This is a genomic window from Anaerococcus faecalis, assembly GCF_013371425.1.
Lineage (GTDB): Bacteria > Bacillota > Clostridia > Tissierellales > Peptoniphilaceae > Anaerococcus > Anaerococcus porci.
In genome coordinates, this window is the sequence record NZ_JABVBA010000007.1 from 1 (window position 1) to 110,906 (window position 110,906).

Annotated in this window: 151 protein-coding genes, 1 tRNA gene, 1 pseudogene and 1 other annotated feature (1 of these 154 running past the window's edge); of the genes and pseudogenes, 129 read left to right on the forward strand and 24 right to left on the reverse strand. The window is 31.0% G+C overall.

Going from position 1 to position 110,906, the window contains the following annotated elements; all coding sequences use genetic code 11:
- The 4 genes from HV819_RS07185 to HV819_RS07200 all read right to left on the reverse strand — a co-directional run.
- Positions 1-272: transposase (locus tag HV819_RS07185; RefSeq protein ID WP_235942780.1), on the reverse strand; the 272-nt coding region annotated here is incomplete at its 3' end.
- A gap of 305 nt (positions 273-577) precedes the next feature.
- Positions 578-1,342 carry an ABC transporter permease gene (locus tag HV819_RS07190; protein WP_176269857.1) on the reverse strand — a complete coding sequence of 255 codons (765 nt, stop codon included), beginning with the start codon at positions 1,340-1,342 and terminating at the stop codon, positions 578-580.
- On the reverse strand, positions 1,339-2,079 hold the full coding sequence (locus HV819_RS07195) for an ABC transporter permease (protein WP_176269858.1): 741 nt from the start codon (positions 2,077-2,079) through the stop codon (positions 1,339-1,341). Before HV819_RS07195 ends, HV819_RS07190 begins: the two co-directional genes overlap by 4 nt.
- Positions 2,076-2,840, reverse strand: coding sequence for an ABC transporter ATP-binding protein (locus tag HV819_RS07200; RefSeq protein WP_176269859.1), 765 nt, complete (start codon positions 2,838-2,840; stop codon positions 2,076-2,078). Before HV819_RS07200 ends, HV819_RS07195 begins: the two co-directional genes overlap by 4 nt.
- Before the next feature lie 146 nt (positions 2,841-2,986).
- On the opposite strand from HV819_RS07200, the gene HV819_RS07205 reads away from it, so the two are divergent.
- From HV819_RS07205 to HV819_RS07410, 42 genes are all read left to right on the forward strand, one after another.
- A complete protein-coding gene (locus HV819_RS07205) occupies positions 2,987-3,691 on the forward strand; it encodes a response regulator transcription factor (protein ID WP_176269860.1) in 705 nt (234 codons plus the stop codon).
- 1 nt (position 3,692) lies between these two features.
- Positions 3,693-5,093 carry a sensor histidine kinase gene (locus tag HV819_RS07210; protein ID WP_176269861.1) on the forward strand — a complete coding sequence of 467 codons (1,401 nt, stop codon included), beginning with the start codon at positions 3,693-3,695 and terminating at the stop codon, positions 5,091-5,093.
- A gap of 293 nt (positions 5,094-5,386) precedes the next feature.
- A complete protein-coding gene (locus tag HV819_RS07215; protein ID WP_176269862.1) occupies positions 5,387-5,947 on the forward strand; it encodes a GNAT family N-acetyltransferase in 561 nt (186 codons plus the stop codon).
- A 134-nt stretch (positions 5,948-6,081) separates the two neighbouring features.
- On the forward strand, positions 6,082-6,732 hold the full coding sequence (locus HV819_RS07220; protein WP_176269863.1) for a Crp/Fnr family transcriptional regulator: 651 nt from the start codon (positions 6,082-6,084) through the stop codon (positions 6,730-6,732).
- A gap of 376 nt (positions 6,733-7,108) precedes the next feature.
- Positions 7,109-7,417 (forward strand): 30S ribosomal protein S10, encoded by a 309-nt coding sequence (gene rpsJ / locus HV819_RS07225; protein WP_154540645.1) that lies wholly within the window; start codon positions 7,109-7,111, stop codon positions 7,415-7,417.
- Positions 7,418-7,482: 65 nt separating this feature from the next.
- Positions 7,483-8,112 carry a 50S ribosomal protein L3 gene (rplC, locus tag HV819_RS07230; RefSeq protein WP_176269864.1) on the forward strand — a complete coding sequence of 210 codons (630 nt, stop codon included), beginning with the start codon at positions 7,483-7,485 and terminating at the stop codon, positions 8,110-8,112.
- Between the two features lie 13 nt (positions 8,113-8,125).
- Positions 8,126-8,749 (forward strand): 50S ribosomal protein L4, encoded by a 624-nt coding sequence (gene rplD, locus HV819_RS07235; RefSeq protein WP_176269865.1) that lies wholly within the window; start codon positions 8,126-8,128, stop codon positions 8,747-8,749.
- Entirely contained in the window at positions 8,749-9,042 is a 294-nt protein-coding gene (gene rplW / locus HV819_RS07240) for a 50S ribosomal protein L23 (protein ID WP_154540651.1), read from the forward strand. The genes rplD and rplW overlap by 1 nt, the downstream gene beginning before the upstream one ends.
- 11 nt (positions 9,043-9,053) lie before the next feature.
- Positions 9,054-9,887 (forward strand): 50S ribosomal protein L2, encoded by an 834-nt coding sequence (rplB, locus tag HV819_RS07245; RefSeq protein WP_154540653.1) that lies wholly within the window; start codon positions 9,054-9,056, stop codon positions 9,885-9,887.
- A 9-nt stretch (positions 9,888-9,896) separates the two neighbouring features.
- Complete coding sequence (rpsS, locus tag HV819_RS07250; RefSeq protein ID WP_154540655.1) at positions 9,897-10,184, forward strand: 30S ribosomal protein S19; 288 nt, start codon at positions 9,897-9,899, stop codon at positions 10,182-10,184.
- 10 nt (positions 10,185-10,194) lie between these two features.
- Positions 10,195-10,542 (forward strand): 50S ribosomal protein L22, encoded by a 348-nt coding sequence (gene rplV, locus HV819_RS07255; protein WP_154540657.1) that lies wholly within the window; start codon positions 10,195-10,197, stop codon positions 10,540-10,542.
- Between the two features lies 1 nt (position 10,543).
- Entirely contained in the window at positions 10,544-11,272 is a 729-nt protein-coding gene (gene rpsC / locus HV819_RS07260) for a 30S ribosomal protein S3 (RefSeq protein ID WP_176269866.1), read from the forward strand.
- 29 nt (positions 11,273-11,301) lie between these two features.
- Complete coding sequence (rplP, locus tag HV819_RS07265; protein WP_154540661.1) at positions 11,302-11,733, forward strand: 50S ribosomal protein L16; 432 nt, start codon at positions 11,302-11,304, stop codon at positions 11,731-11,733.
- Entirely contained in the window at positions 11,733-11,939 is a 207-nt protein-coding gene (gene rpmC / locus HV819_RS07270) for a 50S ribosomal protein L29 (protein WP_154540663.1), read from the forward strand. Before rplP ends, rpmC begins: the two co-directional genes overlap by 1 nt.
- 4 nt (positions 11,940-11,943) lie before the next feature.
- A complete protein-coding gene (gene rpsQ / locus HV819_RS07275) occupies positions 11,944-12,204 on the forward strand; it encodes a 30S ribosomal protein S17 (protein WP_154540665.1) in 261 nt (86 codons plus the stop codon).
- 19 nt (positions 12,205-12,223) lie between these two features.
- The gene (gene rplN, locus HV819_RS07280) at positions 12,224-12,592 is read left to right on the forward strand and encodes a 50S ribosomal protein L14 (RefSeq protein WP_154540667.1); all 369 of its coding nucleotides are present in this window, start codon (positions 12,224-12,226) and stop codon (positions 12,590-12,592) included.
- A 9-nt stretch (positions 12,593-12,601) separates the two neighbouring features.
- Positions 12,602-12,910, forward strand: a complete 309-nt coding sequence (gene rplX / locus HV819_RS07285; RefSeq protein WP_154540669.1) for a 50S ribosomal protein L24 — start codon at positions 12,602-12,604, stop codon at positions 12,908-12,910.
- 17 nt (positions 12,911-12,927) lie between these two features.
- Positions 12,928-13,470 (forward strand): 50S ribosomal protein L5, encoded by a 543-nt coding sequence (rplE, locus tag HV819_RS07290; RefSeq protein WP_154540671.1) that lies wholly within the window; start codon positions 12,928-12,930, stop codon positions 13,468-13,470.
- Positions 13,471-13,481: 11 nt separating this feature from the next.
- A complete protein-coding gene (locus HV819_RS07295; protein ID WP_154540673.1) occupies positions 13,482-13,667 on the forward strand; it encodes a type Z 30S ribosomal protein S14 in 186 nt (61 codons plus the stop codon).
- Between the two features lie 18 nt (positions 13,668-13,685).
- Positions 13,686-14,081 (forward strand): 30S ribosomal protein S8, encoded by a 396-nt coding sequence (rpsH, locus tag HV819_RS07300; protein WP_154540675.1) that lies wholly within the window; start codon positions 13,686-13,688, stop codon positions 14,079-14,081.
- Between the two features lie 10 nt (positions 14,082-14,091).
- Positions 14,092-14,631 carry a 50S ribosomal protein L6 gene (gene rplF, locus HV819_RS07305; RefSeq protein WP_154540677.1) on the forward strand — a complete coding sequence of 180 codons (540 nt, stop codon included), beginning with the start codon at positions 14,092-14,094 and terminating at the stop codon, positions 14,629-14,631.
- A 10-nt stretch (positions 14,632-14,641) separates the two neighbouring features.
- Positions 14,642-15,007: a 50S ribosomal protein L18 gene (rplR, locus tag HV819_RS07310; protein WP_154540679.1), complete on the forward strand. Its 366-nt coding sequence runs from the start codon at positions 14,642-14,644 to the stop codon at positions 15,005-15,007.
- Between the two features lie 15 nt (positions 15,008-15,022).
- Positions 15,023-15,529, forward strand: a complete 507-nt coding sequence (gene rpsE / locus HV819_RS07315; protein WP_154540681.1) for a 30S ribosomal protein S5 — start codon at positions 15,023-15,025, stop codon at positions 15,527-15,529.
- 10 nt (positions 15,530-15,539) lie between these two features.
- On the forward strand, positions 15,540-15,722 hold the full coding sequence (rpmD, locus tag HV819_RS07320; protein WP_154540683.1) for a 50S ribosomal protein L30: 183 nt from the start codon (positions 15,540-15,542) through the stop codon (positions 15,720-15,722).
- Between the two features lie 10 nt (positions 15,723-15,732).
- Positions 15,733-16,176, forward strand: coding sequence for a 50S ribosomal protein L15 (gene rplO, locus HV819_RS07325; protein ID WP_154540685.1), 444 nt, complete (start codon positions 15,733-15,735; stop codon positions 16,174-16,176).
- Positions 16,176-17,450, forward strand: coding sequence for a preprotein translocase subunit SecY (gene secY, locus HV819_RS07330; protein WP_154540687.1), 1,275 nt, complete (start codon positions 16,176-16,178; stop codon positions 17,448-17,450). Before rplO ends, secY begins: the two co-directional genes overlap by 1 nt.
- A gap of 4 nt (positions 17,451-17,454) precedes the next feature.
- Positions 17,455-18,099 (forward strand): adenylate kinase, encoded by a 645-nt coding sequence (locus HV819_RS07335; protein WP_154540689.1) that lies wholly within the window; start codon positions 17,455-17,457, stop codon positions 18,097-18,099.
- A 164-nt stretch (positions 18,100-18,263) separates the two neighbouring features.
- Complete coding sequence (gene infA / locus HV819_RS07340; RefSeq protein ID WP_154540691.1) at positions 18,264-18,482, forward strand: translation initiation factor IF-1; 219 nt, start codon at positions 18,264-18,266, stop codon at positions 18,480-18,482.
- A gap of 145 nt (positions 18,483-18,627) precedes the next feature.
- Positions 18,628-18,741, forward strand: a complete 114-nt coding sequence (gene rpmJ, locus HV819_RS07345; RefSeq protein ID WP_004818043.1) for a 50S ribosomal protein L36 — start codon at positions 18,628-18,630, stop codon at positions 18,739-18,741.
- Between the two features lie 11 nt (positions 18,742-18,752).
- A complete protein-coding gene (gene rpsM / locus HV819_RS07350) occupies positions 18,753-19,094 on the forward strand; it encodes a 30S ribosomal protein S13 (RefSeq protein ID WP_154540693.1) in 342 nt (113 codons plus the stop codon).
- An 8-nt stretch (positions 19,095-19,102) separates the two neighbouring features.
- On the forward strand, positions 19,103-19,507 hold the full coding sequence (rpsK, locus tag HV819_RS07355; RefSeq protein ID WP_154540695.1) for a 30S ribosomal protein S11: 405 nt from the start codon (positions 19,103-19,105) through the stop codon (positions 19,505-19,507).
- A 12-nt stretch (positions 19,508-19,519) separates the two neighbouring features.
- Positions 19,520-20,113, forward strand: a complete 594-nt coding sequence (rpsD, locus tag HV819_RS07360) for a 30S ribosomal protein S4 (RefSeq protein ID WP_154540697.1) — start codon at positions 19,520-19,522, stop codon at positions 20,111-20,113.
- 33 nt (positions 20,114-20,146) lie between these two features.
- Complete coding sequence (locus HV819_RS07365; protein ID WP_154540699.1) at positions 20,147-21,106, forward strand: DNA-directed RNA polymerase subunit alpha; 960 nt, start codon at positions 20,147-20,149, stop codon at positions 21,104-21,106.
- Between the two features lie 9 nt (positions 21,107-21,115).
- Positions 21,116-21,457: a 50S ribosomal protein L17 gene (gene rplQ, locus HV819_RS07370; RefSeq protein ID WP_154540701.1), complete on the forward strand. Its 342-nt coding sequence runs from the start codon at positions 21,116-21,118 to the stop codon at positions 21,455-21,457.
- A 267-nt stretch (positions 21,458-21,724) separates the two neighbouring features.
- Positions 21,725-22,813, forward strand: a complete 1,089-nt coding sequence (locus tag HV819_RS07375) for a SpoIIE family protein phosphatase (RefSeq protein WP_154540703.1) — start codon at positions 21,725-21,727, stop codon at positions 22,811-22,813.
- Positions 22,814-23,461 (forward strand): deoxyribose-phosphate aldolase, encoded by a 648-nt coding sequence (gene deoC, locus HV819_RS07380; RefSeq protein WP_176269867.1) that lies wholly within the window; start codon positions 22,814-22,816, stop codon positions 23,459-23,461.
- The gene (locus HV819_RS07385) at positions 23,454-24,908 is read left to right on the forward strand and encodes an alpha-amylase (RefSeq protein ID WP_176269868.1); all 1,455 of its coding nucleotides are present in this window, start codon (positions 23,454-23,456) and stop codon (positions 24,906-24,908) included. The genes deoC and HV819_RS07385 overlap by 8 nt, the downstream gene beginning before the upstream one ends.
- Complete coding sequence (locus HV819_RS07390) at positions 24,908-25,495, forward strand: ribonuclease H1 domain-containing protein (RefSeq protein WP_176269869.1); 588 nt, start codon at positions 24,908-24,910, stop codon at positions 25,493-25,495. Before HV819_RS07385 ends, HV819_RS07390 begins: the two co-directional genes overlap by 1 nt.
- On the forward strand, positions 25,492-26,064 hold the full coding sequence (locus tag HV819_RS07395) for a sugar O-acetyltransferase (RefSeq protein ID WP_154540711.1): 573 nt from the start codon (positions 25,492-25,494) through the stop codon (positions 26,062-26,064). Before HV819_RS07390 ends, HV819_RS07395 begins: the two co-directional genes overlap by 4 nt.
- Before the next feature lie 119 nt (positions 26,065-26,183).
- Positions 26,184-26,393 (forward strand): helix-turn-helix transcriptional regulator, encoded by a 210-nt coding sequence (locus tag HV819_RS07400; RefSeq protein ID WP_176269870.1) that lies wholly within the window; start codon positions 26,184-26,186, stop codon positions 26,391-26,393.
- Positions 26,383-26,775 (forward strand): DUF2178 domain-containing protein, encoded by a 393-nt coding sequence (locus HV819_RS07405; protein ID WP_154540715.1) that lies wholly within the window; start codon positions 26,383-26,385, stop codon positions 26,773-26,775. Before HV819_RS07400 ends, HV819_RS07405 begins: the two co-directional genes overlap by 11 nt.
- 46 nt (positions 26,776-26,821) lie before the next feature.
- Positions 26,822-27,445: a class I SAM-dependent methyltransferase gene (locus HV819_RS07410; protein ID WP_176269871.1), complete on the forward strand. Its 624-nt coding sequence runs from the start codon at positions 26,822-26,824 to the stop codon at positions 27,443-27,445.
- A gap of 281 nt (positions 27,446-27,726) precedes the next feature.
- Here the strand turns inward: HV819_RS07410 and HV819_RS07415 are convergent.
- The 3 genes and pseudogenes from HV819_RS07415 to HV819_RS07425 form a co-directional block, all read right to left on the reverse strand.
- Positions 27,727-27,906 (reverse strand): annotated as a pseudogene (locus HV819_RS07415) (transposase); the annotation flags it as partial.
- Positions 27,907-28,066: 160 nt separating this feature from the next.
- A complete protein-coding gene (locus HV819_RS07420) occupies positions 28,067-29,602 on the reverse strand; it encodes a Na+/H+ antiporter NhaC family protein (protein WP_229771220.1) in 1,536 nt (511 codons plus the stop codon).
- Positions 29,603-29,632: 30 nt separating this feature from the next.
- Positions 29,633-29,840: a binding site (T-box leader), on the reverse strand.
- A gap of 219 nt (positions 29,841-30,059) precedes the next feature.
- A complete protein-coding gene (locus HV819_RS07425; RefSeq protein WP_176269872.1) occupies positions 30,060-30,788 on the reverse strand; it encodes a MurR/RpiR family transcriptional regulator in 729 nt (242 codons plus the stop codon).
- A gap of 183 nt (positions 30,789-30,971) precedes the next feature.
- Between HV819_RS07425 and HV819_RS07430 the strand changes: the two genes are divergently transcribed.
- The 3 genes from HV819_RS07430 to HV819_RS07440 are packed head-to-tail and all read left to right on the forward strand — an operon-like array spanning position 30,972 to position 34,641.
- Positions 30,972-32,294: a family 4 glycosyl hydrolase gene (locus tag HV819_RS07430; protein WP_176269873.1), complete on the forward strand. Its 1,323-nt coding sequence runs from the start codon at positions 30,972-30,974 to the stop codon at positions 32,292-32,294.
- A 3-nt stretch (positions 32,295-32,297) separates the two neighbouring features.
- A complete protein-coding gene (locus HV819_RS07435; RefSeq protein ID WP_176269874.1) occupies positions 32,298-33,053 on the forward strand; it encodes a carbohydrate deacetylase in 756 nt (251 codons plus the stop codon).
- Positions 33,054-33,063: 10 nt separating this feature from the next.
- On the forward strand, positions 33,064-34,641 hold the full coding sequence (locus tag HV819_RS07440) for a PTS transporter subunit EIIC (protein ID WP_176269875.1): 1,578 nt from the start codon (positions 33,064-33,066) through the stop codon (positions 34,639-34,641).
- A 176-nt stretch (positions 34,642-34,817) separates the two neighbouring features.
- On the opposite strand, the gene HV819_RS07445 is transcribed toward HV819_RS07440, so the two are convergent.
- On the reverse strand, positions 34,818-35,372 hold the full coding sequence (locus HV819_RS07445; protein WP_176269876.1) for a DUF3783 domain-containing protein: 555 nt from the start codon (positions 35,370-35,372) through the stop codon (positions 34,818-34,820).
- Positions 35,373-35,474: 102 nt separating this feature from the next.
- On the opposite strand from HV819_RS07445, the gene HV819_RS07450 reads away from it, so the two are divergent.
- The 3 genes from HV819_RS07450 (at position 35,475) to HV819_RS07460 (ending at position 36,980) form a co-directional block, all read left to right on the forward strand.
- A complete protein-coding gene (locus tag HV819_RS07450) occupies positions 35,475-35,957 on the forward strand; it encodes a hypothetical protein (protein ID WP_154540727.1) in 483 nt (160 codons plus the stop codon).
- 139 nt (positions 35,958-36,096) lie between these two features.
- Positions 36,097-36,285: a YvrJ family protein gene (locus HV819_RS07455; protein WP_216629230.1), complete on the forward strand. Its 189-nt coding sequence runs from the start codon at positions 36,097-36,099 to the stop codon at positions 36,283-36,285.
- The gene (locus tag HV819_RS07460) at positions 36,285-36,980 is read left to right on the forward strand and encodes a peptidoglycan amidohydrolase family protein (RefSeq protein WP_176269877.1); all 696 of its coding nucleotides are present in this window, start codon (positions 36,285-36,287) and stop codon (positions 36,978-36,980) included. Before HV819_RS07455 ends, HV819_RS07460 begins: the two co-directional genes overlap by 1 nt.
- Before the next feature lie 51 nt (positions 36,981-37,031).
- On the opposite strand, the gene HV819_RS07465 is transcribed toward HV819_RS07460, so the two are convergent.
- A complete protein-coding gene (locus HV819_RS07465; RefSeq protein ID WP_154540731.1) occupies positions 37,032-37,568 on the reverse strand; it encodes a MarR family winged helix-turn-helix transcriptional regulator in 537 nt (178 codons plus the stop codon).
- 114 nt (positions 37,569-37,682) lie between these two features.
- Positions 37,683-40,400 (reverse strand): ABC transporter ATP-binding protein/permease, encoded by a 2,718-nt coding sequence (locus tag HV819_RS07470; RefSeq protein ID WP_176269878.1) that lies wholly within the window; start codon positions 40,398-40,400, stop codon positions 37,683-37,685.
- 98 nt (positions 40,401-40,498) lie between these two features.
- Here HV819_RS07470 and HV819_RS07475 point away from each other — a divergent pair, with 98 nt between their 5' ends.
- From HV819_RS07475 to HV819_RS07545, 15 genes are all read left to right on the forward strand, one after another.
- Entirely contained in the window at positions 40,499-41,512 is a 1,014-nt protein-coding gene (locus HV819_RS07475; protein ID WP_154540735.1) for a hypothetical protein, read from the forward strand.
- 34 nt (positions 41,513-41,546) lie between these two features.
- On the forward strand, positions 41,547-42,707 hold the full coding sequence (locus tag HV819_RS07480) for a nucleotide sugar dehydrogenase (RefSeq protein WP_154540737.1): 1,161 nt from the start codon (positions 41,547-41,549) through the stop codon (positions 42,705-42,707).
- Positions 42,708-42,716: 9 nt separating this feature from the next.
- On the forward strand, positions 42,717-43,391 hold the full coding sequence (locus HV819_RS07485; RefSeq protein ID WP_154540739.1) for a beta/alpha barrel domain-containing protein: 675 nt from the start codon (positions 42,717-42,719) through the stop codon (positions 43,389-43,391).
- 56 nt (positions 43,392-43,447) lie between these two features.
- Positions 43,448-44,401 (forward strand): P1 family peptidase, encoded by a 954-nt coding sequence (locus tag HV819_RS07490; RefSeq protein ID WP_176269879.1) that lies wholly within the window; start codon positions 43,448-43,450, stop codon positions 44,399-44,401.
- Between the two features lie 99 nt (positions 44,402-44,500).
- Positions 44,501-44,785: a 30S ribosomal protein S6 gene (rpsF, locus tag HV819_RS07495; protein ID WP_154540743.1), complete on the forward strand. Its 285-nt coding sequence runs from the start codon at positions 44,501-44,503 to the stop codon at positions 44,783-44,785.
- Position 44,786: 1 nt separating this feature from the next.
- Positions 44,787-45,320: a single-stranded DNA-binding protein gene (locus HV819_RS07500; protein ID WP_154540745.1), complete on the forward strand. Its 534-nt coding sequence runs from the start codon at positions 44,787-44,789 to the stop codon at positions 45,318-45,320.
- Between the two features lie 16 nt (positions 45,321-45,336).
- Entirely contained in the window at positions 45,337-45,561 is a 225-nt protein-coding gene (rpsR, locus tag HV819_RS07505; protein ID WP_154540747.1) for a 30S ribosomal protein S18, read from the forward strand.
- A 90-nt stretch (positions 45,562-45,651) separates the two neighbouring features.
- A complete protein-coding gene (locus tag HV819_RS07510) occupies positions 45,652-46,578 on the forward strand; it encodes a TIGR01212 family radical SAM protein (protein WP_176269880.1) in 927 nt (308 codons plus the stop codon).
- The gene (locus HV819_RS07515) at positions 46,563-47,168 is read left to right on the forward strand and encodes an isochorismatase family protein (RefSeq protein WP_176269881.1); all 606 of its coding nucleotides are present in this window, start codon (positions 46,563-46,565) and stop codon (positions 47,166-47,168) included. The genes HV819_RS07510 and HV819_RS07515 overlap by 16 nt, the downstream gene beginning before the upstream one ends.
- 347 nt (positions 47,169-47,515) lie before the next feature.
- Positions 47,516-51,784, forward strand: coding sequence for a 2-hydroxyacyl-CoA dehydratase (locus HV819_RS07520; RefSeq protein ID WP_176269882.1), 4,269 nt, complete (start codon positions 47,516-47,518; stop codon positions 51,782-51,784).
- A 564-nt stretch (positions 51,785-52,348) separates the two neighbouring features.
- Positions 52,349-53,623: an O-acetylhomoserine aminocarboxypropyltransferase/cysteine synthase family protein gene (locus HV819_RS07525; protein ID WP_176269883.1), complete on the forward strand. Its 1,275-nt coding sequence runs from the start codon at positions 52,349-52,351 to the stop codon at positions 53,621-53,623.
- 689 nt (positions 53,624-54,312) lie between these two features.
- Entirely contained in the window at positions 54,313-55,107 is a 795-nt protein-coding gene (locus tag HV819_RS07530; protein ID WP_154540757.1) for an ABC transporter substrate-binding protein, read from the forward strand.
- A gap of 6 nt (positions 55,108-55,113) precedes the next feature.
- Positions 55,114-55,812 (forward strand): amino acid ABC transporter permease, encoded by a 699-nt coding sequence (locus HV819_RS07535; RefSeq protein WP_154540759.1) that lies wholly within the window; start codon positions 55,114-55,116, stop codon positions 55,810-55,812.
- The gene (locus HV819_RS07540; RefSeq protein WP_154540761.1) at positions 55,805-56,524 is read left to right on the forward strand and encodes an amino acid ABC transporter ATP-binding protein; all 720 of its coding nucleotides are present in this window, start codon (positions 55,805-55,807) and stop codon (positions 56,522-56,524) included. The genes HV819_RS07535 and HV819_RS07540 overlap by 8 nt, the downstream gene beginning before the upstream one ends.
- A gap of 69 nt (positions 56,525-56,593) precedes the next feature.
- Positions 56,594-56,683: transfer RNA gene (locus HV819_RS07545), tRNA-Leu, on the forward strand.
- A 182-nt stretch (positions 56,684-56,865) separates the two neighbouring features.
- On the opposite strand, the gene HV819_RS07550 is transcribed toward HV819_RS07545, so the two are convergent.
- From HV819_RS07550 to HV819_RS07560, 4 genes are all read right to left on the reverse strand, one after another.
- Positions 56,866-57,927: a tyrosine-type recombinase/integrase gene (locus HV819_RS07550; RefSeq protein ID WP_176269884.1), complete on the reverse strand. Its 1,062-nt coding sequence runs from the start codon at positions 57,925-57,927 to the stop codon at positions 56,866-56,868.
- A 113-nt stretch (positions 57,928-58,040) separates the two neighbouring features.
- On the reverse strand, positions 58,041-58,322 hold the full coding sequence (locus HV819_RS11625; protein WP_235942776.1) for a hypothetical protein: 282 nt from the start codon (positions 58,320-58,322) through the stop codon (positions 58,041-58,043).
- A 44-nt stretch (positions 58,323-58,366) separates the two neighbouring features.
- Positions 58,367-58,687, reverse strand: a complete 321-nt coding sequence (locus HV819_RS11630; RefSeq protein WP_235942777.1) for a hypothetical protein — start codon at positions 58,685-58,687, stop codon at positions 58,367-58,369.
- A 29-nt stretch (positions 58,688-58,716) separates the two neighbouring features.
- A complete protein-coding gene (locus tag HV819_RS07560; RefSeq protein ID WP_176269885.1) occupies positions 58,717-59,358 on the reverse strand; it encodes a LexA family protein in 642 nt (213 codons plus the stop codon).
- A 147-nt stretch (positions 59,359-59,505) separates the two neighbouring features.
- On the opposite strand from HV819_RS07560, the gene HV819_RS07565 reads away from it, so the two are divergent.
- The 3 genes from HV819_RS07565 (at position 59,506) to HV819_RS07575 (ending at position 60,327) form a co-directional block, all read left to right on the forward strand.
- Complete coding sequence (locus HV819_RS07565; protein WP_216629232.1) at positions 59,506-59,748, forward strand: helix-turn-helix domain-containing protein; 243 nt, start codon at positions 59,506-59,508, stop codon at positions 59,746-59,748.
- 57 nt (positions 59,749-59,805) lie between these two features.
- Positions 59,806-59,982, forward strand: coding sequence for a hypothetical protein (locus HV819_RS07570; RefSeq protein ID WP_176269887.1), 177 nt, complete (start codon positions 59,806-59,808; stop codon positions 59,980-59,982).
- A 171-nt stretch (positions 59,983-60,153) separates the two neighbouring features.
- Complete coding sequence (locus tag HV819_RS07575) at positions 60,154-60,327, forward strand: hypothetical protein (protein WP_176269888.1); 174 nt, start codon at positions 60,154-60,156, stop codon at positions 60,325-60,327.
- On the opposite strand, the gene HV819_RS07580 is transcribed toward HV819_RS07575, so the two are convergent.
- The gene (locus HV819_RS07580) at positions 60,316-60,729 is read right to left on the reverse strand and encodes a hypothetical protein (protein WP_176269889.1); all 414 of its coding nucleotides are present in this window, start codon (positions 60,727-60,729) and stop codon (positions 60,316-60,318) included. The two genes, HV819_RS07575 and HV819_RS07580, sit on opposite strands and share 12 nt — an antisense overlap.
- Positions 60,730-60,818: 89 nt before the next feature.
- Here HV819_RS07580 and HV819_RS07585 point away from each other — a divergent pair, with 89 nt between their 5' ends.
- Positions 60,819-61,016, forward strand: coding sequence for a hypothetical protein (locus HV819_RS07585; protein ID WP_176269890.1), 198 nt, complete (start codon positions 60,819-60,821; stop codon positions 61,014-61,016).
- Positions 61,017-61,043: 27 nt separating this feature from the next.
- On the opposite strand, the gene HV819_RS07590 is transcribed toward HV819_RS07585, so the two are convergent.
- A complete protein-coding gene (locus HV819_RS07590; protein ID WP_176269891.1) occupies positions 61,044-61,232 on the reverse strand; it encodes a hypothetical protein in 189 nt (62 codons plus the stop codon).
- Between the two features lie 99 nt (positions 61,233-61,331).
- On the opposite strand from HV819_RS07590, the gene HV819_RS07595 reads away from it, so the two are divergent.
- Positions 61,332-61,526, forward strand: coding sequence for a hypothetical protein (locus tag HV819_RS07595; RefSeq protein ID WP_176269892.1), 195 nt, complete (start codon positions 61,332-61,334; stop codon positions 61,524-61,526).
- 26 nt (positions 61,527-61,552) lie between these two features.
- Here HV819_RS07595 and HV819_RS07600 read toward each other — a convergent pair whose 3' ends face one another.
- Positions 61,553-61,780, reverse strand: a complete 228-nt coding sequence (locus HV819_RS07600) for a hypothetical protein (RefSeq protein ID WP_176269893.1) — start codon at positions 61,778-61,780, stop codon at positions 61,553-61,555.
- Between the two features lie 84 nt (positions 61,781-61,864).
- Between HV819_RS07600 and HV819_RS07605 the strand changes: the two genes are divergently transcribed.
- The gene (locus tag HV819_RS07605; RefSeq protein ID WP_176269894.1) at positions 61,865-62,050 is read left to right on the forward strand and encodes a hypothetical protein; all 186 of its coding nucleotides are present in this window, start codon (positions 61,865-61,867) and stop codon (positions 62,048-62,050) included.
- On the opposite strand, the gene HV819_RS07610 is transcribed toward HV819_RS07605, so the two are convergent.
- Complete coding sequence (locus tag HV819_RS07610) at positions 62,045-62,548, reverse strand: hypothetical protein (protein ID WP_176269895.1); 504 nt, start codon at positions 62,546-62,548, stop codon at positions 62,045-62,047. The two genes, HV819_RS07605 and HV819_RS07610, sit on opposite strands and share 6 nt — an antisense overlap.
- Positions 62,549-62,632: 84 nt before the next feature.
- Here HV819_RS07610 and HV819_RS07615 point away from each other — a divergent pair, with 84 nt between their 5' ends.
- Positions 62,633-62,824: a hypothetical protein gene (locus tag HV819_RS07615; protein WP_176269896.1), complete on the forward strand. Its 192-nt coding sequence runs from the start codon at positions 62,633-62,635 to the stop codon at positions 62,822-62,824.
- Here HV819_RS07615 and HV819_RS07620 read toward each other — a convergent pair.
- Entirely contained in the window at positions 62,772-63,440 is a 669-nt protein-coding gene (locus HV819_RS07620; protein ID WP_176269897.1) for a DUF4145 domain-containing protein, read from the reverse strand. The two genes, HV819_RS07615 and HV819_RS07620, sit on opposite strands and share 53 nt — an antisense overlap.
- 54 nt (positions 63,441-63,494) lie before the next feature.
- On the opposite strand from HV819_RS07620, the gene HV819_RS07625 reads away from it, so the two are divergent.
- From HV819_RS07625 to iadA, 57 genes are all read left to right on the forward strand, one after another.
- Positions 63,495-63,695 (forward strand): hypothetical protein, encoded by a 201-nt coding sequence (locus tag HV819_RS07625; RefSeq protein WP_176269898.1) that lies wholly within the window; start codon positions 63,495-63,497, stop codon positions 63,693-63,695.
- 9 nt (positions 63,696-63,704) lie between these two features.
- A complete protein-coding gene (locus HV819_RS07630) occupies positions 63,705-63,956 on the forward strand; it encodes a hypothetical protein (RefSeq protein ID WP_176269899.1) in 252 nt (83 codons plus the stop codon).
- Between the two features lie 271 nt (positions 63,957-64,227).
- Positions 64,228-64,443 carry a hypothetical protein gene (locus HV819_RS07635; protein ID WP_039914242.1) on the forward strand — a complete coding sequence of 72 codons (216 nt, stop codon included), beginning with the start codon at positions 64,228-64,230 and terminating at the stop codon, positions 64,441-64,443.
- Between the two features lie 205 nt (positions 64,444-64,648).
- On the forward strand, positions 64,649-65,464 hold the full coding sequence (locus HV819_RS07640; RefSeq protein WP_176269900.1) for a rolling circle replication-associated protein: 816 nt from the start codon (positions 64,649-64,651) through the stop codon (positions 65,462-65,464).
- A gap of 9 nt (positions 65,465-65,473) precedes the next feature.
- Complete coding sequence (locus HV819_RS07645) at positions 65,474-65,830, forward strand: hypothetical protein (protein WP_176269901.1); 357 nt, start codon at positions 65,474-65,476, stop codon at positions 65,828-65,830.
- Positions 65,831-65,838: 8 nt separating this feature from the next.
- The gene (locus tag HV819_RS07650; protein WP_176269902.1) at positions 65,839-66,027 is read left to right on the forward strand and encodes a hypothetical protein; all 189 of its coding nucleotides are present in this window, start codon (positions 65,839-65,841) and stop codon (positions 66,025-66,027) included.
- Positions 66,027-66,206, forward strand: coding sequence for a hypothetical protein (locus HV819_RS07655; RefSeq protein WP_176269903.1), 180 nt, complete (start codon positions 66,027-66,029; stop codon positions 66,204-66,206). The genes HV819_RS07650 and HV819_RS07655 overlap by 1 nt, the downstream gene beginning before the upstream one ends.
- An 8-nt stretch (positions 66,207-66,214) precedes the next feature.
- A complete protein-coding gene (locus HV819_RS07660) occupies positions 66,215-66,409 on the forward strand; it encodes a hypothetical protein (RefSeq protein WP_176269904.1) in 195 nt (64 codons plus the stop codon).
- Positions 66,390-66,635 (forward strand): hypothetical protein, encoded by a 246-nt coding sequence (locus HV819_RS07665; RefSeq protein ID WP_176269905.1) that lies wholly within the window; start codon positions 66,390-66,392, stop codon positions 66,633-66,635. Before HV819_RS07660 ends, HV819_RS07665 begins: the two co-directional genes overlap by 20 nt.
- Complete coding sequence (locus tag HV819_RS07670) at positions 66,628-67,077, forward strand: single-stranded DNA-binding protein (RefSeq protein ID WP_176269906.1); 450 nt, start codon at positions 66,628-66,630, stop codon at positions 67,075-67,077. Before HV819_RS07665 ends, HV819_RS07670 begins: the two co-directional genes overlap by 8 nt.
- Positions 67,077-67,271 carry a hypothetical protein gene (locus HV819_RS07675; protein ID WP_176269907.1) on the forward strand — a complete coding sequence of 65 codons (195 nt, stop codon included), beginning with the start codon at positions 67,077-67,079 and terminating at the stop codon, positions 67,269-67,271. Before HV819_RS07670 ends, HV819_RS07675 begins: the two co-directional genes overlap by 1 nt.
- Complete coding sequence (locus tag HV819_RS07680; RefSeq protein ID WP_176269908.1) at positions 67,261-67,452, forward strand: hypothetical protein; 192 nt, start codon at positions 67,261-67,263, stop codon at positions 67,450-67,452. The genes HV819_RS07675 and HV819_RS07680 overlap by 11 nt, the downstream gene beginning before the upstream one ends.
- On the forward strand, positions 67,445-67,948 hold the full coding sequence (locus HV819_RS07685; RefSeq protein WP_176269909.1) for a Holliday junction resolvase RecU: 504 nt from the start codon (positions 67,445-67,447) through the stop codon (positions 67,946-67,948). The genes HV819_RS07680 and HV819_RS07685 overlap by 8 nt, the downstream gene beginning before the upstream one ends.
- Entirely contained in the window at positions 67,941-68,102 is a 162-nt protein-coding gene (locus tag HV819_RS07690) for a hypothetical protein (protein WP_176269910.1), read from the forward strand. Before HV819_RS07685 ends, HV819_RS07690 begins: the two co-directional genes overlap by 8 nt.
- Positions 68,095-68,499 (forward strand): dUTP diphosphatase, encoded by a 405-nt coding sequence (locus HV819_RS07695; RefSeq protein ID WP_176269911.1) that lies wholly within the window; start codon positions 68,095-68,097, stop codon positions 68,497-68,499. The genes HV819_RS07690 and HV819_RS07695 overlap by 8 nt, the downstream gene beginning before the upstream one ends.
- A 2-nt stretch (positions 68,500-68,501) precedes the next feature.
- Positions 68,502-68,798: a hypothetical protein gene (locus HV819_RS07700; RefSeq protein WP_176269912.1), complete on the forward strand. Its 297-nt coding sequence runs from the start codon at positions 68,502-68,504 to the stop codon at positions 68,796-68,798.
- A gap of 26 nt (positions 68,799-68,824) precedes the next feature.
- On the forward strand, positions 68,825-69,262 hold the full coding sequence (locus HV819_RS07705; protein ID WP_176269913.1) for a hypothetical protein: 438 nt from the start codon (positions 68,825-68,827) through the stop codon (positions 69,260-69,262).
- A gap of 243 nt (positions 69,263-69,505) precedes the next feature.
- Positions 69,506-69,946 (forward strand): HNH endonuclease, encoded by a 441-nt coding sequence (locus HV819_RS07710; RefSeq protein WP_176269914.1) that lies wholly within the window; start codon positions 69,506-69,508, stop codon positions 69,944-69,946.
- A 5-nt stretch (positions 69,947-69,951) separates the two neighbouring features.
- On the forward strand, positions 69,952-71,226 hold the full coding sequence (locus tag HV819_RS07715) for a phage portal protein (protein WP_176269915.1): 1,275 nt from the start codon (positions 69,952-69,954) through the stop codon (positions 71,224-71,226).
- Positions 71,216-71,623: a hypothetical protein gene (locus HV819_RS07720; RefSeq protein WP_176269916.1), complete on the forward strand. Its 408-nt coding sequence runs from the start codon at positions 71,216-71,218 to the stop codon at positions 71,621-71,623. Before HV819_RS07715 ends, HV819_RS07720 begins: the two co-directional genes overlap by 11 nt.
- Entirely contained in the window at positions 71,620-73,002 is a 1,383-nt protein-coding gene (locus tag HV819_RS11470) for a VG15 protein (protein WP_216629233.1), read from the forward strand. Before HV819_RS07720 ends, HV819_RS11470 begins: the two co-directional genes overlap by 4 nt.
- Positions 72,968-73,141: a hypothetical protein gene (locus HV819_RS07730; RefSeq protein ID WP_176269917.1), complete on the forward strand. Its 174-nt coding sequence runs from the start codon at positions 72,968-72,970 to the stop codon at positions 73,139-73,141. Before HV819_RS11470 ends, HV819_RS07730 begins: the two co-directional genes overlap by 35 nt.
- A gap of 65 nt (positions 73,142-73,206) precedes the next feature.
- Positions 73,207-73,548: a YjcQ family protein gene (locus HV819_RS07735; protein ID WP_176269918.1), complete on the forward strand. Its 342-nt coding sequence runs from the start codon at positions 73,207-73,209 to the stop codon at positions 73,546-73,548.
- 401 nt (positions 73,549-73,949) lie between these two features.
- A complete protein-coding gene (locus HV819_RS07740; protein WP_176269919.1) occupies positions 73,950-74,123 on the forward strand; it encodes a hypothetical protein in 174 nt (57 codons plus the stop codon).
- A 236-nt stretch (positions 74,124-74,359) separates the two neighbouring features.
- Positions 74,360-74,530 carry a hypothetical protein gene (locus HV819_RS07745; RefSeq protein ID WP_176269920.1) on the forward strand — a complete coding sequence of 57 codons (171 nt, stop codon included), beginning with the start codon at positions 74,360-74,362 and terminating at the stop codon, positions 74,528-74,530.
- A 152-nt stretch (positions 74,531-74,682) separates the two neighbouring features.
- Positions 74,683-75,555 (forward strand): Rha family transcriptional regulator, encoded by an 873-nt coding sequence (locus HV819_RS07750; protein WP_216629234.1) that lies wholly within the window; start codon positions 74,683-74,685, stop codon positions 75,553-75,555.
- A gap of 96 nt (positions 75,556-75,651) precedes the next feature.
- Complete coding sequence (locus HV819_RS07755) at positions 75,652-77,043, forward strand: terminase large subunit (protein ID WP_176269922.1); 1,392 nt, start codon at positions 75,652-75,654, stop codon at positions 77,041-77,043.
- An 81-nt stretch (positions 77,044-77,124) separates the two neighbouring features.
- Positions 77,125-77,601 carry a DUF4355 domain-containing protein gene (locus HV819_RS07760; RefSeq protein WP_176269923.1) on the forward strand — a complete coding sequence of 159 codons (477 nt, stop codon included), beginning with the start codon at positions 77,125-77,127 and terminating at the stop codon, positions 77,599-77,601.
- Between the two features lies 1 nt (position 77,602).
- Positions 77,603-78,493, forward strand: coding sequence for a phage major capsid family protein (locus HV819_RS07765; RefSeq protein WP_176269924.1), 891 nt, complete (start codon positions 77,603-77,605; stop codon positions 78,491-78,493).
- A gap of 8 nt (positions 78,494-78,501) precedes the next feature.
- Positions 78,502-78,633: a hypothetical protein gene (locus tag HV819_RS11740; RefSeq protein WP_268879122.1), complete on the forward strand. Its 132-nt coding sequence runs from the start codon at positions 78,502-78,504 to the stop codon at positions 78,631-78,633.
- Positions 78,614-79,036 carry a phage Gp19/Gp15/Gp42 family protein gene (locus HV819_RS07770; RefSeq protein WP_176269925.1) on the forward strand — a complete coding sequence of 141 codons (423 nt, stop codon included), beginning with the start codon at positions 78,614-78,616 and terminating at the stop codon, positions 79,034-79,036. The genes HV819_RS11740 and HV819_RS07770 overlap by 20 nt, the downstream gene beginning before the upstream one ends.
- Complete coding sequence (locus tag HV819_RS07775) at positions 79,014-79,328, forward strand: hypothetical protein (RefSeq protein ID WP_328700367.1); 315 nt, start codon at positions 79,014-79,016, stop codon at positions 79,326-79,328. The genes HV819_RS07770 and HV819_RS07775 overlap by 23 nt, the downstream gene beginning before the upstream one ends.
- The gene (locus HV819_RS07780; protein ID WP_176269927.1) at positions 79,321-79,557 is read left to right on the forward strand and encodes a hypothetical protein; all 237 of its coding nucleotides are present in this window, start codon (positions 79,321-79,323) and stop codon (positions 79,555-79,557) included. The genes HV819_RS07775 and HV819_RS07780 overlap by 8 nt, the downstream gene beginning before the upstream one ends.
- A complete protein-coding gene (locus tag HV819_RS07785) occupies positions 79,554-79,874 on the forward strand; it encodes a hypothetical protein (RefSeq protein WP_176269928.1) in 321 nt (106 codons plus the stop codon). Before HV819_RS07780 ends, HV819_RS07785 begins: the two co-directional genes overlap by 4 nt.
- 12 nt (positions 79,875-79,886) lie before the next feature.
- Positions 79,887-80,447 (forward strand): phage tail tube protein, encoded by a 561-nt coding sequence (locus tag HV819_RS07790; protein ID WP_176269929.1) that lies wholly within the window; start codon positions 79,887-79,889, stop codon positions 80,445-80,447.
- Positions 80,444-80,707 (forward strand): hypothetical protein, encoded by a 264-nt coding sequence (locus HV819_RS07795; protein ID WP_176269930.1) that lies wholly within the window; start codon positions 80,444-80,446, stop codon positions 80,705-80,707. The genes HV819_RS07790 and HV819_RS07795 overlap by 4 nt, the downstream gene beginning before the upstream one ends.
- Before the next feature lie 47 nt (positions 80,708-80,754).
- Entirely contained in the window at positions 80,755-81,078 is a 324-nt protein-coding gene (locus HV819_RS07800) for a DUF5361 domain-containing protein (protein WP_235942778.1), read from the forward strand.
- Positions 81,068-81,658, forward strand: a complete 591-nt coding sequence (locus HV819_RS07805) for a hypothetical protein (protein WP_216629235.1) — start codon at positions 81,068-81,070, stop codon at positions 81,656-81,658. The genes HV819_RS07800 and HV819_RS07805 overlap by 11 nt, the downstream gene beginning before the upstream one ends.
- Positions 81,659-81,978: 320 nt before the next feature.
- Complete coding sequence (locus tag HV819_RS07810; RefSeq protein WP_176269932.1) at positions 81,979-83,736, forward strand: phage tail protein; 1,758 nt, start codon at positions 81,979-81,981, stop codon at positions 83,734-83,736.
- Entirely contained in the window at positions 83,737-85,380 is a 1,644-nt protein-coding gene (locus HV819_RS07815) for a distal tail protein Dit (protein ID WP_176269933.1), read from the forward strand.
- A complete protein-coding gene (locus HV819_RS07820) occupies positions 85,377-89,498 on the forward strand; it encodes a phage tail spike protein (RefSeq protein WP_176269934.1) in 4,122 nt (1,373 codons plus the stop codon). Before HV819_RS07815 ends, HV819_RS07820 begins: the two co-directional genes overlap by 4 nt.
- Before the next feature lie 9 nt (positions 89,499-89,507).
- A complete protein-coding gene (locus HV819_RS07825; protein ID WP_176269935.1) occupies positions 89,508-91,430 on the forward strand; it encodes a DUF859 family phage minor structural protein in 1,923 nt (640 codons plus the stop codon).
- A 2-nt stretch (positions 91,431-91,432) separates the two neighbouring features.
- Entirely contained in the window at positions 91,433-91,879 is a 447-nt protein-coding gene (locus tag HV819_RS07830; protein ID WP_176269963.1) for a hypothetical protein, read from the forward strand.
- Between the two features lie 27 nt (positions 91,880-91,906).
- On the forward strand, positions 91,907-92,269 hold the full coding sequence (locus tag HV819_RS07835; RefSeq protein WP_176269936.1) for a hypothetical protein: 363 nt from the start codon (positions 91,907-91,909) through the stop codon (positions 92,267-92,269).
- Positions 92,270-92,319: 50 nt separating this feature from the next.
- The gene (locus HV819_RS07840) at positions 92,320-93,072 is read left to right on the forward strand and encodes a peptidoglycan amidohydrolase family protein (protein ID WP_176269937.1); all 753 of its coding nucleotides are present in this window, start codon (positions 92,320-92,322) and stop codon (positions 93,070-93,072) included.
- 59 nt (positions 93,073-93,131) lie between these two features.
- Complete coding sequence (locus HV819_RS07845; RefSeq protein WP_176269938.1) at positions 93,132-93,311, forward strand: type II toxin-antitoxin system HicA family toxin; 180 nt, start codon at positions 93,132-93,134, stop codon at positions 93,309-93,311.
- Positions 93,312-93,349: 38 nt separating this feature from the next.
- Positions 93,350-93,763, forward strand: a complete 414-nt coding sequence (locus tag HV819_RS07850; RefSeq protein WP_176269939.1) for a type II toxin-antitoxin system HicB family antitoxin — start codon at positions 93,350-93,352, stop codon at positions 93,761-93,763.
- A gap of 72 nt (positions 93,764-93,835) precedes the next feature.
- Positions 93,836-94,126: a DUF6275 family protein gene (locus HV819_RS07855; protein WP_216629236.1), complete on the forward strand. Its 291-nt coding sequence runs from the start codon at positions 93,836-93,838 to the stop codon at positions 94,124-94,126.
- A 15-nt stretch (positions 94,127-94,141) separates the two neighbouring features.
- The gene (locus HV819_RS07860; RefSeq protein WP_176269940.1) at positions 94,142-94,522 is read left to right on the forward strand and encodes a hypothetical protein; all 381 of its coding nucleotides are present in this window, start codon (positions 94,142-94,144) and stop codon (positions 94,520-94,522) included.
- A gap of 978 nt (positions 94,523-95,500) precedes the next feature.
- A complete protein-coding gene (locus tag HV819_RS07865) occupies positions 95,501-96,919 on the forward strand; it encodes an aspartate ammonia-lyase (RefSeq protein ID WP_176269941.1) in 1,419 nt (472 codons plus the stop codon).
- Between the two features lie 15 nt (positions 96,920-96,934).
- Positions 96,935-98,233: a dicarboxylate/amino acid:cation symporter gene (locus HV819_RS07870; RefSeq protein WP_176269942.1), complete on the forward strand. Its 1,299-nt coding sequence runs from the start codon at positions 96,935-96,937 to the stop codon at positions 98,231-98,233.
- A 7-nt stretch (positions 98,234-98,240) separates the two neighbouring features.
- Complete coding sequence (locus tag HV819_RS07875; protein ID WP_154540767.1) at positions 98,241-98,957, forward strand: aspartate/glutamate racemase family protein; 717 nt, start codon at positions 98,241-98,243, stop codon at positions 98,955-98,957.
- Between the two features lie 8 nt (positions 98,958-98,965).
- Complete coding sequence (locus HV819_RS07880) at positions 98,966-99,880, forward strand: LysR family transcriptional regulator (protein WP_176269943.1); 915 nt, start codon at positions 98,966-98,968, stop codon at positions 99,878-99,880.
- Between the two features lie 14 nt (positions 99,881-99,894).
- Positions 99,895-101,253 carry a class II fumarate hydratase gene (locus HV819_RS07885; RefSeq protein ID WP_176269944.1) on the forward strand — a complete coding sequence of 453 codons (1,359 nt, stop codon included), beginning with the start codon at positions 99,895-99,897 and terminating at the stop codon, positions 101,251-101,253.
- A 10-nt stretch (positions 101,254-101,263) separates the two neighbouring features.
- Entirely contained in the window at positions 101,264-102,439 is a 1,176-nt protein-coding gene (locus tag HV819_RS07890; protein WP_176269945.1) for an NAD(P)-dependent malic enzyme, read from the forward strand.
- A gap of 335 nt (positions 102,440-102,774) precedes the next feature.
- Entirely contained in the window at positions 102,775-104,217 is a 1,443-nt protein-coding gene (nhaC, locus tag HV819_RS07895) for a Na+/H+ antiporter NhaC (protein WP_176269946.1), read from the forward strand.
- Positions 104,214-105,344, forward strand: a complete 1,131-nt coding sequence (iadA, locus tag HV819_RS07900) for a beta-aspartyl-peptidase (protein WP_154540777.1) — start codon at positions 104,214-104,216, stop codon at positions 105,342-105,344. Before nhaC ends, iadA begins: the two co-directional genes overlap by 4 nt.
- A gap of 45 nt (positions 105,345-105,389) precedes the next feature.
- On the opposite strand, the gene msrB is transcribed toward iadA, so the two are convergent.
- Entirely contained in the window at positions 105,390-105,824 is a 435-nt protein-coding gene (msrB, locus tag HV819_RS07905) for a peptide-methionine (R)-S-oxide reductase MsrB (RefSeq protein WP_154540779.1), read from the reverse strand.
- A gap of 106 nt (positions 105,825-105,930) precedes the next feature.
- On the opposite strand from msrB, the gene HV819_RS07910 reads away from it, so the two are divergent.
- Positions 105,931-107,172 carry an aminotransferase class I/II-fold pyridoxal phosphate-dependent enzyme gene (locus tag HV819_RS07910; protein ID WP_176269947.1) on the forward strand — a complete coding sequence of 414 codons (1,242 nt, stop codon included), beginning with the start codon at positions 105,931-105,933 and terminating at the stop codon, positions 107,170-107,172.
- 66 nt (positions 107,173-107,238) lie between these two features.
- Here the strand turns inward: HV819_RS07910 and HV819_RS07915 are convergent, their stop codons facing one another.
- The 4 genes from HV819_RS07915 to HV819_RS07930 all read right to left on the reverse strand — a co-directional run bounded on the left by HV819_RS07915 (position 107,239) and on the right by HV819_RS07930 (position 110,808).
- Positions 107,239-108,987, reverse strand: a complete 1,749-nt coding sequence (locus HV819_RS07915) for a phosphoenolpyruvate carboxykinase (protein ID WP_176269948.1) — start codon at positions 108,985-108,987, stop codon at positions 107,239-107,241.
- 103 nt (positions 108,988-109,090) lie between these two features.
- Complete coding sequence (locus tag HV819_RS07920; RefSeq protein ID WP_154540785.1) at positions 109,091-109,411, reverse strand: branched-chain amino acid transporter permease; 321 nt, start codon at positions 109,409-109,411, stop codon at positions 109,091-109,093.
- A complete protein-coding gene (locus tag HV819_RS07925; protein ID WP_176269949.1) occupies positions 109,395-110,090 on the reverse strand; it encodes an AzlC family ABC transporter permease in 696 nt (231 codons plus the stop codon). The genes HV819_RS07920 and HV819_RS07925 overlap by 17 nt, the downstream gene beginning before the upstream one ends.
- A 73-nt stretch (positions 110,091-110,163) precedes the next feature.
- On the reverse strand, positions 110,164-110,808 hold the full coding sequence (locus tag HV819_RS07930) for an SdpI family protein (RefSeq protein WP_176269950.1): 645 nt from the start codon (positions 110,806-110,808) through the stop codon (positions 110,164-110,166).
- Positions 110,809-110,903: 95 nt separating this feature from the next.
- Here HV819_RS07930 and HV819_RS07935 point away from each other — a divergent pair, with 95 nt between their 5' ends.
- Positions 110,904-110,906, forward strand: partial view of an NAD(P)/FAD-dependent oxidoreductase gene (locus HV819_RS07935; RefSeq protein ID WP_154540791.1) — the 5' portion only. The gene runs 1,374 nt beyond the window's last position; 3 of the gene's 1,377 nt are visible here — the first part of the coding sequence; it begins with the start codon at positions 110,904-110,906; its stop codon lies beyond the right edge, outside the window.

Below are 110,906 nucleotides of genomic sequence, written 5' to 3' on the forward strand. Positions count from 1 at the left end.
ATGTCTTTTTCGTATTTTTTTAATGATTGTGGTTCAAATGTTCCTTCTCTATCTCTTGGTATGTTTAATTCTATGTTTCCGTAAGATGATCTAACTGTTTTTTTACTTGTTCCATTTCTTGTATTTAGGGAAAGTGGTTTTTCACCATATTCATAGTCTAAATGCTCATCTAATTCTGCTTTTAAAAGCTCTTGCATTGTATCGCCTAAAAGATCTTTTAGTGCTTCTTGAATATCTTGTGCACTTTGAGGCTGATATTCTTCAATTAACATTTTTGCTATTTTACTTCTTCTTGTTTCCGGTCTTTTTCTTGGCATAAAAATTCCTCCTGGTTAGTTTTTCTTTACCCTAATCAGGAGGTTTCTATACACAAAACTTTACACAGTCTTAAAGGAAGTATAGTTTTGATTTTTCTATACTTCCTTTTTAATTATATAACTTATAGATTGTGTAATCTTATCTTATAGCCTTGTTATTAAATTTCTTAATAATAGAACTTTACTAATCTTGAAAAATTTTGTATAAAAGTAATTTTACTTTTTGCATGAGTATTGTTTGTTTAAGATAAATTGAAATTTTACCTCATTTCTTTTTTTCCAAATTGTATTATTGCAAGCAAAATTGCAAAAGCCAAAATAAAAATTGCAATAGGCATAAGTGGAAATAATTCAAAATTATTATTTATACCAGTTGACGTAAAATCATATAATGAGCATGACACCAAATAACCACTATAACAATATGGATAAACTATTCTAAGTGGAGTAGCTGCTACAAGTATACTTGGAATTACCAAAAGAATATTTAGTCCAACAGACAATATTACTTTATCAAAAATTATAGTGATTGCCCATATACTTGCCAAACTTGGTAACATCGTAAGAAAAATTTTTATACACCAATTCAAAAGATAAAGAATAGGTAAAGTTTCTGCAATATTAGCGTTTTTTGTTGCCCATATTCCTGCAAGTACAAATACAAGCAAAAATACAATAAGCTCTATTATAAGAAAAAATACCAAAACAAAAAACTTGGCTAAAGAGAGTCTATGTCTACTAAGAGGTAAAGCTAACATCTTCAAGATTCCATTATTAGATTTTTCTCTACCAAATATTAACGTTGAGACAACAATCATAGTAAAGGGTAAAAGATAGTAAGAATATACTAAAGCACTTTGTATAAACATAGCTGCCCAAGCGTTTGTGAATTCTGGAGTAAGATAGTTTTTTAATCCTCCTATTCCTGAAAAAACAACAAGCATTGGAGCTATAAAAATTAAAAGGAGAATCTTTCCACGTTTAATTTTCATAAGCTCTATTTTGATTAATTCAAAAAAACTCATTTGGATACCTCCCATTCATAAGGTAGATTCTTGGATGTCCATAAACCAATAAAAAGCAAAGATAGAGATTCAACAATTGAAATGATAGTAATTGCTATATCAACTTTTGCACTTGTAGCTACTGCAGGCTTCATCATAAGCACAAAAGGATTAAGCAAAAATATAGGCATTTTTGATGAAGCAAGTGACATAGCACTTAAAAAACCTAATACACCAATACCTATTGGAATCCAAAGATTTTCAAAACGAGAAGAGATAAAAATCATAAATGACAAAACCGGCATAGATGTTATAAAGGTATATATTGAAAAAACTAAAAGTGTTTTAACCTTAAAAGTTCCTTCTGGTAGATCGGTCACACCAATTTTTGCGAGAGCTAAACTTTGTAATACCACAGCAAAAAATAGCATAAAAGTCAAAATAGAAAACTTGCTAAGAAATATTTTAGAAACACTAATAGGGAGCATATGCATTTTCTTTATAGCAGAAGCTCTAAATTCCATATTATAAATCGTAGAAGTCGCAACAACTATACCAAACATATTCACTACCATAATCATTCCATATAGTTGGGTTAAAAGCACATCCATAGGTGCCAATGGTAAATTTAGTAAACTATCTTTCCTAACCATAAAATTTACAATAGCATACAAGGCTCCAAAGATACCAACTGATAACATCAAAGGTATAATACTGCTTCTTTTTTCTTTTCTTAGTTCAATACATAAAGCTTTCATAACATATTCCTTTGCTTTCTAGTGAGATTATCCTCATCAACCATGGATAAAAACATCTCCTCCAAATTTCCTGTTTTAAATCCTGATGATATTGTTTTTTTTCGAAGCTCATCAAGAGATCCTTCGAAAAGTAATCTTCCATGATTTAAAATACCAATATCATCTGTAATTAATTCAATTTCAGATAGCATATGTGAAGAAATAAGTACTGTACAATCATATAATTTTGGCAAAGATTTAATTAAATTTCTAATTTCATGAATTCCTGCAGGGTCAAGACCATTTGTAGGCTCATCTAAAATAAGGATTGGTGGTCTACCGATTAAGGCTCCAGCTATTCCCAATCTTTGTTTCATTCCAAAAGAATATTTTTTGGCAAGTCTATCAGAAAATTCAGTTAGATTAACAAGATCTAATGCATCATCAACGGCACTTTTTGGTAAGTCTAAAATACGGCGGATAATATCAAGGTTTTCTCTGCCTGTTAGATTTGCATAATAGGATGGTGATTCAATAAGAGAACCTATTTCTTTTAAAATAGCGACTCTATCTTTTGGAAAGTGTTTTTTATCAATTGTAAAACTTCCTTTTGTAGGAAATACCAATCCCAAAAGCATTTTCATAGTTGTTGATTTTCCTGCTCCATTAGGACCGAGAAATCCATATATACTACCTTTTCTAATATGAATCGAAATATCGTCGACGGCTACAAATGATTTGTATTTTTTTGTTAACATTTTTGTTGTTATAATATAATCCATAATAAAATTTCCTTTCGTTTTTTCTTATATTTATATTAAGTCATCTACCTTGCAATAACATTCTTTCTACCTTAAATCTACCTTACTTTTTTAATAAACTAAAAATATATGATATAATTTAAAATAATTTAAATGGAGATGTTACTATGAAGGATAATTATTTGTTAAAAAAACGCATACTGCTTGTTGATGATGAAATTGAAATTTTAGAGATGGTTTCTTCTATTCTTGAAGAATATGGTTTTACTTGTGTTAGCACAGCTAAAAATATAAAAGATGCAATCACTTGTGCAAAAAAGAATCAACCAGAATTAGCAATACTTGATATTATGCTTCCTGATGGAAATGGATTTGATTTGATGAAAGATTTAAAAGAAATCAATAATTTTCCTATTTTATTTCTTACTGCTTGTGGAGAAGATGAGGATAAATTTAAAGGTTTCGACTTGGGTGCCGACGATTATATAGTCAAACCTTTTCTACCTAAAGAGCTTGTGTTTCGTGTATTGGCGATTTTGAGAAGAAGTTACAAAGAAGAAAACCCACTTGTTCAGTTGAAAAATAGTCAAATTGATTTTGCAAAAGCTGAGATTATAAAAGATGATGAAATTATTCCTCTGACTGCAAAAGAATATGAAATTTTATCTATCCTATACCGTAATGCAGGACGTATAGTAACGATTGATGGTATCTGCGAAGCAGCATGGGGTGATGCTATATATGGATATGAAAATTCTTTAATGGCACATATAAGACGAATTAGAGAAAAAATCGAACTTAACCCTTCAAAGCCTGTTTCCTTAATAACTGTAAAAGGATTGGGCTATAAGCTAAAAGTGGAGAACATATAATATGAATGATGTATATAAACTCATTAAGCGATTTGTCGGCTTACTAGTTTTGAGTGGCTTTCTATTTTTCTTGATTAATCTTCTAATATTTTCAGCCATAATGTTTAAGTATATACCAGATGTGGATTCATCTCCTTATAAAATAGCTGAAGAAACAGCAAATTCATTACACTTTTCTAAACAAGGAACTTATGTCCTTGATAAAGACATATCTGAAAAATTAGAAAAAAGCAATGCTTGGGCTATTTTGATTGATAACGATACATCTGAAATGATTTGGCATAACAATAAGCTTCCAAGCACAATTCCAACTAAGTATGCATTATCTGATATTTCTAATTTAAGCATTGGATACCTTAATGGGTATCCTACTTATACTGGAGCAAACAAAGATGGTCTTGTAGTGATAGGATTTCCAGCGGAAAGTTTTTGGAAACATACTAGTCCAACTTGGAAATATAACTTTATTTCTGACATGCCTCGAATAATTATAAGTTTTTTTATTATAAATATTTTACTGATGCTCATGCTATATGTATTGATAAATTTAAAGCTAATAAAATCAATTGACTCAATTATTAAAGGTATTCAGAAATTATCTTTAGGAAAAGTAGTCAATATTCAAGAAAAAGGACTACTTTCTGAAATATCTACTAATATAAATAGAACTTCCACAATCTTACAAGAACAAAAGCAACAGTTGAAAAAGAGAGAAATGGCAAGAATAAATTGGATTGCTGGTGTATCGCATGATATCAGAACTCCTCTATCTATGGTAATGGGATATGCAGGACAATTAGAAAATTCCCCTAATCTTCCGAAAGAAGTTCAAAAGAAAGCATCAGCAATAGTGAAACATAGTAATAGGATGAAAAATTTGATAAGTGATCTTAACCTTGCCTCTAAACTTGAATATAATATGCAGCCTCTTATGAAAAAAGAACTTAAGATTGTTGCGCTTGTCAGACAAATAGTAGTAGATTTTATGAATATAGATATAGACGACAAGTATCCAATTAAATGGATAAGTGGACAAGAGCTTAACAAGTGCTTAGTTTATGCTGATGAAAATCTTTTGAAGCGAGCTATTTCCAATCTAATACAAAATAGTATCACTCATAATGAATGTGGTTGTACAATTTATGTGTCTATGAGTAAAGATGAAGATTATTGTAATATTTGTGTTGAAGATGATGGTATTGGAATTTCTGATGAACAATTAGAAACACTTAAAAATACACCTCACTACATGGTTTGTGACAATAATTTAAAAGAGCAAAGACATGGCTTAGGCTTGAAACTTGTTAAACAAATCATTGAAGGTCATAAGGGAAAAGTATCAATTGGTCATAGTAAATTAGGTGGCTTTAAAGTTGTCTTGACAATTCCTCTTATAAAATAGTTATACAAGTTTTTAAATAAATTTTGGTACAATTTCTAAAAGAAAAATAAAAATATAATGTTATCAAAAGATTTCCCTCATAGAATATAAATAAGGAAGGAAAATTATCAATAATGCTCCTTAACTTATCTTTAAATATTATTAAGTGTAAGTTGACAAAGATATATAACATTTCATAAGAAATATGCTCAAGAAAAATGAATAAGATATAATGTATTAAAAATCCTAGAAATGTTATAAGATAGATTCAAAATGTTCTTATTAGTAAGATGGAATAGATTTAAGGAGTTTTTATGGAACATAAAGGAACAGTTGTAATTGAGACAAATCGTCTACTGTTAAGACAATTCAATATTGATGATGTAGAGTTTGCCTATAAGAATTGGACACATGATGATAAGGTGACTGAATTTTTAAGGTGGACAAGGCATGAAGATAAAATTATTACAAAGAGAGTAATTGAAGATTGGATATCTAGTTATAAAAATAAGAAATTCTATCAGCGGGCAATTGTATTAAAAGAAATTTGTGAACCAATTGGTTCGATTTCTGTTGTAGATATGAATGAAAAAACAAATATGGTTCATATTGGATATGTAATTGGAAGTAAATGGTGGAATAAAGGCATTACTAGTGAAGCTCTAAAAGCTATTATTCCTTTTCTATTTGAGCAAGTTAAGGTCCAAAGAATTGAGTCACAGCATGATCCCAATAATCCAAATTCTGGAAAAGTAATGCGAAAATCTGGATTGACCTTTGAGGGCACATTAAGGAAGTCTGATTGGAGTAACAAAGGAATAGTTGATGCTTCGATGTATAGTTTGCTAGCTGAAGAATATTTCAATAAAGAATAAAAATATAATGGAATATTTTAGTCCATTATTAAGCTTTTAAAATACAAAAGATTATTAAAGGTTTTTGAAAAAATACTAGTGTTTAATTTTAGTGTTTTAGTCTTGAATTGGGTAAAAAATATCAGAGGTGAAAAATGAATTTAAGAGAAATACCACTTTTTAAAAACTTAAGTCAAGATGATCTTAAGATTTTAGAAGATAATATAGATATAGTAGAAGTAAGATATCCAAAAGATTCTTATATATTTGAGCAAGGAGAGATTAAAAGCGATCTTTATTACTTAAAGGAGGGGTCAATTTTAGTTGCAAAATTTGATTCGAATGGAAAAAGATCAATAATTCAAACCTTTAATAATAAAGGTATTTTTGGAGAAGTCTACGCTTATCTTAAGGTTCCGTATGACTTTTCGGCATTTTGCCAAAAAGAATCTAAAGTTTTTCATATAAAAAATTTTAGAAATATAATTAATAAAGCTATGCCCAAGTCATTTTTACTAAATTATATAGACCTACTTAGTAAAAAGTGTCTTGTCCTTAGTCAAAAAAATCAAATCAATACTCAATTTACTTTAAGACAAAAGATAGGAAATTTCCTATTACTTGAAGAAAAGGATAATAAGGTAATATTAAATCAGACCAGAGAAGAGCTTGCAGACTTTCTTTCAACAACAAGACCGTCACTTTCTAGGGAACTTTCTAAAATGATGGATGAGGGTATTATAAAAGTAGATAAAAAGGAAATTTTTATACTAAAAAAGAATATTTTGGAGAACTTGATATATTAGTATAAATATCTACTTATATAATGAATTTTTAATGCCTATATATCCATATAATATAAAAGGAAAGAAAATTTATTAGATTAAAAAATAAAAGAAAAAAATTGAAAAATAATTTGAAAAAAAATTAAAAACAATATATAATAGAAAAGATTGATATGGTAGATTCTAAAGAGATTAAAAAATATTAGAAAAATAACAAAATATTTGATTTTTTCTAGAATTTGTTGTATTATATTCAAGTGCTATGAAGTGGGAGGTTGCTTTCACACTTAGGCCAGATGTGGAAGGTAATTTTCACCAAGCAAGCTAGAGAAGAATCTCTAGTGCTTTCCAAATATAATTAAACGCCCGGATGGGTGGCACATCAAAAGGAGGAAAAATGGCTAATCAAAAGATAAGAATTAGACTAAGAGCATATGATCATGAAATAATTGATAGCTCAGCAGAAAAAATCGTAGAAGCGGTAAAAAGATCAGGAGCACAAGTAAGTGGACCAATCCCATTGCCAACAGAGAAAGAAATAATAACAATTCTTCGTGCGGTTCACAAATACAAAGACTCAAGAGAACAGTTTGAACAAAGAACACACAAAAGATTAATCGACATCATTGGACCAAATGCAAAGACTTTAGATTCTTTAAAGAAATTAAATCTACCAGCTGGTGTTGATATAGAGATAAAACTGTAATTAGAATGATTGAAGATTTTCCAAAATATTTTGGATCAATCCGCTGTAATTAAGGAGGTACTCAAATGAAGAGTATATTTACAACAAAAATAGGCATGACTCAAGTCATCAACGAAGATGGCATAGTGACACCTGTAACTGTACTTAAGGCTGATGATAATGTAGTAGCACAAGTGAAATCAGAAGATGTTGATGGTTACAATGCTATCCAAGTTGGATATTTAAACAAAAAAGAAAAAAATGTTAAAAAACCTATTAAAGGACACTTTGACAAAGCAGAAGTTTCTTACAAGAGATTCTTAAAGGAAATAAGACTTGATGAAAAATCAGAACTTAATCCTGGGGAAACAATATCAGTAGATATCTTTAAAGAAGGTGAATTGGTTGATATTACAGCCACTTCAAAAGGTAAAGGAACTCAAGGTGCCATAAAAAGATGGAACTATGGAAGAGGACCAGCAAGCCACGGTTCTAAATCACACAGAGTAGCAGGTGCAAGAGCTGCAGGTTCTGACCCAGCTAGAGTGTTCAAAGGTAGAAAAGGCTCTGGAAAGATGGGTAATGAACGTGTGACAGTTCAAAACCTAAAAATTGTTAAGGTTAATACAGAAGACAGCTACATCCTAGTTAAAGGCGCTGTTCCAGGACCAAAAGGTGGACTTGTTCAAGTTAAACAAGCTACAAAGAGCCTATAATAAGGAGGAATAAATGCCTAAAGTAGAAGTTTTAAATATTAAGGGAGAAAATGTTGGTGAAATCGAGTTAAACGAAACTCTTTTCGCAGCAGAAATCGCTGAAAATGCTGTTTATGACACAGTTAAAAACCAACTAGCTAATAAAAGACAAGGCACACAATCCGCTAAGACTCGTGCAGAAGTAAGAGGTGGTGGAAGAAAGCCATTTAGACAAAAGGGAACAGGTAGAGCTAGACAAGGATCTATAAGAGCTCCTCATTATACAGGCGGTGGAATTGTATTTGCACCAAAGCCAAGAGACTATAGCTACAAAATTCCTAAGAAAATGAGAAGAAAAGCTCTTTACTCAGTTTTAACTTCAAAAGTTAATGAAAATGAATTGGTTGTTTTAGATGACTTAAAACTTGATTCATACAAAACTAAGGAAGCAAAAACAATCTTAAATAACATAGATGCAAATAGTAAAGCCTATGTTGTTATAGCAGAAAATGATGACAAAATTTATAAATCATTTAGAAATATTGAAGGTGTTGATGTAGAAAAAGCAAACCTAATCAATGTATATGATTTATTAAGACATGATAAACTTGTAATTACAAAAGATGCAATTGCAAAACTTGAGGAGGTATTTAAATAATGAAGTCACCTTACTATATAGTAAAAAGACCAATAATTACTGAAAAAAGTATGGAATTACTTGAAGATAATAAATACACTTTTGAAGTAGACAAAAATGCTAACAAAGCAGAAATCAAAGAAGCTATTGAATCTATCTTTGACGGAGTAAAAGTAGAAAAAGTGAGAACTTTAAACTTTACTGGTAAAAAAGTTAGAACTAGATATGGTTATGGTAAAAAAGCAGATTGGAAGAAAGCTTATGTTACTTTAACTGAAGATTCTGCAGCAATTGAATACTTCGACGGAATGTAGGGAGGATTTAAATGCCTATAAGAAAACTTAAACCAACTTCAAACGGACACAGAAATATGTCTGTTTTGACATTTGATGAGATTACAAAAAAACAACCAGAAAAATCTTTACTTACCGATTTAAAGAAAAAGGGTGGTAGAAACAATACTGGTAGAATTACAGTTCGCCATAGAGGTGGTGGAGCTAAGAGAAAATATAGAATTATTGATTTTAAAAGAAATAAAGATAATATACCAGCAACAGTAAAAGCAATAGAATATGATCCAAATAGATCAGCAAATATTGCCCTACTATCATATGCTGATGGAGAAAAAAGATATATTCTTGCTCCAAGAAATCTTAAAGTAGGAGATGTTGTAGAAAGTGGATCCGAAGCTGATATCAAGCCAGGTAATGCACTTGAGCTTAAAGATATCCCAGTAGGTACAATGATTCATAATATCGAACTTAAGGCTGGAAGAGGAGCAATCCTAGTAAGAAGTGCGGGAGTTTCTGCTCAACTTATGGCTAAAGAAGGAAGATTTGCAACAGTTAAATTACCAAGTGGTGAAACAAGACTAATCCACAACAATTGTAAAGCTACAATCGGGATGGTTGGAAACATAGAACACGAACTTGTAAGAGTAGGTAAGGCTGGTAAGACTAGATATATGGGTCAAAGACCACATGTAAGAGGATCAGCAATGAACCCAGTAGACCATCCACACGGAGGTGGTGAAGGTAGAACACCAGTAGGTAGACCAGCACCATCTACACCATGGGGTAAACCAGCACTTGGTCTTAAAACAAGAAAAAAGAAAAACAAATCTTCTAAATACATTGTAAGAAGAAGAAACGAAAAATAGGGGGATTTAATGGCAAGATCTTTAAAAAAGGGACCTTTTGTCGATGAACATTTAATGAAAAAAGTAGAAGCTTTAAATGAAAAAAATGACAAAAAGGTTATAAAAACTTGGTCAAGACGTTCAACAATATTTCCAGAATTTGTAGAACATACTATAGCAGTTCACGATGGTAGAAAACACGTGCCAATCTATATAACAGAAGACATGGTAGGCCACAAACTTGGAGAGTTTGTTCCAACAAGAACATTCAGAGGCCATGCTAAAAAAGCAACTGAATTAAAATCAAGATTAAGTTAGGAGAGTATAAATGGAAGTCAAAGCAACAGCTAAATATGTAAGAATATCTCCTCTTAAAGTTAATTATATATGCAGAGAAATTAGAGGTAAACAAGTAGATGAAGCACTTACAATTCTTAGATTTACTAACAAAAAAGGTGCTAAACTACTTTCAGATGTGCTAAAAAGTGCAATAGCAAACGCTGAGAATAATAATGGATTATCAAGAGATAACTTATTTGTAAAAAAAGCCTTCGCTAATGATGCTCCAACTATGAAAAGATGGAGACCTAAAGCTAAGGGTGCAGCTTATCCAATCCTTAAGAGATCATCTCATATAGGTGTAGTTCTTACAGAATTAGAAACAGAGGAGGCATAATATGGGTCAAAAAGTAAATCCAAAAGGCTTTAGAGTTGGAGTTATAAAAGAATGGGACTCAAAGTGGTTTGCAGAAAAAAAAGACTTTTCTGATCTTTTAGTTGAAGATCATAAAATAAGAAAATTAATCAAAAAAGAAGTTTATGATGCAGGAATTTCTGATATTGAAATTGAAAGAGCAGTAAACAACATCAAAATATCTATCTACACAGGAAAACCAGGAATGGTTATAGGAAAAGGTGGCTCTGGAGTAGAAGAACTTAAAAACAAAGTTGAGAAAATAGCTACAGGCAAAAGAGTAATCATCAATGTAGAAGAAATTAAAAACCAAGATGTTGATGCACAATTAGTTGCAGAAAACATTGCAGCACAACTTGAGAACCGTATAACATTCAGACGTGCAATGAAACAAGCAGTTCAAAGAACAATGAGAGCTGGAGCTGTAGGTATAAAAACTCAAGTATCTGGAAGACTTGGTGGAGCTGATATGGCTAGAAGCGAAGGATACAACGAAGGTAAAGTTCCTCTTCAAACACTAAGAGCAGATGTTGACTACGGTTTTGCAGAAGCAGATACACAATACGGTAAAATAGGATGTAAAGTTTGGATTAATAGAGGAGAAATTCTTCCAGGAGAAAAAGCTCCAAGACAACCAAAGATAAAAAAACCAAACCAAAACAACAGAAAAAACAGAAGAAGACGTCCTAATAATAGAAATAACGATAGATAAGATTATTATCTCAAGGAGGAAACAAGATTATGTTAATGCCTAAAAGAGTTAAATATCGTAGACAACATAGGGGAAGAATGAAAGGTAAAGCCCAAAAGGGTAATACACTTGCTTATGGTGAATACGGATTACAAGCAATAGGTAGTACATGGCTTACAGCAAATCAAATTGAGGCTGCAAGACGTGCTATGACAAGATATATAAAAAGAGGCGGAAATATTTGGATTAAAGTATTTCCAGACAAGCCAGTTTCAAAGAAGCCAGCCGAAGTAAGAATGGGTTCTGGTAAGGGTGCTCCTGAATATTGGGTAGCGGTAGTTAAACCAGGTAGAATTTTGTTTGAAATGAGTGGTGTTAATGAAGAAGTTGCAAGAGAAGCTATGAGACTTGCTGCACAAAAGCTACCAATCAAGACAAAATTTGTTAAAAGGCTTGAAGTCAAAGAAGTGGAGGAAGCTTAATGAAAGCAGTAGAAATCAGAAAATTAAGTGATAGCGAATTAAATAAAAAACTTTTCGATTTACAATCTGAATTATTTAATCTTCGTTTCCAATTGGCTACAGGTCAACTTGAAAACCCAGCTGCTATTGGAAATGTTAAAAGAGATATAGCTAGAGTAAAAACAATCCAAACAGAGAGAAAGCTCAATATAAATAAGGAGGCTTAACTTGATGGAAAGAAATAGTAGAAGATCCGTTCAAGGAGTAGTTGTATCAGATAGTATGGATAAGACAATAACTGTAAAAGTTGAAACAAAAATCCAACATCCTGTATACAAAAAAAGACTAAGTGTAAGTAAGAAATATAAAGCTCACGATGAGAACAATGAAGCTAAAGTAGGCGATACTGTAACCATAATGGAAACTAGACCATTATCTAAGACAAAAAGATGGAGACTAGTTAAAATTAACGAAACTGCAGTTCGTGCTTAATTAGGTAAAGGAGATTATTATGATACAACAAGAATCTCGTATGAGAGTAGCAGATAACTCCGGAGCAAGAGAACTTTTAGTTATCAAAGTTCTTGGTGGAGCCGGAAGAAGATACGCAAACATTGGGGACATAGTTACTTGTTCAGTTAAAAGTGCAACACCCGGTGGAGCGGTAAAAAAAGGTGAAGTTGTTAAAGCGGTTATAGTTAGAACATCAAGAGGTGTTAAAAGAAGTGACGGATCATCAATCAAATTTGATGATAATGCGGCAGTAATCGTAAAAGACGATAAAACACCTGTAGGAACTCGTATATTCGGGCCAGTAACAAGAGAACTTCGTCATGAAGGTTTCATGAGAATTATCTCACTTGCACCGGAAGTATTATAGGAGGATTACATGCATATTAAAAAAGGCGATAAAGTCCAAGTAATATCAGGTGAATATAAAGGACATGTAGGAGAAGTACTTAAAGCTTTCCCTAAAGAAAATAAAGTAATAGTTGAAGGTGCAAACATCATAGTTAAACACCAAAAGGCAAGACAAATGGGAGAAGAAAGTGGAAGAATTGAAAAAGAAGGAAAAATCTATGCTTCTAAAGTTCTTCTTTACTCAGAAAGTCTTAAAAAAGGTGTTAGAACATCAACTGAAATAATCGATGGCAAAAAAGTTAGAGTTTGCAAAAAAACTGACGAGAAATTCGATTAGGTCCAAAAGGAGTAATTATGACAAGTAGATTAAAAGAAAAATATAAATCAGAAGTTGTTAAAGAACTTGTGGATCAATTCGGTTATAAAAATTTAATGCAAGTTCCAAAACTTGAAAAAATTGTTATAAATATAGGACTTGGGGAAGCTAAGGATAATAAAAACTTATTAACAAAAGCTAAAAACGAACTTGCACTTATCACAGGTCAACAACCAATTGAAATAAAAGCAAAAAAATCTGTATCTAACTTCAAACTAAGAGAAGGACAAGCAATAGGCACAAAAGTAACTCTTAGAGGAGAAAGAATGTATGATTTTATGGATAAGTTAATTTCAATTTCCCTACCTAGAGTTAGAGACTTCAGAGGAATAAATCCTAATTCATTTGATGGAAGAGGAAACTATTCGTTAGGAATTAAGGAACAATTAATATTCCCAGAAATTAAATACGATGATGTAGATTTCTTACATGGTATGGATATCACATTTGTAACAACAGCTGAAACTGATGAAGAAGCTAAAGCATTCTTAACACTAATGGGAATGCCTTACAAGAAATAAAGGAGCAAAAAATGGCAAAAAAGTCAATGATTGCGAAACAAAAAAGAAAACCAAAATATAGTACAAGAGCATACACAAGATGTAAGCTTTGCGGAAGACCACATGGTGTACTAAGAAAATACGGTTTATGTCGTATATGCTTTAGGGAGCTCGCAAACAAAGGGGAAATTCCTGGAGTAAGAAAAGCAAGCTGGTAAGTTAGGAGGAAATTAATTATGATGACAGATCCAATTGCGGATATGCTAACTAGAATAAGAAATGGTAACAAGGCTAATCATTTATCTGTAAGCTTACCATCTTCTAATGAGAAACGTGCTATTGCTCAAATCCTTTTAGATGAAGGTTATATTAAAGGCTTTGATGTAGAAGAAGACAATAAGCAAGGTGTTCTTACAATAGATTTAAAATATACAGAAGAAGGCGAAAAAGTTATAACAGGACTTAGAAGAATATCCAAACCAGGATTAAGAGTTTATGTTAAAGCAAATGAAGTGCCTAAAGTATTAGATGGACTTGGAATTGCAATAATATCAACATCAAAAGGACTATTAACAGATAAAGACGCTCGCCAAGCTAATGTTGGTGGAGAAGTTATTTGTTACGTATGGTAAGGAGGAATAAATGTCAAGAATAGGTAAAAAACCAATTGAAATCCCTTCTGGAGTAACTATTGATGTTAAAGACAATTTGATTACAGTAAAAGGACCAAAAGGCGAAGATTCTCAATTAGTATCTAAAAGACTAAAAATTGAGCAAAAAGATAATGAATTAAATATAATTGCCTCTGAAAATCCTACAAAACTTGAAAATCAAGAACATGGTCTTTATAGATCATTAGTTCACAATATGGTAGTAGGTGTAACAGAAGGCTATGCAAAAACACTTCAAATTGAAGGTACAGGATATAGAGCTCAAAAGCAAGGAAATACACTTGTAATGAACCTAGGATTCTCTCACCAAGTTAAGATGGAAGATCCTGAAGGTATTGAAGTAGAAGTTCCTAACGATAGAACTATTATTGTAAAGGGAACAAATAAACAACTAGTTGGACAACATGCAGCAAATATCAGAAATTGGAGAAAACCTGAACCATATAAGGGTAAAGGAATCCGTTATGAGGGCGAACATGTTAGAAGAAAAGTTGGTAAGACAGGTAAGTAGGGGGCAATAAATGGCTAAAAGAACAAAAGAGCAAAAATTAAAAACTCGTAAGTTTAGAGTAAGAAATAAAGTCAGTGGAACTGCTCAAAAACCAAGACTTAGTGTCTACAAATCAAATACTAATATATATGCACAACTAATAGATGATGTAAATGGTGTTACACTAGCAAGTGCAAACACTCTTCAAAGTGAAGTAAAAGAAGGCTTAGAAAACTGTGCAAATATTGATGCTGCCACAAAAGTTGGTGAGCAAATTGCAAAAAATGCACTTGATAAAGGAATTGAAGAGGTTGTTTTTGACAGAAACGGATATCTTTATCATGGAAAAGTAAAAGCCCTAGCTGAAGCAGCAAGAGAAAATGGTCTTAAGTTTTAACGAGGGAGGATTTAGATGTATTTATTAAAACAAGATGTAGACAAACTAAACCTCGAAGATAGAGTAGTTAGTATAAATAGAGTTGCTAAAACTGTAAAAGGTGGACGTAACATGAGATTTGCTGCCCTAGTGGTAGTAGGAGATCAAAATGGACATGTAGGTATAGGAACTGGAAAAGCAACAGAGGTTCCAGAAGCTATTAGAAAAGCAACAGAAGATGGTAAAAAACACATGATTTCTGTTCCTATAGTAAATACTACAGTTCCACACAGAATCTTAGCAAAAAAAGGTGCTGGTCAAGTACTTCTTATGCCAGCATCAGAAGGTACTGGAATCATAGCTGGAGGACCAGTTCGTGCTATTTGTGAACTTGCAGGTTATAAAGATATCAGAGCTAAAAACCTAGGTTCATCAAACCCACAAAACATAATCAATGCTTGTATAAAAGCATTTCAATCTATGAAAACAGTAGAAGAGGTTGCAAGATTACGTGGTAAATCGATAGAAGAATTCGATTATTAAGGAGTATTCTATGGCAAAAGTTGAAATCAAATTAAAAAAATCCTTCATAGGTAGAAAAGATGATCAAATCGCTACAGCTAAAGCCTTAGGTCTTAGAAAGATTGGACAATCTGTAGTAAGAGAAGATAATCCTGCCTTAAGAGGAATGATAAATAAAATTCCATTTATGTTGGAAGTAAAAGAATTAAGCTAGGAGGTGTAGAATGAAACTTCACGATTTAAAACCTAACCAAAAGCTAAAAACAAAAAATAGAAAAGGTAGAGGTCCAGGAAGTGGAAATGGTACAAGAGCAGGTCGTGGTCAAGACGGACAAAACTCAAGAAGTGGTGGAGGAGTTAGACCAGGATTTGAAGGTGGACAAATGCCACTATTTAGACGTCTTCCAAAAAGAGGATTTAAAAACTTCAACAGAAAACAATATGAAGTAATAAATGTTGAAGAATTAGAAATCTTTGAAGACGGAACAGAAGTTACACCTGAACTTTTATTTGAAAACAAAATCTTAAATAAAAACAAAGCTAAAGCTGGAATCAAAATTTTAGGCGATGGTGAATTAACAAAGAAATTAACAGTTAAAGCTCACAAATTTACAAAGCAAGCAGAAGAAAAAATCACAGCCCAAGGGGGAAAGGCTGAGGTGATCTAATGTTAGATACGCTAAAGAGAGCTTGGAGTGAAGAAGAAATTAGAAAAAAATTCTACTTCACTCTAGTGATGTTAGTTATCTATAGGCTAGGTAACAACATCCCGATTCCATTTATAGACGCCCAAAAGTTGGCTGATGCCTATAAAGGAATGGAAGGAACACTCGTTGATTATTTAAATATGTTAACAGGTGGTGGACTTTCAACCCTATCAATATTTGCACTTGGTGTACAACCCTACATTACAGCATCAATCGTAATGCAATTATTAACAGTAGTAATACCAAGGTTTGAAGAGCTAACTAAAGAAGGCGAAGCAGGTAGAAAGGCTATACAAAGATATACAAGATATATGACAATATTTCTTGCAATATTCCAAGCTATAGCCATAACAAACGGATTATATGGAGCTGCACTATCATCTGCAACAACATTCCAAAAATTTGTTATGAATGTAGTGCTTATCGGTGGAACAATGCTTGTTACATGGATGGGTGAGACCATAACAGAAAAAGGTATAGGTAATGGTGTATCAATTATAATCTTTATGGGTATAATCGCTAACGTACCAAAAACATTAAGTACATGGAAGACAGGACTTCACTACAATACAACTTCCATCTTATCAATAATAATAATGGCAATTGTAGTAATCTTTATAGTATTATTCACCGTTAAGATTACAGAAGGTGAGAGGAAAATTCCAATACAATATGCAAAAAGAGTAGTTGGAAGAAAGATGTATGGTGGACAATCAACCCATATACCAGTTAAGGTAAACATGAGTGGAGTAATGCCAATCATATTTGCTTCAGCAGTTCTTGCAATACCATCAACAATTTCATTATTTATGGGAAATGCAGGCGGAGGAGCTTTAAATAAATTCTTTAGCCAATCAACATTTGGATTCGTATTATATCTTATAATACAAGCAGTACTTATATTAGTATTTGCTTACTTTTATAACATGATACAATTTAATACAGTTGAGTATGCTAAGCAACTACAACAAAATGGTGGATTTATACCAGGAATAAGACCTGGAAAACCAACAAGTGACTATTTAGCCAAAGTTGCAAATAAAATCACATTTATTGGTGCTATTTCATTAGCCTTACTAACAATAGTACCAGCAATATCATCAAGATTTTTAGGACTAAACTTATCATTTGGTGGAAGTTCAGTAATAATAGTTGTTGGTGTAATACTTGAAACAGTAAAACAAATAGAAGCTATGCTTACTATGAAAAACTACAAAGGATTTTTAAATAGGTAATATAATGAATATCATATTGTTAGGACCACCGGGAGCAGGTAAGGGAACACAAGCAGAAAAGTTAATAAAAGAATTGGATGCAGTTCAAATATCTACCGGGGATATATTTAGAACAAATATAAAAAACAACACTCCTTTAGGCCAAAAAGCTGTTGGCTTCATGAACAAAGGACAACTAGTTCCAGACGAATTAACAATAGATTTGGTTTGGGATGCCCTTGATAAGGTAGAAGATGGCAAAACAATTCTACTTGATGGTTTCCCTAGAAATATTACTCAAGCCGAAGCACTTGATGAAGGAATGCAAAAAAGAGATAATAAGATTGATAAGGTAATAAATATAGAAGTACCAGAAGATGTAATTATTGAAAGAATATCTGGAAGAAGAGTAAATATATCAACTGGAAAAGTTTATCATATAAAATACAATCCTCCAAAAGTTGAAGGAATTGATGATGAAACAGGAGAAAAACTTATCCAAAGAGAAGACGATAGACCAGAAGCAGTTAAAGAAAGACTTGATGTTTACAAGAAACACACATCAGTTTTGATTGATTACTATAATGATAAAGGTATATTAGTTACTATTGACGGTACAAAAACTCCTGATGAAGTTTTTGAGCAAATTAAAAAAAGTTTAGGAAAATAATTTTCGAGATATGACAAATATACTGAATTTTTCAATAAATTACAAAATCGAAAACGAGATGAAGATAGAGTCTTTACCTAAAGATATCTAGATCATGTCTTGTTGTTAAAAGCGAATCAATCAGACATTAATAGATAAACACTAAAGAAAGGAAGATTTTATCGATGTCAAAAAAAGATGCTATAGAAGTAACAGGAGTAGTTAAAGAAGCTCTACCAAATGCAATATTTAAAGTAGAACTTGAAAATGGTCACCAAATACAAGCACATATTTCAGGTAAACTTAGAATGAACTACATTAGGATATTACCAGGAGATACAGTAACAGTAGAACTATCCCCATATGATCTTACTCAAGGTAGAATTACTTGGAGAAAGAAGTAGTCACGGCAGTGTTAAAGATTTTTGAAAAAAATCTTTAATTTTCGAGACGAACGAAGTGAGTCCGAAAAACTAAGCGAGCAAATAAGCTGTTTAGTCAAAGTTAGATTATTTTATTCAAGTTAGTATAAAGAAAGAGAGAACGATAATGAAAGTTAGAGCATCAGTAAAAAAAATGTGTGATAAATGCAAAATTATCAAAAGAAATGGTAAAGTAATGGTAATTTGCGAAAATCCAAAACATAAACAAAGACAAGGTTAAGGAGGTTTTAGATGCCAAGAATAGCTGGTATAGACTTACCTAGAGAAAAAAGAGCAGAAATTGGATTAACCTATATTTATGGTATAGGAAAATCTTCAGCACAAGAAATATTAGAAAAAACAGGAATCGACCCTGATACAAAAATGAAAGATCTTACAGAAGGCGAATTAGGTAAAATTCGTGAGGCACTTGATGATTACACAATCGAAGGTGACCTTAGACGTGAAGTATCAATGAATATCAGAAACCTTAGAGAAATCAACTGTTATAGGGGAATGAGACACAAAAAAGGTCTACCTGTAAGAGGTCAAAATACAAAAAACAACGCTAGAACTAGAAAAGGAAGACATTAGGAGGAGATATGGCAGCAAAGACTAGAAAATCTTCTGCTAAAAGAGGTAGAAGAAGAGTTAAAAAGAATGTCGAAAGAGGACAAGCTCATATCAATTCAACATTCAATAACACAATGGTAACTTTGACAGATGCTCAAGGTAACGCACTTTCATGGGCTAGTGCTGGACAATTAGGATTTAGAGGATCAAGAAAATCTACTCCTTTCGCAGCACAAGAGGCAGCACAAGAGGCAGCTAAAAAAGCTATGGAATACGGTCTTAAGACAGTAGAAGTTTTTGTTAAAGGACCAGGCTCTGGAAGAGAATCTGCAATCAGAAGCTTGCAAGCAGCAGGACTTGAAGTAACAATGATAAAAGATGTAACACCAATTCCACACAATGGTTGTAGACCACCTAAGAGAAGAAGAGTTTAGTAAGGAGAGATTATGGCAGTAAGCAGAGATCCAATATTTAAAAGATGTAGAAGCTTAGGAATAAGCCCAGCATACTTAGGTTATTCAGGAGAATCTAAAAGAACAAACTCTAATCAAAGAAGAAAACTTAGTGAATATGGTATGCAACAAAGGGAAAAACAAAAAGCTAAATTCATTTATGGAGTAAGTGAAAAACAATTTAGAGGCTATTATGAAAAAGCTCTTAAATTAGAAGGACAAGCAGGTGAAAACCTAATTATTCTTTGTGAAAGAAGACTTGATAATATAGCATTTAGATCAGGACTTGCTCGTACAAGAAGAGAAGCAAGACAAATAGTAACTCATGGACACCTTTTAGTAAATGGTAAGAATGTAGATATTCCTTCAATACTTGTAAATGAAGGTGATGTAATTGAAGTTAAAGAAAAATCAAGATCATCACAACTATTCAAGGCTGTAAAGGAAGCTAACGCTTCATTTGGAGTGGTATCTTGGTTAGATAGCGACCTTGAAAATCTTAAGGTTAAGGTAGAACACTTCCCTGCAAGAGAAGACATTGATATACCTGTAGAAGAGCGTATGATTGTTGAGTTCTATTCTAAATAGAATTAGATAAATTGTTAGAACTAAGGAGATACAATGATAGAGAAATTAGATACAAAGATTGAAATTTTAGATATAGATGAAGAAACCAACTACGGTAAGTTTGTTCTATATCCACTCGAAAGAGGCTATGGTACAACCATAGGAAACAGTATGAGAAGGATGCTTTTATCATCCTTACCTGGTTCTAGCGTCTCAAAGATTCTTATAGACGGGGTACTACATGAATTCTCAACAATTCCAGGAGTTGTTGAAGATGTGCCTGAATTAATATTAAATATCAAAGGTATCGATATAAAAAAATATACAAAAGAAGATATAACACTTTTTTTAGATATTGAAGGTCCAAAGATTGTTACAGCAAAAGATATAAAAACTGACAATCAAGTTGAAATCGCTAATCCAGACCACTATCTTGCTACAGTAAATGAAAAGGGAAGATTATTCATAGCTCTTGATGTTACTGATGGTAAGGGTTATAGGGTAGCAGAAGAAAACAAAAAAGATACAGACCCAATAGGGGCCATAGCCATAGATTCATCATTTACACCAGTAAAGAGTGTAAATTTCACAGTAGAAAATACAAGAGTAGGTGAATCAACAGACTATGATAAATTAATACTTGAAGTTTGGACCGATGGAACAATCACTCCTCAAGAATCACTTAGTGTTGGAGCAACAATTCTTATGGATGATATTAGATTTTTCAAAGAATTACCAGGTCAACAATTCCCACCTGAAGAAGAAGAGGTTGAAGTTGAAGATGAAATAATCGAAGAAGACAATCAATCTGAACAAAAGGCTAAAACAATTGAGGAATTAGACCTATCACTAAGATCATTTAACTGCCTAAAGAGAGCAGGCTTTACAAATGTGGGTGATATTATAGAAAAAAGTGAATCTGAACTTAAAGAAATCAAAAACTTTGGTAAAAAATCATTTGATGAAGTAAAAGATAAGATTGAAAGTTTAGGTCTTAGCTTAAAAGAAGATTAGGAGGAAATGATGGCTAATAAAAGAAAGCTTGGTAGAAGGACAGATCATAGAACTGCCTTACTTAGAAATCAAGTAACTTCTTTGTTAGATAATGGTAGAATAATCACTACACTAACAAGAGCAAAAGAAACACAAAAAATGGCTGATCGTATGATTACATTAGGTAAGAAGAATACACTTCACACAAGAAGACAAGCAGCAAGTTATATATATAAACCATCTACAGTTCAAAAATTATTCAATGAAATAGCACCTGGATATGAGGACAGAAATGGTGGATATACTAGAGTACTAAAATTAGGACCAAGAAGAGGCGATGGTTCTGAAAGAGCTATTATAGAACTAGTATAATAAACTTACTCTATAGCATCTTATGAAAATAAGGTGCTTTTTTTAATTGAAAAATTTAAAATATATAAACAAGTGGTATAATACTATCTATTATTTATGAATATATATTTACTTATAGTTTTATATATACTAAATATTGCTAATTAAAGATTTATAGGCAGAATTTTAAATTAATTTTGTGTAGAAATATAATAAAATCACTTATAAATTGAAAATATATCCTATAAATGATAACATAAAAGTAGAATATGTTATAAAGAGGTAGAAATGGGTAAGGAAAAAATCGAAAATTTTAGTAGAATTAACTTTTATGCCTTAAACTCAATGGATGATTGGGTGAGAATTCTTGATAAATACGGAAGACTTATTTTTGTAAATGAAAAGATGAGAAGAGATATTCACCTTGATAGGTCACTCATTGAGTTAAATGTAGAAAGTGAAAACTTAGAAGAACAAGCTGATATTTTTAAAAATAATACAATAGAAGAAGAAAAGTTGATAGCAGGAAAGTACTATTCAAAAAAGTCATCACCTTTATATTTTGACAAAGAATTTGTAGGCACTATCGAAGTTTATAGAGATATTACCAGTGAATCTAAAATGAAAGTTGAGCTTTTTAATGCTAACAGAAAGATGCTAGATGATATCAGATTTGTAAGAAAAATTCAATCAAGTATTCTTCCTAAAAACAAGCAATATGGGAAAATAAAACTTGAAGGAAGATACATTCCTTCAAATGATGTTTCAGGGGATTTATTTGATATAATAAAAATTGATGAAAATAGGTTCGCTTTCTATATTGCAGATGTAATGGGACATGGAGTCAAGGCATCAATTATGACCATGTTTGTAAAATTATCTATAATAGGAATACTTGAAAGTCATAAAAACTATTCACCAGGTCAAGTTTTAAAGAAATTGAGGTCTGAATTTGTAAAGCTTGATATGAACTCATCCCAGTATTTTACAGTCTGGGTTGGTATATTCAATACTAAATATAATATCCTTACCTATTCAAATGCAGGACTAAACTGCCCACCTCTCCATTACCAAGAAAATAAGAACTATGTAAACAAACTTCTTGTATCAGGAAGAATGATATCAAATATAATAGAGCAAAATATCTATCAGGAAGTCACAGTTAAACTACATCCAAATGACAAGATTTTATTTTATACAGACGGAGTAACAGAAGCAAAAGATGCAAATAAAGAAGAATTTGGGGTATATAGATTAGAAGAAAGCATAAAAAAGCTAAAGAAATTAGATGAGCTTTTAGACGAGCTAGATAAATACTATTGGGGTGAGCAAGAAGACGACATAAGTCTTTGCTTGTTAGAATATAAGGAGAATTAGATGAAAATCAATGATTATATTGACCATACACTTCTAAAGGCAGATGCAAGAGTAGAGCAAATAGAAAAACTTGTAAAAGAAGCTAAGAAATATAAGTTTAAATCAGTTTGTGTAAACTCATCCTTTGTAAAATATATAAGGAATATGGATAAAGATATAAGAATAACATCTGTAGTAGGTTTTCCACTTGGAGCAATGTCAACTAAAGCCAAAGCCTTTGAGGCAAAGTGTGCCATAGAAGACGGAGCAGATGAGATAGATATGGTTATAAATGTAGGAAGGTTAAAAGATAAGGACTACGATTATATTTTAAATGATATAAAAGAAGTTAGGAAAGCTTCAAAAGATAAGATTTTAAAAGTAATAATTGAAACTTGCCTTTTAAATGATGAAGAAAAAGTAAAGATATGTGAACTTTCTAAAGAAGCAAAAGCTGATTTTGTAAAAACTTCTACTGGATTTTCAACAGCTGGTGCTAAAAAGGAAGATGTTTCCTTAATGAGAAAAACTGTAGGAGATGATTTAGGAGTTAAGGCAAGTGGTGGAATTCACACATATGCTGAAGCAATAGAAATGATTGAGGCTGGTGCAAATAGACTAGGCTCTTCTGCATCTGTTGCTATAGTTAAAGGAGAAGAAAATGCCTGATGTTATGATGCAAGCCTTTGAGTGGGATACACCAGCTGATGGTAACTTTTATAAAAATTTAAAGAAAAATGCAAAAAAGCTTAAAGAATCTGGTATAGATGCTCTTTGGCTTCCACCTATGTGTAAGGGTGGTGGAGACCAAGACGTAGGTTATGGTATATATGATTTATGGGATTTGGGAGAATTTGATCAAAAGGGAAGTATAAGAACAAAGTATGGTACAAAAAAAGAACTTCTAGATGCAATAGATGAACTCCATAAAAATGATATAAGAGTCTATGCAGATGTAGTATTAAACCATAAAGGAAATGCTGACTTTGAAGAAGAATTCATGGCAAGAATGGTAGATCAAAATAATAGAGAAAAAGACGTATCTGGAGATATAAAAATAAAGGCTTGGACAGGTTTTGACTTTCCTGGAAGAGCCGGCAAATACTCAGATTTTGTTTGGCACTATTATCACTTTTCAGGTGTAGACTATGATTCAAATACAGGTACCAAGGCCATATATAGGATATTAGGTGATGGGAAGTATTGGGATGAAGGTGTAAGTCATGAGAAGGGAAATTTTGACTATCTTATGAATGCTGATATAGACCATAACCATCCAGAAGTAAGGGAAGAAATATTCAAGTGGATTGATTGGTTTATGGAAGAAACCAAGGTAGATGGTTTTAGGTATGATGCATTAAAACACATATCAGAAAACTTTATCTATGATCTTTCCAAACATATAATGGATAAAAAAGGAAATGATTTTTATCTTTTTGGAGAATATTGGCAATATGATGAAAAGAAAATAGATGGTTATCTTGATGATACTGATTGGAAGATAGACTTATTTGATGTACCACTTCACTTTCATATGGAAGAGGCAAGCAAATCCAACGGAAACTATGATATGAGAAATATTTTTAATAACACAATAGTTGAAAGGCATCCACTCCAAGCAGTGACTTTTGTTGATAATCATGACTCTCAACCAGGTCAATCTTTAGACTCATGGGTAGAGGATTGGTTTAAGGAAATTGCTTATTCACTTATATTATTTAGAAAAGACGGCTATCCTTGTATCTTTGCAGGCGATTATTATGGTCTAAAAGGTCAGGTTAAAAAAGAGCCACTTAAAGATATGATAGATAATATGTTAAGCGTAAGAATAAAATATTCATTTGGAGAACAAGATGACTATTTTGATAATCCACAAGTAGTTGGATGGGTAAGAAGGACCGATAAGGATACTTCCTCCCTAGCAGTAATTATATCTATAGGGGATATGGCAGAAAAACAAATGTTTGTTGGAGAAGAAGAAGCTGGAAAAAATTATGTAGATTTATCTGGAAAAAACAAAAATAAAGTAATCATAGATGAAAATGGAAATGGAATGTTTAATGTTGGACCGGGTTCAGTAGCATATTGGGTAAGTGAAGAAAGTATAGAAAAATAATGAAATATTATGCAGTTAAAAAGGGAAGAAATCCCGGGATATATACATCCTGGGATTTGTGTTTAAAAGAGGTAAAAGGATATAAGGGAGCTATATACAAATCCTTCAAGAAAAAAGAAGAGGCAGAAGACTTCCTTTTAGACAAAGAAATAGAAGTAAAGGCAGACAAGAATTCAGTAATAGCATATATAGATGGTTCCTATTCCAAAAATGATAAGAAATATGGGACAGGTATAGTCTACATTACTGATGATAAGATAGAAGAGATATATGAAGCCTTTGATGATAAATTTCACATTCATAGAAATGTGGCAGGAGAGGTTAAGGCGAGCGTTGGAGCTATAAATAAGGCAATAGAAGAAGGTAAAAAAACAATCTATATTCACTTTGACTATCAAGGAATAGAATCATGGGCAAAAGGATCTTGGAAGAGAAATAACGAACTAACCCAAAGATACTATAACTTTTTCCAAAACGCTAAAAAGATGATAGATATTCATTTTATAAAAGTAAAGGCTCACTCAAACGACAAATACAACGACTTGGCAGATTTCTTGGCTAAAAAATCACTAGGGATAAAAATATGAGGGAATTTGAAAAAATGCTAAAAGGCGAAATATACGATGCAAACTATGATAAAGAAATCTTAAAACTAAGACTTAAAGCGAAAGACATATGTTTTGAATATAATAATACTATGCCAAGTGATGAGAAGAAAAAACTTGAAATTATTGATAAATTACAAATAAAGCATGGAAAAAACATAGAAATAGTAAGTCCTTTTTATTGTGACTATGGATTTAATATAGAAGTTGGAGAAAATTTTTACGCAAACCACAAGCTTATAATACTAGATGGGGCGAAAGTAAAAATAGGAAAAAACGTCTTTATAGCCCCAAATGTAACCATATCCACAGCAGGACACCCAATCGACTATAAAAGAAGAAATGAGGGCCTAGAATATGCAAAATCAGTCGAAATAGGGGACAATGTATGGATAGGAGCAGGTGTTATAATAAATCCTGGAGTAAAAATAGGAGATAATACTGTAATAGGATCAGGATCAGTCGTAACAAAAGATATAGGAGACAACACAGTTGCCTTTGGTAATCCTTGTAGAGAGATTAGAAAAATAAGTGAAGATAATAGAAAATAAACCCAGTTTCCAGGGTTTATTTTTTTATCAATCAACAAATATGGAAAGTAAACTTGACATAAATTATTAAAATTATTATAATATATGTAAAGCTAACTTTACATAAGTGGGGTGGTTAAATGAAAAATAGACTTGAAGAAATAAGAAAGGAAAAGGGTATAACGCAAGAAGAGCTTGCAAGAGCACTAGAAGTATCAAGACAAACTGTAGGTTCTTTGGAAAATGGAAGATACAATCCATCAATAATACTGGCCTTTAAAATTGCAAGCTATTTTAATCTAAAAATTGAAGAAATTTTTATCTATGAGGAGAAAGATTATGAAAAATAATAAAATTTGGTATTTAGGATGTTTAATAGGAATCTTAAGCCTTTTAGTAGTATTTTTATTAGATTTAAATAAAACATTAGAAATAATATTAACCCAAGTATTTGCTATAAGCTTTACTGTTAGTTATGTAAAAATAATTCATAATAAAATGTTAAAGGAAGATTTAGATTATAGAATAAGTATAAATGATGAAAGAAATGAGAAAATAAGAGATAAGGTAAATGCAACAATGTCAGCAATATTAATGGTGTTAATGGGAATAATCGCAATAATCTCAATGTCAATAAAGGCATACTTACCAGCAATATTTTTAGGAATATCAGTCTTTATATCTCCCTTAATCATGATTTTCATTTCAAGATATTATGAGAGTAGATATTGATATAAATAAATTTGTAAAATCATATATAAGAATCGAGGAGAAATAATTGTTAGATAATAAAGGATTTAACTTGTGGGCTGAAAATTATAATGAAAGTGTTACTTTATCAGATGATAATAAGGAATATCCTTTTGCAGCTTATAAAAAAATTTTAAATGAGATTTATAATAGAGTATTAAAATCAAATGGAAAAAAAGTTTTAGATATTGGCTTTGGTACAGGAAATTTAGCAAGTCATTTATATGAAAAAGGATATAAAATCTATGGGCAAGATTTCTCTGAAAAGATGATTAAGACTGCTCAAGAAAAAATGCCAAATGCAAGGCTATATAAAGGCGATTTTACTAAAGGACTAGTAGAAGATTTGAGAAAACAAAGATATGATGTAATTATTGCAACATATTCACTTCACCATTTGAAAGATTCACAAAAGATTTCGTTTATAAAATCTTTACTTTTACTATTAAATGAAGGTGGAAAAATATTTATTGGAGATGTAGCTTTTGAGAGAAGAAAAGATTTAGAATCTTGTAAATTAAAAGCTGGAAAATACCGGGATGATGAAGAAATATATTTTGTATATGAAGAACTTAAAGAATATTTGCCAAATTTAGTTTTTGAAAAGTATTCTTTTTGTTCAGCTTTACTAAGCATATCAAATAAGAGATGATGTTTTAATTTGAAATTTGGCTGATATAAGTCAACTAAACTAATAAATACCTAGATTTGATTAGAAGAATATGCTAGAATTTGAATGTGTAGGAAAACTTATGAAATTATATAAAAAAATAGTTAGCAAATAATTTAAAAGCACTGGAGAGGTGCTTTTTTTATAAAATTAGAAAACTATAGGGATAAATTTTAATGCAATAAGATAAAGAAATCGCTTTATTTTACATGATTTTAGTCAAGTCCATAATATTTGTGCAAAAATTACTAGTAAAATATTTACTATTTCATTCTAATATACAATTTAGAAGATGTTATCCAATCCTCATTAATATCAATGAGGATTGCTCCTATTAGTCTAATAGCCGATTCTTGATTTGGAAATATTCCAATCACTTTTTCACGTCTTCTAACTTTTTCGTCTAGTCTTTCTAAGCAATTAGTTGATTTAAGTCTACAATGTAATTGGGTCATTTGATACCTCCTAGTTTAGTTTTGGCTTGTTAAAAACATTGTACTAGGTTAGGTTTCAAATGACCTTTTTCTTTTTACACAATTATACGGGCTCTATCCTTTTTTGTTATAGACTAGCTTATAACTTAATAAATAAAATATTTTTTTATTAAAATTTATCAAAGCCATACTTTTTCATAAAGAACTTGTGTAGTAGATAGGCTAGTACAAGAACAAATACTAGTGAGGCAAATATTATAAGATTAGATGCCATATGCCCTGCTATTATAAAAGTTACAAAAGAGATAACTCCTACAGTTAATGAGTAAGGTAGCATACAGGTGAAAAAGTCCATATGGTCTCCACCGGCCCCAGTTGAGGCTAGCATAGTTGTATCTGATATTGGAGATGATGAATCACCAAAAAGTCCACCAGATGATACTGCGGCAACTACAACTGAAAGGGATACATCAAGCTTGTAAGCCATAGGTATAGCAAGTGGCATAAGAATTGCCATAGTTCCCCAAGAAGAACCTGTAGCAAAGGACATTATGCATCCTATAAGGAAAAATATTCCTGGAAGAACTTCTGGACTCAAGAATCCTTCTGTAATTCTTAAGATATACTCAGCAGTTCCCATTTGAGTAGAAACTCCTCCCAAAGACCAAGCAAGAGTAAGTAATACTGCCATAAAAGAAGAATTAGAAACACCCTTCAAAAATATGGACATACACTCATTAAAAGTCATAATCTTATCTTTCATAGAAAGTAAAATCAAAGTCAAAGATGCAAGCAAAAATCCTGCAGCAATAGATGACCTAATCATCTTTCCAGGAACAACATCTCTTGGAAAGCCATTTAAAATAAGGTTAGTAAAAATAGTTATAACCATTACAATCAAAGGAATAATCATAATCCAAACAGAAACATCTACATCCTTATTAAAATGCTCTTTAATGGGTTTTCTCATAGGAGTTCCACCTTCTCTCATAGTCTCACCCTTAACAGCTGCCCTATGTTGAGCCTTAAGCATAGGACCAAAATCAAACTGACTAAAGGCTAAAAAACCAGCTAAAACAAGGGAGATTATAGCATAAAAATTAAAAGGAATAGCTCCTACATAAACAGTCCATGAGCTAATACTGTTTATACTTAAATTTTTAAGTTCAGTATCTATAAGACCCATAGAATAAACACCCCAACCTATAATAGGAATTAAAGCAGCATCACAAATTGAAGTAACATCTAGAATATAGGCAAACTTCTCCTTGGAAGTCTTAAGCTTATCTAAAATCTCTTCAAATATAGGTCCAAGTATAAGAGAATTACCAGTATCAGTAAACCATATAACAATTCCTCCAATCCATGTTAAAAACTCACCCTTGGAACGACTATCTAATTTATGAGTCATATTCTTTGCAAAAGAATTGGCAGCACCAGTACTAGTTAAAAGAGCCACAAAACCCCCAATAATAGACATCATAAAAATAGTCTGGGCGTTAGACTCCTCTGCAATTTTTACATACATAAAATCAGAAATCATAGAAATCAGTCCTGTAAAAGGATTAAAATTATTAATAATCAAAGCACCCACATAAACTGCAATCAAAAGTGAAACTATAATATTTTTAGTACATATAGATAAAATAATTGCAATAAGTGCAGGTAATAGTGACAAAAATCCATAGTAAATATTATCATCCATATTATCCTCCAAATAAAAAATCGCCCCGACAAAAGGGACGAAAAAAACGTGTTGCCACCCTAATTCACAAAATAAATTTGCCTCATTAGAACCCATAACGAGGGTTAGACGGGAAAGCTTATGTATTATACTCCCAACTATTAAAAGCCTCTCTTCAGTCACAAAACCCAGTCTTTCACACCAACCAAGACCTCTCTTAAGATAATTCTATAACTTACTTGCTTTTCAAAGTATTTCTTAGATAATAACAAATTAAAAGATAGTTGTCAAATAATTTTACAAAATATTTTTTCATATTAGTAATATGAATTAATAAAGTGAAATAATCTATTAAAACTGATACAATATAGATAATAATCCAATTTTAAAAAGAATTTTTAGATAGAGAAAGATAAGCAAATGTCAGAAAAAATAAATAATTTAATATCGTTTAGCTTAATTTTGCATGGTTTCATTATTAATTATGTAAAATTTTATTTATCAATCTTTCTAATAGATATTCTAAAGACAAAGTATTCCAGTGTCCACTTTCATCTTCTAGTCCTATAGATGAATATTGAAGACAATAGTCTGAAATATTTTTTAATTCATTTTCTCTATTAATTGAAATGCCAATAATAATTATATTTCTATTTAAGATTAAGTCTTCTATTTCTTTAGCGTACTTAAATGTATCACCGCTATAAGATATTATCATTAGTAAAGACTTTTTTATATTTTTAATATTAGAGAATTCATTAATATCTCTAATAACTTGAAATTTTAAAGAGTAGGATTGAAGATCCACAATAAAATTCTCAGTAATTTTAGTTTGCTTCCATCCAGTTGGATAAATATATAATCTTTCTGCATTTAAAATTAATTCAGCTACTTTCTCAATGTCTTTATTTATAAGCTGTTCTGTTTCTGTAATAGAAGAGTTTACTATTTTATAAAATAAGGAATCATCACATTCCAAATTTAAATATTTTTTAATTTCAAATTTGAAATTATTATAAGAATCAAAGCCTAATTTCCTTATTAGCCTATATAGAGTTGAATTTGACGTAAATGCTAATTCACTCATTTGACTTAATGTAGAATTAGGGATAGCGTTAACATTATTTTCTAAATATTTTAAGATTTCTTTATCAGATGAATTTAATTTATCATTATATTTAATTTTGAAAAAATCAAAAAAGTCCATATATTACCTCAAAATATAATATTATTACTCTTATATTATAGCATATAAAGTTATGTGAAAAATATTTCATATTTTAACAGATAATCAAATTATTTTTGGAAAATAATTTATTTTTTTCAATATAATTGAAAAATAAAATAAAATTTTATATATTATAAATATAAAATATTTAAAGGAGGTTTTATGAGTGTTGAAAAGAAAAAGATAAAAGTTACAATTGCAGGTGCAGGTAGTGGCTATACTCCAGGTATGGTGTTAACACTTTTAAAAAGTGATGAATTGGATGTAAATGAAATTAGATTATATGATAACGATTCCGAAAAGAATAAAGATATGGGAATCATAATTGATTTTATTATCAAAAATGGTGGTTATAGTGTTAAAATTCTAGTTACTGAAGATCCAAAAGTTGCTTTTGCTGGAATTGACTTTGTATTTTCACAAATTAGAGTTGGAAAAATAGAAATGAGAGAAAAAGATGAAAAAATTCCATTGAAGTATGGTCTAGTAGGACAAGAAACTTGCGGTCTTGGAGGCTTTTCATATGGAATGAGATCGATGAAAGGGTTTTCTGAACTTGTAGAATTAATTCAAATGTATGCTCCAAATGCATGGATATTAAATTATACTAATCCAGAAACAATTGTTGCAGAAACAGTAAGGAGAAAATTTCCTAAAGCAAAGATTATAAATGCTTGTGATATGACTATTGGCATTGAAGAGATTATATGTGATTCATTTGGATATGATAGAAAAAATTGGATTCAAGAATATTATGGTTTAAATCATTTTGGATGGTATAAATCAATTTATGATATATCTAAATCCAAAGACGTTATGCCTGAGATTATTGATAAGATAAAAGAAATAGGTTTTAATACTGAAGGATTAGATAAAAGTTGGGCTTTAACATATCAAAATATGAGAAAACTTGTAAAAGATTTTCCAGAAAATATCCCAAATAACTATCTTGAGTATTATTTATACTCAGAAATGATAGTTGAAGAGTCTGATATAAATTATACTAGAGCAAATCAAATTATGGATGGTAGATTAAAAAAGATTAAAGATACAGTAAAAGAGATAAAAAATAATCCTAATCTTGATAGTATAGATTATGAAAGTGACTCACATGGACAATATATTGTCGATATAGCTACATCACTATTATATAACAAAAATAATAGATTTATCTTAATTGTAGAAAATATGGGTGCAATTCCGAATTTAAGATTCGATGCTACTGTTGAAGTTCCTTGTTATGTAAATTCAAAGGGAATTGAGCCAATAAGACTAGGTTTTAATATACCTGATTTTCATAAGGGACTTATGGAAGCTCAAGTTGCTTCAGAAAAGCTATTGGTAGATGCACATTTTGAAAACTCATATCAAAAAGCTTTAGAGGCTTTTGCATTAAACCAAACAGTTCCTAACGCCTTGGTCGCTAAAAAGGTATTAGATGAATTTATTGAAGCAAATGGAGATTACTGGGTTGAATTGAGGTAGACTATGGGAAGACTTATTATTAATGCAGATGATTTTGGCTATGATAGGGGTGTTAATACTGGAATTATTGAAGCTTTTAATGAAGGTGTTGTAACGTCAACAACTTTGATGGCAACTATGCCTGGCTTTGATGAAGCTATAGAATTGGCAAAGAAGAATCCAAAATTAGGGATAGGGGTGCACTTGACTTTAACATGTGGATACTCAGTAGGTTGTAAATATAATACTATAATTGATAAAGAAAATAAATTTTTAAAGCTTTTATCATATGAAAATGAAGAGTTTGTAGAATCTTTAGATTTAAATGAAATATATGAAGAATGGAATCTACAAATAAATAAGATTATTAAAGCAGGAATAATTCCTAGTCATTTAGATAGTCACCATCATGTTAATTCAATTGGAAATATAAAGGATGTTTATTTAGACTTATCAAAAAAATATGACCTACCTGTAAGAAATAATTTCAGTTTACCTAAAGAAATAAAAACTACTGATAAATTAGTTGATTTTTTTGATAAAATTGGATCCAATAAAAAGATTTGGAGACATATGGATATTAATAATCTTATTAAAGATTGCTTGACATACGATTCAATCGAAGTAATGTGCCATCCAGCTTATGTTGATTATTTTTTGCTTAAAAACTCATCTTTTAATATTGGTAGAGTAAACACTTTAAATGAATTAAAAAATAAAGAAATTAAAAAAATCTTTAAGGAAAACAATATAAATTTAATTAATTTTAAAAATCTATAAAGAGGTTATTATGAAAGATAAAATATACAACTCAATGCAAAAATTCTCGAGAGCTATAATCCAGCCAGTTATGTTTATGGCAGTAGCGGGTATATTAATAGCTTTAGCAGCTTTACTTAGACTTGAATTTATGCCAAAATTCTTGATAACTGTAGGTGAATTCATAAATAATGTTGTAGTTGGTGGAATGATTGCTAACTTGTCTGTTATTTTTTGTGTTGGAATTGCTACTGCACTAGTTAAAGATAAAAAAGGAGATACTGCGACTATTGCAATAATATCATTTTTGATTTTCCTTTTTGCCAATAATTTCTGGCTAAATTATACTAACTCCATTATAGAACCAACAGATATCGGCCTTGCCGGTACTGGGCAAGCTAAAGTTTTAGGAGTTCAAGTAACAGATATGGGAGTATTTATAGGAATACTTTTAGGTTGCATAGTTGGTTATGTTGTTAATAAAACAAAGGATATAAAATATCACGAATACTTATCAATGTATGAAGGAACAAAAACATCATTTGTAGCAATGCTATTTGTTGCATCAACATTGGGAGTTCTTGTTACATATATTTGGCCATTTTTCAACACTTTACTTACAAAGCTAATGGTTTGGATATCAGATGCAGGTCCAGTTGGATTTTTTATTTATGGTATAGTTAATAGGTTAGCTTTACCATTTGGTTTACACCATTTACTATGGGTTCCAATGTCTTATTCACCTGTAGGTGGTAGTGCTGTTATTAATGGAACAACTTATTATGGAGCACAAAATATATGGTTTGCAGAACTTGCAAATATGAATAGTATTACAGAAATAGATCCATCAATAGGATCTTTAGTAAACTTTGGATATACAGCCATTCCACTAGGTATAGCATTTGCATTGGTTCATACAGCCAAAAAAGAAAATAAAGATCAAGTAAAAGCTTTAATGATACCCGCAGTTGCATCTTCAATGCTAGCTGGAATAACTGAACCAATTGAATTCATATTTCTATTTTCATCACCACTTCTTTGGATAGCACATACATTAGTATATGGATTTGGTATGTTTTTATCATTTATTTTAGGTTTAAGAGTTTTTGTTGGCAATATAATAGAAACAATTTTATATGTATTATCAGTACCAATGGATATGGGAAGACAATGGTTGATTCCAATAATATTTATAGTATTGACTTTACTAGAGTATACGATATTTGTTTTTATGATTAAAAAATTTAATTTAAATACAATAGGTAGGACTGAAATGCCAGATGAACAAAAAATAAATGAAGCCAAAGAAAAACGTGATAGAATGAAAGGAAAATCTAATAATAGTATTTCAAATAACATAGATGAAGATGATGCAAAAACGGCTTTAATAGTTGATGGATTGGGTGGTAAAGACAATATTAAGTATATAGAGAATTGTTTTACTAGATTAAGGATAGAATTAAAAGATCCAAATAAAGTAGATAGGGAAATATTAGATTTATATCCATCAAAAGGAATCTTACAGTCTGGAAATAATATTCAAATAGTTATTGGTTTAGGAGTAGAAGAAGTAAAAAATAAGGTAGTTAAAGAATTAGAAAAAGAATAATCAAAATAATAGATAATACGTTAATAAAGTGACTATTGCTGAAGATATAATATATAAAAAGACTAGAAAAGTTATGATATGTACCCTTTTTACTGAAAAATCAGTAAGGAGGGTACACTTAATATAAGGATATATGTTGATACACAAAACTTTTTACAAAACCGACCTTTTTCTTATTAAAGATTTTCAACCAATTCTTTAATCTTATCCCTATATTCTTTTGCAATTTCTACATCAAAGTCTTCGCCTGCTGTTTGGAAGTAGTGGTTTAGGTTTTTAACAAGCTTTGCTATTTCTATATTTTCTTCGCCTGTTTCTTCTTTTATTTTTTTGGCCTTTGTAAGGTAGGTATTTATTTCATTTACTATTTGCATAGTTACATGTTCATTATGATTTTCATTTAATAGATATCTTAAGGTCCAATTGATATTGCTTGGAGTTATACCTGCCTTATGCTCTATTACTACATTATTTGCCCTCATTTTATCTATAAAGTCAAATAAGTCTTCTTGTTCAAAGTCTTTGAAAAAAGCAAAGGTAAAGTCGTAGTCTTTTACATAGTCTGACTTGGTGTTGTTATTTTCAAATCCTTCGATTTCTGCTAGATATCCCATTTTTTGGTCTAAGTCTCGCATACCTATATGTTTTAATTTAATATTTTCTTTTGTTGTTAATATTCTTAATTTTTCTTTTTCTATATCATTAGCGTTAAATAATACTATTAAAGCCATATTCTCTCCTTTTTTGCATAGTATTAATAGTATACCCAAAAATGCATTTTACTCAATTAAATTGGGTATAATATAATAATAAGGAAATTAAGGGAGATTGATATGAAGGATTATAATTACACAAATGAAAGAATTAGGGAAATAGATAGACTTATTGATAAAACAAGATATGCCTTGGGAGTTTTAAATAGGTCTACAAAAAGAGTTGGAAATGTAGCTGATTTCAAGCTTACAGCTTTACTGGGCAGAAACATTGTTGGAGATTTTTTGAGAAATAACAAAAATAATGCCATAAATAATGCTATAGACAGGAGTCAGGATATTTTATTAAATCTCCATTCAGATTTATTGCTTTTTGACCCAAGGCTTGCAGATATTATTGACCTACCTTACAAGCTTAGTCAATATAGTTCAACAAGAAATGCCTTATCAGATATTAAACTTAGGATAGGTATGAGAAAGAAAAAGTTTGATATACAAATGGCAGAAAAAAAGCTCCTTACCCTTATCAAAAGACTTTCTAAAGAAAAGAGTAAGGAAATTAATAGACTTAAGATGGAAGCTGAGCTTGAACTCTACAAATAAATATAAATTTGGGACATTATCACCTTTTTACTTATCTATAAGTAGGAGGTGATTTTTTATGACAAAGATTGAAGTAATCTATGTATCTGATGATGAAAATGATAAATAGACTTTAAGAAAGGAGGATTAACCTACTTTGATGCAGAGTCTATCAGATATAACAAATGAAGTGGTTAAAATTTATATGGATATAGTTGAAATTATTACTAATCTTGGTTTTCCAATTGTTGTATCTTTAATTCTTATCACAAGTCTTGATAAGAAGGTCGATTGTTTGATTGTAAAAGTAAATGAACTTATTGCAAAAATCGATAAGAAGGAGAAGTAATGGCAAGCGTTGAAAAAATGATATCCTATGCTATAAGTAAATGGCATAAGGTAGGATATTCTATGGGACCTAAAAGGCTAGGTCCCGACTTTCTAGACTGTTCTTCTTTTGTGTATTATGCTCTTATAGCTGGTGGCTTCTTAGCTAAAAATCATCCTATAGGAAATACAGAGACACTCTTTAAATTAAATGGAACAGTCTTAGAGGAAGTTTATGATTATAAAAATGTAAGGCGAGGAGATATATTTATAAGAGGATATGAAGGATATTCTAGCGGTGCTTATGGTCATACTGGGATTTTCTTAGAAAAAGATAAGATAATTCATTGTAATGCATCTAATAATACGGTAACTATTAATGGATGTGATTCTTATATTTTATCATTTTTAAGAAGAAAGAGATCAGCTAATGAAAGGTATTTTAGGCCTGTTATAAGAGGAATTAATTTTTCTAAAGCCTTTAAGGTAAAAGATGAAAAATGGAGGGGGATATGTCAGGCTGATTGTAATGTAAGGGCTAAGCCATCTACTAGCTCTCAAATAGTTGCCCTTTATAAGAAGGGAGATGTTATTTATTATGATGAGGTTTGGGAAGGTGGTGGATATAGGTGGATTTCCTATATAGGATATTCTGGAAAAAGAAGGTTTGTCGCTTATAGGGATATGAATTTTAATTCTTGGATTTCATTTAAGTGATAAGAAAAGGGGGCTGTTGCAGAATAGATAATCTATTTTGCAATAACTCCTTTACTTTTTTTCAGATTTTCTTAGTAATTTTGTATAAGAGGCACATATATTGTCAAAGGCAACTAGTTCTTCTACACTATATTCTTTTAGAAGTTTTTTTCTTGTTTTAAGTATGTCTATGTTGTCATATTTTTTGTGAGCAAGAGCAAGTTTATCACCAATACTACTTGTATAAAGGTGGAAAATTTTACCATTTGTTTTAGAATTTTTCCTATAAACTAAGTCTTGTTTCATTAGTTTTCTTACAGTTTGAGATATGGCTGATGTGGATCTGTGCCAAGTCTTGGCAAGTTCAGTTACTGTTATTGATGGATTATCTGAAATTTGAGTTAAGATATGAACTTCTATCATAGTAAGTTCTGGTCCAAATCCATAATCTCTTCTAGTGTTGTAGTAGTTTGAAAAGGCAAGAACAAAGTCATACATAGGGTCAAGTAGTTTACTTAACTCTTTGTATTTTCTATCGGTGTCTTTTTTATTATCATCAAGTCTTACCCAATTATCTATTATTTCATTTTCATATATATCTTTTTTCATATTACTCTCCATATATTGTATAATACTTTTTTTAAAATCTTGTACAAGTCTTAATAGTTAAGTAGCTTAACAAAAATACACAAATAGAACTCAAGATTTCTCTTGAGCTTTATTTTATTCATTTGCTAGTGCTTCTACAGGATCTTTTCTAGCTGCAATTGATGAAGGGATAATACCTGCAATAAGGGTAAGTGATATTGAAATGATTATTAGCAATACTCCTATTTTGGATGGAAGTCTTGAACCTATATAGGATATTTTGGTTACATTTTGCATGATATTTGATATAGGTATATTTAATAAGTAAGTTATCAAAACTCCCAAAAGACCTGAAAGAAAACCTATTATAAAGGTCTCTGATAAGAATACTTTTCTTATATCAGATTTGCTAGCACCAATTGATCTTAGGATTCCTATTTCTTTAGTTCTTTCTAAAACTGATATATAGGTTATAATACCTATCATTATAGATGAAACAATTAGAGATACTCCAACAAAGGCTATTAGAACATAAGATATAGTATTTATAATTGTCCTAATACTTGAGGTAAGAAGTCCTACGAAGTCTACGTAGTTGATTTTATCTTCTAATTTTTTATCCTTGTTGTAATCATCTATTATATTTTTTACATTTTCACGATTTTCAAAGTTTTCTACATATATTTTTATGGTAGATGGGGCGGATTTTGATATATATCCAAAACTTTCTAGATTATTTGTGTAGGTATTCGAAGAAAGCTTTTCTTCATACAGTTTATCTAAGACCTTATCTTCTGGATTTTCTAAGAATAGATTTATAATATTCAAAGAATTTTCACTAGGATTTTCCATAGATATTTTTAGATTTTCATTAGATGACTTTTGCAAATTTTCCTTTAAGATATCTGAGTTGGCAAGAAGAAAGGATTGGATCTCAAGTTTTTCCTTGCCTTTTAGATTTTTAAGGTAAGACTTAGCAGCATCTCTTTTTTCCTTATCATTATTAGCCTTAAATGGGATTTTGTTTAAGATATTTATATCTTTATTAGACTCTTGTTCTTTGACTATGGCAGAGTTTTTGGCCCTATCTATAAGTATATCTGTAAACTTAGAAGTGAAACCTATTGGTGCATTTGTTTGACTATTTGTTTCGCTATCTTCCTTTGCTCTTGCTATACCTACTATTTTAAGGTCAAAACCATTTTCTATTGTCTTTTTTCTTTCGTTTTCATCATCTTTTATATTTTCATAAGTGTCTCCACTTTTCTTGTAAAAATCTGCAGGAATTAGGGCTTTGAATTTTAGACCAATAAGTTTTGATTTATTTAGTTTTTTATTATCAAGCTTAATTTTTTCACCATTATCAATCTTTTTTAATATATCCTTGTATTCTTTTTTAGGAAGAATTCCTAGTTCATACAAGCTTTCAGCATTTACTGAGTTATTTTTATCAGTGAATAAAACTAATTCATTTCCCTTGCTTGGCCAATCCCCTTCTATTAAATCATATTCTTCTTTTACTATGTCAGAGATAGTACCATCTTTGTTGGAGATTATTTGTCTGAAATTCTTGTGTTCTCCATTTCCCATAGTAAAAATTGGACTAGATTGACCAGTAAATATTACATTTTCATCATCTTTAAAGTCAGACCCATCTGTATTTACTATCTCACCATCCTTATCTTTACCATATATATCAAAATTAAGCTTATATAAGTAATTTATGGAGTGCTTTCCTATCAAATTATTTATTTTTTGATCTCCACTTTCTAAATATTCTTTGAAAGGAGATAGATTATTCTTACTTATAGATGAAGTGAGATTTGACTTTTTTTCTATAATTTCGGCATTTGCTGTCACATTTTTATCATCTTTTTTATTATTTGTTTCATCTTTTTTTGACATTATAAAACTTTCACCAAGCTTTAGGCTCTGTTCCTGAATTTCTATAGGGTAGGATTTTAAAGTTTTTCTTTGGCTTTCTACTATAAATTCATCGACTCCATTTGAAAGAGAAAGAATAAGGGCAATCCCTATAATCCCAATTGAGCCTGCAAAGGCTGTAAGTATAGTTCTTGTTTTTTTGGTAAGTAGGTTATTAAAAGACAGACCAAGTGCTGTTGGAAGGGATAAGGAAAGCTTTTTAGTTTTGAAATTATCCTGATTTTTTTCTTCCACATATGGGAGAGAGTCTGAAAGAATCTTCCCGTCTTTTAGCTTTACTATTCTTGTTGAATATTTCTCTGCCAAGTCTGGATTGTGGGTTACCATTATAACTAACTTATCTTTTGAAATTTTTTTTAAGATTTCCATAATTTCTTTTGATGTTTCAGTATCAAGGGCACCTGTAGGTTCATCTGCTAGGATTATGTCAGGATTATTTACAAGAGCACGTGCTATAGCAACCCTTTGCATTTGCCCTCCAGAAAGTTGAGCTGGTTTTTTATATATGTGATCTTTAAGTCCCATTTCTTCTAGAACTTTGATAGCTAAATCTTTTTTCTTATGTTTTTCTTCTCCTGAAAGAGTTAAGGCAAGTTCGACATTTTTAAGTATTGATTGGTGTCCTATAAGATTATAAGATTGAAAGACAAAACCAACAGACTTATTCCTATAGTAGTCCCGGTCCTTGTCTTTGAATTTTTTAGTTGACCTACCATCTATTAAAAGATCTCCTTGTGTGTAGCCCATAAGCCCACCAATAATATTTAATAGACTAGTTTTTCCACCACCTGAAGGTCCTAATATTGATACAAATTCATTTTTCCTAAAGCTGATGCTTATATCATCTAAGGCTTTTTGCTTATATTCACCAGTCTTATATATTTTGGTAATATTTTTTAATTCTAGCATATTATTCCTTTCTAATTATTTTTTGATATATACTTAGCTTAAATCATTTCAAGTTTTGAATAAAATAAATTTTTCAATATAATAATATAAGATGTACCATGAGAGATTTATTTTACAGGACCTATCCAAAAAAAGTTAATACTAAAGAAAATACAGGTTTTTTAGATATTTATGAACTTGATCAAAGATTTATTTTACTAAATATCCTACAAATTGGAAATATTCTTATAGAAGATGTCATTAATCCAAATGACTTATTTGATATATACCCGAATTTAGGAAATAGGGATGATTTTATTGATAAGATTAGAAATTGTAAGAAGCTTGGTATCTGTTCATATCTTAAATTTTCTAGAAAAGATTTTAAGGATGAAAATAGTCTTATTGAAGTCCTTTTTTATTGGAAGAAAAATGGAATTGGATGTTTTTTCTTAGACTTTACACCTTCATTTGATGTGGTTAGTATGCTAAAAAGATTAAAAATTTCTTTTATTAGTTTAGAAAATTTTGATATTTTCAATAAGTTTTCATCTGATTTTATAAAAGCATCTGATAAGAATATTTACTTAAAAAATTACATTCACAAGATAAATGAAGACTATGATGATAATTTTATTTCTTTAAATAAATCTAGATTTTGGATAAGTTCAAAAGTCCTTAATTTCTCAAATTTTTACATAGAATGTGCAAAAAGTTTAGCTATAATTAGTATACTAACTAAACAATCTTCTTTCATAAAGGAAGGGGAAGAACTTTTATTGTATAAGGATGGTTTAGATAAAGAGATAAGAAAGGATTTATTTGAATTTTATAAGAACCTATCTTTAATAAAATATGAATATAGTGATATAATTAAAGGCAAATACTTACCTTTATATAAAAAGGATAAGGACCTTTTGGCTTATCTTTTTTATGAGGATGGAGAGTGCTTGGTTATAATGATTAATCTAAGTCAAAAGGATATTTTAGTTGATACCTTAAATATTTTGACCAAGCCTAAGTTTTTACTTGGAAATATTTCAAGAAGAAGAATAGTTAATACTTTAAACCTAAGACCTTATGAAGGAATTGTTTTTGGGTGTAAAACGAAAATTCAAATTTTAAATAATTAATTAGATGGGTAAAATATTTTTATAGGAGAAAGATATGAAGATTACAGTAGTAGGTTTAGGATATGTTGGTTTATCCAATGCAATTTTATTATCCTTAAATGAAGAAGTTGTTGGAGTAGATGTTGATAAAGAGAAAGTTTCTATGATAAACAATAAGAAATCACCTCTTAAAGATAAGGAAATTATTGAATATCTTCAAAATGAAGATTTAAATCTTACTTGTAAGACCAAAGCTGATGAAGATTATAAGGACTCTGACTATGTAATTATAGCTGTTCCTACAAATTATGACGAAGAAGATGAGTACTTTGATACATCCCTTGTAGAAGGGGTTATAGAAGATGTAAAAAGCGTAAACAAAGACGTAATAATCATTATAAAATCAACTATTCCAATAGGATATACCAAAGAGATTAGCAAGAAGTATAATGCAGAAAATATAATATTTTCACCTGAGTTTTTGAGAGAAGGAAGAGCTCTTTATGATTGCTTATATCCTTCAAGAATTATCTTTGGTGGGGATGAAAAGTATACAAAAAATATTATTAAAGCCTACTTAAAGGCAAGTAAAAATGCTCCAAAAGTTTTAATTATGGGAAAAACTGAAGCAGAAGCTGTTAAGTTATTTGCCAATAATTATCTTGCTATGAGAATTTCATTCTTTAATGAATTAGATTCTTTTGCTGAAAGTAAAGGCCTTGATACAAGAAATATTATTGATGGAGTATGTGAGGATCCAAGGATAGGAAATCATTATAATAATCCATCCTTTGGCTATGGTGGATATTGTCTACCAAAAGATACCAAGCAACTTTATGCAAACTATAGAAATATTCCGAATTCCATGTTTGAAGCAATTATTAAGTCAAATAAGATAAGAAAAGATTTTGTATCTAGAAGAATAATAGATAAAAATCCGAAAACGGTTGGGATTTACAGACTAACTATGAAAACTAATTCTGATAACTTTAGAAAGTCAGCAATCTTTGATGTGATTGAAAATCTCAAAAAAGAAAATATCGAAATAATTGTATATGAACCTACTCTAAAAGTTGAAGAAATTGAAGGATTGAGGGTAGAAAATAACTTAGATGAGTTTAAAAAATGTGATGTAATTGTTGCTAATAGGGTTGAAGAAGAACTAAAAGATGTGAAAGATAAACTATATTCAAGAGATATTTACCAAAGAGACTAAGGAGAGCTTATGACTGAAAAAAAGAAAAAATTTATACCTCAAGTACACTCTAAACTAAGAAAATCTTTTATTACTGTTCCAGAAGAAATATATAGGGCAAGTGGAATTAAAATCTATGAAAAAAGAATAAAATCATTATTATTTACAACAGACCTTGCCATTATTAGAAATACAAACGCAGATTCCATTATGGCAGTTTACCCTTATACACCGCAAAACACTATAGCTCAATCCATAATATCAACAGCATCAGTACCATGCTTTATAGGAGTAGGTGGAGGAACAACTAAGGGCTTAAGAAGTAAGTATATTGCCTTTGATGCAGAGCTTGAGGGAGCCTATGGAGTTGTAGTTAATTCACCTATACCAAATAAAGATATAGAAGCTATATCAGAATTTGTAGATATACCTGTAATTGCTACAGTGACAGGTTTTAAGGATGATGTACTAGGTAAGATTAATTCTGGGGCTGAGATTTTAAATATCTCTGGTGGTCCAAAAACTCCTGAACTTGTGGCAAAAATCAGAAGTATTGTTGGTGAGGAATTTCCAATTATAGCTACTGGTGGCAATAAGCCAGAAACAATACTAAAAACCATAGAAGCTGGGGCTAATGCCATTTCATACACAGCTCCATCAAGTGCAGAAGTATTTGAGACAATGATGGAAAATTATAGAAAATAAGAACGAAAGACTGTTTAGAGGAAAATTTTAAACAGTCTTTTTATAAAGGAGAATTTATGTATAAGGGATATATTACTGATATAGAAGGTATAAAGATAGGGCATGCTCAAAATTTTGATGCAGGAACTGGAGTAACTGTTCTTATTCCTCCAAGAGGAAATACTGCAAGTGTAGAAGTAAGAGGAGGAGGTCCTGGAACACGTGAAACGGATTTATTAAATCCTATAAATACAGTAAGTGAAGTATCAGCTCTTGTCTTATCAGGAGGATCAAGCTATGGACTTTCTGCAAGCGTTGGAGTTGTAGAAGAGCTTGAAAAAGACGGGATAGGTTTTAAACTTCCAAGTGGAGTTATTGTTCCTATAGTTTCCCAAGCAATTTTATATGATTTAGACTATAAGGAATCAAAAATAAGACCAGATGCTAAAATGGGGAAAGAAGCTTACGAAAACGCAAACTTTGATGAAAATCGCCAAGGAATAATTGGTGCTGGTACAGGAGCGACTGTTGGAAAGGCAATGGGAGAAGACTTTCTTATGAAATCAGGTCTTGGATCTGGAACAATTGAAGTAGGGGATTTAAAGGTATCTGCTATAGTTGCCTTAAATGCTATGGGGGACATTTTCGATGATGAAAATGGTAAGCAAATTGCAGGAATTTATAAGGATAATAAATTTATACCAACTATAGATGTCTTATGTGATTTATATAAGAAAAATCAAATTGATAAGAAAAATTCCCTAAATACAACGATAGGTATAGTTGCTTCAAATGGGAAATTTAGCAAAACTGAGCTAAGAAAAATTGCAGGTATGGCTCATAATGGATACGCCAGGGCTATAAGACCAGTCCATACTATGCTTGATGGAGATACAATTTTCTCCCTTGCTACAAACAAGGTAAAGGCAGATATAAACCTAGTAGGGGCCTTATCAGCTAAGGTGATGGCACGTGCTATTGCAAATGCAATATATTATTCTAAAATTGAAGATAGTGGAGAGTTTATTTAATAAAAATATTGACACAAAGTTGAATTTATAGTAACATAAATAAGAATTCTCTACTCCGACTTAAAGATCGGGGTCAAAGACCAAAGGGAGGTGAAAAAGATGAATAAGTATGAAGCAGTATTGATTTACAAACCAGAAGTTTCAGATGAAGAAAGAAATAAATCTCTTGAAATATTCAAAGGTATCATTAATGATAGTGGAGAAGTTGAATCTGTAGATGACTGGGGAAAAAGAAAACTTGCATACGAAATCAACTATATCAAAGAAGGATATTATTATATTGTTGATTTCAAAGCTAATGCTGACCACATCAAAGAATTTGAAAGAAGATTAAGAATATCAGATTTAATTCTTAGATTCATGGTAATCAGAAAAGAGGACTAAGATGAACAAAGTTTTTCTTATAGGAAGACTAACCAAAGACCCTGAGCTTAGGTATATCCAATCAGGTCAAGCGGTTGTTAGTTTTACCTTAGCAGTTGATAAAAGATTAAGTAGACAAAAAAAGCAAGAAATGGAATCTCAAAATCGTCCAACAGCTGATTTTCCAAGAATCACAGTATGGGGAATGCAAGCTGAGAATATATCAAAGTATCTTAGAAAAGGAAGTCAATGTGCTATAGATGGTAGGCTTGAAACAGGCTCTTACCAAGATAAAGATGGAAAGATGGTCTATACTACAGATGTAGTTGCAGACAATGTGGAATTCTTAGGTTCAAGATTAGATAATGCTGGAAATGGCCAAGCTTTTGGAAACATGAACCAAGATCAAGGTTATAGTAATTTTAACCAAGAAAGGTCTTACAATAATTCTAGTAATTTCCAACAAAATAACAACAATCAAAACATAAACGATGATGATGACTTTTTCGATGATGACTTTCAAGAAATTCAAGATGACGGAAGAATTCCTTTCTAAGTATTAGGAGGATAAAATGCGTAGAAATTTCAGACCAAGAAAGAAAGTCGACCCATTTGTCAAAGACCCTTCAAAAGTAATAGATTATAAGGATATTGAAACTCTAAAAAGATTTATCTCTGATAGAGGAAAGATCCTTCCAAGAAGAGTTACAGGACTAAATGCGAAACATCAAAGAGAAGTAACAAGAGCAATAAAAAGAGCTAGACAAGTAGCTTTATTGCCTTATGAAGAAAACTAAAATTAATCGATAAATAGAATAAATAATTTTCAATAAGCAAAGAAAGCACCTTATAGGTGTCTTTTTTTTATTTAAAAGTAAAATTATTTTATGGAGATAAATAAGAAAAGATATAGGGATTTTGATTCCTATTTTAAGAAGAAGTATAAGAAAAAGATAATAAAACTTCCTCTAGATGGTGGCTTTACTTGTCCAAATAGGGATGGTACTATTTCAGATAAGGGTTGTATTTATTGCTCTGAAAATGGGGCAGGCGATTTTACTAATAGGCTAGATGATATAGATAAGCAAATTGAATTCCAAATAAATAGGCTTAGAAAAAAAGATAGAGATGAGGGCTATATTGCCTTTTTTCAAAATTTTACGTCGACTTATGGGGATATTAATTATATAAGATATGTTTTTTATAAGGCGATTAATAATCCTAGTATTATGGGCCTTTCTATAGCAACTAGGGCAGACTGTTTAACAGATGAAGTACTTGAGTTATTGGATGATTTAAACAAGAAGACATTTTTAATAGTTGAATTAGGATTACAATCTGTAAATGAGGATACTATTTCTTTTATAAATAGAGGTTACAGCCACAGGGAATTTGATAAGGGGGTTTTAAAACTAAATAAGCTTAATATAAAAACTTTAGCTCATCTTATAATAGGTCTTCCTAAAGAAGATATAAATGATTATCTAAAGGATGTGGATTATATAAATAAGAGAGGATTTTGGGGACTTAAAATTCACAATCTTTATATAGAAGACGATACTTTAATATATGACTATTATAAAGAAAATGAGAATCTTTTTACGATGACAAAAGATGAGTTTACTGATTATATTATTGAGATCTTGGGTAAATTAAATCCTAGTATTGTCATACAAAGACTTACTGGAGATGGTAGATATGATAGGATAGTTTGGCCTATTTGGTCAAAAAATAAGGCGGCTGTTCTTTCAACTATAGACAAGAAATTAAAAGATATGAATTTAAAGCAGGGGGATTTATGGAAAGAGAATTAGGAAATTATTATGTAGAAGGATATAACTTTGATACAAAAACATATGATAGTAAGGAAAATACAATTTTACTTGTAGTAGACCTTCAAGAAAAGCTTATGCCAGCAATATACAAGTCTGATGAGATAGTTAAAAAAACTTCTGTACTTTTAAAAACTTTTGATATGTATGGTATTGATAAGATTGCTACAGAACAATATCCAAAGGGACTTGGAAAAAGTGTAGCAGACATAAAAAAATATTTGGATGATGACCATATATTTTCTAAGACAAGTTTTGATGCTATAACTGATGATGTTTTCTCATACCTTAAAGAAAAGAAGATTACAAACGTTGTGATAACAGGGGCTGAGAGTCATATATGTGTTTTTCAAACAGTAAGAAGACTTATTTTTGAAGGCTATAAGGTATTTGTAGTTGAGGATGCAGTTTCAAGTTTTAACCAAGATCAAAAAGAACTTGGTCTTAAACTAATTAGAGATATGGGAGCAAGTATAGTCAATACAGAACTTATAATGTTTGATCTAGCTAGTGATTCAAAAGATAAAAATTTCAAAGAAATTTCAAATCTAGTTAAAGAAATAAGAAAATAAAATGTTAAATAGGACTATTTCAGCTGTCAAGTCATCTGAAAAAGGTCCTATTTTTTATTTATATTTTTAAATGTTAATTTATAAATTATGCTTGATATCAGACTTTGTTTTTAATATCATATAGGGATAGAAGTTTCAAATAAAAGTTTCAATCTGCAAAAAATTCCAGTATTTTTATAAAAAATTGGAAATTTTTTCTTAAAAAAACTTATATTTTTTAATTGAAATAAATACGAGTGATTTACTTGTAATTAGCTAAAATTAGCATAGAATATATGATGGTACAAGTTTTTACTTGTGCTTTTATTGGTATAAATTACCTTTAATAATATAGGAAAGGAAAATGTATGAATTTACATATGGGACTTGATGTCGGCTCTACCACTGTAAAGATTGTTATAACTGATGATGATTTTAACACTCTTTACTCTGTGTATAGAAGGCATAAATCAGATGTTAAACAAACAGTAGCTACTGTCTTAAAAGAAGCTTATGAACAATTTAAGAATGATTTTGTAACTGTAAATGTAACAGGGTCAGGTGGAATGTTTGTGGAAAAATACTTGGGTATAGACTTTGTCCAAGAGGTCATCGCAGAAACCAAGGCCATAAAGAAATTTATTCCTGAAACTGATGTTGTAATAGAGTTAGGTGGAGAAGATTCTAAGATAACTTATCTAAAAGGATCTGTAGAACAAAGGATGAATTCAATTTGTGCAGGAGGTACTGGTGCTTTTATTGACCAAATGGCTGCCCTTCTTGATACAGATGCATCAGGACTTAATGATTTAAGTAAGGAATATAAAAAAATTTATCCTATAGCAAGCCGTTGTGGTGTATTTGCAAAAACTGATATCCAAGCTTTGATGAATCAAGGTGCTTCTAGGGAAGATATAGCAATCTCAGTTTTCCAATCAGTAGTAAACCAAACTATATCAAATCTTGCCTGTGGTAGACCTATAAAGGGAAATGTAACATTTCTAGGAGGACCACTCCATTTTTTAAAGGCTCTAAGAGATAGATTTATTGAAACTTTGGGAGAAGAAGAAAATACATTTTTTACTCCAGTAGATGCTCAACTTTATGTAGCAAAGGGTGCTGCTATAATGAGTGCAGAAGAAAACGAGCCAATCTCATATAAATCACTTATAAAAAGTCTTGAGGAAGATAAAGATATAGATATGGAAATGACAAAAAGCTTGGATAGGCTTTTTAAAAGTGAAGATGAGTATGAAGAATTTAAGAAAGAACATAAGACAGATCTTGTAAAATATAGGAAAATAGAAGATTATGATGGGGAAATTTATCTTGGTATAGATGCTGGTTCTACTACTTCAAAGCTTGTAATGATTTCGGAAGATAATGAAATTCTTCATGATGATTATCAAATGAATTTAGGAAGACCTCTTGAAGTTGTAATAGGCATGCTTAAAAAGGCTTATAAGAAGATGAGTAATAAGGCCAAGATTGTATCAAGTGGAATATGTGGCTATGGAGAAGAATTTATAAGGAATGCTCTTCACATAGATAATGGTGAGGTTGAAACTATAGCCCACTACTCTGCAGCTAAATTCTTTAATCCAGAGGTGGACTTTATATTAGATATTGGTGGACAAGATATGAAAGCTATGCACATAAGAGATGGGATAATTGATTCTATCCAATTAAATGAATCATGTTCATCAGGTTGTGGTTCATTTCTTTCAACCTTTGCTGCAAGTGTAGGTCTTTCTGTAGAAGAGTTTCAAAAAAAGGCACTTTTTGCTAAGAAACCTGCAGATCTTGGCTCAAGATGCACTGTATTCATGAACTCTAAAGTAAAACAAGCCCAAAAGGAAGGCTCAGAAGTTTCTGATATAGCAGCTGGTCTTTGTTATTCAGTTATTAAAAATGCTATTCAAAAAGTAATAAAAGTAAGAGATCCCAAATCTTTAGGAAAAAATATAGTTGTACAAGGTGGAACATTTTACGGAGATGCAATCCTTAGGGCCTTTGAGAAATTATCAACTCGCAAAGTTACCCGTCCTGAAATATCTGGACTTATGGGAGCCATGGGTATGGCACTTTTATCTAAGGAAAAATCAACTGGCCACTCTAAGATTTTATCTCTTGAGGAGATAGATAACTTCACTTACACCCAAAAATCAGCAAGGTGTGGTAGGTGTACTAACAATTGTTCCCTACAAATAAACATATTTCCAGATGGTTCAAGATATATTACTGGCAATAGGTGTGAAAGAGGTGCTGGTGTAAAACAAGAAGAAACTTTAGCAGACCTTAATATGTATAAATTTAAGAATAAACTTCTATTTGATAGAAAAACATTGGGAGATAAAAATATACTAGGTAGGGTTGGTATACCAAGAGTTTTAAATATGTATGAAGATTATCCGTTTTGGCATGAGTTTTTTACATCTTTAGGTTTTGATGTAGTCTTATCAGATGAATCAACTAGGGAGATTTATGAAAAGGGTATAGCTACAATTTCATCAGAAACTGCCTGCTATCCTGCAAAGATTAGCCATGGTCATATAGAAAACTTAATTGAAAAAGACCTTGATATGATATTTTATCCTGCAGTATTTTATGAATATAAACAATTTGATAAAGCTCAAAATCACATGAATTGTCCAGTTGTTTCAGGTTATCCTGATCTTATTGAAAATAATGTAGATAACCTTTCAAAAACCAAATATATGGCTCCATACCTATCTTTTGAATCAGAAAAGATAATATCAGATAGGCTTGTAGAAATTTTTGAAGGATATGAACACAATGTATATAAATTAACTAGAAAGCAAATTATAAATGCAGTTAAAAATGCTTGGGCTAAAGAAGGTCAATACCATGAAGATATAAGAAAAAAAGGAAGAGAAATTCTTGAATATGTCCATTTAAATAATGAAAAGGCCATAGTTCTTGCAGGACGTCCATATCATATAGACCCTGAGATAAATCATGGTATACCAGAGCTTATAGAATCTATGAGAATACCTGTTTTATCAGAAGATGCTATAGCATATTCGATAGAAGATTTAAAATATGAAACAAGGGTTCTTGACCAATGGTCCTACCATGCAAGATTATATAGGGCTGCTGAATTTGTAGCAAATGACCCATGTCTTCAATTAGTTCAACTAAACTCTTTTGGTTGTGGACTTGATGCCGTAACAACTGATCAAGTTCAAGAAATACTTGAATCAAGGGGAAAGATTTATACCCTTCTTAAAATAGATGAGGTATCAAATTTAGGAGCTGTAAAGATTAGGATAAGATCTTTAGTCCAAGCTCTTGAACAACAAAAGGGACGTGAAGATTTAAAAGAAAATTTAGATGATGATATTAAACTTTATGAAAGTCATGAATTCACCAAAGAGATGAAAAATGATGGATATACCATTCTTGCTCCACAAATGGCAAGAGAGCACTTTGAAATTATGGAAAGTCTTTTAAATGGGTATGGATATAATATAGAATTTTTGGATAAGGTTGACAGTAATGTCATTGATAATGGCCTAAAATATGTAAATAATGATTCATGTTATCCTTCAATAACTGTAGTAGGTCAATTTATGGAAGCTATAAAATCAGGAAGATATGATACAGATAAGCTTGCTCTTTTAATGACTCAAACAGGTGGAGCTTGTCGAGCATCAAATTATGTGGGTTATATTAGAAAAGCCTTAAAAGATGCTGGTTATCCACAAATTCCTGTAATTGCCCTATCAGCCCAAGGTATAGAATCTCACTCAGGTTTTGATCTTAAAAAAATATCCAGTATCCCTATGCTTATAAATATTGTAAGATCTCTTTTACTTGGAGATTTAATAAATAGGGTTTCAAATGCAACAAGACCTTATGAGAAGAATAAGGGTGAAGTAAATTCTCTTAAGCTAAGATGGATAGGTGAAGCTTGTGATAAGATATTTGGAATGAGTTCAAAGACTTATAAGAAAATGATCCAAGATATAGTTAATGACTTTGATGAAGTTGAAGTTTTAGATATAAAAAAACCAAAAGCTGGAATTGTTGGAGAAATTTTAGTTAAATACTTAGAAGAGGCAAACAACCATCTACAAGATACACTTGAAGATGAAGGAGCTCAGGTTATAGTTCCAGATTTAACAGATTTCTTAATGTATTGTCTTGCAAATACTGAGATAAAAAAAGACTTATATGGAAAGAGTCCACTTACAGCATTTTTTGGAAAGGCTGCGATAAATACAATTGAGTTTTATAGAAAGCCTATTAGAATAGCTCTTAAAAACTCAAAAAGATTTGAAGAACCAGTTTATATAAATGATGTAAAAGAATACGCAAAAGAGGTTACAAGTCTTGGAAATCAAGCAGGTGAGGGATGGCTTCTTGCAGGTGAAATGGTTGAGTTAATTCACCAAGATGCACCAAATATAGTATGTATTCAACCTTTTGGCTGTCTTCCAAACCATATTACAGGTAAAGGAGTTATGAAAAAAATAAGAGAAATCTATCCAAAAGCAAATATAGTAGCCATAGACTATGATCCAGGTGCAAGTGAAGTTAATCAAATAAATAGGGTTAAGCTTATGATGAGTCAGGCTCGTGAGAATTTAAAAGAAGAAGGTGCAAAAGTATAATATTATAAAAGACTAGTAGAATTGACTATCAGCAAAACTAAGGTAGTTAATAAGTAAGATAATCTCATTATTATCTTTAAAATATCAAAGTTATCATTAATCTAGCCTTTATTTAAAAATCTATGTTAGTCTTTTATTTTTGTAAAATTAAAAAATTAAAAATTGTACCTATATTAATGTTTAGATTTCAATGCTTTAGTTTTCTATATAAAATATTTTAAAAGACTATTGACAAATATTTTGAAAAATAATAGAATATATGCAAGTTAGAAAACTTAATTAGTTTAAAAACTTTACAAAAAGAAGAGTACTAAGAAAAACTGATTACAGAGAGCTTCGATTGGTGAAAGAAGTAGATGTGATTTTTAGGAAGATGGTCTTTTTTTAGGAAGTATCGATATTGAGATTCTTCCGGGTGCTCCCGTTATAGGGCTAGAGTATGCTAGTACTTGATGAGTTCATATGCGTGAGCATATGAAGAATAAAGGTGGTAACACGAGTCTTCGTCCTTTTTAGGAGAAGGCTCTTTTTTGTTATCTATGATAAAATTAAGGAGAAATAATAATGACTAAAGAAAAATTCACGAAAATTGATACACTTTGTGCACAAGCAGGTTATAATCCACAAAATGGAGAAAGTAGAATTCCTCCAATAGTTCAATCAACAACATTTAAATATGATAGTACTGACACAGTTGCAAAATTGTTTGACTTAGAAGAGTCAGGATTTTTCTACACAAGACTAGGTAATCCGACAAATGATGCCCTAGAGAAAAAAATAGCTGCTTTAGATGGTGGCATAGCAGCAGTAAGTACATCTAGTGGTCAATCTGCAAACCTACTTGCAGTACTAAATATAGCGAGAAGTGGAGACAATATAGTAGCTATAAACAATATATATGGTGGAACTTTTAATCTTTTAGCAACTACAATTAAAAACTTTGGTATTGAAACAAAGTTTGTAAATTCAAATGACCTAGAAGAATTAGAAAAAAATATAGATAAAAATACAAAATTGATTTTTGGAGAAACTCTATCTAATCCAAGAGCGGATGTAATTGATATAGAAGCTTATGCAAAAATTGCTCATAAAAATAATATCCCCCTTATACTTGATAATTCACTTGCAACACCAGCTCTTGTAAAACCAATAGACTTTGGTTGTGATATAGTAACCTACTCATCATCAAAATACTTAGACGGTCATGCAGCGGCCATGGGTGGAATTATAGTAGATAGTGGAAAGTTTGATTGGACTAAGGGAAATTTCCCTTACCTAAATGAGGCTGACGAGTCTTACCATGGTTTAATATATACCAAACATTTTGGAAATGTTGCTTATGCTGCAAGAATTAGAACAGTGGGACTTAGGGACCTAGGAGCAATACTATCTCCTTTCAATGCTTATTTGACATATCTTGGACTTGATACGCTTTCATTAAGACTCAAAAAGACAAGTGATAATGCCTTAGAAGTTGCAAAATTTTTAGAAGAATCTAATAAGGTAGAGAGTGTAAACTATGCCTACCTTCCATCAAGTAAGGACTATGAACTTTCACAAAAATACCTTAATGGTGGTGGAGGAGTTATTTCTTTTGAAATAAAGGGAGGGCGTGAAAAGGCTAAGAAGTTTATAGAAAACTTAGAACTTTTAACCTTATGTGTCCATGTATCAGATGTAAGATCATATGCCCTCCATCCTGCAAGCTCAACCCATAGACAATTATCGGATGAACAACTTAAAGAAGTAGGAATAAGTCCATCTCTTATAAGATTATCTATAGGGATAGAAGATATAGAAGACATATTAAAAGATATAGAAAATGCCCTTAATGCTTGATAGCTTGTGATAAAGTTTAGATGGTATAAGATTATTTAACAAGATAATACTTTTTAAAGAATTTGTAAAAAATGATAAAACAGCTCATCGCAAAAGACCATACAATATATTTATAACAAAACTAATTCTTCTATAATTAATAACAAAATAAATTAAAATATTCTTTGATATTATTATAGATCTTAGTTTGTTAGCTTTAAACTTTAATATAAAAAGTATTTGCTTTATAGTTTTATGAAAGTTAATTATTGTATATTTTAGTAAAAACTTGCAAGTATGTATGTAGAAAAATTTTTATAGTAGTTCACTTTAATTTTTTAATATCCTAAAATACTTATTTAAAAAAATAAAAAAATATTTGACAAATAAATTTTAAGGTTATATAATACATTACAAGTTAAAGCAATAAAAGCGTTGATGAGAAGAGTACATTTACTAAAGCTTAAAGCGAGTCCTGTAGAGTGTAAGAGGATAAGTGGAAGTCTATGGAAGAGAAACTTGGAGCTTATGGCCTAAGAAAAAAGCCATACGGGAACTCCCGATAAAGAGTTAGAGTATGTACGTACTTGATGAGGTCTATTTTGTGAAATATAGATGAAGATGGGTGGTATCACGAGTCCTTCGTCCCTTTGGGGTGAGGACTTTTTTATTTGCTTTAAACTGGAATATTAAAAAATAGGAGATATATTATGAAAAACTTGAAGAAATTAATATTAGTTGGATTAGCAATAACAGTATTTGCATCTTGTGGATCAAAAGATAAGGAAAGTGCTTCAAATGACGCAAGCACAGATAAAAAGAATACATCATTAGTTAGTGATGGTGTACTTGATTTAGGAACAAGCGCTGACTTTCCACCATACGAATTTTATGACGATAATAACAAAATTGTTGGAATTGATGCAGAAATAGCAGAAGCAGTTGGAAAAAAACTTGGAATGGAAGTCAAAATCCAAGATATGGAATTTGCAAATATAATTGCATCAATAGAATCAGGAAAACTTGATGGTGGTATATCTGGACTTTCTAAAACACCAGAGCGTGAGAAAAATGTAAACTTCTCAGATACTTATGCTAAGTCAGTTCAAAAAGTCTTGGTTAAAAAGGACTCAGGATATAAAAGCCCTGAAGATTTAAAAGGGAAGAAAATTGGTACCCAATTAGGAACAACTGGTGAAGCTGTTTCTAAGGATGAATATGGTGAAGAAAATGTTCAATCTTTTAATAAAAACTCTGATGCAGTAGTTGCCCTAAATAGTGGAAAAATAGATGCAGTGGTTCTTGATGAACAAACCGTGAAAAAATTCGCAGAAGCTAATGAAGGACTTGAAGTATTAGAAAAGTCTCTTGCAGATGATGAATATGCTATAGCATTGGATAAGAAAAATGATAAACTTCTTGAAGAAGTAAATAAGGCCATAAAAGAGCTTAAAGAAGATGGAACTATTGATAAGATTGTAAATAAATATATAGAAAGTAAGTAATAAAACATGATAGAAGCATTTCATAACAGCTTAATAAAGGATAGTAACTACAACTATCTACTTGATGGTCTAAAAACTACCCTTATTGTAACAATAGTATCCCTATTTTTTTCTTTAATAATAGGGATGCTCATTGCTATTGTAAAAGATTATGATAAGAATATAGACCCTAAAGATAAGTCCTTTAAAGCCATCTTTATAAAAATATTAGCTAGAATATTCAATATTTTTGTAACTATAGTAAGAGGAACACCATCAACTATACAACTTCTTATAGTATTTAATGTAATTTTGGTAAATGCTGAGTCACTTTTGCTTGTGGCGATAGTTACTTTTTCAATAAACTCAGCAGCTTATATGTCAGAAGTTTTTAGAGGTGGTATTAATTCAGTAGATAAAGGTGAAATAGAAGCAGCAAGAAGTTTAGGCTTATCTTATGATAAGACAATGAAGCTTGTAGTCATACCCCAAGCTTTTAAAAATGCATTACCTGCTTTAGGAAATGAAGTTATTACCTTATTTAAAGAAACATCAATTTCAGGATTTATTGGTCTAGTAGACCTTACTAGGGGAGCGGGAATAATTATATCAAGGACATTTTCTGCAGCAATACCTTATTTTGTAGCAGCCCTTATATATTTACTAATTGTACTAATTCTAGAGAAGATATTTAATAAGATAGAGGAGAATTTAGCCCATGCTTAAGGTAGAAAATCTAAGAAAGTCATTTAAAGACAAAGAGGTATTGAAAGGAATTAATTTAACAATTGATAAGGGGGATATACTTGCTATAATTGGACCTTCGGGTTCAGGTAAGTCAACTCTATTAAGAAGCTTAAATAAGCTTGAAGAAAAATCATCTGGAAATATTTACTTTCATGATAAAAATATAGATGACTTAAATATAAATAAGCTAAGAGAAGAAATAGGAATGGTATTTCAACAATTTAATCTTTTTTCAAATATGAATATAATGGATAATCTCTTAGCTGCTCCTCTTAATACAGGAAAGATGAATAGAGAAAATGCAGAAAAGAAGGCATTAGAGCTTTTAGAAAAAATAGGCTTATCTGACAAGAAGAAATCTTATCCAGATGAACTTTCAGGTGGTCAAAAACAAAGAGTTGCTATAATAAGAGCCCTTATGATGGAACCAGAATTAATGCTTTTTGATGAACCAACAAGTGCGCTCGATCCAGAAATGGTAAAGGATGTACTTGATCTTATGAAAGATTTGGCAGAAGAGGGGATGACTATGGCTATAGTTACACATGAGATGGAATTTGCCAAGGAAGTTTCAAATAAAATCATCATAATGGATGATGGTGAAATCGTAGAAAAAAGTAAAAATCCAAAAGAATTCTTCAATAATCCAAAAGAAGATAGGTCTAAGGAATTCTTATCAAAAGTCCTATAAAGGAGAGGAAAAAATCCTCTTTTTTATTTGACAAAATATAAGAATTATTGTATTATATAAAAGTAATTCGCAGGATTGGCGGAATTGGCAGACGCGCAAGACTAAGGATCTTGTGTCCGATTTTAGGACGTGGAAGTTCAAGTCTTCTATCCTGCACCATAGAAAAATTATACAAGGATATAAAAGGATATTGGCTGATATAAGCTGATATCCTTTTATATTTATTAATTTTATTGGATATAAAGGGATATAAAAGGATATAAAAAGACGTGTTTGTAGTTTTTTTGTAGTTACTTATGATTTATATATAAAAAGGACAGTTGTTGAAACTGTCCGTTTTTTTATGCTTTGTTTTCCATATATTTTACAAAATTGGATAAATCTTTTTCTTTTGTATCTTTTGTGACGTGTGTGTATATGTTTAAGGTTGTTTTTATATCGGTATGGCCAAGTCTAGTTTGAACGTATTTTATATTTGCTCCACTTGCGAATAATAGGCTTGCGTGGGTGTGTCTTAGGTCGTGGACTCTTATTTTTTTGATGCTTGTTTCTTTTGTAGCTTGGTTTAGTTTGTCGGCTATGTTGGAAAGTCTGGAGTATTTTCCTTTTTTATTTGGAAATATAAGATTATATTTTGATTGAATTTTTAGCTTTTGAAGTTCTAGAATTGTTTTATCGTCTAGGTCTATGGTTCTTATAGAGCTTTCTGTTTTTGGACTTGATAGGACTATTTTTTTATATTCTCCTATGCTTAGGGTTTTGTTTATTGTTAGGGTTTTGTTTTTAAAGTCTATATCTTCCCAAGTTAGGGCCAATGTTTCTCCTCTTCTTAATCCGGTATAACACATTAATCTAAATAAGGTGTACCAATATTGATTATTTTTGTAATAGTCTAAAAGTGTGTTTACTTCTTCTATGGTTAAAAAATTTATTTGCTTTTTGCCTTTTTTGAATTCTGGCAAGATTACATTATTAAAGGGATTCTTTTTGGTGTAGTTCATTTTTATGGCAAAGTCTATTATTCTTTTTGCATATCCAAAGTATTCTTTTCCTTTAACGTAGTCTTTTAGAGATAGGGCAAATTTTTGGCAATCTTGGACTGTAATTTCTTGGATTTTTGTTTGTCCGAATATTGGTAGTATATGTATTTCGTATATGCTTGTGCATGCTTCGTAGGTTGTTTCTTTTACTTTTGTTTGGTAGATTTCTAGCCACTCTTGGTATATTTTTTGGTAGGATATGTTTCCTTCTTGTTCTTGTTCGTATTCTTCTAGTAGTTTTGTGTATGCAAAGATGGCTTCGTTTCTTGTTTTAAATCCTGCTCTTGTGGTTACTTTTTCGCCTAATCGTACTTGAAATTTGTAAAAATTTTTATTTTGTTTTTGGTATTTTGTTATTTTCATTTTTTCTCCTATTTTTGGTATAATAAGAGTGCAGATAAATTCTGCACTTTTGTTTTAAAGACTTCCTAACTTTGGTCGGTGGGGGAGTCTTTTTTATTATTATTATTATTCATTTAAATATAAAATCTTATATGATAACCGTAGTTTTCTGTAGGACCATATTTATTTGTAAAAGGATCTAAATCTTTGCAAGGTCCTCCTGATATATCTGCTCTTACAAAATATGGCAATCTTGCTTGTCTTAAAAATCTTTCTTTATCAACATGTGCAATATAACCAATGGTTTTTCCTTGGATAGCAGCTCTTACAGCGTTTTTATCATATTTATTTGTTGGTTCTCTTTCTATTTTAATAAGTTGGTCTTTTAATCTGTGGTATTTATAGACTCTACTCAAATTACTTTTATCTAATTTTTTCCAGTATGGATTTTCATGATCTTTTAAAAATCTTCTAAATTTTCTGTGTAATAATATGTTCCAACTAATTCAAAATAATTATAATCGCTTTGGAAAGTAGGCTGATTTATATTTTTATTCATTTTTTGATTATTACTTAGATTATTTAGTAAATTTTTTAAATTATTTTTAGTATTTTCTGGAAGTTTGTTTTTAATATATATAAATATTAATATAGGTATGGATATTAAATATATTAAAAGCAATATAGCTCCTAAATTTTCACTAATACCACTTATTATAGCTGTTACAAAGAAACCTCCAATTAAATATAGTATTATATGTTTTATTCTTATATTTTTCATTTTTATTTCTCCATTATAATTTCAAACATTTATTTACTACCCTTACAATACATTCCAACCATTTCTCCAAGGACTCTAACATCTTGTCCATCCCCTTCTCTTATTATGATAGGGGAGTAAGACTTATTTTCTGGTTGTAGGATTATTTGGTTTTCTTTTTTGTAGAATCTTTTTAGGGTGGTTGTATCGTTAACAAAAACTGCGGCTATTGTTCCGTTTTCCACTTGGGGAGTTTGTTTGAAAAATACTAAATCGCCTTCGTTGATGCCTACATCTATCATTGAATCTCCATCAGCGTAAAGACAGAAGTCTGAGTTTATTATTTCTGGGTCTGCTGGGAAATATCCCTCGTAGTTTTCTACTGACATTACTGGTTTTCCACACTGGATGTGTCCTAGTATGGGGATTTTTATTATTTTTTTTACTGGTATTACTCCAGGTATATTTGATAGGTCGGTTTTGTCCTTTTCCCAACCCATAATATAAGATGGAGATACATCAAAAAGATTGGCTAGAGCTTCAATTTTATTTTGTGGAATATTAGTTATTATTCCATTTTCATACTTATGTAAAGTTTGTTTACTAGCTCCTATAATTTTACCAACTTCTTCTTGAGTTAAATTTCTTTCTGTTCTTAAATTTTTAATGATATTTCCTTTATTTATTTTCATAATATTTACCTCTTATATAAATAATACAACAAAAAAACTTTTAAAGCAACAAAAAAGTAAAAGAAAAGGTAAAATATATCTTGACAAGTTACAAAAAGCATTGTATTATATAAATAACTTAATAAGTTACTGAAAGGAGTGATGTATTTGAGAAGAGATGAATTGAAAGGAATTATTGTAAGTAAAGGAAAAACTCAAAAAGATGTTGCAGATTACTTAGATATGTCTGAAAAAACTTTTAATACGAAATTAAAAAATGGAATATTTGGATCAGATGATATTGATAAAATGATTGATTTTTTAGACATAGAAGATCCTATGTGGATTTTTTTTGACAGAAAAGTAACTTTAAAAGATACTAAGCAAATATCCTTTGTTAAATTGAAATAAATTAAATTATGGAGATTTCTTTTGGTAGAGAAAAAAAGACAGAGGAAAGGAGGATTTATGGAGGATAAGATTTTAGATAATAAAGAGAATAGAGATGAGCCTAAGGTCATTGTAGTTGATGAACTTAGGGTTAGAGATATTAAAGAGTTTGAAAAGGCTGTTGAGGATTTAGATGATTTAAGGGAAAAACATAATATTATTTTATCTTTTGGGGAGATTAATATTATTTGCTAGGAATTTAAAAGAGCACTTTCGTGCCCTTGTATTTAATCTTAACGCAATTGTTTAAATGGTTTGCTTATAGGTTTGGATATTGCGTTCTGGTTTTATTATAGCAGATTGGGGGGTTATGGAGATTTAATTTGGTGGTGTAAAAAAAGATGGAGAAAAAGAAAGGAGGGGCTTATGAAATTTTTAAAGGATTTTTTTAAGGAAATTAAAGAAGGTGGAATTGAAAGAATGGAAGAAAGGCTGATGTGGATTGGTAGTGAGTTTTTTTGGTTTTTTATGGATTGGATTGCTCCTATTTTATCAGCCTTGGCTGTCTCTTTATTGGTTAATTATTTTTTAAGAAAATAGAAGGTTTGTTAGAACGCTTACTAATAAAGCTACCAAGGACGGAAATAGAAATGAACGGACAAATTCTTTTATCACATCACGTCTTTCAAAAAGGACGTAATCTTCAAGGTAGGTATATCCATATTTGGTTAGGGAGTAGTTTCCAGTGTAAATAATACGAACATTTCCAAATGCGTCTGGTTTTGATTCTTTGTATGTTTCTTGAAGATATTGTTTTTGTATTTCTTGAGGTGTGAATCTTAAACCTTTTGGTTTGGACATTTGCTCTAGTCTATGGAGTGTTTGGTGTTTATGGTCTGGAAATCTTTTAAGGATTTGTTCTTTACTAGCTGAGTTTTTACGCTTTATAAATTTTAGTATTTTGATGTTCATTATTTGAATATCTTCTTGTTGAAGTGTCATAGTTTTCTCCTTTTTGTTTTATTATATCAAATTTGGAGATTGTGGATAGGTTTAAAAGGTTAAGACAAAGGAAAAGAAAGGAGGGGGAAATGGCTAATTTTATTAGTAATGATGAAGAGAAAGATTTTTTTGATGGTTTATCTAATAAGTTAAATAAATCAAAAACTAAGGTTTATATGAATTTTAGTTTGGTTGATTTAAAGGATATTGGAGATTATGTCGATAAGGCTATTGAGGTTAGAGAAAGATATCCTGAATATGATTTTGAAATTGAGATTGGATGTTAATAAAAGAGCACTTTCGTGCCCTTGTATTTAATCTTCACGCAATTGTTTAAATGGTTTGCTTATAGGTTTAGATATTGCGTTTTTGACTTCTTTTTCAATTTCTAGGTATTTTTTAGCGAATTCTGCTGGAGACATATCTGGATTGGTTTTTAGGTAATAGTCAGCATAGATTGTTGCTATATGCTCATATTTTTTGTAAGGATATTTTTCTGACATATAATCACCTCCTTTCTGGTTTTATTATAGCAGATTGGAGATTGTGGAGATTTCTTTTGGTGGTGTAAAAAAAGATGGAGAAAAAGAAAGGAGGGACTTATGAAATTTGATTCAAATGTTATTGATTTAGAATGTAATGTTTTTGTAGAAAGTAAGGATGAAGAATTTGATATTCAAAAGGAATTTATAAATTTTAAGAGAATTTTAAGAAAAAGAACTGGGAAAGATATTAAATTTAATATTGTATTTTTGAATAGGGATAGTAGGGAGTTTTCTGTATTAAAAAGTAAATAGCTCTAGTTAATCCAGAGCTATATTAGTTATTCGACTGAATCTATGGGGTCGTATTCAATAGCAATTTCAGATGATTTGGAAAAAGCTTGAAATGATAAGGCGGGTGCATATAGGTAGGCATCTTCATCATTATATTCTTCATCTTCTAAATCTTCTCCTAAAATAGTTAGATTTACGGTATCCATATTATCGTCTTTTAGTTGTTTAACTATTTCGTACAAGTCGGAAACTTTAACTTTTATTGAATTATTCATAATATTTTCTCCTTTCTGGTTTTATTATAGCAGATTGGAGATTGTGGATAGGTTTAAAAGACAAAGAAAAATAAAGGAGGGGAAATGGGAGATTATATCTATTCTGGGGATCACAAAAGGTTAGAGAAAAAAGATTATGAAAATTGTATTAACAAAATTTTTGATGTATTAAAAGAACTTCCTGAAGACAAACATTATTATGCAAGTTATGAGTATTGTCTGGAGGAAGTCTTGGAAAGGCTTAAATTTAGAAACTTTAATAAGTTATAGGGTTTCTTCTACTAATTGTTGTATTGAACATATTAGGGTGTTCATATCTTTATCTTTTCCGTTGTATCTGTTGTATGCATTATCTTTATTGGCATCTACTTTTACGCTAATATTTTCAGAATATTTTTTTTTAGATGTAGATGTATAAGATATTTGAAAGTTTAATATTAAATTTTCTTCAGGTGGATTTATTAAAGATTTATATGATTGGTTTGGTACTAAGGTGCTTTCTTGTATTGAATTGAAAGGTGTTAAATCGTCTAAGTAAGATATTTTGCTTAGATTATAATCACATTTAAAAGTGTTAATCTTTCCAGCACTTTTTCCAAAATTTTTGATGATTAACATCTTATATGGAGTACCTAAATTTATAGTTTTTAGATAGACGGTTATATACGGTCTTGTACTTTCTTCAATTTGTTTTGAGTTTTGTTTTAATGTACAGACTGAAATTATAACAGCAATTATAGCAGTTAGTGATTGTATTATTTCTAACATTATATACCTCCTTTCTTGTTTTATTATAGCAGATTGGAGGTTGTGGATAGGTTTAAAAGACAAAGAAAAATAAAGGAGGGGGAGATGACTAAATTTATTAATTCTAATGTAAAGATAAATGTTGAAGGTATAGAGATATGTTTGGAGAAACTTAATGAGTTAGAAAAAAAGCTCAATGATGTTAATTCTCTTATTAAAGAGATTTCATCATTGAGCATAGATATTAATTTTGGCGAGAAACAGGAGGATGATTTATTGAATAATCAGTGTCAATAAGTTTTAGAAATATATCTAGGTATTTTTTTAAGACTTCTATGTCATATTCCTTATATTTTTCCTGATAATGTGTTTTATCGTTAGCTAATAGTCTTACGACATCTGCTGTATTGATTAGTTGTTGTAGTGGCATGTAGGAGCTAATGGAATCATATAAGGATTTTTTTACTACTTCTTCTTTGGGCTTATTTAATTCTTTTATAGCATAGTCTTTTATTAGATATTCTAAGGATTTTCTATAACCCATAGCTGCAAGGTCATACATATTGTGATCATATGCAAATGATGAGTCTTTGTATAGTCTGATACAGTTTGGGGATAAGTCTTGGATTGATGGATAGAAGTAAGTATCTGATGACATTGGATATGATGAAATAAATTCTATTTTTATTTCTTCGTTTTGGGGTTTTTCTAATAGATAGGTAGCTGCTAAATTTTTTGAACAACATTTAGCGAAAAGAATTTTCAAATATATTTCTTGGTTTTTGGAAAAAGCCATCATAGTTGAGTTTCTTTCGATTAGTTCTACAACTTTGCCACAGTAAGGACAAGTTAAGGGAGCGGTTACTGAGTGTAGTCTATTGTTAAAATTTAAGTTTAGTTTGGTTAGTTGCATTATTTTCTCCTTTTTGTTTTATTATATCAAATTTGGAGAGAGTGGAGGTTTTTTATGGAGGATAGATTAAGTAAGGAAAGGCTTACTGTTTTAAAGGAGTATATGACACTTTCTGATATGAAGGAATATTTTCAATTTAAGGATGGGAAGACTTTTGGAGAGTGGGAAAAGCAAGGTTTAAAGGTTGTTAAGTTGTCTGAAAAATCCAAGTTGTATAGGGCTTGTGATATTAGGGAGTTTTTAAATAATTTGTAGGAGGATGTTATGGAAAATAAAAAAACTAGAAAAATTAGAAAAAGAAGTGAAGTTTTTGAATTGTTAGATGGAAGAAAGGTTGATGATGTTTGTGTTAAGTTTACTGCTAAGCCAGAAAAGGAAAGAATGAGAGATAGGGTTTTAGGGATTTTTCTTGTTGGATTGTGTATGATTTTGGCTCTTGCAGGTCCTAATGAGCTTACAAGGGTTTCCGGAATAGTGATGATGTTTATTACTTCTTTGATGGCATTTTTGGCATAAAAATAAGCCGACTGCAATCGGCTTTTTTAAAATTTGTTATAGGGTTATTATACTACGTTTTGTTTTTTTTGGAAAGGCGAGAGTTTTCTCGGTTATTCTCGAGATTTTATGGTATTCTTAGTGCTAAATTTAATCCACAAATTAAAGGCATACATGGAATTAATTTTGATTATATGTTAGAGAGTAATCAGGAAAATTTAAAGAAATTGATAGGTAAGACTATAGATATGTATGTAAAAAATATAAAAGAATTATAGGTTGGAGGTTGTTTATGAAGATTGAAAATCAGGTTATGTTTATGAAGAATTTAATTAATGTAGATGATGAGGATGTTATTTCTCTTGGGGAATATTTCAATGGGGTTGGGTCTGGTATTAATCCTAGAAAGAATGGTTGTAATGAAGATTGTTTTGATATGCACTTTTTAGTTTTATGTGAACTTAAAAGAAGGGGAATCTTTAAGGGTGATATTGAAAGGTTCATTTGAAAGAAATTTTAAATATTAGTTGTAGATTTTGTGCAAAAAAAGAATGAGGTCGATTGACCTCATCCAGTGTGTATATCTCTATTTATAATATACCTCTGGATTTTCTTTTTGCAAGGGATTTTGTCTATTTTTCAAGGAAGTTTCTACTTCCTTTGGGTGCTTGTAATGGGTATTATCTTTTGCGACATATATGAGGAATTATTATATGAGAAATTTTATTAGGGAAAAGAAAATAGTTTGTGGAAAAAAATATATGGAAGTTGATCTATATTCTTTGAATGAAAATCAACTTGATAGAAAAAAATCTAAGAGGAGCAAAAAGAAAAAAGTATCTCTACCAAAACAGGATAAGCTTAATGATAAGAATGCTAGAAGAAAATTTATATGGCTTGCTGAATCAAATTTTGGAGAAGGGGATATATTTTTAACTCTTACTTATAAGGATAAATATTTACCTAGGTCTTATGATGAGGCTAACAAAGAGATGACTAATTTTTTTCTAAGGATTAGAAGAAGGATAAAAACTTTGGGACTAGATGATGAATTTAAGTATATAGTGGTTACTTCTGAAAAGAAAGGTAAAGATGAGTCTATTAGGTTTCATCATCATTTGCTTATTAAAAGTTCCTTGGGTAGAGATGAGATAGAAAATTTATGGAGGAGAAAAAGAAAAAAGGGAGAAAAGATTGGAGATACTATTGGTTATGCTAATAGTAAAAGAATACAAGAGGATGTGAATACTGGTATTTTGGGTTTGGTAAATTATTTGGCTAGGCACTGTACCTATAGGAGAAGGTGGTCTTGTAGTAAAAATTTAGAAAGGCCATATATAAGAACGAATGACCACAAGTATTCTAGGAAAAGATTAATAGAGTATGCTCTTGATCCTTATGATACTCAAAGGTGGGAGAAGATATATAAGGGTTACAAGATTACCGATAAAGATAATGGGATAGTGGCTACTTATAATGATTTTACTGGGTGGTCTATTTATTTGAAGTTGAGAAAGAGATTATGTTAGGAGAAAAATATGGAAAGATTTAGTATTTTAAATCCAAATTTATTTGAGGAGCTTCTTGCAACTTGTGATAGTCATCTTAATGCAGTGATGGTAAAAATTTTAAATGGGGAATTTGGTTCTGGAGATATAAATATAAAAATTTCCTTATCTGTTATTAATGATGAGATGAAGATACCAAGAGAAGGTGATGATTTTGAGATAAGGCCTTTTGTAAAGCCGGTTATTGATTTTAATGTCAAATCAAGTTTGAAAAAGTCTTTTTCTGATAAGGGAGCTAGTGATACAGATAATATTGTTATTGAGCTTTCTGATAAGTGCATAAGGATTGGCAAGATTGATGATGGGCAAATGGATTTTTTGGATTAGGAGGATATATGTTTTTAAAAATTAAAGTTTCGGATAAGTCTGCTATATTTTTGAATACTGATTTTTTTAGGATTTGTAGGGTTGATGTTGAAGATGATGTTGCTCATATGGAGATTATTAATAGGAATGGGGAAGAGGAGGTATTTGATGATATTGAGTATTCTGGAGATTTTAAAAATTATGTGGAGGGCTTATAGTGCCTTTATTTATTAAGAGATTAATTATTATGTTAGTTGTTTGTGATTTTTGCTATTTTGGTTTTAAAAGATTTGGAAAAATAAAGTTAGATTTTTCTAGGTTTGATTTTGGATTAGTATTTGGGCAATTATCAGCTTTGGCTTTTGTTGGAATTATAGTTTATAGGTTTTTGGGTTAGGAGGAGTTTTGTTAAAGATTAAGACTAACAGGTTTTTTAAGAATTTGTTTAAGGGTTTTGGTAGGCCTAAAAAAATTTATGTAAATATTAAACAGGATGAGAAATCATCAATAATTTCTTTTGGAGATTATGAGTTTGATTTGAGAGAGATTGGTTTTTGTTTAAAAGAAAAGAGGGAAATGGATGAAAAAGAAAGTGAATAATGTAAGAGATATGCTTGTTAGTATAGAGTTTGATCCTATAGAAATTGGATTTATTCAAGCAAGTATTGATACTTATTTGAAAAAGGCAAGGGAAAAATTTGGAGATAGTGATAACTTGGCTAATCAAATATTAATTGAACCAACGGCAAAAGCTTGTCTTGGGAAATTTGATAAGGCTGAAGATGAGCTAGAAAAAAATTATGAATGGGGAGAAATAGATGATTAATAATTTAACTCTAGTTGGTAGGCTTGTTAAGGATCCTGAGCTTAGGTATACAAGGTCTAATATTGGTGTGTGTTCTTTTATGCTTGCTGTTGATAGGGAAATGAGCAAGGAAAAAAGAGAGGAAGCCAAGGCAAATAATTATCCTACAGCAGATTTTCCAAGGATTGTTGTATGGGGCAAGATGGGAGAGGTTTGTTCTAAGTATCTCCAAAAAGGGTCTTTGTGTGCTATTGTTGGTAAAATCCAAACTGGATCATATAAGGACAAGGACGGAAAGATGGTTTATACAACTGATGTAATAGCTGACAGAGTAAGGTTTTTGGATTCAAAGTCTGGTGGAGATAAGGATAAGGCTAGTGCTTATAATAATATAACTAATATTGATGATTATTTTGATGATGATTTTGTGGCAATTCAAGATGATAGGAGGATTCCTTTTTAATGGAGAGGTTATTTTTTATTACTACTGTTGATGAGTTGGAGTGGCCTATTGCTGTTGCTGATTCTTTGGATGAGTTGGCTGATGTGTATGGTATGTCGGTTAGTTCTTTATATGCTAAGTTAAGGAGTCAAAAGGCTGGTAATAGGCCTAGGGGTTATAAGGTGGAAGTTGTGGAGGTGGAAAATGAAAAGTGATAGAGAAAAGTTATTGGATATGTTTGATGTTTTTGAAGATGCTATTAAAGGTGTTGAGGATATAGGTGAGTTTGAAGATTATGATTTAGATCAAAAGATTGAGGAAATTTATAATAAATTAGAGGATTTAAGTATTGATGTTTGGGGATTGATTCGTGAAAGGGGTTGGAGTGATGAATAATCTCCAAAGTTTTAGGTCTTTACAGGCCAATGGTTTTGGTAAAAATTTTGAAAAGTTGATTGATTTGGCTTGTAAGTATTATAGGGCTGAGGGCAAGGCTGATATTTCTAAGATTGATGAGCCTTTTAGGGTTATTAGGCTTAAGAAGGCTGGTCGATTTGAAGGGCAGTTTACTAAGAATGCTAATCCTGATTTTGAGGGGACTCTTGATGGTGGTAGGTCTATTTGTTTTGAGGCAAAGTACACTACAAGCGATAGATTGAAACAAAGTGTGGTTTCGGATAAGCAGGCCGAGGTTTTGGAGATTAAAAGTAAGCTTGGTGGTTTTGCTGGTGTTTGTATTGGGATTAAGGATAGGTATTTTTTTATTCCTTGGGAGATTTGGTCAAATATGAAAGAGATATTTGGTAGAAAGTATATAAGAGCTAATGATGTATCTAAATATGAGGTTATTTTTAGGCAAGGAGTAAGATTTTTGGATTATAAGTATGAGTAAGTTTTTAAATATTAATGAATGTTCCTTATTTGTGGAGATTATTATTTATGTTTTGAAATATAAGTTTTATTTTTCAGATAAGGATATTGAAGATTTTGTTTGTGAAGTTGAAATGAAAATTGATGATAATTTTGAGGAGGGTTTTAATGATTAAGTACAAGGCACCTTACATATTAAGTAAGAAAGATGGAGATATTGGATATGATGTAAGAGCTATTGAAGACAGGTTGTTAGAGCCAATGGAGACTGCTACTATTTCTACTGGTGTTTTTTTGGAATTAGATGATGGTTTTTATGCTGATTTAAGGGGAAGGTCTGGTAATTCTAGTAGGGGTTTAATTTGCAATCTGGGTCTTATTGATACTTCTTATAGGGGTGAGATTAAGGCTTCTATTACTAATTTAACTGGTAACGATTATGAAATAAAAAAAGGTGATAGGGTTGGCCAACTTGTTTTTAGGAAAGAAAGTATGGTTAATTTGGAGAAAGTTTTGGAGATTGATAGTAATACTGATAGAGGTGTTAGGGGTTTTGGATCTTCTGGTAGGTAGTTATGAGAATTAGGAAGAACATTTATACAAAAAAGGATGTTGATATTATAAGGGCTACTGAATTTCTAGAAGGTAAAAATTTGGGATTGGATATTGCTTTACAGAAGTTAATTTTAATTCCTATGTTATTTCTTCGTGATAAGGAAGGTTATGGAACAAAAAGACTTGAAAACTTTATTGATTATTTTAAGTTTACTATGGACTGTCTAGATGATGATAGTGTTACTCTTAAAGAAATTGCGGATACTTTGGAGAGTGAAACGGGGATTTCTTTTAAGGGGATTTTAGATAAAAAATAGATGTTTATTAAATTAGAGGAGAATGAATGCAAGATATATACGCAAATTTAGTAAAGGATAAGTTGAAAAGATATTTTTATGCTAGAAATTTTATTGATAGGGCTAATAAGAAGATTGAAGAGTTAAATAGTTTAAAGGAAGGCAAAGTTATTGCTACTTATGGAAATAAACCACCTTATGGTGGTATTGATGATAATGATAAGTTATTAAATGTTTTGGCGGAGATTGATTTGTTACAAACTAATATAAGAGAAAATGAAAAGATTATTGATGAGATTGATTTTGCTTTTGAAAGTATGAGTGATATTCAAAGGGATATTACTTTGGAGATTTATGGTAGGCCTTATAAATATAACAAAATACAGAATCTGAAAGATAAGTATCATTATGAGAAGGCTCATCTTTATAACTTGGCCAATGATGGTTTGGTTCATATTGCTTTGTCTTTATTTGGTAATTATTAAGTAGATAAAGTACTTTGATAAAAATATCTAAGAATTGGACTTTTAGTGGACACTTTATATATAAATAGGGTGTATAATGGTAGTGTGAAAGTAAGCGAGAAAATCCTCCATGATTAGTTATTTTTGCTTACTTTCTAGTAACATACATTCTCATTAGAGTCTCCTAGTTTATAAATTATTTTTGAAAGCTACCACCACCTTTGTGTTGGTAGTTTTTATTTTACATAGAGAAAGGATTATAGTATGGCCAAGGAAAGATTGGATAGGACTGGACCTCATAGGGCAACCTTTGAAAGAAACAAGAAGATAATACTTAAGACGCAGAATGTTTGTGGTATATGTGGTAAGCCTGTAGACTTAAGTCTTAAGGCACCTAATCCTTTGGCTCCTTGTATTGATCATATTATCCCAGTATCAAAGGGTGGACATCCATCTGACATTGATAACTTACAGCTTGCTCATTGGACTTGTAACAGAGCAAAGTCAGATAAATTATATAAAGAAAGTAAAAACATTGAAATTCCAACGAATAGAAACTTACCTTTGAGTTTTAATTGGAAAAAATATAAAAAAAATAGAACGTTGAAATTCCAACGTTTATGGGGGCATACCCCCCTTTCGGATAATTATTCCGGAGTTCCCCCATCACTGTACAAATATACACATGAAAGAGGTTATTATTAATTTAAATGAATAATTATAATGTAGAAAATTTGAGAAAAAAACTTGATTTACATAGAATGCACGTACTTAATAAATATAAATATTATGATTGTAAAAAAAATGAAATTGATCGTGGATTTGTGATTCCAACAGAAATTAAATCTCAATATATATCAAATTTAGGTTGGTGTACCAAGGCTGTAGATGCCTTAGCCGATAGGTTAGTTTTTAAGGAATTTGAAAATGATTTGTTTTCTTTTAATGAAATTTATAATTTAAATAATCCAGATATATTTTTTGATTCTGCTATTCTTTCTGCTCTAATAGGTGGTTGTTGTTTTGTATATATCAGTCAAGGAGTAAATGAAAAGCCAAGACTTCAAATCATTGAAGCTAGTAATGCAACAGGAAATATTGATCCTATAACTGGACTTTTGACAGAAGGTTATGCTGTTCTTGAAAGAAGTGGTGATGATAAAATAGGTTTTGATACACCTAAGCTTGAAGCATATTTTAAACCTAACGAAACGATATATTTTGCTGATGGCAAGGTTGTTTCTAGTGTGAAAAATCCTGCTGGTATTCCTTTACTAGTACCTATTATATATCGCCCTGACGCTGTAAGACCTTTCGGTAAGTCAAGAATTACAAGACCTGCAAGATATTTACAAGCTCACGCTAAAAGAACTTTAGAAAGAGCTGATGTTACAGCTGAATTTTATTCTTTTCCTCAAAAGTATATTGTTGGTTTAGATCCAGAGGCTGAACCCTTAGACCAATATAAAGCAACTATAGCGTCTATACTTCAGTTTTCTAAAGATCAAGACCATGAGAGCCCAAAACTTGGACAGTTTCCTCAGACATCAATGGCTCCTTTTACTGAGCAATTAAAAACATTAGCATCTGCTTTTGCTGGTGAAACAGGTTTGACCTTGGATGATTTAGGTTTTGTAACTGATAATCCATCATCAGCCGAGGCAATAAAGGCAAGTCATGAAACTTTGAGAATTACTGCAAGAAAGGCTCAAAGGTGTTTCGGGTCTGGATTTTTGAATGTTGGATATGTGACAAGATGTTTAATTGATAAATATGCTTATACAAGGGATATGATTTCTGAGGTAAAAGCTAAATGGTATCCAGTATTTGAACCGGATGTTGCTGCTCTATCTGGAATTGGAGATGCAACTATTAAAATAAATCAATCAGTACCAGGTTATTTTGGAAGTGATAATTTATCAGAGTTAACTGGTTTTGATGCAAGCAAAGAGCCGCCAAAAGTAGAGGCTGAAGATGAGCTTTAGTAATAAAACTGTAATTTTCCTTTGTGGATTTATTGGATCAGGCAAAACGACTTATGCAAATAAAAAATTTAATCATGTCACTGATTTAGACTATATGCCAGCTTTTTCATCAAAAATTAATCAAATAAATTTAACATTAAATTTATTAAAGAAATATGATGAGGTATGTCATATAACTTGCTTTCCTACTAAAGATGAAATGAGAGCATTTAAAAAATTTAATAAAAAATTTTTACTAATGGATACTAATCTTAGTCAATGCAAAACCAATATTTTAATAAGGGCAAGACCTAGAGATTTAATGAATTTAAAACGTGTATTTAAAGCTAATGTAGATTATCAAAGAAAATATAAACTTTCTGGGATAAATTGGGAATTGGTAAAGGTGTTTAAATGAAAGATAAGAGTAAGGATATTGTTCCTGAATTATTTGAAAAAATTGACAAAACTTTCAAATTAAAAGCTAAAGAATCTAAAACAATCAAGGACAAACTGAAAGTTTTAAAAAATAATAAAGCCAATTACAAGGATGCAAATGAATTTGCTGTTGAAGTTGGGAAAATTCTTGCTAATACTTTCCAGGATAAAATAAAAACTCAAGATTTGCCAGATGGGAAGATGTATTATAATATAGCAAAAAGATTAATAGAGCCTAATATGGTAAGAAATCATGATTTAGTTTCTGAATATTCAAAGGAAGTTCAAAGCCAATTAAATAAACAAGCTAATATATCAATACAAGCACAAGAAGCAGACTTAAACCAAGATAGGATTGATAAGCTTGTGGATAAAATTACTAAATATGATTCTTACGAAGATGGCAAATGGTTATTAAATGAACCAGTAATAAACTTCACCCAAGCTGTGGTTGATGAAACTATTAGAAAAAATGCTGATTTGCATGCAAAGGCTGGTTTAAGTCCTAAGATAGAAAGATATACCAATGGTAAATGTTGTGATTGGTGTGATAAATTAGCGGGTATATATAATTATGAAGATGTAAAAAATACAGGTAATGAAGTTTTTAGAAGACATAGACATTGTGATTGTTTAGTAATATATGATCCTAAAAATGGAAAAAACAAGCGAATAGTACATTCAGCTGCAAAACATAAGGCATTAGATGAAAAGCGTGATAGGATAGACTTAGCAAATAAGATAGTAGACAATAAATTAAGTAATATAGCTAGGTCAAAAGCTATGGAGTTAGGTTATAATCCATTGCCAGATAATAAAGTTGTTAATACATTAAGAAGAGATGCTAAGAAATGGATTCAAACTTTAAGTGAGGATGAAGTAAAGGCTATTAGGAAATACACTTATAATGGGAAAGATGAAGATGGATTAAGATTATTTGAAAAAATTAATGGGTATATAGATAACAGATATATACCATCTAATGAAAAAGAAGAAGAAATCATCTTAACAAATGCAGTTAATATAGAGGATGGTTTATTGAAAAATAAGCTAAAACACGATATAATTGTTTATAGAACAGAAGAAGATATTAATAGACTAAACGATGATGTCAAAAAGTTCTTGAGTACATCAGTTACAAAAAAGGGAGCATTTGGAGGTAAACCAAATGTCGCAATTATTGTTCCTAAAGATAGCAATGGTGCGTATATAGAACCCTTAGCTGTAGGAAGCTATAAGAAGCAAAGAGAGTTTCTATTGAATAAGGGAATAAAATTAGTTAAAGTTTTAAATGATAATGATATAAACATATTTGAGGTTAAAAATGAAATTAAAACAAAAAAGCGAAATAACGGATGAAGAAGTAATAAAAAATTTCCAAGATAGATGTAATTCCCAAACATCATATGGAAAATTAACAGAAGAAGATAAAAAGGAAATTGAAAGAAGATCAAAAAAAATTGAAGAATATAGAAAGAAAATGAATAAAGAAAAATAAAGCACAACTAAACTTGCAGGTGTAAGTTTTTAGGGGTGCTTTTTTAGTGCTATAAAGGAGGAATTATGGCTAAGGATGATTATGATGTTTTGGTTTTTAAGATTTTAACTTATTTGTATAGGAAATTTAAGGATAATTATATTGATGATATGTATTTATTTCCTTTTACTAATGATTTTCCAGTACAAGAAAGCTATTTTATTTCTATATTTGAAGATTTAGAAGAAAAGGGTTATATAAAAAATTTAGTTTTAACTAAGGCTTGGGGTGGAGATATTGTAAATTATGATTTATCCAAGCTACAAATAACAGGTGACGGGATAGCTTATTTAAGAGATAATTCAAGAATGAAAAAACTAATTAATCTGATTAAAGAGGCAAGAGCTATAATGTCTTTGTGGAATTAGATTAGATACTTAAAAATAAAGAATAAATTTATAATAGCTCTCCTTTTTGCTCGGGGAAAAATAAAAAAATTTTAAAAAGTGCTTGACTTATGCGACGCAAAAGTATATAATATAATTGTAAGATAAAGGAAAGGAGGAAAACTCAATGACAAACGAGCAATTAAAAACTTATTTCAAGTTAATATTAGCAATTCTTGATAGATGTAAAAGTCTTGAAGAAGCTAAAGAAGAAATAAGAAAGTTACTATAAGGCTAGGGGCTTTGCCCCTTAGCTAATTGTTAGGAGGATATTATGACAGATAAGGAATTTAAAGAGTTTTTAAAAAGTATTTTGGAGCTTTTAGAAGAAAGTAAAGATCTAGAAGAAGCTAAGAAAAAACTAAAAGAAAAATACTTAGAATATGAAAAATAGAAAGAAAATGGGTAGACCAACAGATAATCCAAAAGTGGATTCTCTGAATGTTAGACTAGATAAAGAATCAAGTGAAATATTAAAAAAATATGCTGAAAAATATAATATAACTAGAACTGAAAGTGCTAGAATAGGCATTAAAAAATTAAAAGAAGATTTATAATAAAAAAAGAGTCCACACTTTCGTGTGGAACTCAATGACAAACGAACAACAAAGTTGTTCATATATAATATACCTTTTTATTGTGATTCTTCAATGAAAGGATTATGAATGAATAATATAGTAAAAATTGAAAAAGAAAGTAAAAAATAAAAAAAATATTTTTAATTTACCCTTGACAAGTAACGAGTAACAATATATAATTTAAGTAACGAGTTACAATTAAGGAGGTGAATTATATGAGTAGAGCAGAATATATGAAAGAAAGGCGAAAGAATAAAAAAGCTTTCAGTGTTCTACTTGAAAAAAATAGATTTAAAATCATTGATGATTACTTAAATAGTGAAAACATGAGTAAAAAAGAATGGTTAGAATCTAAAATAGATGAGATTGAAAAACAAAAAAAATAAAGGTAGTGATGCCGTTCAAACAAAACTACCTTTAAATTCAACGATAAGGAAATCCTCATCTCAAATACATTATAACTCAATAAGGGTTTCCTTTCAAGATTTCTGAAAGCTCAAATTTGAGCTTTGCGTAAATTTCAATGAAAGGATTAAAAATGAATAATTTAGTAAAAGTATATGATAATAAAGATTATGGTTTAATAACTACTAGCAGGATTGTAGCAGAAGGATTAGGGAAACAACATAAAAATGTTTTGAGGGATTTGGATAAGATTTTAGAAAACGGAGATTTCCGTTCTCTGATTATTCCAACAACTTACAAGGTAAAAGGTCAAAATAGGGAGTACAAAGAATACCTCCTTACAAAAGACGGTTTCACCTTATATATGTTTAACATTCAAGGATATAATGATTTTAAAATGGCATATATAAATGAATTTAATAGAATGGAGAAACTTCTAAGTGGTGAACAGCTTGAGATTGAACCTTACAAAATAAAAAACAAAAGCTACCAAGGTGTGCCTTGTATGACTATTAAGGATTTGGCTTTTCTTTGTGGGTATGATAGGTCTAGTGTTGGTGCATATATCAGGGAAAATTCTCTTGGGGAGCTTTTGACTTATAATAAGTTAAAGGATTTTAAAAGGGAAAATACTGATTATGAGGATGTAATGTGTTCTTTGTATGTTTTGTATAGGGAAGATGTTTTTAATATTGTTGATAATTTTAGGAAGTTAAAGGAATGCAAGGAATTTTTGGATGAGTATTTTAAGGATAAATATTTTGAGCCAATTTCTGATATGAAAATTCTTAAAAAATTGATGAATTTAAAAATGATTAGGCAAATTACTAATAATTTTAGTTTGAATGAACAGATGAGAATGGAATTTGATTATATTATTTCTAAGGAATATGTTAAGTTAGGCTTTTTAGATAAGCCTGTCAATGATTTGAATATTAATCATAGGGAAGGCTGGAATTTATTTTGTAATATTGAAAATTGGAAGAATGGTTTGGAAAGAAAATAAGTAAAAGTGAAAGCATCACTATTTAGTGGTGCTTTTTTAGTGGAGATTTTGACCTAAGTATGTCGTTAAACTGCTAGCTTTTATTTAGGGGGTAGGATGAAAAAAAGATTAGGTAATCAAGAGCCTACTAAAAAAGTTGTTCTACCTTACAAAAAGAGTGACTATAAAAAGGCTGTTGATTTTTATGAAAAGAGTGGACGTAAAGCTCAAAAATGGCAAAAAATCTTATTAAAAGATATATTAGCTTACGGTAAGGATAATTTATGGACTCACACCAAATGTGGTTATTCATTACCAAGACGTAATGGAAAAAACGAAATAATTGTTATGCGTGAGTTATATGGTCTTTTTATGGGAGAAGAAATAAATCATACAGCCCATAGAGTATCAACATCTCATAGTGCTTGGGAGAGGCTTTGTAGGATTTTGGATGAAAGTGGAGTTGATTATAGGTCGTTAAAAGCCAAGGGTCAAGAAAGAGTTGAAATTCCTGAAACAGGTGGAAGAGTAGAGTTTCGAACTAGGTCTTCTACTGGTGGACTTGGTGAAGGTTTTGATTTATTGGTAATAGACGAAGCTCAAGAATATACTGATGATCAAGAAACAGCCTTAAAATATGTTGTATCTTCATCCAAAAACCCACAAACCATAATGTGTGGAACCCCACCAACCCCCATATCTTCAGGAATGGTTTTTGTCAATTTTAGGAAGAAAGTTTTATCTGGAGATAGTAAGAATTTTTATTGGGCAGAATGGAGTGTTGATGAAAATACTAATCCTCATGATGTTGAAGCTTGGTATCAAACCAACCCATCTTTAGGAACAATTTTTACTGAAAGAATCGTTGAAGATGAAATTGGTACTGATGATTTAGATTTTAACATACAAAGATTAGGTCTTTGGATATCATATAACCAAAAATCTGCCATATCTCTAACTGACTGGGATAGATTAAAAATTGATGAATTACCTAATTTGATTGGTGGTTTGTATGTTGGAATAAAATACGGTCAAGATGGAAATAATGTAGCTTTATCTATAGCAGTCAAGACTGATGAAGGAAAAATATTTATAGAGTCTTTGGATTGTCAAAGTGTAAGAAATGGTGATAGGTGGATTTTGGATTTTTTAAAGTCGGCTGATATTGAAAAGGTAGTAGTTGATGGTGCTAGTGGTCAAAATATTTTAGCTAGTGAAATGAAAGATTTGAAATTAAAAGAACCTATATTACCAACAGTAAAAGAAGTTATAAAAGCAAATGCTATGTGGGAAAGAGCGATTTTTGAAGAAAGTATCCTACATAATGACCAAGAATCTTTAAAACAAGTTGTAACAAACTGTGAAAAAAGAAATATCGGTTCATCTGGTGGTTTTGGATATAAATCTCAATTTGATGATATGGATATAAGTTTGATGGATTCATGCTTGCTTGCCCATTGGGTTTGTAAGGAAAATAAGAAAAAAATAAAACAAAAAATTTATTATTGATATTAGAAGTGGGTGTTAACTAATAGTTGACAGTCACTTTTTTAATATAAAATTACCGGACACGGGGAAATGGAGTAGAAAATGAGCGATTTTAAAGTAATTGAAAGTCAAGAAGAACTTGACGCAATAATTAAACCAAGAGTAGAAAGAGCAATCAAAAAGGCAAAAGAGGAAGCAAAGGAAGAATATGAAAGTTCTTTAAAAAGTCTTAATGATGAAAATTCTAATCTTAAAAATGAAGTTGGTCAGTACAAGAAAAGTCTTGAAAGTATGAAAGAAAAAGATGAACAAATTACAGGTCTTAATAAAACAATAGAATCTTATAAGAGAGAAGATTTAAAAAGAAAAATAGCTGTTGATTGTGGTTTACCTTTTAATCTTTCGAATAGAATTCAAGGTGAAGATGAAGAGAGTATGAGAAAGGATGCAGAAAGTTTATCAAATTTTATAAAGAATTCTAATCCTAGTGTAGTACCTCTTAAAAATGTTAATGAAATAAAAGATGATGATAGTGGTTTAAGGTCATTATTAAATAGTTTAGATTTAGAAGGAGAATAAAATGACAACAACCAGAAATAATTTATTTGAACCAAAACTTGTAAATAATTTAATTAGCAAAGTTAAAGGATACTCAACTTTAACAAAATTATCCAAACAAGTTCCTATAGCTTTTAATGGTAATAAGGAATTTGTTTTTTCAATGGATAAAGAAATTGATATTGTTGCTGAAGGTGGAAAGAAAAGTGAGGGTGGTTTGTCCCTTGCAACTAGAGTTATTGTTCCAATAAAAGTTGAATATGGTGCAAGAATTACTGATGAGTTTTTATATGCTACAGAAGAAGAAAAACTTAATATATTAGGTGCTTTTACTGATGGTTATGCTAAAAAACTAGCTAAAGGTATTGATTTGATGGGTATACATGGAATTAATCCAAGAACTGGTGAAGTTTCTAATATTATAAATAACAACGATATAGCTCATAAGGTAACTCAAAAAACAACCTTTAATGAGAAAGACCCTGATACAAACATGGAAGAAGCTATTCAACTTGTTATTGCAGCTGAAGGTGATGTTACAGGTCTTGCTATGGATCCATCTTTTTCATCATGTTTAGCAAAACAAAAAAATAATAATGATGCTGGTGATAGATTATTCCCAGAGTTAAGATGGGGTGCTAAACCAAGCTCTATTAATGGGATTCCTGTTGATATACATTCTACAGTTGGTAATGGTTCTAAAATTAAAGCTATAGTTGGAGATTTTGAAAATGGTTTTAAATGGGGTTATGCAAAACAAATTCCATTTGAAATAATCAAATATGGTGATCCAGATAATTCAGGTCAAGACTTAAAAGGACACAACCAAATCTATTTAAGAAGCGAAACTTATTTAGGTTGGTCAATTCTTGAACCAAACCATTTTGCAATTATAGAAAAATCCGAAGGTTAAGTCTATATATGAAAATTTATAAAAATAAAAGAACTGGTGCTATAATATATAGCACCAATGAATTAAAAGGCGAGGATATAGAAGAAGTAAAAAAGAAGCCTGTAAGAAAAGAGACTAAGAATGGAAAAGATAACAAGTAATGATGTGATTAAGCTTTGGAGACCTTTAAGTCAAGAAGAAATTGATCGTGTAGAAAATTTAATTCCAATAATTATTGATAATTTAAAACTAAAAGCTCAAAGAGTAGGTAAGGACTTGGATAAAATGTCTGAGTCACCTACTTTTTTTAATGTTTTAAAATCAGTAGTTATTGATGTGGTTTCAAGAACACTTATGACTTCTACAGATCAAGAGCCTATGACTCAAACGAGTGAATCAGCCTTGGGTTATTCTTGGTCAGGTACTTTTTTAGTGCCTGGAGGGGGTCTTTTTATAAAAGATTCTGAACTTGCAAAACTCGGTTTAAAAACACAAAGATATGGGGTGATAGATTTTTATGACACGAATAAAGGGAATTCCTGTGATTTTGATATCGAAGAGTGATCCTGTTGAGGATGAGTTAGGAAGTCTTATTTATGAAGATAAGGAAATTGTAGTTGAAAATGTTTTGGTTGCTCCTACAAGCTCTGATGATATTTTGTCTACAACCAATCTTTATGGTAAAAAGGCTGTGTATACTCTTGCAATTCCTAAAGGAGATAAAAACAAATGGGAAGGTCAAGAGGTTAGATTTTTTGGTCAAAGATGGAGAGTTTTTGGGAAAGAAATGCAGGGAATAGATGATCTTATCCCTCTTAATTGGAACAAGAAAGTGTATGTAGAAAGTTATGAGTGATTTTAAATTTGAATTAAATTCTGATGGAGTGAAAGATCTTTTAAAAAGTCCAGGAATCCAGGAAGAATTAAAAAAACACGGACAAGAAGTTGCTAATAGGGCTGACGGAATTTGGGAAACCAAAAGTGGAGTTGGTAGCGTTAGAGCTAATGTTAAAGTTGTTACTAATGATAAAGATACTTTTTATAGAAATTTAAAAACTAATACTCTTATAAAGGCTTTGGGATGATAGAAAAAAAGATTAAAAATTATTTAAAAAAAGCTCTGGGAGTTCCAGTATGGGTTGAGCATAGGGAAAATGAACCTAACAGTTTTGTTATTTTTGAAAAAACTGGTGGTTATATTAAAAATACAATAAACCATTCAACATATGCTTTTCAATCTTATGGGGAAACTTTGACAGAAGCTTTGAAATTAAATAATAAATTGCTAGATTATATGATGATGTTCGAAGATGCTAATGTTAAGTTAAATTCTAATTATAATTTTACTGATACTAGCACAAAAAAATACAGATATCAAGCGATTTTAGAACTAATATATTAGAAAGGATATTTTATGGCAAATACTAATAATACAAGTACAGGAAAACCTAAAATAGGTGGAGCTATTTTTGTAGGCTATGATGGTGTAGCTGTTCCAAAAGATGCCAAAAGTGAATTAACAGGATTTAAAGAGTTAGGATATGTTTCTGATGATGGACTAACAAATTCCAATTCTTCAGATTCTGATAAGATTAAAGCCTGGGGTGGAGATACTGTTTTAGTTATATCCAAAGGAAAAGAAGACACTTTGCAATTTAAACTAATAGAGGTTATGAATCTTGACGTTCTTAAATATGTTTATGGGGCAGAAAATGTTTCAGGAACTTTGGAAACTGGTATAACCTTAAAGGCAAATTCAAAACAAGCAAAGGCTCATACTTTGGTAATAGATATAGTTTATCAAGGTGGAGTTATGAAAAGAATAGTAGCTCCTAATGCAATTATCCAAGAAATGGATGATATTGAATATACAGACGAAGATGCTGTTGGATATGCTGTTACAGTTTCTTGTCTTCCAGATACAGAAGGTAACAATCATTATGAATATATAGTTAAAAAAGGGGATAAAGAATGATCAATGGAAAAACTAAAAGTGGTTTTAAGTACAGCATTGATGAAAATGTAATAACAGATTTTGAATTTATAGAAAATTTAGAAAATGTTATGGAAAATGGGGTAGGCTTATCTAAAACTTTAGTAATTTTACTTGGAGAAAAGCAAAAAAAAGCATTAATAAATTATGTTAGGGATAAAAAGACAAAAAGAGTTCCTATAAAAGATGTTATGAAAGAAGTTGAGGATATATTATCCAATCCTAAAATAAAAAACTTATAGTCCTTGCCAAGATGATAAGGCTTGATGAAGATGCTCTCATTTGTGATTTGGCAGAAACGTATAATATCCTGGATTACAAAAAGCTAGCTTTAAATGAGCTAGCTATTTTTGCTTGTGGTCTTAGAGATGATTCAAGGATCAAATTAAAAATGAGTGAAAATATTTTAAGTCCTAATCAGTTACTTTTGGCTGGTATTCAAGATAGATTATCTTTACTTGTTTATTCAAAGACAAAAGATGCTGAAAAAGGAATAAATTATCCTAAGTTAATTTTGGATAATATGGAAAATAAAATTAATGGCTTTACATCTGGTGAGGATTTTATGAAAGAAAGAGAAAGAATTATGAAGGAGGGAAAAAATGCCAACTGAAATAGGTAAGGCTTATGTGCAAATTATACCCTCTGCTAGAGGAATAAAGGGAAGTGTATCCAGAATATTAAAACCTGAATCTTCAAGTGCTGGGCAGGATTCAGGATCTAGTTTTGGTAGTAATCTCTTAGGGACTTTTACAAAGCTTGCAATAGGTGCAAAAGTAGGCCAAGCCTTGGCAAGTGGAATAAAATCTTCTGTAATGGAAGGTGGGAAACTAGAGCAATCTATAGGTGGTATTGAAACATTATTTGATACAAAGTTTTCAAAAGGTGCTGATATTGTAAAAAAATATGCCCAAGAATCTTTTAAGACAACTGGTTTATCTGCTAATTCTTATATGGAAAATGTAACAAGTTTTTCAGCATCTTTAATATCTTCACTAGGTGGAGATACTCAAAAGGCAGCTGAGGTTGCTAATATGGCTATGGTGGATATGGCGGATAACTCCAATAAGATGGGCACTAACATGCAGGATATACAGAACGCATATCAGGGATTTGCTAAGCAAAATTACACAATGCTAGATAACCTTAAACTCGGTTACGGTAAAATAATTGCCGTGTTTAAAGTGAGTTAACCATTTTATTAATGGGTGTATAAAATAATTTTATGCTAACGGGGAAACTCTAAGGAGCAATCTATGACAATCCCGTGCCAAGCCTAGAAATAGGAAGGTGTAACGACTAGAGCTATGCTCGTAAGATATCTATTAATACGATATTTGAAATGCTCACTATTAAATTTATTAATGCAAACCACCATCAAAATGTGGTATTTTGCAAATGAATTTAATAAAGATATAGTCTAAGCCCTAGGATTTACATTTCTGTAAATCCTTTTTTAAATACTTGGAAACAAGGGGTATTACTGGGAACGAAAACCGAAATGGAGCGTCTTTTGGCTGATGCTCAAAAGATAACTGGTGTAAAATATGATATCAATAATTTATCAGATGTATATCAAGCAATACACGCTATTCAAGGGAAACTTAATATAACTGGAACTACTGCTAAAGAAGCGGAACAGACTTTAAGTGGTTCTTTTTCTTCTATGAAAGCATCTGCCCAAGATTTTTTAGGTAATCTTGCTTTGGGTGAAAATATTGGTCCTAGTTTAAGAAATTTAGGATCTACTACAAAGACTTTTCTTCTTGGAAATTTACTTCCAATGGTTGGAAATATTTTTAAACAACTTCCTAATGTGGCAAGTGAAGGTTTTAATTTACTAGCTCAAAAATTTACTATCTTTAAAAAATTGGGTGAATTATTAAGCCCAGCTATAGAAAAGTTTAAAAGTGCTTTTGATGGACTTATGGAGAAAATGCAACCTTTTATTAGTTCTGTAGGTAATGTTTTAAAACCAATATTAGAGGGTTTAGCCTTAGTAATTGGAAAAGTTTTATCTGAAGGGATAACAATTTTATCTAATGCATTTAATGGTTTAGGTTTAGTTATTCAAGTTTTAACTCCTATATTTAATTTTTTGGGTGAGGTATTTAATAAAATTTTAGGCTTTGTTGAGCCTATAGTATTTAAAATTACTGAGTTTACAAGTCATCTGCTTGATAACAAGGTTGTCATGGAAGTTTTAGGACAAACTTTTAATATTGTATGGACTGCTATCCAATCTTTAATGACTGTTGTATGGGAAGTTATCGGAGTTGTCATTGGAGATATTAAAAATTGGTTTAATTCAATGGGTGTTGATGGAAATACTCTTAAATCTATTATGGATTTTGTTTGGCAAGGAATTATGCAAGCAATTACAGTTGCAAAAGGAATTATAGCTGGTGCTATAAAGGTAATAGGAAGTGTATTTACTTTTCTTGGAAATCATAGTGGAGTTTTAAAAACTATTTTATTAGCTGTATGGTCTGCTATTAAAACAGCAATTAAAATTGCAGCTGGTATTATTGTCGGAGTTGTAAATACAATTGTTGCAAAATTTAATACACTTAAATCAGCTGCAAATATTTTATTAGGTGCTTTAAGAGGTGCATGGAATGGAATAATAAGTGCTATTTCTAGTGCCAAGGCAAGGATTTCTGGAATTATAGACAGAATTAAAGGGATTTTTAATTCTTTAGGAAGTATAAATCTATTTAGTGCAGGAAAAGCAGTAATAGATGGTTTTTTAAGAGGTTTAAAACATGCTTTTGGTGCTGTAAAAGATTTTGTTGGAGGAATAGCAGACTGGATTAAATCCCACAAAGGTCCTATATCTTACGATAGAAAACTTTTGATCCCTGCTGGTAAGGCTATTATCGGTGGACTTAATAAGTCTATGGTTGAAAGTTTTAAGGATGTTAAATCTAATGTTTTATCTATGGCTGGAGAAATCTATGATGGATTTGATATTAAAGTAAAACCTCTTAATCTAAGTCCAGATATTTCTAGTCTTGATAAAAATATTTTGGATAAGAAACTTGATTCGAATTTAGATTTTAAGGCTTATAGTGAATACAAGGCTAATAGAGATTCTAAGCTTGAAAGTATGCTTTTAGATATTTTATCTTTATTAAAAATTCTGACTGAAAAGGATGATGATGTTTATATTGATGGAGAAAAAGTTTCTGTTATGCTTGGAAGAAAAATTGATGAGTACAAGAAGAAAAAAGACCTTTACGAAAATAGGAGAATGGGGGTGGTTATATAGATGTATGAAGTTATTGTTGATGGTGAATCTTTAAAAGATTTGATTTTTGTAACTGATGTAGAAAGGACTATGGGTCCTTTTGTGAAAAATAGGATAGTAACCATACATGCTTATATCCTCCATGATATTCTAGCTACAGTTGATGTTTTAAATAAACTTTTTACTGGAGAAATTCAGGAATTTATCTTTACTGATCAGCCGGACAGGTATTGGAAGGGAAAGGTAAAAGAGGATATTAAAGTTTCAAGCTCTTATGAGAGGACGAAAATTGATATTGATATAGAAATACCAGATGGGGTTTCCTATGCTATTAAGCCTAGGGAACTTTCTTTTAATGGGAGAACAAGCTTAATATTAGAAAATGAGGGGTCGGATTATGCATATCCGACCTTTGATTTTAAGTTAAAAGATGATACTTATATGGTTTCTGCAGTAAGTAAGGATAAAGTTTTTCAATTTGGGGAGCCTCTTGAGGCTAGCCCTATGAAACAGGTCAAGATACAAAAAGAGGGGTTGGTAGATGGTTATGAAACTAGGAGGTCTTGGGTTGAAATTGATTCTAGATTTAATAAGCTAAATCCAACAAATTATGATGCAAGTAAAATCCACACAAGGTGGCATAGTGCTGGTGATTTGGTTCAAAGAAATAAGTCAATGCCAACCCCAAGTAATGGGAAGATAAAGGTTGGTAAGTGGGCCACTCATTGGCAAACTGGAGAAAGGATAGATAATTGGGTTAAGGGCAGGTCTTTTCCTGTAGCTCAAACAAAATCTGTTAGGCAATCCAAATCATCCAAGGCCTATTTGCTTAAAAATAATGGAGTATATATAGGTTGGCTATTGGAACAAGATATAGATGGTCCTACAAGCAAGGGATTTGCTTGTAATAATGGAAACTCTCATGACATGCTTGCAACTTTTGCAAGTGGGCAAAGTGGTTGGCATGGTCCTTGCAAGTCTTATCCAATAAATTTAGATTGTACCGATTTTGAATTAGAGGCTTATTTAAATTATTTTGTAGGCCCTGCTAATCAATTTGGGGCAATGTATATAGGTATTTATGCTGGAGATACCCCAATAATGGCAGCTAGTTTTTCCACTCATTATACCAACAGGATTACATCAATTTATTATGATGTTTATGATAGGTGTTATGGGCAAATTAATTCTGGTCTTGCTTCAAATTTTTGGGGAAAAATTTCCATGAAAAAGCATGGGGAAAAATTTTCTTTTACTACCTTTAATGATATGAGCAAGAAATCTTACACCAAAGACTATAATCTAACCAATAAGGAACTTAAACCAAGTCATATACTTGTATGGGCTGGTAAGTATGGATCTAATCCACAACTATCAGAATTATCTTTTGTAAGACTTAAATTTACAGGTCTGGATGGAAAACTTTGGACAGATAAGGATGTAACCAATGTACCTGACCCAAGATATAAATTTTATGCTGGAGATGTTGTAAGGCTTGAAATGGAAACCAACAAGGCTTATGTAAATGGGATTGAAACACTAAGTCCAATTTCTTATGGGTCAGATACTGTGAAGTTAAAGCCTGGCCAAAATGAAATTATGTTTGATATTTCTTCAGATGTTGTTCCGGATATTGATGTTTTTTATAGGGAGAGGTTTAAATGATATTTTTTACAAATAGGTTATATGAAACTCTTGCTGTGGCAAGCCCTGACACCCATAAGGGTCTTGTTCTTTTGGATGACGAATTAAATCAAACTATAAAGACGGGAACTGCAATTTATACGGCAAAGATTGCCAAAAATGACATAAGTGTAGAAAAAATTGAGGCGGGTTGTTTTGTTTTTGTTCCAAATTTTAAAAATAAGATAATTGTTTTAGAAGTTATGGAAGTAGAAGAGTCGAGATCCTATAAAAAAATAATTGCTGAAGATGCAGGACTTGAACTTTTAAATTCTGATGTTGGCGACCATAAAATGAAAGGAACTCTAAAAGAACATATTGTAGCAACTATAGGTAGTGATTCTGGTTGGGAAATTGGAATAGATGAGATATCTAATAGTAAGAATCTTACATTAGAATATGAAGGTTTGTCTAATCAAACTAAAAGGATTACACAAATAGCTGGAAGATTTGGAGCTGAGGTGTCCTATGATTTTATATTTAATGGAAATGAAATTAAGGCCAAAAGGATAAATTTTATAAAAGAAAGAGGGGAGAATAAGGCTTTAAGGCTTGAGGTTGGTAAGGAACTTAAAGATGTTAAGAGGAATGTATCTATTACTAATCTCAGAAGTGCTGTCTTAGGGATAGGTAAACCTCACAAGGAAACTATTAAGACGACTAAGACTATAAAGAAGACTATTGAGGTCAATGAGGATGTACCTGAATCAACTTATTCTTATGGTAAGCTTGAAAAGTTTATTGATTGGTTTAAGTCGAGGAAGGGAAAGGTTGGCTATTCTATGTATAATAGACTTGGTCCTAGTTCTTATGATTGTTCTTCTGCTGTGCATTTTGCAGCTAAACATGCAGGTCTTATTCCATCTAATCATTTTATTGGTTCAACTGAGACTCTATTTGCAATGAAAGGAAAGTACCTGGATGAAATATCTAGGTCTGATATAAGGTTTGGAGATATATTCGTAGCTGGTAGACAAGGGGCTTCTGGTGGAGCTGGTGGCCATACTGGGGCTGTAATAGATAAGAATACTATTATTCATTGTAATTATGGTGATAGAGGTATATCTATCACGCCTATTGATGGCAGGACTGGTGGTCCACCTGTAAGGTGGTTTAGATGGAAGAATTCTGGAGCTGGGACTGTTAGTAAGTCTAATGTAAGGTATTGGACTGACAGTGATTTGACTAAACATGATTTAGGATGGACTTTAGATGGTCTTAATGCTGGGCAATTAAACAATTGGATAAGAGCTACTTCACCTGGTAGTCCTTTTAATGGTCAAGGCAATGTATTTATGGAGGCACAAAAGCAGTCAGGACTTGATGCAAGGTATATACTTGCACATGCCGCTTTGGAGTCTGCTTGGGGTAGATCCAATATCGCCAAAAAATATAATAACTATTTTGGAATAATGGCTTATGACTCCAATCCTGATATGGCCAGAAATTTCTCTAACCCAGGTTTGGCTAGTGGAATAATAAATGGAGCTAAGTGGATTGCTAAGAACTACTATAATTCGTCATACAAGCAAACTACTTTATACAAGATGAGATTTAATGGTGGAGTACACCAATATGCTACTGACCCTAATTGGCATACTAAGATTGCTAATATAATGAAAAGGTCTGAAAGGTATACTAATCCTGCTAAGACAGGTAATAAAAAAACTAAAACTGTGCTTGAGACTGTATCTGACACTAAGGAAGTTGAGAAGGCTACTAATCTTATCGGATATAAGTATGATGATGGTAGATTTTTTGTCGACAGTAGGGGAAGAGTTTGCGATAGGGAAGCTAATAAGATATGGTCTAAACCTAATAGTAAGGGTAGGTATCTTACCAGGATATATGAGTCTGAGGCTACTAGTGCAAAGGCTTTGTTTGATGAATGTTTAGGACAGCTTAAAAAGAATAATAGTCCAGAAGTTACTTATGATGTAAGCCCTGATAAGATTCCTAAGGATATAGATATTGGAGATAGGGTTAGAATTATAGACCATGATTATAATCCAGCCTTATATCTAGATGCTAGACTTGTTGAGGTTACTACTTCTACAACTTCTAAATATATTGATAAGGCCATTTTTGCAAATTTTGTTCCAAGAGAAAGTGGGATAGCTGAAAGGCTTGTTAAACTTCAAGATAGTGTTAGAGATTTCAAATATAATTGGGAGAATATTCCTTATGAAATGAAGATAAGCTCATCATCTGGGAATGTATTTAAGGATGATGTCGTAGATACTCATCTTATAGTTAGCCTTACTAAGGCTGGTATTGATCAATCAGCGAATGTTGATGGATTTATTTGGGAAAGGGTGTCTAAGTATCCTGATAAGCTTGTTGCAAGTGATGATAAGTGGAATGAAGATCATAAGGATATGAATGAACACTTTATTGAGATTATAAGGTCTGATATTGAGCTTGAGGCTGATTTTGTTTGTTCTGCCATGCTTAATGATGTAGCTGTGGCCACTGCTAGTTTTAATATTAAGAATCTTTCTATTGGTGTGTATAAGCAAGAGGAAGAGCCTGATAGGACGATTTTGCAATGGGGAGATGTATGGCAGTGGGATGATGGCCAAGGTAAACATTTCAAAAGGATTTGGAAAGGCGACAGGTGGGAAGATACTGTTACTAAAAGAGATTTAGAGCTTATTGAACTTACTCCTGGTCCTCCTGGTCGAGATGGAAAAGATGGTATGCCAGGTAAAGCTGGGGCTGATGGTAAAACATCATACATGCATTTTGCTTATGCGGATAGCTCTGATGGAGCTGTTGGATTTACATTAACAGCAACAAACGGTAAAAAATATATTGGATTTTATACAGATTTCACCAAAGAAGATTCCCGAAGTCCTAGTAAATACGAATGGTCAAAGTATGTTGGAGATGATGGGAAGCCTGGTAAGGACGGAAGTCAGGGAATACCAGGTAAAGCAGGTGCTGATGGTAAGACTCCATATTTTCATACAGCTTGGGCGAACTCTTCAGATGGAAGCAAGGACTTTTCTCCAAGTCAAGCTGGTGAAAAAATGTATATAGGAACTTATACGGATTTTACCAAGGAAGATTCTACAGATCCTAAAAAATATACATGGCAATTGGTGAAAGGAAATAAGGGTGAAAAAGGTGAACCTGGGAAGCAAGGATTACAAGGAATACCAGGCAAAGATGGAAAAACTGGTAAAATCGGTCAAAATCTTTTAAGAAAGTCTAATGTGCCTATTGTAGATAATGTAAAGTATGTAGGAGGCACATGGAAACTATGTGAAAGTTTAAAAGATAATGAGCTTGTAACTTTTACTTGTAAAATAAAGACACAAAAGAGAGATGGCTTTAATTTATTTAATTCAGGTGGTTCTATAATTCTTGGAGGGAAATATATTAATCCAAGTGATGATTATATAATAGAGTCTTTTACTTTCCCTTGGAAGACTTTTGCTGATGTATCTTGGGGAGCAAAACATTATGAACAAACTAATCCACCATATATTAATTTATATGTTTGGAGCAATGGTAATGGAACTGATAAAAACAACAATAAGGTATCGATTGAGTGGGCGGTATTAAGCCGAGGTGATATTCCTGCTATTGAGTGGTCTCCTTGTTATGCAGATGTAGATGACGCAATATCAGAAAAAGCAAGTGAAGAAAGTCTACAAGATTTGCAAGTACACTTTGCCATGTATCCAACAGCTGAAGAATTAAATCAAAATAAAATAGATCTTATGAAACAACAAGCCTACCTAGACCAATTAAAGACTGCCATAGATTCTAACGCTTTATCTTTAGAAGATAGATTAAGCATAATCGAAGCCAATGTAGGGGCAGGGAAATTGTCTTTGGAAGCAATTAATACCTACCTACACTTTGGAGAAGAAGGAGTTTTAATTGGAAAAGAGGGCGAACAGGTAAGGTTAAGACTTATTAATAATGCCTTGGAGATTACAGACGGTACGAAAGTAGTTGCAAGATTTGCAAACAACCAAACAGAAACTCCAAACTTAAAAGTTTCGGGAGCCTTTGAATTTGGTTACCATGTGGCAAATAAGGTGGATTTAAATGGAAATAAATTTACTGTAATAAGTCCTAATATCTAGGAGGTGTGAATGGCAACATATAGCAAGACGATTAATAATGGTACAGGAACCATACATTTAGAAATAAGACAACAAAGCCAAAATATAGCTAATAATACATCTACTGTATATTATAATTTATACATACAGGGTGTTGGAGGTTATGGATTTTGGAATAATTATCATACAGGTAAAACAAGTGTAGTAATAAATGGATCAACTGTTCATAATCAGACAGGAAGAGATTTTGATTTAAGGGGTGGAGGAAGTCAGCAATTAGCTTCTGGTACTACTACAGTAAAACATAATGAAGATGGGTCTAAGTCCTTTTCATTTTCTGCTAGTCTTTGGTCGACTTCGGCAACAGGATATGTTTCTGGAAATTTTTCCTTATCTAAAATTCCTAGAGCATCTTCCTTTTCCTTGCAAAATTCTTCAGGAACTAATATAACAAGCATTTATGCAGGAAATGATGTTAAAATTGCTATTGATAAAAAAGTTTCTTCTTTTACCCATACTGTAAAAGTATCTTATTCTGGAAATAGTGAAACAATTGTAGATAAAACATCTTCTAACTCTGTGAATTGGTCAAATTCCACAAATGTGATGACAAATTACATGAAGAATTTAAAAAACATGAACCTTACTTTTACCCTAGAAACATATGATGGAAATACAAGAATAGGTACATCTTCAAAAAATTTAACTTTAAATGTACCAAGTTCAGCAGGACCAAGTATTAATAGTGTAGATATAACAGAAGCTAACCAGAATAAAATTAATATAATAGGATCTAGTCCATTTTACCAACACTTAACAGATTTGAGGATAAAAACAAATGGGTCTGGTAAATATGGGGCTAGTATTAAAAGTGTAAATGTAAGTATAGGACCCTACAATGTTTCTGGCCAAGATGCTATAATTAAAGACATTAATTTAACGGGAAGTCAAAGTGTAAAAATAACAGTAAACGACAGTAGAGATATGAGTGCAAGCACAACAAGGACTATTAATTTAAATCCTTATAACTTGCCTAACATATCTTTTTTTAATGCTTATAGGGATTCTGCTAATAGCAGGTTAGGTAAGGCTAGGCTGAGTCTTGAGTCTACTGTAATTGATAATAAGAATCCACTTAGTGTTGTTGTAGAACTTACTGAGAAGGGATCTAATTCTTGGAAGACTGTTTATTCTGCTACTGTTGGAAATGGTAGGTTTAATGATGAGATTAATTTAGGGGCTAGTCTTGATGATTTTAAGGCTTATGATGTTAGGGCTAGGATTAGTGATAAGTTTAAGTCTCATATGGCTTTGTCAGTTGTTCCTGCTTCGCCTCAATCTTTGGTTATAGGTGCTAGTAAACCTGTTGTAGGGATTGGTAAGGTGCCTGAGATTGACAAGGGTCTTGAAGTTGATGGAATTATTAAAGTTGATGGAGATGGAGAGAAGAAAGCTGAGTTTTGTGGAGATTTTGGATCAAGATTAGATTTCATAATAAAAGGTGTAAGAACTAATTGGTTTGGGACTTGGGGAAAAGATTTGTTCTTTAGTGGTAATGTTAATTTTATGAATAATATTGCTATTAAGGAAAAGATAGTTCCATACAATTCTAGTCAAAATAAGCCTTTTGATGTATCTTTGAATGGTCTTAGTGGATATATTAAAGCTACTAGGGATCCTCTTGGCCATGTGCATTTGTGGGGGAAGGTTAAGATAAGTGGTGCTAATCCAACTAATAGGTGGAGTGTTTGGGGCAGTGTACCTGCTAGTTGGGGACCTAAGGTTATGCTACCTATTTTAGCACAAAATGGAGGGTATGTAATTGTAGGTTTGGGTATCACTTCTGGTGGAGGTATTACTTGGATTGGGCAAAAGGGTAATTCTTATAGCCCAAGCGTTGGAGATTCCTTTGAGATTGATATGATTTATAGGGCAGGTGATGCTGATTGGTAGATGTGTTTGATAAAGTAGATTTTAAGTTAGCCTATATCTTGGATGATATGGGTTTTTTTATTGGGAGCTTGGAGATTGATACCAATGTAGAGCATGATTTTAAATATACTCTTATAAAACCTAACGAAAGATATATCAAACCTAAGTTTGATGGCGAAAAATGGGTTGAGGGGGTAAATATGAGCGAATATATGGTTGATATGCTCTTACCTAATGAAAAAATGAAGCTTAGTGATTATGATTTTTTAATCTTAAAGATTTTAGGGATATTAAAGGAAGGAGGGATGATGATGGAGAATAAGTGGTTCTTTCAGTATTGTATGTTCTGCTGGGCAGAAAGGAAGATTGAGGAGTCTTATCTTGATATGGCCAAGAAGTTAAATTTACTTAGTGATGAGCAAGTTATGATGATTAAGATGACTCCTAGAGTTAGTGAAGATAAGAAGTAGTTTTTTGTTTAAGGAAAGGGGAACCCTATGGAGTTAGGTGTACTTTTGAGTGCATTAGTTAAGAATGGTCCTTTAATTGTCATTGCGGGAATTTTTTTAAAAACCTATATGGACGATACTAGGATTAAAAGGGAGGAACGCAAGGAAGATAGGGCTATTCAAAGGGAGAGTAACAATAAGCTTGCTGAGATTAGTGAGAGATTTGCTGTTGGGGCGGAAAGGACTAATCAAGAATTGTGTGGGCTTAATAATAAGTTGGAGGTGCATAGTTCGTCGTCTCAAACTGCCCTTGCTGAGATTAAGCAAGGGGTTAATCAGATTCAAAAAGATGTTACTGTTTTAAATTCTAAAATTGATGATGTAGCGGAAGATTTTAAGAAGGGAGCTTAAGGACTAGGTGAATCTAGTCCTTTTGTATAGCAAAAAAATAGGAGGAATTTATGGCAAATATAGAAAATATGATTACTTATGCTAAAAGTAGATGGCATGTACCTAAGTATGTAATGGGTGGTGGACGAATAGGGGCAGAAGCTTCTTATAACTCTAATACAGACGATTGCTCATCTTTTGTTTATAAGTGCTTAAAAAAAGGTGGATTTATCCCAGAAACAATGTGGAATGGCTCTACCGAGGATTTGTTTAGATTAGCTAGGCAAGGTAAATATCTAAAAGAAATCTCTTATAAAGAGGTAAGACGAGGTGATATATTCGTAAAAGGACGTGAGGGTGGTTCTGGTGGAGAATATGGACATACAGGTATATTTTTGAGAAAAGGAGAAATTATACATTGCAATGCTGGGCAAAATTGGACAGTAACAACCAATAATGAGTCCGAGGGATATTGGTATTATTTAGACAATAGCTATTATCCAGTAAGATATTTTAGACCGATTGGAAATGCAGATGACAGCACAGAAAGAACAGAAGTAAAACAAGAAGAATATAGTGGTAAGAAATTTATTAAATATGAAAACTGGACAGGAGTTACCCAAGCGGTTTGTAATGTTAGGAGCGAACCAAACACAAATGCTCCTATTGTGGCTACTTATGGAGTGGGACAAAGTATAAATTATGATAGTGTGTATGAGTGTGATGGATTTAGGTGGATATCTTATATTGGATATTCGGGTGAAAGAAGATTTGTAGCTTATAGACAATTAACAGGAGATACTACACCTTGGATAAAATTCTGATAAAAAATACTTGACACGTATTAAATACGTGTTATAATAATAGGTGTAAGGAGGAATTAATGAGTTCTCGAGAAATAATAAAGAAGCTTGAAGCTGAAGGATGGTATTTAGTCAGAGTAAAAGGCGACCATCATCATTTTAAGCATCCTTACAAGAAGGGACTAGTTACAGTACCTCATCCTACAAAGGATTTAAGAAAAGATACTTTAGCTAGTATTAAAAGACAAGCGGGTTGGTAAAACAATCCGCTACCCTTAAAATTTCAGGAGGTTTATCTATGGATAAGAACTATATAAAATTTAAAGCTTTGTATTATTGGAGTGATGAAGATAATTGCTATTATGCAGAAGTACCAAGTTTTGAATCAGTTTTTACAGATGGAAACACTGTAAAAGATTTAGAAACTAACTTGATAGAGATAATGACTTTAGTTATACAAGACTTTATTGATGATAAAAAAGACTATGCTAAGATGCTAAGAGAAAATGAAGAGTTTGAAAATAAAGATAATAATAAAAATATAATGTTTATATCATTTTTCTTGCCTTATGAAATATCAAAAACAAAAGATATTTATAAAAAGAAAACTCTAACAATACCAGTTTGGTTAGATATTTTAGCAAGTCAAAAAAACATTAATTTCTCTAGAGTATTGCAAGAGGGATTAAAACAAGAATTAAAGATAAATTAAGTAAATAAACACTTTAAGCGATTACATATGTAGTCGCTTTTTTAGTATTTAAATTTAAAGGAGATAATAGAAATGATAAAACACGAAGAATTTTTAAAATTAAGTCAAAGAAAAGTTGCTGAATATGAAAATAAAAGAGTTGATATTAAAGAAGAAATAGATGCAGATGATGTATTTGCAGTTTGGACTTGTAAAACTTTACAAAATAGTAAGTGTTTGATGAGTACACCAATAAAAGGGGCATATTATTATGAATTTACCTACAATGGAGATATGGGAGAAATATATATGGTTGTTTATAAAAAGGTTGAGAATATACCTTTAAATGAAGAAGGAAAAATAATAGTAGAACGTGTTAAGTAATTAAGGAGATATGAAATGAATAACATTTTTAATAATTTAATGCTAACGATTTTAACAATTGGCTTATGTGCTTTGATTAAGATACTAACAAGACAAGTTAAAGAGTATACTAGGAACAATATCAATAATGAGAAAGCAAAGAGGGCTATTGAGAAAGCTTTAGAAGTTGTTACTTTGGCAGTTAATACTACCAATCAAACTTTTGTAAAAGAGTTAAAAGATAAAAATGGCTTTGGTAAAAGAAAAGCAGAGGAAGCTTTTAATGCAACTAAAAAAGAAGTACTTGATATGTTAGATAAGGAGACTAAAGAAATCTTAGAGAAAGAGTTTGAGAATACTGATAAGTTTTTGAATTCTGCTATTGAGTCTAAGGTTTGGGAGAGTAAGAATAAGTAGTATAATATAAATGATAGGTAGACTATATGTAGTAGGTTACCAAATTTCTACATTGACCACTGGCTTTTGGCTGGTGGTCTTTTTTATTTGTAAAATAACTATATTGCTTTGTTTATAATGGATTTAGATAGATGTACTAGCGTACAAAATGAAAAGAAAAAGTTAAAAAGTTTGATAAAAACTATAGAAAAAATAAATATTAAAAATAATATTTTTTTGACATATAATAACTTTGAAAATTGGGTAGCTGCATCAATTAATAAAATATAAATGAATTGATTGGTTTACACTACAAAAAAGGAAATGGAGTTTTTAAGTTTATAACTCAAAATAAAGGTTCTTTTAATAATGGAAAAAAATATTTTGAGAACAAAAAATTATATTATGAAAAAAAGGAATTAAAAAAAGGAGTGTACAACGAAAATTATATTAAATCAGAGCAAAGCTCACTTTATTATTTATTAGATTATATGGACTTATTATTAAATAAGGAATAAACTTGACTATGTACAAATAATTTTATTAAAGATATTTAAAAATTGTAGCTTTTTTGTAGTTATTCAGTCCTGTAAACTAGTTAATTACTCATAGGATTTATACTTCTACCTGCACCATATTAAAAAAAGAGGGATGTTTTATAGACATTTCTTTTTTTTATTTAAAATTTTATAGTATTTAATATCTATTTTTAACAGCATAATTTTTGAAAATTAAATTTTCTTATAATTTATTTGATAAAAGTAAACAAGTAAATACTTATCAAATAAAAAATGTTTTATTTGAATTTTTTAAATATCTTTCTAAAAGTTTTATAAAATTTTAGAAATTTGCAAGTCTTTAACATTCTCAAATCAAGGTATATAAGTTTAAGCTTATGGATTATATGATAAAGTTATAATTTTACATGTAAAAACGTTTACAATATAATAATATTTGTAAACATTGGGTCTTATTTATTATAATCGAATGGAGGATAAAATGACTAGGTTTCGTAGAGAACATGATTCAGTAGGTGATATGGATATTTTAGAAAATGCTTATTATGGTGCCAATTCCAAAAGAGCGGAAGAAAATTTTCCTATAACAGGGCTTAAAGCTGATGATAAGTTTTTAGATGCTTTAATTGAAGTGAAAAAAGCTTGTGCTATAGAAAATGAAAAGCTTGATTTGATAACAACTGAGCAAAAGGATGCTATTTTGTATGCGTGCGACAAGCTTTTAGATGGAGAATATAGAGATAATTTTATAGTTGATCCTATTCAAGGCGGTGCTGGAACAAGCTATAATATGAATGCTAATGAAATTATTGCAAACATTGCAAATGAAAAACTTGGAGGAAGACTTGGTGTATATGACATGGTTCATCCAAATGATGATGTCAACAAGGGTCAATCTACTAATGATGTTATTCCAACAAGTGGAAAAATTGCACTTATTAGATATTTTATTGAATTAAAAGATGAGTGTGAAAATCTTTTAGCATCTTTAGAAAAAAAGTCTGAAGAATTTAAAGATGTTTATAAGATGGGTCGTACTCAATTACAAGATGCTGTTCCAATTAGTTTAGGGCAAGAATTTAACGCTTATAAATGTGCTATAAAAAGAGACTATAAGAGGATGGATAGTGCAATAGAAATCTTATCTTCAGTAAATCTTGGTGCTACTGCAATAGGAACAGGTCTTAATGCAGATAGTACTTATGTTAAAGAAATTGTAGGTGTTTTAAAAGAGATTACAGGACTTGATTTAAAACAAGCAGAAGACTTAGTAGATGGTACACAAAATCTTGATTCTTTTCTTTTTTCATCATCAATTCTCAAGACTTTTGCCACATCTCTTTCAAAGATTTCAAATGACTTAAGACTTATGTCATCAGGTCCTCAAACTGGTATAGGTGATATAAACCTACCTGTAAGACAAGCAGGTTCATCTATTATGCCAGGTAAGGTAAATCCAGTTATACCAGAGGTGGTAAATCAAGTTGCTTTTGCAGCTATAGGTAATGACACCACTGTAACAATGGCAGTAGAAGCAGGTCAACTTGAATTAAATGCCTTTGAACCAGTTATATTTTACAAACTTTTCGAATCTTTAAGAGCCTTAAAAGGAGCAATCTATACACTTAGAGTAAATTGCATTGATGGTATTACAGCCAATAAAGAAAAACTTCAAGATGAGGTAGAAAAATGTATAGGACTTGTAACAGCCCTCGCACCTCATATAGGTTATGAAAAATCAAGTGAACTAGCCCACAAAGCTCAAGATACAGGTAAAACTATAAGAGCGCTTGTATTAGAAGAAGGACTTATTTCTGAAGATGAACTTGATAAGATGCTTGACTTTAAGAAAATGATTACACCTGGAATCTTGGAAGAGAATCAATTAAATGAAAAATAATTTTTGGAGGATGATATGACTGAAAAAAAGAAAATGAGCCCCACTAAAAAAATACTTTTATCTATGCTCATAGGACTTGTAGTAGGTATAGGACTACATTATATAATTCCTGATGGATTTTTTAAACAATCAGTTTTAATAGATGGGGTATTTTACCTATTTGGACAAGGCTTTGTTAGATTATTACAAATGCTTGTAGTACCACTTGTATTCTTCTCGATAGGTACAGGCGTAATGCAAATGAGGGATATTTCCCAATTTGGTAGGGTGGCTATAAGAACCTTAGTTTTATATTTGATTACAACAGCATTGTCTGTAGCAGTTGCTTTATTTTTAGCAAAAATGTTAAAACCAGGTATCGGAATGAATCTTGTAGAAGCTGCAAATTCATCAACCCCTGCAGCTGATGCTGAAAAGGCACCAACCCTAATTGAAACTATAGTAAATATAATTCCTAAAAACCCAATAGAAGCACTTGCAAATGGTAATATGCTTCAAGTAATATTTTGGGCATTTATTACAGGTATAATAGTAGGAAGATTTGGAGAAGAGTTAAAACCATTAGAAGATTTAATGGAAGCAGGAAATGACTTTATGATGAAGGTAACTGCTCTTGTAATGAAGGCAGCACCTATTGGTGTATTTGCTCTTATAGCAAGAACTTTTACAGACATAGGACTTGGAATAGTAGGACCACTACTAACTTTCTTAGCGTCAGTTTTAGGTTCAATGGTGATAGTAATATTTCTTGCCTACTTACCGCTTATAGTTCTTACATCAAAGTCAAGTCCGATGCATTTTTTAAATAAGGTATTTCCAGTTTATACTTTTGCCTTCTCATCAGCATCATCAAATGCAACCATACCGCTAACTTTATCATCATGTGATACTCTTGGTATACCTCGTGAGATATCATCATTTACAATCCCATTAGGTGCTACTATAAACATGAATGGTACAGCAATTTATCAAGGTTGTGCGGTTATATTTATAGCAAATGCTTATGGTATAGACTTAACTTTCGGTAACCTTGTAACAGTTGTTTTAACTGCTGTTTTATCATCAATTGGTACAGCAGGAGTTCCAGGAAGTGGTATGATTATGCTTTCAATGGTTTTATCATCAGTAGGACTTCCAGTTGAAGGTGTAAGTCTTATTATGAGTGTTGAAAGAATAGTAGATATGTTTAGAACAGCTCTAAATGTAACAGGTGACGTTGTTGCAACATTTATATCAGCAACACAAGAGAGATTACTTGATAAAGAAAGATATTTATCAGATGAAAAACCAATTATGGAAGAAGTAGGTTTATAGGTGCTTTATGAGAGATTTTTTTGTAATATTGGGAGGCATGGGAACATTGGCTACAACCAATTTTCTTAATGATTTAAATAAGGCTTACAGACCAGATTCTGACCAAGAGTACCTAAACTATATTGTTTTAAATCATGCGACTATACCAGATAGGACATCTTTTATTTTAAAAAAGTCTAAGGAGAATCCGCTTGAATATTTAAAAGAAGATATAGAAAGTGTGGATAAACTTAATCCTGATTTTTATGTAATAACTTGTAATACAGCACATTTTTTCTATGATGATTTACAAAAACTTACAAAAAAGCCAATTATAAATATGATTGAGCTTGTAGAAAAAAAACTTAAAGAACTTGGCAAGGATAAGACAATAGGACTTTTTGCAACAGAAGGAAGTATAAAGTCTGGCTTATTTAATGAAGTGATTGAAAAATCCAAGCAAAAGGTATTAAAATCATCAAATGAGCTTCAGGAGATGGTTAATACTTGTATTTATAAGGATGTTAAGGAAAATGGTACTGTCAATTTTGAAAGATATCACAAAACTTTAGAAAAAATGATGGAAGAGGGAGCAGACTATATCATTATAGGTTGTACTGAGGCAAGTTTTATAAATAGTGAGGATGAAAAAAGAGATAAGTATCCACTTATAGATAGTGAAAAAGAATTAGTAAAGGAAAGTTTAAGGCTAGGGCTTAAGCTTCAGAAAAATATAGAAATATAGGAGATATTATGTCAGATAGGGACTTAGAATATATATCCACGATTTTAGAGTATGGTTCTATAACAAAGGCTTCTGAGAAAATTTATATATCCCAATCAGCCTTAAGTCAGTATATAATAAGGCTTGAGAATAGGCTTGGGATTGAGATTTTTAATAGGGATTATAAGCCAATAAGACTGACTGAAGCAGGTGAGATTTATAAAAAGTACCTTGAAGAAATAGAAAAATTAAAAGAAGATACACTATTAAAAATTGAAGAGGTAAATAAGCTTAAGATTGGAAATATTAAAGTGGGTTCAACTGATTATCAAAGTTACTATTTCCTATCCAAGGTCTTAAAAGATTTCAATGAAAATTATCCAGGTATAAGGGTAAACTTAGTTGAGGCAAAGACGAGTGACTTAAATAACTTAGCCTTAAATGGTGAATGTGATTTTGCCATAACCTATGAAACTAATGAATATGAAGATTTAAAAAGTATTAACCTTTATAGGGAAAATGTATATGTTGCAATCTCAAAGGATAATCCTTTGATTTCAAAGATTAATTTAAAGAACAATAAAAAAATCTATTCAATAGATGCAAAATCACTTATGGGTCAAAAAATAATAAGAATGAAAAAAGGGCAAAATTTACTGCTCCAATACCAGGAGCTTGATGAGTTTACAGAAAACACCCTAAAGACAATCCTTGAAACAGATTCTATTTTTATAGCCCAAAAGTGTGTAAGAGAAAATATAGGTCTTGCAATTCTTCCAGAATCCATGCTAAAAGAAGACTATAAAGAGGTTATTTATTTTAAATTAAAGGAGGGTTTATCTTCAAGGACAACTATGATAAACTATTCAGCTAATCATAAGTTAAGACCAATTGCTAAAATATTTATAAACATGTTAAAAGCTTATGCTAAAGAAGAATTTTGAATTGAGGTAAAGAAATGAAATACAGACAAGAAGAAGATTCTCTAGGTATAGTTAATGTTCCATCCAATCACTATTGGGGAGCACAGACAGAAAGATCTCTAGAAAATTTTCCTCAAGGTGTTGAAAAAATTCCACACTCTCAGATAATGGCCATAGTTACAATAAAAAGGTCAGCAGCCATTGTAAATAATCTTGAGAAAAAATTAGATGATAAGAGAAGAGACTTGATTGTTAAAGCCTGTGATAGAATTTTAAGTGGAGAATTTGATGATGAATTTCCACTTACGGTATGGCAAACAGGATCTGGTACTCAAACAAATATGAATGTAAATGAAGTAATAAGCCACATTGCTAATGAAGATGAAAAACTTATTCACCCCAATGACCATGTAAACATGAGCCAAAGTTCAAATGATGTTTTTCCAACAGCCATGCATCTTTCAACCTTAAAAAATTTATCGGAAAAACTCATAATAGAAGTTTCAAAAACTATTGACTGCTTTGATGATTTAATCAAAAAAAACGATAAGTTAATAAAAACTGGGAGAACTCATCTACAAGATGCAACTCCTATAAAACTATCTCAAGAAATTTCAGCTTGGAAGGTATGTCTACAAAGAAATTTAAAAGTTTTAAGGGAAGTAAAAGAAGAACTTAAGTATCTCGCTATAGGAGGTACAGCTGTAGGAACTGGAATAAATGCCAAAAAAGAATTTGGAGAGGAGATGGCAAAAGAGCTTTCAAAAATATATGATATGGATCTTAAATCAGATGAAAATAAATTCTTCCAACTTTCATCAAAATCAAGTCTTGTAAATGTTCACGGAGCTATAAAAGCATTGGCAACAGATCTTTATAAGATTGCAAATGATATAAGATTTTTATCATGTGGACCAAGGTGTGGTATAGGTGAACTTATAATACCATCTAACGAGCCAGGTTCATCTATTATGCCTGGTAAGGTAAATCCAACCCAAGTTGAGTCTATTACCATGATATGTATAAAAGTTTTGGCAAACGATCTAGCAATTTCTATGGCAAATACCCAAGGTCAACTACAATTAAATGCCTATATGCCTCTTATAATTCATTCAATGGATAACTCTATTACACTTCTTTCAAAATCTATCCATTGTTTTAGAGAAAAACTTCTAAGAAATCTTGTGGCAAATGAAGGAAAAATAAATGAAAATCTTGATAAATCACTTATGCTTGTAACAAGTCTTTCACCTAAAATAGGCTATGATAAGGCAAGTGAGATTGCAAAATATGCCTTTAGTAAGAATCTTACTTTAAAAGAGGCAAACAAAGAACTAGCTTATTTAAGTGATGAAGAATTTGATAAGATAGTAAAACCTGAGAAAATGGTATAAGGAGAAAAAAATGGACAACTTAAAAGAGAGAGCACTTGAATTACACAAAAAAATCCAAGGAAAAATATCAACAGAATTAAAAACAAAACTAGAAAATAAGGACGACTTATCCTTAGTGTATTCTCCAGGAGTAGCTGAACCTTGCAAAAAAATACATGAAAATGAAGAAGATGCCTATGTATATACAGGAAAAGCAAATACAATTGCAATAATATCAGACGGATCTGCTGTTCTTGGTTTAGGAGATATAGGCGCAGCAGCAGCCTTACCAGTAATGGAAGGAAAGGCTTGTTTATTTAAAAAATTTGGTGGTCTAAATGCAGTTCCACTTGTTATAAATACAAATGATACGGAAGAGATAATTAAATTTGTAAAACAAGTTTCACCTACTTTTGGTGGTATAAACCTTGAAGATATTTCATCTCCAAGATGTATAGAAATTGAAACCAGACTAAAAGAAGAGCTAGATATACCAGTTTTCCACGATGACCAACATGGTACAGCAATAGTTACAATTGCTGCTTTAATAAATTCCCTAAAACTTGTAGGAAAAAAACCTGAAGATTGTAATGTAGTAATTTCAGGAGTAGGAGCTGCAGGCTCATCTATAGTAAGAATGTTAAATGATTTTGGAATAAATGATATTTTTGCCTTTAACTCAAAAGGAATATTAAAAGAAAGCGAAGAATATTCAAAAGATTTATATAATAAACTTGCTAGAGAAACTAACAAGGAAAATAAAGACTATAGTTTGGAAGAGGCTATGAGAAATGCTGATATATTTGTAGGAGTATCAGTACCAAATAAGATAAGTAAGGAAATGGTAAAATCAATGAGGAAAGATTCAATAATCCTTGCCATGGCAAATCCAGATCCAGAAATTACCTATGAAGATGCAAAAGAAGCAGGAGCAAGGGTAGTAGGAACAGGTAGAAGTGATTATCCTAATCAAGTAAACAACGTTCTAGCTTTTCCAGGTCTTTTTAAAGGTGCCCTATCAGTTCATGCTAGCGCCATAACTGAGAAAATGAAAATTACAGCGGCAAGGGCTATAGCAAGTTTAATATCAGATGAAGAGCTTAAGGATGATTACGTTATACCATCTCCATTTGATATGAGAGTTGCTGATGTAGTGGCAAAAGCTGTTGCAGATTGTGCTAAAGAAGAAGGTATAAGTCAAAAATAAGCATTTATATTTTTAAGATAAATAAAGCTATATATTTAGATTTAATGGGGCTGTTGCAAAATTATGAATTTCTAACGTTGCATCATTAAAAGTTACTCATAGACAATTTGAGAATATCTTGCCACTTAAGTAGGTAAATTGTCGTGGAGGAGTTTGTAATGATTTTGAACGATTAATTCATTCTGCAACAGTCCCATTTAATTTTCTATATACTTATAGGGAAAGTTTGACTACAACTACTAATTTAACAATTTACTTTAATAAATTCTTTGCTTGACTTTTTATCATTCTTTATTGTATTATTATGTAAATAAAATATAAAAATGGAGAATAATATGAAAAAAGAGAAAAAGAAACCTAATACTATACAGGCTATGTCACCTTTAGTTGTAATGATTGTTCTTTTAACTATTGGTGTTGGTATATTAAAACTTAGGGCAGAGCCAATAATTTTACTTTGTACTATTTTTGCAAGCATTATTGCAATGAAATTGGGATATACTTGGGAAGAACTTCAAGTTGGAATTATAGAAAAGATTTCAAGAGCCCTCCCAGCAACTCTGATTCTATGGTCAGTAGGATTTCTTATAGGGGCATGGATGTTTTCAGGAACTGTACCTATGATAATTTATTATGGGGTACAAATTATGAATCCTAGATTCTTATATTTAAGTGCCTTTTTAATTACAGCAGTCCTATCAACTGTTACAGGAACCTCTTGGGGTTCAGCAGGAACAGTTGGTGTTGCTATTATGGGAATTGCTCAAGGACTTAATATGTCCTTACCTATAACTGCAGGAGCAGTAGTTGCAGGAAGTTATTTTGGTGATAAGTTATCACCTTTTTCAGATACTACAAATCTAGCTCCACTTGCTGCAGGTTCAAATCTTTATGAACATATAAAACATATGCTTTATACTACAATTCCCGCATCAATAATTTCAATTATAGTTTATCTTATTGTAGGACTTAGGGCTGATGTAACTGTCACAAGTAGTGAGTCTGTAGCCCTAATTCAAAATCAACTTTCTGGAATTTATAATTGGAATATTTTACTTATCTTACCAGTTATTATTATGCTTGTAGGATCTATACTTAAGTATCCAACACTTCCAACCATGGTAGTAAACTCTTTAGTTTCAGTTGTAATAGGTGTTCTTGTCCAAGGTTTCAGTCTTAAGGATGGATTTATTTCTATGATAAATGGATTTAATATTGAAATGACAGGTTTTCAAGCTAATATCATTGATGATATTCAAACCCTTATAAATCGAGGTGGGGCTGTTTCTATGACAACCACTACAGTTTTGGTGTTTTGTTCAATGGGATTTGCAGGTGTCATGTCAACATCTGGCATGCTTGATGTAGTTTTAGATGCAATACTTAAGAGAGTTAAGTCTACTTTTGGAGTTATCTTATCAACTATAGCATCTTGTTTTACAGTTGCTTTTGTTACAGGAAATTCTTATCTTTCAATTCTTATACCAGGAGAATTATTTAGAAAAATTTATCTTGAAAGAAATCTTCATCCTAAAAATCTTTCAAGAACTTTAGAAGATTCAGGTACAGTTTTAGTTCCACTTATACCATGGTCTGCAGCAGGAGCATATATGACTGCTACCTTAGGGGTTGAAACCTTAGCCTATCTTCCATGGGCTATATTAAATTACACAGGAATAATGATGGCTATAATACTTGCCTTTACTGGAATTGGTATAACAAAAATAAGTGATAAGGAAAAGGAAGAATTTTTGAAAATAGAAAGAGAAAGCAAATGATTTTAATTAAAAATATAAAAATTGTAGGAGATAAGTCTCTTACAAATATCTATATTGCCAATGATAAGATTTTAGATATTAGTGAGGATGATAAGAAATATCCTGTAGATTGCATATATGACGGAAAAGAAATGATAGTTATTCCAGGACTTATTGACCAACATATTCACATTACAGGTGGTGGTGGAGAAGGGGGATTTAATACAAAAGTTCCCGAAATTTCTTTATCAAAACTTATAGAAGCTGGTATTACAACAGTAGTCGGTCTTCTAGGAACTGATTCAGAAACTAGAAGTGTAGAAAACTTAGTTGCTAAATCTCTAGCTTTAACTAAGGAAGGAATAAAGACTTATAGTTTAACAGGATCTTATGCTTATCCTAGTCCGACTATAACAGGTTCTATAAAAAAAGATATTATATTTATTGATCAACTCATAGGAGTCAAGATTGCAGTGAATGATCATAGGGATTCTAGCCTTGATTATAAAGAACTTCAAAGAATAGGAGCTGATGCTAGGGTTGCTGGAATGATTTCAGGAAAATCAGGTCATGTTACAATCCATATGGGAGGGGGTAAGTTTAATTTTAAACTAATAGATGATGCTTTAAAACATTCAAATCTACCTATAGGATGTTTTAGACCAACTCATGTAAATAGGGAACTTTCACTTTTTGAAGATGCCTTAGACTTTGCTAAAAGGGGTGGCTATATTGATCTTACCTCTGGAATGGGTAAGGATTATCTAAATGATGCATATGCTTATAAGAAAGCAAAAGATAAGGGGGTTTTAGAAAAAATAACCTACTCATCTGATGGATATGGATCTTGGTCAACTTATGATGATGATGGAAATCTTTTAGATATAGGCTATACTCCAGTTAATACAGGGATTATTGCTATAAAAGAGATAGTAAAGTCAGGAGAAAAATTAAAAGAAGCCATAAAGCCTTTTACTATAAATGTAGCCAAGGCTTTAAAACTTGATAGGGAAGTAGGAAAAATAAAAAAAGATTATAAAGCTAATCTCCTACTTCTTGATGAAAATTTAGATATAAATACAGTGATTTCAAATGGGTTATTTATGATGAAAGATAAAAAAATTGTAAGAAAAGGAACCTATGAATAAAAATAGCAAGGCAGATAGATTTTGATCTAGATTGCCTTGCTATTTTTATTCAAATAAAGTTAAATATTTGCCATATCCTTTTTCTTCAAGTTCATCTTTGGAGATAAATATAAGACTTGATCCATTTATGCAATATCTTAGCCCACCAGTCTCTTTTGGTCCATCAGAAAATACATGACCTAGATGGCTTTCTCCATCTTTTGACTTAACTTCAGTTCTTACCATACCATGAGATAAATCCTCAAATTCATCTATATTATCTTCAAGTGGTTTGGTAAATGAAGGCCAACCACATCCAGCATTGAACTTATCCTTTGATGAGAATAAAACTTCACCAGAAATCTTATCTACATATATTCCATCTTCAAAAAAATTATCATATTTACTAGAAAAAGGCTTCTCTGTAAGTGAATTTTGTGTAACTTCATAAGATAGCTTATCAAGCTCTTTTAATCTTTCTTTTTTTAAATCTTTATCCATAATATCCTCCTTGTATATTTTACTTAAAAATAAAAATTTATCCAAGTATTACTTTAAAATTATAATAAATTCTGATACAATATTATAAAAATATAGGGAGAAAATTATGGAAAAAAATATATTAGCTGATCATGCAAGATGGCCAAACCTTGAAGATTCAATCTTTAAAGTTGGCGGTGAAGCAAAAAAAGCTATAGAGGAAAAGGGAAGAGAAAAGATTATTAATTCAACTATAGGAGCCCTTATAGATGATGATGGAAAACTGATTGCTTTTGATAGTGTATACGATACTTTAAAAAATATGGATAAGAGATCTATAGCAAGTTATGGAGCAATAGAGGGCGATAAGGACTTTTTAGAAGGTGTTATATCTAAATGTTTTGGAAACTATAGACCAGAAGGATTTATTAGGTCTATTTCTACAGTAGGTGGTACAGGTGCAGTAAGACATGTATTTTGGTCACTTCTAGGTGAAGGTGATTATGTAATCTGTCCTAATTGGTATTGGCCTGCCTATATGACTATGTGCGAAGAATTCAATAGAAAGTTTAAGACATATGAATTTTTAGATAAGGACTTTAATTTTAATATTGAAGCATTTAAGCTAGCCCTTGATTATGCTCTTGATAAAAGAGATAGGGTAGTTTGTGTATTTAACTCACCTGCTAACAATCCTACAGGTTTTACTATTGATGATTCAATGTGGGATAAGATTATAGATATTATTAAAGATAGGGCAAAAGAAGGAAAGTATATAACAATTCTTCTAGATGTAGCCTATATAGAATTTGCAGGAGATGGCTCTCAAAAGAAATTTTTTGAGAAATTTTCATACTTACCAGAAAATATACTTACTACAGTTGCATATTCTATGAGTAAATCATATACAGCCTATGGTCTTAGAGCAGGAGCTTGTATAATTATATCTAAGAAAAAGGAAATAGCAGATTCTGTATTTAACTCAATGAAACATTCAAATAGGGCAACTTGGTCAAATATAACTCACGTTGCTATGACCCTGCTTACAGAAATTGAAAAAGATAAGGAAAAATCTAAATCTTATAAGGATGAGCTAGAGAAATATAGGATTAAACTTCAAAAAAGAGCCGATGCTTTTATGGAAGCTTCTAAAGAAGTAGGGCTTATTACACTTCCTTATTTTGGTGGTTTTTTCATATCTATTCCATGTGATAGAACAGAAGAAATCGCAGAAAAGCTTAAGGAAAATGATATATACATAGTAGCAAATAAACAAGGCCTAAGATTTGCAGTTTGTGCTGTAAGTGAGGATAAGTGTAGGATAAGTCCAAAGCTTATAAAGGATACGATTGATTTTATAAATAAATAAATTTTATATGTATTAGAAAAGTGGATGTTAAAGAATGAATTAATCTTTGTAACATCCACTTTTTTATTAGTCTTCAATTTCTTTAATAAGCTCAAATAGTTCTATAGCAGCAGCTCTTGGTCCTATAAATTGCATATTTTCTAGTCCCAATTGAGTTTTTATAGTACCTACTTTTACCTTATTTTTATAAAGTGTATCAAAGTATAAATTTAGAAGTTTATCACATTCTTCTCTTTTTTGAACAGGTCCAAATGGATTTGCAAAATAGGTTTGTACAAGTCCTGTTTCAGTTGTAGTTCCTTTAGCAAGTCTTCCTCCTCTTTTAAATACTCTTAAAGCTTCAGATTTTTTGTCAAGTAATTCGATTGACTTAGCATTTTCCAAAACTGCTGAGTAGTTATCGGCATAAAGGAAAAAATCAACTTCATATCCCTTATTTATTTCATCAAAACTTGCAACAGGCATTATAAGTCTTGAGTTTACCTTATCAGGATTCATGAAAACTGACCTATCGATTTGTTTGAATGCATAGCCTGCATCTAGGTCGTCAAGTCTTACAAAAGCACCAATTTCTGTACCATAAGCATATACTTTTCCATTTTCAATTCTAAAAGAACCCATATCATCAAATACTATAGTAAGCTCTTTAATATAATCTTTTGCGAGAGTTCTGAAAGCTTCTATAGATTCACTTTTTCCAGCTCCTGAATCTCCTAATATAACTATATTTACAGTCTTGTTATTTTGTAAAACTACAGAAAGCCCTGCACCATGAATTGGCAAATAGCCCTTTTTGATGTTGATAACATTGTTTAAAGTTAAAACCATTTTTTTAAGGTAGCCAAAATAATCAATCTTATCTGAATAAGCGATATATCCTACATAAAGTTCATTTTCCTTATCATAGTAGAAAGAATTTTTCCTATCTCCCTTATCTTTTGGTCCATATATATATATTGCATCTGGTTTTCCATTTTCTATATCCTTTACTTCTGCAAGCTCAAAGAGATTTGATGCAGAAACCCCATGAGTAAGCAAGTCTCTGTGAAAATAGATGTATATTAGATTATCACCAACCTTAGCTGGATAGCAGAAAAAGTGAGGATAATTTATATTAGTATCCAAGATTGGATTTTTATATACTTCTTCAAACACACCATCCCTTTTATTAGACTTAGTATAGGTAATATAAGGAGTTTCTATCATAACTTGGGTGATAAAAGGAATCTTATTTAAATTATTATAAATTTCTGGCAAGTCCTTATTAAAATACCTAATCATAATTGAAGCATCACAGGCGGCTGGAACTTGTCTATAAACCTTTGGCCAAGCACCTGTTATATTCATTTCAATTCTTCTATATGACTGAAGAATCAGATTTTTTAGTTTTTCATTAAGCTCAACAAAATTTACAACTCCAACCCCTCGAGAGTCTTTTTTTTGCTCAATTATTGAATATCTTTCCAGATTTCTCCAATAGTCATAATATTCTTCAACTATTTTTAAAACACCTTCTTTTTGTTCATCAAGCTTATGATATTTATTAATCTTTGATGATATTTCTTCTATATTCATAACTGTAAGAAGCTTTAATATATCTACTAACTCTATTGCTAGATTTTCTACAGATGAATTAATAAAAAATTGCTCTATGTATGCATAAACTCTAGATGATTCATTTTTATGGTAGGATATAAATGACTTAGTTAAATCGAGAAAAGATTTACTATCTAATAGTTCATCCACATCATTGAAAAATTGCTCAGAAAAATTAAGTATGACCTTATTTCCTGTTATTGAAAATTCTTTACTCATATTATCTCCATTCTTTTCTATTTTTATTGATAATTTTTATTAATTATATAACAAAGTAGAGTGAAAAACAAGAATAAAAAAAAGCAGGATAAATCCTGCAAAATTAAATAAATACCGTTTGAATTAAAAACATATAAACAAAAGTTCCAGCTGCAATTGATAAGAGTAGGTTTTTTTTCCATAAATGCAGCAAAATTACAACAATAGATGCGATGATTTCTGGTATCCCATAAAATGGAGATGAAAGATTTGTATCTTTTAAGGCATATACTACCAACAGTCCCATTATAGATGCAGGAAGATATTCTCCAAGATAATCTATTATATCAGGGACCTCCTTATTTTTAAGAAGAAAAAAGGGAACAGCCCTTATTACAAAGGTAACTAGGCTTGCTGTTATGAGTATTTTAATAAAATTTTGCATAGTTGTTTTCCTCGATTTGCTTTCTGAAAAAAAGAAGAACTATAACAATTATAACTATTGATGGAATCATAAAACTACCACTTCCAAATATTAATAAGCATATAAAAGGAATAATAATACCAATAATTGAAGGTATTACCTTTTTAGGCTCTTTTATATTTCCAACAAAAAGTGCCATAAACATGGCTATTAAGACAAAATCTAGTCCTTTTGTATTAATATCAAAAAAGTCTCCAAAAAGTCCTCCAAGAAAACATGCAAAAACCCAATATATATAGCTTAAAATTTCAATAGCAAGGATAAAATCTTCTCTTTTTACATTTTTTGGTGTTTTAAGGCTTGTTATAAGGGCAAAAGCTTCATCACTTAGGCCGTGTATAAAGAAAAGTTTGTGTTTTGTCTTTTTAAAAGGTCTTATAAGTGTAAGACCATAAAAGAGATATCTTATGTTTATAGACAAGCTAAATATAGCTATCGATATTAAAGAAATTGGATTTGCAAAAATCGGTATAAGGGCATATTGCAAACTTCCAGCATATATTACAGCTGAAATAAGGCCTGTTTGTATGGCGGATAAACCTACTTCACTAGCTAGTAAACCAAAGGCTATTCCTAAAAATAAGTAACCTAAAAGAATTGGTACTGTATAAGGAAAGGCCTTTTTAAATGCGATTTTCATTCTTTCTTTATTCCTCTCTTATATAAATATTTTTATAAATTTATATAATTATATCACAATTATAAGTGATTTGCTATTTATTTGCTAAGTTATTATAAATTAGATAAGAATATATAAATGAAACTATAATTGTTAAAATAAAAAGGCTTGTTAGTAGTATAAAGGCAATCTTTACTGAAAATCCTAAAATTATCAGGCTAAAGACTCCATTTATAAAAAGTAAGAGTCCAGAAAGCTTTTGAGTTTTTTTCCAAACATAGTCATTTTCTAAGGCCCAGGGTGTTCTTATTCCAAGAGTATAGTTTCTATTTATTTTTGGCATGAAAACTCCACTTATAGCTATAAAAACAGCTATAACCGCTACGATTATCCTTCCTACATTTAAAGATGGGTCAAAAGTTTTTCTTATAGTTAGGCCAATTATAAGAAGATTAAGTATAGGAATTGTTAACAAGCTTATATGTTTGTAGGACTCATCATGTTCATTTCTTTTAGGATCTAGGGTTAATATAAAATAAAGAGCAAGGTAGACTAGAACCATAAATATAACTATAAACAATAGAGCATTAATTTTTTTGGCATAAATATCAACCTGCCAGTCAAAATCATAGTGAACAGGAATTCTTACAGGCAACCTATCATAATAAATAATTGCAAGAATTATTGATATAAGAAATAAAATAAATGATAGTAATAAATTTTTCCTATTTTCTTTCATAAATTCCTCCTTTTATAATATAATTATAGCTATTTTTTAAATAAAAGTATACAATATTAGAGTATGAATATCTTATATAAAAAGAAAGGAAGATTATG

Bases quoted from the DNA above. Each gene is read 5' to 3' on its own strand.
- HV819_RS07910 (WP_176269947.1), top strand. From the start codon at position 105,931: ATGGAAAAAAATATATTAGCTGATCATGCAAGATGGCCAAACCTTGAA.
- HV819_RS07535 (WP_154540759.1), top strand. From the start codon at position 55,114: ATGATAGAAGCATTTCATAACAGCTTAATAAAGGATAGTAACTACAAC.
- rplC (WP_176269864.1), top strand. From the start codon at position 7,483: ATGAAGAGTATATTTACAACAAAAATAGGCATGACTCAAGTCATCAAC.
- HV819_RS07755 (WP_176269922.1), top strand. From the start codon at position 75,652: ATGAAAAAAAGATTAGGTAATCAAGAGCCTACTAAAAAAGTTGTTCTA.
- HV819_RS07605 (WP_176269894.1), top strand. From the start codon at position 61,865: ATGGGAGATTATATCTATTCTGGGGATCACAAAAGGTTAGAGAAAAAA.
- HV819_RS07620 (WP_176269897.1), bottom strand. From the start codon at position 63,440: ATGCAACTAACCAAACTAAACTTAAATTTTAACAATAGACTACACTCA.
- HV819_RS07485 (WP_154540739.1), top strand. From the start codon at position 42,717: ATGACTGAAAAAAAGAAAAAATTTATACCTCAAGTACACTCTAAACTA.
- rpsC (WP_176269866.1), top strand. From the start codon at position 10,544: ATGGGTCAAAAAGTAAATCCAAAAGGCTTTAGAGTTGGAGTTATAAAA.
- HV819_RS07615 (WP_176269896.1), top strand. From the start codon at position 62,633: ATGACTAAATTTATTAATTCTAATGTAAAGATAAATGTTGAAGGTATA.
- HV819_RS07790 (WP_176269929.1), top strand. From the start codon at position 79,887: ATGGCAAATACTAATAATACAAGTACAGGAAAACCTAAAATAGGTGGA.
- HV819_RS07195 (WP_176269858.1), bottom strand. From the start codon at position 2,079: ATGAAAGCTTTATGTATTGAACTAAGAAAAGAAAAAAGAAGCAGTATT.
- HV819_RS07375 (WP_154540703.1), top strand. From the start codon at position 21,725: ATGGGTAAGGAAAAAATCGAAAATTTTAGTAGAATTAACTTTTATGCC.
- HV819_RS07405 (WP_154540715.1), top strand. From the start codon at position 26,383: ATGAAAAATAATAAAATTTGGTATTTAGGATGTTTAATAGGAATCTTA.
- HV819_RS07465 (WP_154540731.1), bottom strand. From the start codon at position 37,568: ATGAAAAAAGATATATATGAAAATGAAATAATAGATAATTGGGTAAGA.
- HV819_RS07670 (WP_176269906.1), top strand. From the start codon at position 66,628: ATGATTAATAATTTAACTCTAGTTGGTAGGCTTGTTAAGGATCCTGAG.
- rplR (WP_154540679.1), top strand. From the start codon at position 14,642: ATGGCTAAAAGAACAAAAGAGCAAAAATTAAAAACTCGTAAGTTTAGA.
- HV819_RS07475 (WP_154540735.1), top strand. From the start codon at position 40,499: ATGAGAGATTTATTTTACAGGACCTATCCAAAAAAAGTTAATACTAAA.
- rpsJ (WP_154540645.1), top strand. From the start codon at position 7,109: ATGGCTAATCAAAAGATAAGAATTAGACTAAGAGCATATGATCATGAA.
- HV819_RS07600 (WP_176269893.1), bottom strand. From the start codon at position 61,780: ATGAATAATTCAATAAAAGTTAAAGTTTCCGACTTGTACGAAATAGTT.
- HV819_RS07880 (WP_176269943.1), top strand. From the start codon at position 98,966: ATGTCAGATAGGGACTTAGAATATATATCCACGATTTTAGAGTATGGT.
- HV819_RS07625 (WP_176269898.1), top strand. From the start codon at position 63,495: ATGGAGGATAGATTAAGTAAGGAAAGGCTTACTGTTTTAAAGGAGTAT.
- deoC (WP_176269867.1), top strand. From the start codon at position 22,814: ATGAAAATCAATGATTATATTGACCATACACTTCTAAAGGCAGATGCA.
- HV819_RS07785 (WP_176269928.1), top strand. From the start codon at position 79,554: ATGATAGAAAAAAAGATTAAAAATTATTTAAAAAAAGCTCTGGGAGTT.
- HV819_RS07440 (WP_176269875.1), top strand. From the start codon at position 33,064: ATGAAAGATAAAATATACAACTCAATGCAAAAATTCTCGAGAGCTATA.
- HV819_RS07420 (WP_229771220.1), bottom strand. From the start codon at position 29,602: ATGGATGATAATATTTACTATGGATTTTTGTCACTATTACCTGCACTT.
- HV819_RS07750 (WP_216629234.1), top strand. From the start codon at position 74,683: ATGAATAATTTAGTAAAAGTATATGATAATAAAGATTATGGTTTAATA.
- HV819_RS07850 (WP_176269939.1), top strand. From the start codon at position 93,350: ATGGATAAGAACTATATAAAATTTAAAGCTTTGTATTATTGGAGTGAT.
- HV819_RS07525 (WP_176269883.1), top strand. From the start codon at position 52,349: ATGACTAAAGAAAAATTCACGAAAATTGATACACTTTGTGCACAAGCA.
- HV819_RS07675 (WP_176269907.1), top strand. From the start codon at position 67,077: ATGGAGAGGTTATTTTTTATTACTACTGTTGATGAGTTGGAGTGGCCT.
- HV819_RS07875 (WP_154540767.1), top strand. From the start codon at position 98,241: ATGAGAGATTTTTTTGTAATATTGGGAGGCATGGGAACATTGGCTACA.
- HV819_RS07690 (WP_176269910.1), top strand. From the start codon at position 67,941: ATGAGTAAGTTTTTAAATATTAATGAATGTTCCTTATTTGTGGAGATT.
- rplV (WP_154540657.1), top strand. From the start codon at position 10,195: ATGGAAGTCAAAGCAACAGCTAAATATGTAAGAATATCTCCTCTTAAA.
- rplW (WP_154540651.1), top strand. From the start codon at position 8,749: ATGAAGTCACCTTACTATATAGTAAAAAGACCAATAATTACTGAAAAA.
- rpsH (WP_154540675.1), top strand. From the start codon at position 13,686: ATGATGACAGATCCAATTGCGGATATGCTAACTAGAATAAGAAATGGT.
- HV819_RS07845 (WP_176269938.1), top strand. From the start codon at position 93,132: ATGAGTTCTCGAGAAATAATAAAGAAGCTTGAAGCTGAAGGATGGTAT.
- HV819_RS07695 (WP_176269911.1), top strand. From the start codon at position 68,095: ATGATTAAGTACAAGGCACCTTACATATTAAGTAAGAAAGATGGAGAT.
- HV819_RS07510 (WP_176269880.1), top strand. From the start codon at position 45,652: ATGGAGATAAATAAGAAAAGATATAGGGATTTTGATTCCTATTTTAAG.
- HV819_RS07435 (WP_176269874.1), top strand. From the start codon at position 32,298: ATGGGAAGACTTATTATTAATGCAGATGATTTTGGCTATGATAGGGGT.
- rplX (WP_154540669.1), top strand. From the start codon at position 12,602: ATGCATATTAAAAAAGGCGATAAAGTCCAAGTAATATCAGGTGAATAT.
- HV819_RS07715 (WP_176269915.1), top strand. From the start codon at position 69,952: ATGAATAATTATAATGTAGAAAATTTGAGAAAAAAACTTGATTTACAT.
- HV819_RS07840 (WP_176269937.1), top strand. From the start codon at position 92,320: ATGGCAAATATAGAAAATATGATTACTTATGCTAAAAGTAGATGGCAT.
- HV819_RS07460 (WP_176269877.1), top strand. From the start codon at position 36,285: ATGGCAAGCGTTGAAAAAATGATATCCTATGCTATAAGTAAATGGCAT.
- secY (WP_154540687.1), top strand. From the start codon at position 16,176: ATGTTAGATACGCTAAAGAGAGCTTGGAGTGAAGAAGAAATTAGAAAA.
- rpmD (WP_154540683.1), top strand. From the start codon at position 15,540: ATGGCAAAAGTTGAAATCAAATTAAAAAAATCCTTCATAGGTAGAAAA.
- rpmJ (WP_004818043.1), top strand. From the start codon at position 18,628: ATGAAAGTTAGAGCATCAGTAAAAAAAATGTGTGATAAATGCAAAATT.
- infA (WP_154540691.1), top strand. From the start codon at position 18,264: ATGTCAAAAAAAGATGCTATAGAAGTAACAGGAGTAGTTAAAGAAGCT.
- HV819_RS07930 (WP_176269950.1), bottom strand. From the start codon at position 110,808: ATGAAAGAAAATAGGAAAAATTTATTACTATCATTTATTTTATTTCTT.
- HV819_RS07445 (WP_176269876.1), bottom strand. From the start codon at position 35,372: ATGGCTTTAATAGTATTATTTAACGCTAATGATATAGAAAAAGAAAAA.
- HV819_RS07455 (WP_216629230.1), top strand. From the start codon at position 36,097: ATGCAGAGTCTATCAGATATAACAAATGAAGTGGTTAAAATTTATATG.
- rplF (WP_154540677.1), top strand. From the start codon at position 14,092: ATGTCAAGAATAGGTAAAAAACCAATTGAAATCCCTTCTGGAGTAACT.
- HV819_RS07550 (WP_176269884.1), bottom strand. From the start codon at position 57,927: ATGAAAATAACAAAATACCAAAAACAAAATAAAAATTTTTACAAATTT.
- HV819_RS07720 (WP_176269916.1), top strand. From the start codon at position 71,216: ATGAGCTTTAGTAATAAAACTGTAATTTTCCTTTGTGGATTTATTGGA.
- rplO (WP_154540685.1), top strand. From the start codon at position 15,733: ATGAAACTTCACGATTTAAAACCTAACCAAAAGCTAAAAACAAAAAAT.
- HV819_RS07365 (WP_154540699.1), top strand. From the start codon at position 20,147: ATGATAGAGAAATTAGATACAAAGATTGAAATTTTAGATATAGATGAA.
- HV819_RS07770 (WP_176269925.1), top strand. From the start codon at position 78,614: ATGGAAAAGATAACAAGTAATGATGTGATTAAGCTTTGGAGACCTTTA.
- rplD (WP_176269865.1), top strand. From the start codon at position 8,126: ATGCCTAAAGTAGAAGTTTTAAATATTAAGGGAGAAAATGTTGGTGAA.
- HV819_RS07635 (WP_039914242.1), top strand. From the start codon at position 64,228: ATGAAGATTGAAAATCAGGTTATGTTTATGAAGAATTTAATTAATGTA.
- HV819_RS07745 (WP_176269920.1), top strand. From the start codon at position 74,360: ATGAGTAGAGCAGAATATATGAAAGAAAGGCGAAAGAATAAAAAAGCT.
- HV819_RS07200 (WP_176269859.1), bottom strand. From the start codon at position 2,840: ATGGATTATATTATAACAACAAAAATGTTAACAAAAAAATACAAATCA.
- HV819_RS07700 (WP_176269912.1), top strand. From the start codon at position 68,502: ATGAGAATTAGGAAGAACATTTATACAAAAAAGGATGTTGATATTATA.
- HV819_RS07590 (WP_176269891.1), bottom strand. From the start codon at position 61,232: ATGTCAGAAAAATATCCTTACAAAAAATATGAGCATATAGCAACAATC.
- HV819_RS07870 (WP_176269942.1), top strand. From the start codon at position 96,935: ATGACTGAAAAAAAGAAAATGAGCCCCACTAAAAAAATACTTTTATCT.
- rpsS (WP_154540655.1), top strand. From the start codon at position 9,897: ATGGCAAGATCTTTAAAAAAGGGACCTTTTGTCGATGAACATTTAATG.
- HV819_RS07500 (WP_154540745.1), top strand. From the start codon at position 44,787: ATGAACAAAGTTTTTCTTATAGGAAGACTAACCAAAGACCCTGAGCTT.
- HV819_RS07885 (WP_176269944.1), top strand. From the start codon at position 99,895: ATGAAATACAGACAAGAAGAAGATTCTCTAGGTATAGTTAATGTTCCA.
- rpsM (WP_154540693.1), top strand. From the start codon at position 18,753: ATGCCAAGAATAGCTGGTATAGACTTACCTAGAGAAAAAAGAGCAGAA.
- rpsE (WP_154540681.1), top strand. From the start codon at position 15,023: ATGTATTTATTAAAACAAGATGTAGACAAACTAAACCTCGAAGATAGA.
- HV819_RS07400 (WP_176269870.1), top strand. From the start codon at position 26,184: ATGAAAAATAGACTTGAAGAAATAAGAAAGGAAAAGGGTATAACGCAA.
- HV819_RS07815 (WP_176269933.1), top strand. From the start codon at position 83,737: ATGTATGAAGTTATTGTTGATGGTGAATCTTTAAAAGATTTGATTTTT.
- HV819_RS07630 (WP_176269899.1), top strand. From the start codon at position 63,705: ATGGAAAATAAAAAAACTAGAAAAATTAGAAAAAGAAGTGAAGTTTTT.
- HV819_RS07920 (WP_154540785.1), bottom strand. From the start codon at position 109,411: ATGCAAAATTTTATTAAAATACTCATAACAGCAAGCCTAGTTACCTTT.
- HV819_RS11470 (WP_216629233.1), top strand. From the start codon at position 71,620: ATGAAAGATAAGAGTAAGGATATTGTTCCTGAATTATTTGAAAAAATT.
- HV819_RS07540 (WP_154540761.1), top strand. From the start codon at position 55,805: ATGCTTAAGGTAGAAAATCTAAGAAAGTCATTTAAAGACAAAGAGGTA.
- rplP (WP_154540661.1), top strand. From the start codon at position 11,302: ATGTTAATGCCTAAAAGAGTTAAATATCGTAGACAACATAGGGGAAGA.
- HV819_RS07680 (WP_176269908.1), top strand. From the start codon at position 67,261: ATGAAAAGTGATAGAGAAAAGTTATTGGATATGTTTGATGTTTTTGAA.
- HV819_RS07210 (WP_176269861.1), top strand. From the start codon at position 3,693: ATGAATGATGTATATAAACTCATTAAGCGATTTGTCGGCTTACTAGTT.
- HV819_RS07395 (WP_154540711.1), top strand. From the start codon at position 25,492: ATGAGGGAATTTGAAAAAATGCTAAAAGGCGAAATATACGATGCAAAC.
- iadA (WP_154540777.1), top strand. From the start codon at position 104,214: ATGATTTTAATTAAAAATATAAAAATTGTAGGAGATAAGTCTCTTACA.
- HV819_RS07205 (WP_176269860.1), top strand. From the start codon at position 2,987: ATGAAGGATAATTATTTGTTAAAAAAACGCATACTGCTTGTTGATGAT.
- rpsK (WP_154540695.1), top strand. From the start codon at position 19,103: ATGGCAGCAAAGACTAGAAAATCTTCTGCTAAAAGAGGTAGAAGAAGA.
- HV819_RS07520 (WP_176269882.1), top strand. From the start codon at position 47,516: ATGAATTTACATATGGGACTTGATGTCGGCTCTACCACTGTAAAGATT.
- HV819_RS07780 (WP_176269927.1), top strand. From the start codon at position 79,321: ATGAGTGATTTTAAATTTGAATTAAATTCTGATGGAGTGAAAGATCTT.
- HV819_RS07710 (WP_176269914.1), top strand. From the start codon at position 69,506: ATGGCCAAGGAAAGATTGGATAGGACTGGACCTCATAGGGCAACCTTT.
- HV819_RS07470 (WP_176269878.1), bottom strand. From the start codon at position 40,400: ATGCTAGAATTAAAAAATATTACCAAAATATATAAGACTGGTGAATAT.
- HV819_RS07665 (WP_176269905.1), top strand. From the start codon at position 66,390: ATGAAAAAGAAAGTGAATAATGTAAGAGATATGCTTGTTAGTATAGAG.
- rpsQ (WP_154540665.1), top strand. From the start codon at position 11,944: ATGGAAAGAAATAGTAGAAGATCCGTTCAAGGAGTAGTTGTATCAGAT.
- HV819_RS07580 (WP_176269889.1), bottom strand. From the start codon at position 60,729: ATGACACTTCAACAAGAAGATATTCAAATAATGAACATCAAAATACTA.
- HV819_RS07335 (WP_154540689.1), top strand. From the start codon at position 17,455: ATGAATATCATATTGTTAGGACCACCGGGAGCAGGTAAGGGAACACAA.
- nhaC (WP_176269946.1), top strand. From the start codon at position 102,775: ATGAAAAAAGAGAAAAAGAAACCTAATACTATACAGGCTATGTCACCT.
- HV819_RS07740 (WP_176269919.1), top strand. From the start codon at position 73,950: ATGAAAAATAGAAAGAAAATGGGTAGACCAACAGATAATCCAAAAGTG.
- HV819_RS07560 (WP_176269885.1), bottom strand. From the start codon at position 59,358: ATGAAAATAAATAAAGGAAATATCATTAAAAATTTAAGAACAGAAAGA.
- HV819_RS07705 (WP_176269913.1), top strand. From the start codon at position 68,825: ATGCAAGATATATACGCAAATTTAGTAAAGGATAAGTTGAAAAGATAT.
- HV819_RS07650 (WP_176269902.1), top strand. From the start codon at position 65,839: ATGTTTTTAAAAATTAAAGTTTCGGATAAGTCTGCTATATTTTTGAAT.
- HV819_RS07595 (WP_176269892.1), top strand. From the start codon at position 61,332: ATGAAATTTGATTCAAATGTTATTGATTTAGAATGTAATGTTTTTGTA.
- HV819_RS07805 (WP_216629235.1), top strand. From the start codon at position 81,068: ATGCCAACTGAAATAGGTAAGGCTTATGTGCAAATTATACCCTCTGCT.
- HV819_RS07730 (WP_176269917.1), top strand. From the start codon at position 72,968: ATGAAATTAAAACAAAAAAGCGAAATAACGGATGAAGAAGTAATAAAA.
- HV819_RS07450 (WP_154540727.1), top strand. From the start codon at position 35,475: ATGAAGGATTATAATTACACAAATGAAAGAATTAGGGAAATAGATAGA.
- HV819_RS07685 (WP_176269909.1), top strand. From the start codon at position 67,445: ATGAATAATCTCCAAAGTTTTAGGTCTTTACAGGCCAATGGTTTTGGT.
- HV819_RS07530 (WP_154540757.1), top strand. From the start codon at position 54,313: ATGAAAAACTTGAAGAAATTAATATTAGTTGGATTAGCAATAACAGTA.
- HV819_RS07640 (WP_176269900.1), top strand. From the start codon at position 64,649: ATGAGAAATTTTATTAGGGAAAAGAAAATAGTTTGTGGAAAAAAATAT.
- rpsD (WP_154540697.1), top strand. From the start codon at position 19,520: ATGGCAGTAAGCAGAGATCCAATATTTAAAAGATGTAGAAGCTTAGGA.
- HV819_RS07825 (WP_176269935.1), top strand. From the start codon at position 89,508: ATGGCAACATATAGCAAGACGATTAATAATGGTACAGGAACCATACAT.
- HV819_RS07925 (WP_176269949.1), bottom strand. From the start codon at position 110,090: ATGAAAATCGCATTTAAAAAGGCCTTTCCTTATACAGTACCAATTCTT.
- HV819_RS07430 (WP_176269873.1), top strand. From the start codon at position 30,972: ATGAGTGTTGAAAAGAAAAAGATAAAAGTTACAATTGCAGGTGCAGGT.
- HV819_RS07515 (WP_176269881.1), top strand. From the start codon at position 46,563: ATGGAAAGAGAATTAGGAAATTATTATGTAGAAGGATATAACTTTGAT.
- rplN (WP_154540667.1), top strand. From the start codon at position 12,224: ATGATACAACAAGAATCTCGTATGAGAGTAGCAGATAACTCCGGAGCA.
- HV819_RS07490 (WP_176269879.1), top strand. From the start codon at position 43,448: ATGTATAAGGGATATATTACTGATATAGAAGGTATAAAGATAGGGCAT.
- HV819_RS07295 (WP_154540673.1), top strand. From the start codon at position 13,482: ATGGCAAAAAAGTCAATGATTGCGAAACAAAAAAGAAAACCAAAATAT.
- HV819_RS07765 (WP_176269924.1), top strand. From the start codon at position 77,603: ATGACAACAACCAGAAATAATTTATTTGAACCAAAACTTGTAAATAAT.
- rplE (WP_154540671.1), top strand. From the start codon at position 12,928: ATGACAAGTAGATTAAAAGAAAAATATAAATCAGAAGTTGTTAAAGAA.
- HV819_RS11740 (WP_268879122.1), top strand. From the start codon at position 78,502: ATGAAAATTTATAAAAATAAAAGAACTGGTGCTATAATATATAGCACC.
- HV819_RS07865 (WP_176269941.1), top strand. From the start codon at position 95,501: ATGACTAGGTTTCGTAGAGAACATGATTCAGTAGGTGATATGGATATT.
- HV819_RS07855 (WP_216629236.1), top strand. From the start codon at position 93,836: ATGATAAAACACGAAGAATTTTTAAAATTAAGTCAAAGAAAAGTTGCT.
- HV819_RS07220 (WP_176269863.1), top strand. From the start codon at position 6,082: ATGAATTTAAGAGAAATACCACTTTTTAAAAACTTAAGTCAAGATGAT.
- HV819_RS07390 (WP_176269869.1), top strand. From the start codon at position 24,908: ATGAAATATTATGCAGTTAAAAAGGGAAGAAATCCCGGGATATATACA.
- HV819_RS07835 (WP_176269936.1), top strand. From the start codon at position 91,907: ATGGAGTTAGGTGTACTTTTGAGTGCATTAGTTAAGAATGGTCCTTTA.
- HV819_RS07610 (WP_176269895.1), bottom strand. From the start codon at position 62,548: ATGTTAGAAATAATACAATCACTAACTGCTATAATTGCTGTTATAATT.
- HV819_RS07820 (WP_176269934.1), top strand. From the start codon at position 85,377: ATGATATTTTTTACAAATAGGTTATATGAAACTCTTGCTGTGGCAAGC.
- rpsF (WP_154540743.1), top strand. From the start codon at position 44,501: ATGAATAAGTATGAAGCAGTATTGATTTACAAACCAGAAGTTTCAGAT.
- HV819_RS07890 (WP_176269945.1), top strand. From the start codon at position 101,264: ATGGACAACTTAAAAGAGAGAGCACTTGAATTACACAAAAAAATCCAA.
- HV819_RS07735 (WP_176269918.1), top strand. From the start codon at position 73,207: ATGGCTAAGGATGATTATGATGTTTTGGTTTTTAAGATTTTAACTTAT.
- HV819_RS07575 (WP_176269888.1), top strand. From the start codon at position 60,154: ATGAAATTTTTAAAGGATTTTTTTAAGGAAATTAAAGAAGGTGGAATT.
- HV819_RS07915 (WP_176269948.1), bottom strand. From the start codon at position 108,987: ATGAGTAAAGAATTTTCAATAACAGGAAATAAGGTCATACTTAATTTT.
- rplB (WP_154540653.1), top strand. From the start codon at position 9,054: ATGCCTATAAGAAAACTTAAACCAACTTCAAACGGACACAGAAATATG.
- HV819_RS07760 (WP_176269923.1), top strand. From the start codon at position 77,125: ATGAGCGATTTTAAAGTAATTGAAAGTCAAGAAGAACTTGACGCAATA.
- HV819_RS07385 (WP_176269868.1), top strand. From the start codon at position 23,454: ATGCCTGATGTTATGATGCAAGCCTTTGAGTGGGATACACCAGCTGAT.
- HV819_RS07190 (WP_176269857.1), bottom strand. From the start codon at position 1,342: ATGAGTTTTTTTGAATTAATCAAAATAGAGCTTATGAAAATTAAACGT.
- HV819_RS07860 (WP_176269940.1), top strand. From the start codon at position 94,142: ATGAATAACATTTTTAATAATTTAATGCTAACGATTTTAACAATTGGC.
- HV819_RS07585 (WP_176269890.1), top strand. From the start codon at position 60,819: ATGGCTAATTTTATTAGTAATGATGAAGAGAAAGATTTTTTTGATGGT.
- HV819_RS07425 (WP_176269872.1), bottom strand. From the start codon at position 30,788: ATGGACTTTTTTGATTTTTTCAAAATTAAATATAATGATAAATTAAAT.
- HV819_RS07795 (WP_176269930.1), top strand. From the start codon at position 80,444: ATGATCAATGGAAAAACTAAAAGTGGTTTTAAGTACAGCATTGATGAA.
- HV819_RS07645 (WP_176269901.1), top strand. From the start codon at position 65,474: ATGGAAAGATTTAGTATTTTAAATCCAAATTTATTTGAGGAGCTTCTT.
- HV819_RS11630 (WP_235942777.1), bottom strand. From the start codon at position 58,687: ATGAAAAATATAAGAATAAAACATATAATACTATATTTAATTGGAGGT.
- HV819_RS07480 (WP_154540737.1), top strand. From the start codon at position 41,547: ATGAAGATTACAGTAGTAGGTTTAGGATATGTTGGTTTATCCAATGCA.
- msrB (WP_154540779.1), bottom strand. From the start codon at position 105,824: ATGGATAAAGATTTAAAAAAAGAAAGATTAAAAGAGCTTGATAAGCTA.
- rplQ (WP_154540701.1), top strand. From the start codon at position 21,116: ATGGCTAATAAAAGAAAGCTTGGTAGAAGGACAGATCATAGAACTGCC.
- rpsR (WP_154540747.1), top strand. From the start codon at position 45,337: ATGCGTAGAAATTTCAGACCAAGAAAGAAAGTCGACCCATTTGTCAAA.
- rpmC (WP_154540663.1), top strand. From the start codon at position 11,733: ATGAAAGCAGTAGAAATCAGAAAATTAAGTGATAGCGAATTAAATAAA.
- HV819_RS07570 (WP_176269887.1), top strand. From the start codon at position 59,806: ATGGAGGATAAGATTTTAGATAATAAAGAGAATAGAGATGAGCCTAAG.
- HV819_RS07215 (WP_176269862.1), top strand. From the start codon at position 5,387: ATGGAACATAAAGGAACAGTTGTAATTGAGACAAATCGTCTACTGTTA.